Below are 113,406 nucleotides of genomic sequence, written 5' to 3'. Positions count from 1 at the left end.
AGCGCCCTCTATCCCACCTTGAGCATCGGGGTGCCCTTCGGGCCCGCCTTCTTCACCTTCGACGAGTCGCGGCCGGCCACCGACATCGTGGTGGCGGTCGTGGGACTGAGCCTGAGCGAAGCGGCGTACGCGGCCGAGGTGGTTCGGGCGGGGCTGCTCTCCGTCGACCAGGGCCAGCACGAGGCGGCGGCCGCGCTGGGACTGCCCAAGCGGTACCAGTTCGCCCGGATCGTCTTCCCCCAGGCGTTGCGCTCCATCGTCCCCGCCTACGTCAACCAGCTGATCGGGCTGGTCAAAGCCACCTCGCTGGTCTTCTACGTATCGCTGCTCGACCTCTTCGGCACGGTGCAGAGCCTCGGCAGTACCTACTCCGGCGACGTGGTGCCGCTGCTGCTGGTGGCCACCTTCTGGTACGTGGTCCTCACCAGCGTCCTCTCGGTCGTCCAGTTCTACGTCGAGCGGCACTACGCGCGCGGCGCGCTGCGCACCCCGGCGCCCACCCCCCTGCAGCGGGCCCGAACGGGCCTGCGCGATCTCCGGGACCGCTTCCGGAAGGAGACGGCGCGATGACCACCGCCCTGCGGGCCGCCGCGATCGAGGTCCACGACGTGCACAAGTGGTACGGCCGACAGCAGGTACTCGACGGGGTGAGCCTGACGCTGCGACCGGGTACGGTCACCGCGATCCTCGGCCGCTCCGGTTCCGGCAAGTCCACCCTGCTGCGGGTCATCAACCACCTGGAGAAGCCCGATGCCGGCTACGTCAGCGTGGGCGGGGAGCTGATCGGCGTCACGCGGCACCGGGGGCGGCTGAGGGAGCTGAGCGAACGGGCCATCCTCACCCAGCGGGGGCGGATCGGCTTCGTCTTCCAGAACTTCAACCTCTTCCCGCACCTGACCGTGCTGGACAACGTCGCAGCGGCCCCGGTGGCCACCGGCAGGCTGCCGCAGCCGCAGGCCCGTGCCCTGGCACGCGACCTCCTGGCGTGCGTCGGGCTCGGCGACCGGACCGGCGCCTACCCGCGCCAGCTGTCCGGCGGCCAGCAGCAGCGCGTGGCCATCGCCCGCGCCCTGGCGCTGCGGCCCGGAGTCATCCTCTTCGACGAGCCCACCTCCGCGCTCGACCCCGAACTCGTCGGCGAGGTGCTGTCCGTGATCAAGGACCTGGCCACCGGCGGCACCACGCTGGTCATCGTCACGCACGAGATCGGCTTCGCCCGCGAGGTGGCCGACGAGGTCGTCTTCCTCGACGGCGGCCGCATCGTCGAACAGGGCCCGCCCGAGCACGTACTGGACCGGCCTGCCCATCCCCGTACGCGGGAGTTCCTGAGCAAGGTGCTCTGACTGCGCCCCGCCCCGCCCGCCCCACCGGCCTTCCGAACCGAAAAGGAACACCATGCAACGCCGACGCTCCCTGCGCACCAGATTCGTCCGCGGCCTCGGCGCCGCCACCGCCACCGTGGCGCTGGCCTCCGGCCTCACCGCGTGCGGGGGCGACGCCGAGGCCACCGGGCCGGACTCGGGCAAGGTCACCGTCGGCGCGGTGTCCAACGGTGCCGCCCGGCAGACCGAGCTGTCCGTCCCGGTGGTCGAGTCCCTGCGTGCCCAGCTGCCCGCGGAAGTCCGCGGGCGCGGTGAACTCCTCATCGGTGTCGGCGCGCTGCCCGCCGGTTTCCCGCCGCTGGCGTACGTCGGCACCGACCAGAAGACCCTGACCGGCACGGAACCGGACCTCGGCCGCCTGGTGGCCGCGACGCTCGGGCTCAAGCCGGTGGTGAAGAACTCCACCTGGGAGAACCTCTTCGTCGGCATCGACGGCGGCAAGGTGGACGTGGCCTTCACGAACGTCACGGTCACGGAGGAGCGCAAGAAGAAGTACGAGTTCGCCTCCTACCGGCAGGACAACCTGGCCTTCGAGGCGCTGAAGGACAACCCCTGGAACTTCGGCGGCGACTACCGCAACCTCGCCGGCAAGACGGTCGCGGTCAGCTCGGGCACCAACCAGGAGAAGATCCTGCTGGAGTGGCAGAAGAAGCTCCGGGCCGAGGGCAAGGACATCACCGTCAAGTACTTCCCCGACGCCAACAGCACCTACCTGGCCCTCAGTGGCAAGAAGATCGACCTCAGCTTCGGCCCGAACCCGTCCATCGCCTACCACATCACCCAGACGGCGAGCGGCAGTGCACCCACCCGCAACGCGGGCTCCTTCTCCGGCGCAGGCGAGTCGCTCCAGGGCCTGATCGCAGCGACCGCGAAGAAGGACAGCGGACTCGCCGAGCCGGTGGCGGAGGCGATCAACCACCTGATCAAGAACGGCCGGTACGCGCAGCTGCTCGCCGCCTGGAATTTGTCCAACGAGGCCGTCACCACCTCGGAGGTCAACCCGCCGGGCCTGCCGGTGACCAACTCCTGAAACCGGCACCGGAGGCCGGCTGTCCGCGCCGTCGCCCCGTCCTTCATGGCGGTCCGCGCGCCCGGCAACACCGCTGCCAACTCCTCTTAATATTCCGGTCATTGTATGGCACCGCTATCGGGCGTAGCGTTTCCAGGAGAAATGGTGACGGGCCTCTTCCCGGCCCTCTCGTACGCCCTCACATTCGCGACGCGCATCGGCCTCCTTTTCGCCCGGCCGATCAGGAAGGCGTAATTCGACGTGTCCTCATCCCCGTCCGCATCCGCATTCACATCAGCATCCTCCGAACCGCTGCACCTCGCCGTCGCGCTCGACGGCGCCGGCTGGCACCCTGCCGCCTGGCGCGAGCCGGGTGCCCGGCCCGGCGAACTCTTCACGGCCCGCTACTGGGCCGAGGTCGTGGCCGAGGCCGAAGCCGGACTGCTCGACTTCGTCACCTTCGAGGACTCCCTCGCCCTCCAGTCGTCCTCGGCGGACGGACCCGACCGGCGCACGGACCAGGTCCGCGGGCGGCTGGACGCGGTACTCACCGCCGCCCGCGTCGCACCGCTGACCCGGCACATCGGACTGGTCCCGAGCGTGACCGCCACCCACACCGAGCCCTTCCACATATCCAAGGCGATCGCCACCCTGGACCACGTCAGCCGCGGACGTGCGGGCCTGCGCATCCAGGTGTCGCAACTGGCCCACGAAGGGCGCCACTTCGGACGTCGGGCGGTCGCGCTCCCCGAGGCGGAGTCCTACGAGGAGGCCGCCGACCACATCGAGGTGATCCGACGGCTGTGGGACAGCTGGGACGACGACGCCGAGATCCGGGACGTGGCCACCGGCCGGTTCGTCGACCGCGACAAGCTGCACTACATCGACTTCGAGGGCCGTCACTTCAGTGTCAGGGGCCCGTCGATCACCCCCCGCCCGCCGCAGGGGCAGCCCGTCGTCACCGCGTCGGGGGCGCTCGGCGGCGGCAATGCGCACGGCGGCGGCAGCGGGGCGTACGGCCTCATCGCCCGGTCCACGGATGTCGGGTACATCGCCGCGCGTGACGCCGAGGGCGCCCGCGCCGCGGTCACGGAGATCCGGCGGGCCCGGGAGTCCGCCGGGCTCGCGGCGCAGCCGCTGCACCTCTTCGCGGACCTCACCGTGTTCCTGGACGAGGACGCCCCGGCGGCCGAAGCGCGCCGCAGCCGCCTGGACGCACGCGCGGGCGCCTCGTACAGCAGTGACACGGCGATCTTCACCGGGACCACGGCGCAGCTGGCGGACCTGCTCCAGGACTGGCGGACGGCCGGCCTGTCGGGGTTCCGGCTGCGGCCGGGCGCACTCGCCGACGACCTGCCCGCGATCACCCGCGGGCTCGTACCGGAGCTCCAGCGACGCGGGATCTTCCGCCGCGCGTACGAGGCGGACACCCTGCGCGGACTGCTGGGCCTGGAGCGCCCGGCCGGCCGCTATACCGCCCACCCCGCCGCCTGATCCCGGACCCGTAAGGACCCGTCATGAGTAGCGAACCGCTCAAGCAGATCCATCTCGCGGCCCACTTCCCGGGCGTCAACAACACCACCGTGTGGAGCGATCCGGCGGCCGGCAGCCACATCGACTTCGACTCGTTCGTCCACTTCGCGCAGACCGCCGAACGCGCCAAGTTCGACTTCCTCTTCCTCGCCGAGGGGCTGCGGCTGCGCGAACAGGGCGGAAATATATACGACTTGGATGTGGTCGGCCGTCCCGACACCTTCACGGTGCTCGCCGCTCTGGCGGCCGTCACCGAGCGTCTCGGGCTTACCGGAACGATCAACTCCACCTTCAACGAGCCCTACGAGGTGGCCCGCCAGTTCGCCTCGCTGGACCACCTGTCCGAGGGTCGGGCTGCCTGGAACGTGGTCACCTCCTGGGACGCGTTCACCGGCGAGAACTTCCGGCGCGGCGGATTCCTGCCGCGCGAGGAGCGCTACTCCCGCGCGAAGGAGTTCCTGGCCACCGCGACCGAGCTGTTCGACTCCTGGGACGGCACCGAGATCCTCGCCGACCCCGATTCGGGCGCCTTCCTGCGGGATGCGCGGGCCGGGGCCTTCGCCCACCAGGGGCAGCACTTCGACATCGAGGGCCACTTCAACGTTCCGCGCAGCCCGCAAGGCCGGCCGGTGATCTTCCAGGCGGGCGACTCCGACGAGGGCCGCGAGTTCGCCGCCTCCTCCGCCGACGCGATCTTCGGCCGGTACGGGACGCTCGACGAGGGCCGGGCGTTCTACGCCGACGTCAAGCGCCGGTTGGCCGCGTACGGGCGCAGCCACGACGAGTTGAAGATCCTGCCCGCCGCCACCTTCGTCCTCGGCGACACCGACGCCGAGGCACACGAGCTCGCCCACGAGGTGCGCCGCCTCCAGGTCAGTGGGCAGACCGCGATCAAGTACCTGGAGCACGTCTGGAACCGGGACCTGTCCGGCTACGACCCGGACGGCCCGCTGCCCGACATCGATCCGGAGACCGGTGAGAACACCGTCGCCCTCGGGCGGGCGAGCGTCCGCCAGTTCCGCGACCCGCTCGAAACCGCCCGGCAGTGGCGCGCGCTCGCCGAGGCCAAGAACCTCTCGATCCGGGAGCTGGTCATCGCCACCACCTCCGGCCAGACCTTCGTGGGCTCCGCGGCCACCGTCGCCGAGCAGATCGACGCGCTGGTGCAGGCGGACGCGGCCGACGGCTTCATCCTGGTCCCCCACATCACCCCGGGCGGCCTGGACGTCTTCGCCGACACCGTCGTCCCGCTGCTGCAGGAACGGGGGGTCTTCCGCACCGAGTACGCCGGCACCACCCTGCGCGAACACCTCGGGCTCGCGGTGCCCCAGGTGCCTTCCGACAGGCAGGCCGCGGCCTCGTGAAGTTTTTCGCCATCACCCTGATCACGGACTCCGCGGACCCGGCGACGGGCGCCCCCACACCCACCCGTGAGCGCTTCCGCGAGGTGGTCGCCGCCGCGCTGCTGGCGGAGGAGCTCGGCTTCGACGGCTTCGGGGTCGGCGAGCGCCACGAGCGGCCGTTCCTGTCGTCCTCGCCGCCCGTGGTGCTCAGCCACATCGCCGCGCTGACCCGCCGGATCCGGCTGTTCACCGCCGTGACCACCCTGAGCCTGCTGGACCCGGTGCGGGCGTACGAGGACTACGCGACGCTCGACCACCTCTCCGACGGCCGCCTGGAGCTGATGATCGGCAAGGGCAACGGCTCGGCCCAGCGCGAGCTGTTCCAGGTGACCCCCGAGGACCAGTGGGAGCGCAACGCCGAGGGCTACGAGCTGTTCCGACGGATCTGGCGCGAGGACGAAGTGAGCGCCGAGCCGCGCTTCCGCCCCCCGCTGACCGGCGCCGAGGTACTGCCGAGGCCCTTCCAGCCGGCCCTGCGGGTCTGGCACGGCAGTGCAACCAGCCGGGAGTCCGTCGATCTCGCCGCGCGCTACGGAGACCCGCTGTTCTCGGCGAACGTCACCCACCCGATCGGTCCGTACGCCGAACTGATCCGCCACTACCGGGAACGCTGGGAGCACTACGGACACGATCCGGCGCACGCCGTCGTCGGCGCGGGGTCGGCCGGCTACCACGCGGCCCCCACCTCGCAGCAGGCGGTGGCGGCGTACCGGCCTGCGTTCGCCCGGTACCTCGCCTTGCACAAGCAGCAGCGTGTGGATCCCGTCTTCCCGACGCTGGAGGACTTCGTCGAGCGGAGCTCGGCACTGATCGGCAGCCCCCAGCAGGTGATCGAGAAGGTCCACCGCTACCACGAGGCCTTCGGCCACACGGCGCTGCACCTCCAGGCAGAGCCGGGCGGGCTCGCCCCCGCGGAGCACCGCGCATCCCTCGAACTCTTCCAGTCCCGGATCGCCCCGGTGCTGCGCCGCGAGATACCCGACCCCTCCTTCCCCGACCTGTAAGGAGCCCGGCCATGTCCGGCATCCCCCTCGGGGTCCTCGACCTCGTCCCGGTCCCGTCCGGTTCGACCGCTGCCGAGGCCCTGCACCACAGCATCGACCTCGCCCGGCAGACGGAGGCGTTCGGCTACGCCCGCTACTGGTTCGCCGAGCACCACCTCAATCCGGGGGTCGCCGGGACCTCCCCGGCGGTCGTGCTCGCGCTGACCGCCTCCGCGACCTCGACCATCCGGCTCGGCTCCGGCGCCGTCCAGCTCGGGCACCGCACCGCGCTGTCCACGGTCGAGGAGTTCGGCCTGATCGACGCGCTGCACCCCGGGCGCTTGGACCTGGGACTGGGCCGTTCGGCCGGCCGTCCGCAGCATGGGACCTCACCGACCCCTCCGTTCGAGGGGTACACCCCGAACGGGTTGCTCATTCCGGCCCGGTTCTCCTTCGCGCACCTGTTGGGCCATCCGCGGGTCGCGCTCCAGCAGAGGCTGCTGAACCTGCCCGGCGCCCAGCTGCAGGACTACGCCGAACAGGTCGAGGACGTCCTCGCGCTGCTGCGGGGCGAGTACCGCTCCCCGGAGGGGGTGGAGGCCCATGCCGTCCCGGGCGAGGGGGCCGACGTACAGGTGTGGATCCTGGGCAGCAGCGGCGGAGTCAGCGCCGAGACAGCGGGCCGCAACGGGCTGCGGTTCGCGGCCAATTACCACGTCAGCCCCGCTTCGGTGCTGGAGGCGGCCGAAGGCTACCGGGCCGCCTTCAAGCCGTCCGTCGAGCTCGACCGGCCGTACCTGACGGTGTCCGCCGACATCGTCGTCGCCGAGGACGACGCGACCGCCCGCGAACTGGCCACCGGATACGCCCCCTGGGTGCGCAGCATCCGTACGGCCGAGGGCGCCATCCCCTTCCCCACGCCCGCCGAGGCGCGCGCCCTGCCCTGGACCGAGGCGGACCGGAAACTGGTCGCCGACCGGGTGGAGACCCAGTTCGTCGGCTCGCCGCGGACCGTCGCCGATCACCTGGACCGACTGCAAGAGGCCACCGGGGCCGACGAGTTGCTGATCACCACCATCACGCACGACCATGCGGACCGGGTCCGCTCCTACCGCCTGCTGGCCGAGGAATGGCAGCGCCGCTCAGGCACCGGCCGAGCCGTCACCCGCTCTTGATGCCATGTGCACGGCCATCAGCCCGGCGCTCTCCGCATGATCGAACTCCGTCCACGAGAGCCAAGGCCCCCTGACGCCCAGCCGTCGCCACTTCCTCCCCGGGTCCGCGGCCACCCTCGGCCTCGCCGCGCTCCCCGCCGCGCCGGAGGCCCGGGCGGCGGCTCAGGCAGCCCGGGTCGCGACGAATCGACGGCCTGTCGGCCGCCCCGCTGCTCGCCGGAAGGCCGGACGGAGGTCGAGTTGTACGACCTCGCCTCCGACCTCGGCGAGCAACGCAACGTCGCCGACGCCCACCCGTCCGTGGTGACCGGCCTGGTCGCCCTCATGCGCTCCTCATGGGTGGACCCGTACGTCCGCAAGCACTTCGGGGTCCGCGCGCAGATCCAGGGGCCGGCAGTGCCCGGTCAAGCCTTCACGGTCACCGCGACCCTGGGCAACGGGTCGGGCAAGCCGTGGATACGCGCACTCCTCGCGCTGCGCGCCCCGGCAGGCCGGCAGGTCCAGGCGACCACCGCGACCGGCCAAGGGCGTGCTGGCCGCCGGAGCCGTGCTGACCACGTCCTGGTGGGTCACCCCGCCGGCGACGGCCACCCCCGCCACGCAGTGGCCGCTGACCGTCGACGGCACCGCGCAGTCACCGACCGGGCCGCTGCGCTACTCCACCCCCGAACGGGTCTCCACGGTGCCGGCGGCGCCGGTCGCCGACGCCTACCTGAGCGATCTCGCGTGGGTCTCGGCCGCCAACGGCTGGGGTCCGGTGGAACCCGACCGGTCCAACGGGGGAAGCGCGGCCGGGGACGGCACGCCGATCTCGTTCGGCGGAGTGACCTACGCCAAGGGCCTCGGCGTCCACGCACCCTCCGAGATCGTCTACCACCTCGGCGGAACGACGGACCGTTTCACCGCACTCGTCGGCATCGACGACTTCTCGACGAGCCAGGCCGCCACCGGCGCGACGAAGGCCTCGGTACGGGGCGACGGCAAGGCGCTGTTCACCACCGGCAAGCTGACCGGCGCGGGTGGTCCCGTGCAGGTGGACCTCGACGTACGCGGGGTGAAGCTGCTGCACCTGGTCGTCGAGGACGCCAACGCCAATTCGGCGCTCGACCACACCCCCTGGGCGCTCGCCCGGGTGACCGTGCGCTGAGGCGGCCAGGGCGGATCCTGGTCCGCGAGCACTGCTGTGGAGGTGCCGCGGAGGTGCCGCGCGGGAGGTGCCGCGCGGGAGGTGCCGCGCGGGAGGGGCCGGGGGATGGGCCGCCCCCTCCCGCTGCGGGGACCGCCTCGTCAGGCGGGCAATGCGACGGGCCTGGGGGCCAGGCCTCCCTCGGATTCGGTGCACCGGCGCTGCGGCGGTGCGGGACGGTCCCTGTGGGTGGAAGCCTCCGTGTCCGTGAGGAGCGATACGAGTGACGTGCGGGCGCGGGCGACCCGGGAGCGGACCGTGCCCACCGGGCAGCCGATGGCCTCGGCCGCTTCGGCGTAGGGCAGGCCGAGCAGCTGGGTGAGGACGAAGGCGTCCCGGCGTTCGGCCGGGATCGTCGCGAGGAGTTCTGCGAGGGCGATGCCGTCTTCGAAGCCGGGGACTCCCTGCGGCTGGGTCTGCTCGGCTGCGGTCTGCCAGTCGTGGCGGTCCGACAGCCGGGGCCGGGCGGCCGAGCGGCGGAGGCTGTCCACGACGGTGCGGCGGGCGATGGAGAGCAGCCAGGTGCGGGCGGAGGAGCGGCCCTCGAAGCGGGGCAGGGCGGCGAGGGCCCGGAGGAAGACGTCCTGGGCGAGGTCGTCGGCCGCCTGCGCGTCGGCGCTCAGGAAGGCGACGTACCGCCAGACGTCGCGGTGGAGGGCGCGTACGAAACGGTCCGTCTTCTCGGGGTCTCCGTCGCGGGCGGCCAGCGCGAGGCGGGTCACGGCCGCATCGCTGTCGGAGGTGTGCCGGGTCGACCGTCGGTCGGAGGCGGACTGCTGGGTGGTCAGGGCAGGGGTCATCGCCACAAGGTCCTTACGGGCAAAGGGTTTCCGGCGCAGCGCGAAGCGGTTCGGTGAGCCGGTGACGGGGTGTACGGCCTGCCGGAGGGCACGGCCGATGCCCGAGGCGTCGAAGAGGCTCCGGTGCGCGCTCGGGGAACCAGCTGTCAGAGGACAGCGGTTACCGCAGGCGGACCCCTTGAGGTGATGGCGTGGTCGAGGAGCAGCTGCCGCAGCGGGTGGCTTCGGCGTGCGCGGCGTACGGGGCCGGGCGGCCGGTGCGGGACCGGTGCAGGGGCGAAGAGCAGGCGCAGGGGCGTGCAGAACCACGCGGCGAGCACGCGCAGGAGCCGGAAGGCGGCCTGCTCGCCGTAGGCGAGCCACAGACCGGCGAGCACGGCCGCCAACAAGTGGGCTGCCAGCATCCCGGACGGTGACATCCCCGACATCTCGTGGCCGCTCGGCAGGACAGCGCCGACGGTACCGGCCGAGCCGTCCGTCATACCGTGCATGCCGTGCATGCCGGCCATGTCGTGCAAGCCGTGCGTGCCGTGGTGGGCGTGCACAGCCGTGTCCGCCACGGCGGTCGTCGCCGTGGTGCCGTGGGGTGGCTGGGACGCCGTTCCGTCCGGCAGGGCGGGGTGCGCGAGGGACTGGGCCAGGGAGAAGGCCGCGTGCAGCGCGGCCTGGACGGCCACGGTCGCCGCCGTGACGGCGAGCAGGCCGCGCTCCCGGTCGGCGAGGGACCAGGCCGCTGCTCCCGCACAGGGGAAGGCGGCGGCCACGGCCCACCAGGGGACGGGCATTCCCGACATGACGATGTGGCCGAGGGACGCGAGCAGCACACAGACGGCTGCGAACATCGCAGCCCGAACGGCTCGGGAACATTGGCCTGGCGTCATGGCGGGGCTCATCCTCGCATCACCTTCGCGGGCAGAGCACGAGGGTGCGCACGATCTGAGCATTTCCGGCCGTCCCGCATGCCACGCCTGTATCGGCCGCCCCGTGTGGCGCAGAACACAGCTCGGAGCGGGGAACCGGACCGGGTCTCCGTCCGACTGACTGCTTGATCTGGCGGACGTTCAACACCAGGGGAGTGAGGGGGCGGTGGCGGCGGTGGAGCGGCCTGCGACAGGTGAGGCGACGAAGGCGGACACCCGCGCGGACCGGGGGCTGACCGCGCTGCTCACCTGCGCGATGGCGTTCTCGATGCTGCAGTTGTTCCTGCTGGGCGCGCTCGGCCCGCGTCTGGTGGGGGAGTTGGGCATCTCGCCCGCCGTGCTCGGGCTCACGACGACGATCGGCTTCGGTACGGCCGCCGTGCTCTCACCTGCCGGTGGGCGGATCGTGGACCGGATGGGCCCGCGGCGCTCGCTGGTCGTTCTACTGTTCGTGTCTGCCGCGGCGCTCGCGCTGATAGGGGCCGCGCCCGGCGCCGGGCTGCTGCTGGGTGCGGTCGCCCTGGGCGGCGTACCGCAGGCGCTGGCCAACCCGGCCACGAACAAGGCCGTCCTCACCGCCGTCCCACCGGCCCGGCGGGGCGCAGTGACCGGCATGAAGCAGTCCGGCGTGCAGCTGGGGGCGTTCGCGGCCGGGCTGCCGCTCGTGGCACTCGCGGGCCGGCTGGGTTGGCGGGGCGCCGTGTGGACGGCCGCCGGAGCGGCGCTGGCGGCCGGCTGGTGGGCGCTGCGCTCGCTGCCGGCCGACCCCCCGCCCCCGAACGGTGCCGGGCCCCGCGCCTCGTTCGTCCCGCGCGGAGCGGTGGCCTGGCTCGCGGTCTTCTCGATGTTCCTGGGCTGCGGCATCGCCTCGGTCAACACCTATCTGGCCCTGTTCGGTGCACAGGAGCTGGGGATGGGCCCGACGGCGGCCGGAGCCCTGGTGGCGGTGCTGGGTGTGACCGGCATCGTCGGCCGGGTCGGCTGGTCGAAGGCGGCCCGGCCCGGGCGCGCGGAGTGGCTGCCCGGGTGGCTCGCCTGCGGCGCCTTCGGTGCGGCGGTGCTGCTCCTGGCGGCGGTGGCGGCGAGCCCGCTGGTGTGGGCCGGTGCAGCCGCCGTCGGGGTGTTCGCCGTCTCCGGGAACGCCGTCACGATGGTGCTCGTCATGCAGCGGGCCGCGCCCGGCCGGGCGGGCCAGGACTCGGCGCTGGCCGCCGCCGGCTTCTTCGCCGGTTTCGCGGTGGGGCCGCCGCTGTTCGGACTGCCGGCGGAGAGCGGCCGGTACGGGGCCGGATGGGCGGTGGTGGCGGTGGAGTTCGCGGCGGCGGCCGCGATCGCGTTCGTCTGGGCCGTACGGGACCGCCGTGCACGGTCGGGGGCGGCGAAGTGACGTCGCAGGACTGGGCCGGCCGCGGTCTCGCGGCGGTCGTCGATCGGGTAGGAGTGACCGCGGCGGAGGTCGGCGTCCGGTATCCCTTGTACGCCGACCCCGGTGACGGGACGTGGACGACGACCGGCCGCGGCTCCTGGGCCGGAGGCTTCTGGGCCGGGCTGCTGTGGTTGCGGGCCCGGCACACCGGCGAGGAGGCGGATCGGCGGGCGGCCGCCGCGTGCACGGCCCGGCTGGCGCCGTGGGTGGAGGCGGACACCGCCGCCCGAGGCCTGATCTTCTGGTACGGCACCGCGCTGGCCGAGGACGACACCGCTGCCGCGGCCCTGCGGGAGCGCGCCGCCGGGGCCTGCCTGGCGGCCTACGAGCCCGAGCCCGGCATGGTGCCGTGGGGCGGCGCCTTCGGGGGGCCCCGCATGCTGGCCCGGGTGGACGGCGTGCCGGGGATGGTGCCCCTGCTGGCCGGAGCCGGATCCGAGGGAGCGGCTGTCGCGGCCGCCCATCTGCACCGGCACCTCGATTTCTGTCTCGGCGAGGGCCCCGTTCAGGGTCAGTGGTCGTACCCGGCCTGGAGTTTCGACAGCGCGACCGGGTGGGAGCCCCGCGCGGACCCGCCCGCGGACTGGAGCCGAGGGCATGCCTGGCTGCTGCTGGCGGTGTCCGACGGGCTGCTCCGCCCCGAAGCCCTCGTGGGGCAGGAGTGGTTCGCGGAGGCGGCTGAGCGGATGCTCGCCGAGGGGGAGTTCCTGACCGGTCCCCTGGTGGCGCCGGCCGAGACGGCCCGGCCGCAGGGGCCGCTCGACACCTCGGCCGCCGCGATCGCCGCGGTCGCCCTGCTGAAGCTCGCCCGGGTGCCCGGGCCGAGGGCGGCGGCGTGCTCGGACCGGGCCGTGGCGATCCTGCGTCGCCTGGCCGAGGCGCATCTGTCCGGCGGGGAGGCGGGCCGGCCCGCCGGGATGCTGCTGGACGGCTGCTACGACGCCGGCAAGGGTCTGGCCGTCCGGCACGAGCTCGTCTGGGGCGACTTCTTTCTCGCGCTGGGGCTGGCCGCCCTGGCCGGCGTCGTCGACCTCACCCGCGTGTAGCTGCCTGCGGACCGTACCCGCGCAGGACCCGGCGGGCCACGGAGGTGATGTGCAGCTCGTCCGGCCCGTCGAGGATGCGGGCCGCGCGCCCGGTGCGGAACAGGGCGGGCAGCGGCGTATCCGGTCCGAGTCCGGCGGCGCCGTGGACCTGGATGGCGGAGTCCGTGACCTGCTGCAGCATGCGTGCGGCGGCGACCTTGGCGAGACCGACCTCGACCCGGGCGTCCCGTCCCGCGTCGATCAGCGCGACCGCCTCGTGGACGAGGGGGCGGGTCGTTCGCAGCGCGAGCAGGGCGTCGAAGACGTGCTGCTGGACCAGCTGGTGGTCGGCGAGCGGCCCGCGGGAACCGGTTCGGGTGGCGGCTCGCTCGCCCATGATGTCGAAGGCGCGCTGGGCCTGCCCGAGCCAGCGCAGACAGCGCAGCGTCCGCCCGAGCTGCAGCCGCTCCCCGGCGATCGTGAGCGCTTGGCCCGGCTCGCCGACGATGTGGTCGGCCGGCACCGTGACCCGGTCGAGTGCGATCTCGTACTGACCCGTTGCGCCGAACACGGGGAGTGCGCGGACGACACGGAATCCGGGGGCGGAGGTGGGTACGAGCAGCAGGGACAGGCCCTCGCGGTCGCCTGCGGACCCGGAGGTCCGGGCCAGTACGGTGACCAGATCGGCGTCGGCGGCCCCCGAGGTGAACCACTTGCGGCCCGTGAGGCGCCAGCTGCCGTCCGCCTGGCGCTCGGCCCTGGTGGCGGTCAGGAACGGGTCGGTGCCGGGCGCATCCGGCTCGGTCATGGCGTAGCAGGTGCGTATCTCGCCCGCGACCAGGGCCTTCAGATATGCGTCACGTATGCGCGGGGTGCCGTGGCGGGCCAGCATCGTCACGTCGAGCAGGGGAGCCGAGCCGAGCGCGGCCGGGCCGTGTTCGCTCGCGCCCTCGGCCTCGGCCACCTCCGCGTAGGCGCGCAGCGGCAGGCCGCCGCCGCCCAGTTCGGCCGGGAGGGGGAGGGCCCACAGGCCCGCGCCCTTCGCCCCCTCGCGCAAGCCGCCGAGCGCCGCGGTCGCGGCCTCCCCGCCGGCGTCGAGGACCGTCTCGTACGGGATCACCCGGGACCGTACGAACTCCGTTACCGCTCCCCTCAACACGGTCGCGGCCGTGCCCTGTTGGGAGGTCGCCGGCTCGGTTCCGGTGTGCTGCACCACTGCTCATTCCTCCAGCTGCCCGGGAACCCGGGGGAACTCTTGTCCGACTGTCTGTCCGTAGAAGGGGTCGGGCGCCGAGGCTTCCGGGTTCCCGCCCTGTGAACACCACCCCGGCAGCGGCTACCGCCGCTCCAGGAGGAGGAGAGGCATGACGTCACCGCCCACCACACGGACGGTCCGGCCGCTCGACACGCTCCGGTTCCGCACCTCGGGACCCGAGGAGATCACCGGAGTCGTCGCCGAGCACCTGCGGCTGCTCGGCGCCGAGGCGGAGGGGCATGGTCCTGCCGACGACGGCCCCGCCGGACGCATTGCGCTGAGCGGAGGCGGTTTCCGGCCCGCGCAGGCGCACACCGCGTGGGCGGACCCGGCGAGCGCCCTCACCGACGAGGCGACCGTGCAGGCGGCCGTCGGCATCATGGCCGTCCACGGCCGCCGCGACGGCCGTCCGCGCGGACTGGCCGCGGACTACGCGGCCACCGCCACCGGCGTGCTGTCCGTACAAGGACTCCTCGCGGGCCTGGTCGGACAGGCCCGCGGCGGCCCTGCGGCGCAGGTGACGACCCGCGCCGACCGGGCCGGGCTTCTCGCCGTGTCCCAATACCTGGCAGCGGCCGGCGCCGAGGAGGCGGAGGCGGCCGAACTCGCTCCCGGCGGACCGCCCTTCACCTCCGCCGACGGCGTCCTCTTCGAACTGGAGACTCTCGATCCCGGTGCCTGGGCCGCCTTCTGGCGGGAGCTCGAAGCCCCGGTCGAGGCGATACGGGCGGGCTGGCGCCCCTTCCAGTTCCGGTACGCCACCGCCTGCGCCCCCTTCCCGCAGGCCCTGCACACGGTGACCCTCGCCCACCCCTGGGAGCGGCTCCGCCGGGCGGCCGATGCCTCCGGCGCCGAAGTCTGCGCCCTGCGTGCCCTGGCCGACCGCGCTGCGGAGCACGACGGCGCCGGCCCGTGGGCGCTGAGCCCGATGCGGCCCGGCCGCCCGGACTCCGCGCAGGCCCCGTCCGTCGACCGGCCGCTGGCCGGGCTGACCGTGTTGGAGGCCGGCCGCCGCATCCAGGCCCCGCTCGCCGCCCATCTGCTGGGGCTGCTCGGCGCCGAGGTGGTCCGGATCGAGCCGCCGGGCGGCGACCCGCTGCGCGGGATGCCGCCCGCCTGCTCCGGGATCTCCGCCCGCTGGCTGGCCCTCAACCGGGGCAAGAAGGCGGTCGAGATCGACATCAAGGCCGCCGCGGACCGCCGCAGGCTCCGGGAGCTGGCAGCCGAGGCGGACGTCTTCCTGCACAACTGGGCGCCCGGCAAGGCCGCGGAGCTGAACCTTGACGCCGACGACCTCGCCGCCGTCAACCCGGCGCTGGTGTACGCGTACACCAGCGGCTGGGCCGACCGGCTGGCCGACGCCCCTCTGGGTACGGACTTCATGGTCCAGGCCCGCACCGGCACCGGGGAGGCCGTACGCCCGGAGGGGGAGCCGCCCGCGCCGTCGCTGATGACCCTCCTCGACGTGCTCGGCGGGCTCCTCGGCGCCGAGGCCGCGCTCGCCGGGCTGCTCCTGCGCGAGCGAAGCGGGCACGGCGTACGGGTGGACTCCTCCCTGCTCGGCGCGGCGGACACCCTCACCGGGCCGGCCCTGCACAGGGTGCGCCAGGGGCGGAACCCCCGGCGGCCGGCGGGCTTCCGGCACCCGCTGCCCACCGCCGACGGCTGGATCGCCCCCAGTGATGCCTGCGCGGCGGCCGTGGGCGCGTACGACCTGCGGGACCTGCGCACCGAGGCTGCCCTCGACCTGCTGCGCGGTCACGGCCTGACGGCGACCCGCGTCACCACCGACCTCTCCGACCTGCACCACGACCCGCGCTTCGCCGGCTCGATCAGCCGCGACGCGCACGGCGCCCCCGCAGTCCCCGACCCCTGGAGCTTTGCGTGACCGTCGCCCTGCACGACCTGCTGCCCGCCGACCTCCGCCGCTCCTGGGTGGTGGACGGAACCTGCCCCGACCTCGACCTGTACAGCCTGTACCGGGCCCGGCAGATCGCCGACCTGCACCGCACGGCCGTCCTCGATGACAAGGGCACCCTCTGTTACACCGCCCTGGACCGCAAGGCCCGCTGTCTGGCCGCCGGCCTGAGAGGGCTCGGCATAGGACCGGGTGACGTGGTCGGTGTACAGCTCCCCAACAACCGGGGCGCCGTCATCGCCGACCTGGCGCTCGCCGCCCTCGGCGCGGTCGCACTGCCCTTCCCGGTCGGGCGCGGCAGCCTGGAGGCCGGGTGCCTGCTGCGCCGTGCCGAGGCCGTGGCCGTCATCGCCGCCACCGAGCACCGCGGCGCCCACCCGGCGGCCGACCTGCGCACCCTCTCGGCGGCGCTGCCCGCGCTGCGGCACGTGGTGGCCGCCGGGCCGGGCACCGCGCCCGAAGGAACGATTCCGCTCGCGCAGCTGCTCCGCACCGACCCGGTGGGATTCGTACCGGCCCGCCCCGACCCCGACTCCGCCGCCCGCATCCTGGTCTCCTCCGGTTCCGAGGCGGAGCCGAAGATGGTCGCGTACTCGCACAACGCGCTCGCCGGCGGCCGGGGCAACTTCCTCGCCTCGCTCATCCCCGACGGCACCTCGCCGCGCTGCCTGTTCCTGGTCCCACTCGCGTCGGCCTTCGGCTCGAACGGCACGGCGGTGACCCTGGCCCGGCACGGCGGAACCCTCGTCCTGCTCGACCACTTCACCCCGGAGGCGGCCATCGCCGCGATCCGCGAGCACGAGCCCACCCATGTCCTGGGTGTACCGACCATGGTCCGGATGATGCTCCAGCGAATGGAGGAGACCGGGGAGAAGCTGCCCGCACCCACCGCCCTGGTCCTCGGAGGGGCACCGCTCGACGAGACGACGGCGGCCGCGGCGGCGGAGGCGTTCGGCTGCCCGGTGGTCAACCTCTACGGCTCGGCCGACGGGGTCAACTGCCACACGGGCCTGGAGAACGTGCTTCCGCCCACGGACGCTTCGGGTGTCGTGGCCGGACGTCCGGACCCGCGGGTGGCCGAGATCCGCATCGCCGACCCGGACACGCACGAGGCCCTGCCGGACGGCGCGGTGGGGGAGATCCTCTCGCGCGGACCGATGACCCCGCTGTGCTACGTCGGCTCCCCGGACCTCGACGCCCGCTATCGGACCGTCGACGGCTGGGTGCGGACGGGCGACCTGGGGTACCTCGACGCGGACGGCATCCTGCACGTGGCCGGCCGCCTGAAGGACATCGTGATCCGCGGCGGCGCCAACATCAGCCCCGCCGAGGTGGAACGCGAACTCACCGCCCACCCGCAGATCCGGGACGTGGTCTGCGTCGGCGTCCCCGACCCGCTGATGGGCGAGCGGCTGGCCGTCTGCGTGGTACCCAGGGGCGGCGACGTACCCACCCTCGTCTCGCTCGGGCGCTTCCTCGCCGAGCGCGGGCTGGAGCCGCGCAAGCACCCCGAGCGGCTCCTGGTCGTCGACGCGCTGCCGCTCACGGCGGCGGGCAAGCCCGACCGGGCGGCCCTGGCCGAGCGGGTGACCGCGAGCCTCGCGCAGGGCGGGCCTCGACCGGCCCCGCTCGCCCAGGCCGGATGACGGACGGGGCCCGGGCAGCAGCTGCCCGGGCCCCGCAGCACGCCCCGCGGCGCCGCCCGGCTCAGGAGGCGCCCATGGCCTTCTTCAGCTCGGCGGCCGCGTTGCGGTACACCGGCAGCAGGTCGAGGTCCTCGCCCGGGTAGTTGACGATCTTCACCTGCTTCGCGCCCGCGTCGGGCAGCACGGTCCCGGTCGACATGTGGGCGTTGTCCAGGACGAACGCGGGCTTCTTCGCGGAGAGTTCGGCAAGCTGCGCCGGAGAGACGGGCTCGGGTCCGTACGCGCCCACCACCGTGGCGCCGGCCAGCTTCGCCGACCAGGCGGTGAAGACCTGGGTCACCACGGAGGGGCTCTTGCCCCCGGGCCAGGCCGCCTGGAGCTCCTTGTTCAGCTTCGCGTACTCGGCGTCGAAGCCGGTCTTCCACTGCGCGGCGGCGTCCTCGGTGCCGAAGAGTTTGCCCAGCTTCGCGATCTCGGCGCCCACCTTCTCGGGGTCGTTGTCGAGGCTCACCTCGACCAGCTCGGCCTTGGATCCCGCGGCCTCCTTGATCTTGGCCGCGTACGGCTCGAAGGGCGCGTAGAGCACGAAGTCCGCTTTGGCCACGGCCGCGAGGTCGGAGGGCTTCGGGTCGTAGTCGGGAGCGTGGTGCACGGACTGCGGCACGATGACCTTGACGTCCTCGGCGCCGGCTGCCTTGGCGAAGGCGCCTTCCCAGGTCGTGGTCACGACCACGACGGGCTTTCCGTCGTGCGGCTGCTTGCGGTCGTGGCCGTCCTTGCCGGCGCCGGTCGGCGCGTCGTTCCCGCAGCCGGCGGTCAGGAGCAGAGCCGCGCTCAGTGTGAAGAGGGAAGGGATGCGGACGCGGGTGCGCGCCATGAGCTGGTTCTCCGTTCGGGTGTGAAGTGCACGGCGAGGACAACGAGCCCCGCCGTCAGGACGAGGACCGGGCCGGGCGGCCAGTCCAGCCACAGGGCCAGGAGGAACCCCGTCAGGTTGACGGTGATGCCGATGCCGACCGCCCAGAGGGTGATCGACTTCAGCGAGCTGCCGAGCCTGCGGGCCGCGAGCGCGGGCAGCAGGGTCAGGGCGTCGACCAGCAGGGCGCCGGTCAGCTTGATCGCCCCGGCGACCGCGATCGCGACCAGCACCAGGAGCGCTGCGGTCAGGGCCCGCACCGGCACCCCCGAGCACTGGGCCAGCTCGCGGTCGTACAGCAGCAGACCGATCTCGCGCCGCTGCCACCAGAACAGGCCCGGTACGACGGCGGCAAGGACCCCGAGGACGACCAGGTCCGCGGTGCCGACCGACAGGATCGACCCCCACAGCAGCGCGAAGGCGCCGGAGGCGTTGACCCCCGACACGGCGAGGAGGAGCAGCGCGGCCGCGATCGCCAGGCTCATCAGCAGGCCCATCGCGCCGGACAGGCCGTCCGGCGTCCGGGCCAGCGGGGCGACTCCCGCACCGGCGAGGGCGCACGCGACCAGGGCGCACAGCATCGGGTCGAGCCCGGTCAGCAGGCCGACCGCGATGCCGAGCAGGGCCACGTGCATCATCGCGAACCGCACCGGCATGATGTCCAGTCCGACGATGACCACCCCGATCACGGGCAGTCCGATCGCGGCCAGCAGCAGGGCGGTGCCGGCCCGCTGCACGGGCACGAGCTGCAGGAGTGCGCCGAGGTCGGCGGCGGCGAGCGTCATCGGACCTCCCGCAGGCGGCCCGCGGCCATTTCCAGCACGCGGTCGCAGCGCTCCGCGAGGGTGCGGTCGTGCGTCACCACCACCAGCGTCACCGGGAGCGAGGTCAGGACGTCCGCCGCCTCCGCCTGCCCGTCGAAGTCGAGGGCAGCGGTGGGCTCGTCGGCCAGCAGCACCTGCGCTCCGGCGGCCACGCAGCCGATCGCCCTGGCCAGGTACATCCGCTGCAACTGGCCACCCGAGAGGGAGTGCAGGGGCCGTCCGGTCAGTGCCCCGACGCCCAGCCGCGCCGCCGCTTCAGCGGCCTCGCCGGGTGCGGTGCTGCCGGCCAGCAGCTCGGAACCGAGGAGCGGGAACCGTCCGGCCGCCGGCTTCTGCGGGATCCAGGCGCAGGCCCGACGCCGCCAGGCCCACTCCGCCGGCGACCGGGTGTCCCGTCCGCCGACCAGGATCGAGCCCGACACCTGCCGGTGGAGTCCCAGCACGGCCCGCAACAGCGTGGTCTTGCCCGAACCGTTGGTCCCGGTCAGGGCGACCCGCTCGCCGGCCGCGATCTCCAGATCCACGCCGGCGACCGCCTCCACCCGGCCGTGCCGGCAGGCCACCTCCCGCATGCGTACGTCCAGCCCGCCCATCACACGTTCCTCAATCGTCCGTAGCAGCTCGGAGCGGGCGCCGCGCCCGCCCCCCGCGTCGCAGTAGTCGGATGACGTGCCCGACGAGTTCCCCCGGATCACGGATCGGTTCGTGCTCCCGGATTGAGTACGCGTACTCATGGCCGGCCCCAATCCGCCTTGTAGCCTGCCGAGAAGAAGATCAGCAAGCGGAGGGGCGAACGGCATGTCCACACCGATCGGTGGTCCCACACGGGGCTTCTGGATCACGCCAGGCGAAGTCCAGAAGGCCGGCGACTCGGCCCGCAAGGTGGCCAAGGACATCCCCGACGAGATCAAGACCCTGTACAAGCCGACGGACACGGCGGTGGCGGGTCTCGCCGGTTTCGAGACCGCCAAGGCGATCGACGACTGCCTGGAGGCGTGGGCGAAGGCGCTGCGCTCGCTGGCGGGCCTGGTGGAGGGGGCGGCGGACGCGGTCGGCTCGTCCGGTACGAGCTTCGCCCGGGAGGACCACGAGCGCGGGCGGTCCTTCCTGGGCCTCGTCCCGTACACGCCGTACGCGCCGGGCGTCACGGCTCCGGGGGCGCACGGCCCGTACGCCCCCTACACCCCGGGGGTGACCCTCCCCCCGGTGTCGAACGGAGGGCACTGACAGATGCGGGTCTCGGAACTCCGCGACGCCAAACCGCTCCTGCTGACGGACGCGGGTGACGCCTGGGACAAGCTGGCGGAGACGTTCGCCACGCACACCGCCGACTGCGGCAAATATCTGCACCAGCCCCTCCAGCAGGGCAACTGGGGCGGGATCGCCGCCGAGTCCGCCGCCGACCGGCTCGCCCGGATACAGCGCGACCTGATCGTGGCCAAACAGGAACTCGACGCCGTGGGCAAGGTGTTGAGGGCCTGCGGCGAGGAGTTCGCGGCGCAGCAGGGCAAGCTCGCGGACGCCGTGGCGGACGCGACGGGGGCCGGGTACCACGTCGCGGACGACGGCAAGGTCACCGCGCCGAGCGTCGACACCGGCGGGATGAAGCCCGGCGACGTGGCGATGATGCAGCGCGACCAGGCAACCCGCGCGCAGGGGTACGCCGATCGCATCGGCGACGCCCTGGCAGCGGCGCAGAAGGCGGACAAGGAGTACGCGGCCGCGATCAAGCTCTTCACCGACGCGGCCAACCGCTGCGCGAAGGGCGACTGGAGCACGGGCATGCTGGAGCTGGCCAAGGCGGACGAGGTCAACCGCGAGCTGCTGCACGAGCTCGGCATGCCGGACAAGAACGGTTCCCCCGCCGCCGTACAGGCGTGGTGGGCGCAGCTGTCCCCCAGCCTCCAGGCCGAGCTGATCCAGGACTACCCCCAGGAGATCGGCAACCGCGACGGCATCCCGGCCGCCGACCGGGACCGGGCCAACCGGACGTACCTGCCGATGCTGCTCAACAGGCTGGAGGCGGAGTACGCGGGAGCGGACGGGGACGAGGCGAAGGCGCTCAAGGACAAGATCGAAGGACTGCAGGGCATCAGGAAGCAGCTGTCGGCGGACGGCGAGCCGCGCCCGTACCTGCTGGGCATCGGCTCGGAGGGCAAGGGCCGGGCGATAGTCTCCTTCGGCAACCCGGACACCTCGAAGAACGTCTCCGCGTACGTGCCGGGGCTCAACACCAAGCTGAGCGGCCACTTCGCGTCGTCGGACGTGGACCGGGCCCGGAACGTGGCGACCATGGCGAACAAGATGTACCCCGACACCACGACCGCCTCGGTGGTGTGGCTCGGCTACGACTGCCCGCAGCTCGACAGCTTCTCGTGGTCGGCGACGGACGTGATGAGCAAGGACGACGCGAAGGCGGGAGCTCCGGCGTACGACAAGTTCCTGAGCGGCATCAGGGCCACTCACGAGTCCGGCTCGCCGCATGTGACGGCCATCGGCCACTCGTACGGCTCGCTCACGGTGGGCCAGGCGACGCAGCAGCCCGGCGGTATCCCGGCGGACGACGTGGTCCTGGTCGGCAGCCCCGGTGTGGGTGTGAACAAGGCGTCCGACCTGGGGGTGGGGGCGAACCACGTGTACGTGGGCGCGGCGGAGAACGACCAGGTCACCTACCTCCCGTCGCCGAACCTCCTGGAGTACGTGGCACCGGGAAGCGAGTACGGACCGAAGAAGAACTGGTTCGGTACGGACCCCGCGGACAACCACTTCGGCGGCCACCACTTCGCCGTGGCCCCGGGCAAGGACACGGGCCTGACGGGCCTGGCGACGGGTGACCTCCCCGCGCACTCGCTCTACTTCGACCCCGACGCGGGCGGCGACTCCCTCTCCAACATCGCGAGCGTGGTGACCGGCCACGGCGACCGCATCACGACGGCGAGGCCCCGATGAGGCGGGCACGGGTGGTGGCGTGCGCGGTGCTGATGACGGCGCTGGCGGCGTGCGGGCCTGGCGGGGCCGGGGGCGGGCAGACGAAGAGCGGCGACCAGCAGATACGGCAGACGCAGAAGGCATCGAAGATGGACATGCAGCAGGCGGGCGAGGGCTCGGAAAAGATCCTGGACGACACGCTGGCGGCGATCCAGCCGCCTGTCGAGTGGGTGTACGGCGCTCCCCTGCAGGAGGCGTGCAGCACCGACCTCAACGAGCCGACGGGCAGGACGACGGTCACCCGCAGCCGCAACATCATGACCGTGGTCTCCCCGCACCGCCGCGGCAGCCTCCTGGGCGTGGTCCAGCGCCACTGGGAGCAGCAGGGCTTCAAGGTCACGAGCGTGCGGAACGACGAGTCGATGCCATGGGTCCGCGCGAGCCGCCCGGACGGCTTCACCGTGTCGCTGCAGGTGGGGAGTGTGGGGAACGTGTTCATCAGCGCGAGTTTTGCGTGCGCGCAGGACTCGGCCATGACGTATCCGGCGGGGACGCCGGGCCGGCCCGGGGGGCCTCGGGCGGAGGAGCTCCGGCCTCGGGAGCGGTCGGAGTTCTGGTCGGCGGAGGAGTGAGGCAGCCGCGTCAGACCTCGACGTGGTGACGCGACTGCCTCACCGAGCGGCGGTGCAAGCGCGCGACGAGACGTCGGCCGGTCGGCGCCGGAACGCGCCCCGGCCCGGTGCGCGGGGCGGACCCGGTGGACGCGTCCGGGAACGCTGCGGCGCGCTCGCGCGTTGAGGGGGTAGCGGTCGACTAAGGGTGGAGGTGTCCGCAGATGTCCAAGCGCGGGAAGGTGGCGGCTGCCGGAGTCGCGGCAGCCATCGTGTTGTTCTGGGCGGTCGGGTTCTGGGCCGGTCTGCTGGTCCTCATCGGAGTGCCGCTGGGTGCCTATCTGCTGCTGGACTCCTCCCAGCGGCGCCGACTGCGGGGCATATCGAGGAAGCAGCTGGGTCAGTAGTAGTCGCGCATCAGCGCCGTCGCCCACTCCGGCTGGCGGTGTTCGCCTCGCGGGCCGAACTCGGCCATGTACGGCTTCAGGTCCAGGACCGGAGTGCCGTCGACTGCGTCCAGACCCTCCACGTGCACGTCGAGGCCGTCCACCTTCACCACTCGGCACCGCGAGAGGCCCAGCCGGTTCGGCCGGTTCTTGCCGCGCTGGGCGAAGATCCCGACCAGCGGCCATTCCTCGTTCCCGCGGGGGTGGCGGGCGCCCGTCTCGATCTTCTCCACGGGCACCCGGTCGAAGTGGTACACCACCTCGACGTGCGAGAAGTCGGCCAGCCCGTACAGTGCCTCCGGGCCGAACCGCTGCCCGTCCAGGCGGATCACGGCCGTCTCCCGTCCCCAGTCGTCGTCGACGACCTCGGCGCGCCCTCCGACCACCACACCCACCGGCTCGGATTGCACCAGCATCATGTCCCCCTCGTGTTCAGGCCGGGCGCACGGCGACGCGGTCCAGCGCCGCCAGCAGCTCCTGAAGTTCCGGCAGCCCATGATCCCCCACGCGGGGCACGGGGAGAACCTCCCCCGGCTCCTCGTCGAGCAGGACGAAGGCCGCGTCGTCGGTCCGGGCCACCAGCGACCATCCGGGCCCGTCCACCCGCAGCGTCCGCGCGCCCTCGGCCGCGAAGGAAGAACGCACCCGCCCGGGCGGCGGCGGGCTCTGCGTGTACTCCACCGCTTCCTTCAGCGCCCGCGCGAGCCCCGGGTGCGCCGCGGCCGCCGCCCCGCCGTCCGTCGCGACGCGCTCCCGCCAGTCGGACCACTCCCGGGCGATCTGATCCGCGCCCATCCGCCGCTGTACGGCACCCCACACCTCCGCGGAGGGCGGCGCCAGCGGCACCCGGCCGGTCCCGTCGGCACCCTGCTCGGGGTCGTGCGGTTCCGGGACGCCCGGCGTGGCCACCGACAGGTCCAGCGGCCAGCCCGCCAGCGAGACCACGATGGTCCGCTCGTCGGGGGACAGGTCGTAGTCCATACCGCAGTCCCAGGAGGCGATCGCCGCGGCCACGAGCGAGACGTCGTCGACGACGACCGTCCAGCGCGCCCCCTCCTCGTCCTGGCCCAGCACCAGCCCGTAGCCGTCCGGCGCCGGCGGTACGCCCAGCAGCGCGCAGGCCTCGGGGAAGTCGTCACCGAGGATGCCCGGAAACTGGGCGGGGGTCAGCAGCACGGCGGTCAGCACGTAGAGCGAGCCGCCGCCCTCATCGTCGGACACGTAGCCTCCCGGTCGCTCTGTCGTCGGCGCACCCTAACCAGCGGGTAACCCCTGCGTCGAGAGCCTGCGGGTGGCGATTTCCAAGGCCGCTACCTGCACGTAGAGTTGGGGACCCGCCACAGAAAGGGACACCCCGGTGCAGCGTTACGACCGGCTGAGGGAGATCCTCCGGCTCGATCCCGACGAGGATTTCCTCACCATCTACCGGCTCACCGCCACCTGTGAATTCCCCTGGGACTTCACCCGGGCCCTGGAACTCGCACTCTTCCGGACCTATGCCGTCCCCAGCATCGGCCGCCTGCTGGCCGAGACCGCCGAGTTCACCGACCGCCCGCAGAAGCGCTACGACGACACGGCGCTGCTGCTCGACGCCGTCGTCGAGCACGGTTTCGAGAGCGAGACCGCGCGGACGGCGATCCGCCGCATCAACCAGATGCACCGCGGCTACGACATCGGCAACGAGGACATGCGGTACGTCTTGTGCACGTTCGTGGTGATTCCGGCACGGTGGCTGGATGCGTACGGCTGGCGTCCGATGACCCACCACGAGCGCCGGGCCGCGGCGAACTACTACGCCACACTCGGCCGACACATGGGCATCAAAGACATTCCGGGCTCCTACGAGGAGTTCGAGGAGACGCTGAACGCCTACGAGCAGTCCCACTTCGGCTGGGACGAGGGCGGCCGCAAGGTCGCCGACTCCACCCTCGGCCTGATGGCCTCCTGGTACCCGGCTCCGCTCGCCCCCGCGGTCCGCGGCGCGAGCCTCGCCCTGCTCGACGAGCCGCTGCTGGACGCCTTCCGCTTCGAGCGCCCCCACCCGCAGGTTCGGCGGCTTGTCCGGGGAGCCCTGCGGCTGCGCGGCCGCGCGGTGCGGCTCCTGCCCCCGCGCAGGGCCCCGCACTACGCCCGCCAGAATCCGGAGATCAAGGGCTACCCCCACGGCTACGACGTGGGCGAGCTCGGCACCTTCCCCGTGCCCGGCCCGGGAGGATGCCCCGTGCCGCACCCTCGCCGGCCTGCCGGGGCCGAGGCTCAGCCACCGATGTGATCCGGGGGTCGGCGCGCGTCAGGCCTGACGGACCGCGAGCGCCAGGAAGCGGGTGTCCTCGTCGGCGTACGAGGTCATCCGCCAGCCCGAACGGGCCAGCAACGGGCCGAGGTTGTGCTCCGCCCGCTGGTCGTCCGGCGTCAGCGCGCGGCCGTGCCGGGCCGCCAGGGCCGCCCGCCCGATCGGATGGAACAGCGCGAGCCGGCCGCCCGGGCGCACCACGCGGGCCAGCTCCCCGAGGTTCGCCTCCGGGTCCGGCAGGTGGGCGATCAGACCCGCCGCGAACACCGCGTCGAGCACCCCGTCACGCAGCGGCAGCCGGGCCACATCGGCCAGCAGCAGCGCGCCGTCGGCGCCGCGCCCGGCCTGCTGCGCGGCGGACAGCATCTGCGCGGTGAGGTCGGCGCCGAGCACCGTACCGGTCGGGCCGACGGCGGCCCGCAGGGCGGCCAGCGCCCGTCCGGTCCCGCACCCCGCGTCGAGCACCCGGTCCCCGGGCCGCAGCCCGAACTCGGCCACGGCGCGCTGGAAGGCCGGCCCGTCGTCGGGGAACTTCCGGTCCCAGTCGGCGGCGCGCGCCCCGAAGAAGTCCTGCACGTGCGTGTGGTCCTCGCTCATGTGGACATGATCCCCCACCGCGCCGCCGCTTCACCGGGCCCGTCCGCCCCACGCGTGGGGACCGTGGGCAAGGTGGCACGCGGCGTGATCGAAGGCGAACGTATCTCTGTCATATTCCAGCAGTTCCAGCGTCTTTCGAAATGCGCCCCTTGTTCGTGGCCTCACCCGGACTAGCGTCCCGGGGCCATGGGACACCTCGACCACGCGGCCTACGGCTGGCTGACCCCCGTACTCTCCTACGTGATGGCATCGATAGGTGCCGCCCTCGGCCTGCGCTGCACCGTGCGCGCGCTCGCCGCCACCGGCTCCTCGCGCCGCAACTGGCTCCTCACGGCGGCCTCCGCCATCGGCACCGGCATCTGGACGATGCACTTCGTCGCCATGCTCGGCTTCGACGTCACCGGCACCGAGATCCACTACAACGTGCCGCTGACCATCCTCAGCCTGCTCGTCGCCGTACTGGTCGTCGGCTCCGGTGTCTTCGCCGTCGGCTACGGCAGGAACCGCGGCCGCGCCCTCGTCCTCGGCGGCCTCACCACGGGCCTCGGCGTCGCGAGCATGCACTACCTCGGCATGGCCGCCCTGCGCCTGCACGGCAGGATCACCTACGCACCGCTCACCGTCGGCCTCTCGGTCGCCATCGCGGTGGTCGCGGCCACCGCCGCCCTCTGGGCCGCGCTCAACATCAAGTCACCGGTCGCCGTCGCCGTGGCCTCCCTCGTCATGGGCGCCGCCGTCAGCAGCATGCACTACACCGGGATGATGGCCGTCGCGGTCCGCGTCACGCCGTCCGACCACGCCCTGCCCGGCGCGACCGCCATGCAGTTCATCTTCCCGCTCGCGGTCGGGCTCGGCTCCTACCTCTTCATCACCTCGGCCTTCGTCGCGCTGTCCCCGACCGCCGACGAACACGCCGCCTCCGCCTCGGCCGCCCGGCACCTGGGTGAGCAGGCCGTGCCGCCCCTGCTCGCCCGCTGACGCCCGACCAGGACCGCAGGAACGAGGAGCCCATGCGCATTCCCCGCAGACAACCGGCAGCGGCGGCGCCGCAACTGCCCGCGCCGCCGGTACGCGGGCGCCGGGCCCACGCCGGACCGCCCGCCGACGAAGCACGGGCGGCAGAGCAGGACCCCGCGGCAAGGGAGAGCGCGGTCGGGCAGGACGCGGCGCGGGGGAGCGGGCATGCGCCACCCGCGCCCGGCGGCGCCCCCGCACCCGGCCCGCGGTGGGGGCTGCGTCCCCGGACCGTCCGCGCAAAGATCGTCTCCCTGCTGATGGTGCCGGTGGTCTCGCTGCTCGCCCTCTGGGGCTTCGCCACCGTCAGCACCGCCCAGGACATCGCCCGGCTCAGCCGGGTCCAGCGGGTCGACGCCCAGGTTCGCGCCCCCGTCGCCGCCGCCGTCACCGAGCTCCAGGCCGAACGGCGCGCGGCCCTGCGCCACCTGGCCGACCCCGCCGCCGGTCAGGACGGCGCTCTGGAACAGCAGTCGCGCCGCACCGACGCCGCCGTGGCGCGGCTGCGCCTCGGCGACCGCCACACCGTGGCCGAATCCGGCGACTACGGCAGCGACGTCGTCGTCCGCCTCGACGCCTTCCTGGCCGCCGCCGAGGGGCTGGGATCCGCCCGCAAGGAGATCGCGGACCGCCGCGCCACCCCCGACGCGGCCTACGAGACGTACACGCACGTCCTCGACACCGCCCTGGCCGTCAGCGGCTCCCTCGCCGGCGGTGAGCGGGCCGAACTCGGCCCCGATGCCCGTGTCCTGCTCGAATTCACCCGCGCCGGCGAACTGCTCGCGCGGGAGGACGCGCTGCTGACGGTACCGGGCCCGCGCACCGCCGAAACGCTTCGGCGTCTCACCGCGGTCATCGAGACCCGCCGCGCCCTCATCGCGAGCTCCACCGCCGACCTGCCCACCGCTCAGCAGGACGCCTGGCAGTCCGTCGCCAAGAGCGCCGCCTATGCCGAACTCACCGCCGCCGAGGACCGGGTGCAGACCACCGGAGCCGCCAAGGACGTCCGCGGTGCACCCGCGGGATGGGACGCCGCGTACACCGGCATCAGCAGCTCGATCCGGGAGATCGAGCAGGCGGCGCACGCCGCGGCGGTCTCCCGCAGCGACCCCTTCGCCCGCGGCGCGCTCAGCCCGGCCGGAGCCGCCGTGCTGCTGGGCCTGGCCGCCGTCGCCGCCTCCCTCGTCATCTCCGTACGGATCGGGCGCGCCCTCGTCGTCGAGCTCGTCTCGCTGCGCAACACCGCGCTGGAGATCGCCCACCGCAAACTCCCGCACGCCATGGACCGGCTGCGCGCAGGCCAGGAGATCGACGTCGATGCCGAGACCCCGCCGGGACCGGCTGCCGGCGACGAGATCACCCAGGTCGGCGAGGCGCTGGCGACCGTCCACCGGGCGGCCCTCGGCGCCGCCGTCGAGAGGGCCGAGCTGGCCAGCGGAGTCAGCGGGGTCTTCGTCAACCTCGCCCGGCGCAGCCAGGTCCTGGTGCACAAACAGCTCACCCTGCTCGACTCGATGGAGCGGCGCGCCGACGACCCCGGCGAGCTCGGCGACCTGTTCCGCCTCGACCACCTCACGACGCGGATGCGCCGGCACGCCGAGAGCCTGATCATCCTGTCGGGCGCGGCCCCGGGGCGGGCCTGGCGGATGCCGGTGCCGCTGACCAATGTCGTACGCGCCGCCGTGTCGGAGATCGAGGACTATCCGCGGATCGAGGTCCGGCAACTGGCCGAGGCGGCGGTCATCGGCGGTGCGGTCGCCGACCTCACGCACCTGCTCGCCGAACTCATCGAGAACGCCGCCCAGTTCTCACCGCCGCACACCAAGGTCCACGTCAGCGGCGAGCCCGTCGGCGCCGGATACGTGCTGGAGGTCGAGGACCGGGGGCTCGGAATGGGCCCCGAATCCCTCCATGAGGCCAACCGGCGCATCGAACAGTCCGAGGCGCTCGACCTCTTCGACAGCGACCGGCTCGGACTGTTCGTGGTCAGCCGCCTCGCCGCCCGGCACGGGGTGAAGGTGCACCTGCGCCCGTCACCGTACGGGGGCACGACCGCGGTGGTGTTGCTGCCGAACTCCCTCCTCCAGGGCGCGCTGGCGGCCGGTTCCGCAGGCACAGCAGGCACATCGGGCGCATCCGGCATGTTCGGCACGGTGGTCACACCGGGCACAGCGGCGGCTCCGGCGCAGCCCCCTGAACCGGTCGCGACGCCGAAGCAGCAACCGCGGGCGCCGGGAGCCGTACCTGCGCCCGCGCCGGCGCCCGTGATGACGGTCGTACGGGAGGAGCAGCCCCGCCCGGCCTCCGTGGCACCGCTGCGGCCGCGCGGCTCAGGCGGCGCCGCTCCCCGTACCCCCTCGGGGCCGGCACCGGCACCGGCAGAGGCGGCGGCCGCCGAACTGCCGCGCCGCGTACGGCAGGCCAGTCTGGTCCCGCAGCTGCGCGAGGCCCCCGCCGCCGAGGAGCCGGCGGGCTCACACCTTCCCGAGGCCGACGGGCCGGGGCGCAGCCCGGAACAGGCCCGGGACCGTATGGCGGCCTACCGGGCCGGCTGGGTCCGCGGGGCCCAGGAGAACTCCGCCCACGCAGGCGGCGAAGGAGAGCAGCGATGATCGAACACCACAGAAGCAGCAGCCTCGACGGCGGGCGCCGGTCCGGCGAACTGGACTGGCTGCTGGACGACCTGGTGGTCCGGGTCCGCGAGGTCCGGCACGCCGTGGTCCTGTCCAATGACGGGCTGGCGGTGGGCGCGTCCAGCGCACTCAGCCGTGAGGACGCGGAACACCTGGCGGCCGTCGCCTCCGGCTTCCACAGCCTGGCGAAGGGCGCGGGCCGGCACTTCCACGCCGGGGGCGTGCGCCAGACGATGGTGGAGATGGACGAGGGCTTCCTCTTCGTCGCGGCCGCCGGGGACGGTTCGTGCCTGGCCGTGCTCAGCGCCGCCAGCGCCGACATCGGGCTGATCGCCTATGAGATGGCCCGGCTGGTGAAGCGGGTCGGGGAGCACCTCTACACCCCGCCCCGGTTCGCGGCGCAGCCGCCGGCTGCGGGCTGAGGCGGCGGTCCGGCACATGGAAGGCCAGTGGTACGACGCCGACGCGGGCCCGCTCGTCCGCCCGTACGCGATGACGGGCGGACGGACGAAGCCGGGACCCCACGGGGTCCGGTTCGACCTGATCGCGCTGGTCGTCGTGGATCCGGGGGGCACGGACCCCGCGGCGGAGTCGCTGCTCGGCCCCGAGCACCGGGCGCTGCTCGGGCTCTGCCGGTCCGAGACCCAGTCGGTGGCGGAACTCGCCGCCGATGCGGACCTGCCCGTGGGCGTGGTGCGGGTGCTGCTCGGGGACCTGCTGGAGGCGGGGCACGTCAAGGTGAGCCGGCCGGTGCCGCCCGCCCGGTTGCCGGACGAGCGGATTCTGCGTGAAGTCATCGAGGGATTGCGAGCGCTGTGATGGGACACGAGGACGGAACCGGAGCCGCGGCGGACGGTGAACTGGCTTCTCTCGCGCTGAAGATTCTCGTGGCGGGCGGCTTCGGCGTCGGCAAGACCACGCTGGTCGGCGCGGTCAGCGAGATCCGGCCGTTGCGGACGGAGGAACTGCTCAGCGAGGCGGGCGAGACGGTCGACGACACGGACGGGGTGGCGCAGAAGACGACCACGACCGTGGCCATGGACTTCGGGCGGATCACCATCCGCTCCGGGCTGGCGCTCTACCTGTTCGGTACGCCGGGCCAGGACCGGTTCTGGTTCCTGTGGGACGAGCTGTCCCAGGGCGCGCTGGGGGCGGTCGTGCTGGCCGACACCCGGCGGCTGGAGGACTGCTTTCCGGCGGTGGACTACTTCGAGCACCGCCGGATCCCCTTCGTGGTCGCCGTCAACTGCTTCACGGGCGCGCGCGGTTACGGCGCCCACGAGGTGGCGCGGGCGCTGGACCTGGAGCACGGGACACCGGTGGTGCTGTGCGACGCACGGGACAAGGACTCGGGGAAGGAAGTGCTGATCAGGCTGGTCGAGTACGCAGGCAGGGTCCACACGGCCCGACTTCTGGAGTCGGTGGAGCCGCAGGCCGGTCAGGTGTGAACCGGGCCGCGCGCGGCTCTTGCGCCGTCTTCCTCGCCACGAGGACATCACCTTGCCCCAAAGCCGCTGGTGGGGAAGGCTGGCGGGCACTACTACGCGGGGTGGGGCGCGGCCACGGAGGCGGCGTCGACGGGGAGGGGCTCGACATGGCACTGGACAAGCAGCTCGACTGGCTCCTGGACGACCTCACGCGCCGGGTCCAGCAGGTCCGGCATGCGGTGGTGCTGTCCAACGACGGTCTGGTGACGGGCGCGAGCGCCGGGCTGGCCCGGGAGGACGCGGAGCATCTGGCGGCCGTGGCGGCGGGTCTGCAGAGCCTGGCGAAGGGATCGGGACGGCATTTCCGGGCCGGCGAGGTACGCCAGACCATGGTCGAGTACGACGAAGGCGTCCTGTTCGTCATGGCGGCGGGCGCGGGGAGCAGCCTGTGCGTCCTCAGCGCCGACGAGGCGGACATCGGGCAGGTCGCCTACGAGATGACGCTGCTGGTCAACCGGGTCGGCGAGCATCTGGGCGTGGCGGAACGGCGGATCACCGGAGGCTGAGTCCAGGGTGCCCGGCAGAGTTGTCCACAGGCCTGGCAGGCTGTCGTAGCACTGAGTTACGGTCTTTACACAGGGTGATCGCCGGTCGCGGTCGCCACGCGTGGGGGAGGACCGTCATGAAGGTTGCAGTCGAAGCCGCTCAGGCCGTACGGGTGGACGTACCATCGCAGCGGACCGTGGGCGGGGCCCGGGCCGCCGGGGAACTGGGGCTCAGCCGGAGCGAGTTCGCCCGGGCCGTTCAGTTGGGGCTCGTACGTCCCGAGCCGTCGGTGCGCGGCGGAAGCGCGAGCTATGCGCAGGCAGAGCTGGACCGGGTCACATCGGCCGAGGGCTTCCCGCAGGCACTGCGGGCGCAGGTCGAGACCGTCGCCGGAGCGGAGGCCGCGGGAGGTGTACTGGGCATCAGCCCCGGCCGGTTCACCCGGCTGGCCCGGTGCGGACGCCTCACCCCGGTCGGCTACCGGATCAACCGGTACCGGGCGGTGGTGTGGCTCTATCTCGCCGAGGAGCTGAGGCAGTTCGCTGCCCGGGAGCCCGGGATGCTGCGGGGGAGCGCACCCCCGGGGGACCGGGAGCTGATGGAGGCCAAGGCGGATCTGCGCCCGCGGGCGTGGCGCGCCCGTCATGTGGGGCTGTTGCTGAGACGAACCGCCGATCCCTGGGAGCGGGCTGCCGTTCTGGCCTCGGTGCTCCCGGAGGACGAGGTGCGCGAGGCAGTGCCCGACCCGGCGGAGCGGACCGTGCTCGCCGCGCTCGCTCCGCCCCCGCCGTACGGGCACCCGCAGATTCCAGCCGCGGCGGCCGTGGCGGCCCGGCTGCTGCGGGCCGGGCCGCCGGACGAGATCGACTGGTACCGCACCAGCCTGGACTTCGCGCTCAGCGGGGCCCGGGGTCAGTCGAAGTCGACGGGGGAGAGGGGGCCGACGTAGACCCAGGCCCCGCCCTCCCGCGTGAAGCTGCTGTGCTCGTGCAGGGAACCGGTGTGCCCGCCCTCGCGGTAGTGCGCCCGGAACTCCACCGAACCCTCCGTGTCGAACATCCCGCCGCGCTCGGCGGCCAGGATCTCCAGTCGCAGCCAGCGCTGTCCGGGATCCAGGTCGAGCCGGCCGGGACGGGTGTCCGGGTGCCAGGAGCGCAGCAGGTAGGCGGTGTCGCCGACGGCGAAGGCGCTGAAGCGGGAGCGCATCAGCAGCTCGGCGGTGGGCGCCTGGCGCTCACCGGAGTGGAAGCGGCCGCAGCACTGCGGATAGGCGGCGGGCAGCCCGCAGGGACAGGGGAGGGCCGGGGAGGTCATGGATGCGCTCAGTTCTACGGGTTCGGCTCGGCCGACGGGGACGCGGCCGGGGAGTGGGGATACGGGCGGAAGAGGCCTTCCTGGACCACGGAGACCAGCAGCCTGCCCTCCAGGTCGTAGATGCGGCCCCGGGCCAGGCCCCGGCCGCCGTGCGCGATGGGTGACTCCTGGTCGTACAGGAACCACTCGTCCGCGCGGAACGGTCGGTGGAACCACATCGCGTGGTCCAGGGAGGCCATGTCGAAGCCGCGCACGCCCCACAGCGGTTCCACGGGGATGCGCACGGCGTCGAGGAGGGTCATGTCACTGGCGTAGGTGAGGGCGCAGGTGTGCACGAGCGGGTCGTCGCCCAGCGGCCCGACCGCTCGCATCCACACCGCGCTGCGCGGATCGGCGTCCTTGAGCTCCTCGGGGGTCCAGCGGAGCCGGTCCGCGTACCGGATGTCGAACGGCTGGCGGCGGGCCATCCGCTCCAGGGCCTCGGGCAGCGCGCCCAGGTGCTCGCGGATCTCGTCGACGACCTTCGGGAGCGTGTCCGGGTGGGGGAAGTCGAGGCGAGGAGGCAGCTGGTGCTCGATGCTGCCCTCCTCCGGATGGTGGAAGGAGGCGGTCAAATTGAAGATCGTTTTGCCCTGCTGGACCGCGGTGACGCGCCGGGTGGTGAAGGACCGCCCGTCGCGCACCCGTTCCACCTGGTACACGATCGGCACCCCGGGGATGCCGGGGCGCAGGAAGTACGCGTGCAGGGAGTGGACCGGGCGGTCGCTCTCGGTGGTGCGGCCGGCGGCCACCAGGGCCTGGCCGGCGACCTGCCCGCCGAAGACCCGCTGGAGGGATTCCTGCGGGCTGGCGCCGCGGAAGATGTTGACCTCGATCTGCTCCAGGTCGAGCAGATCGACCAGTCTCTCGGCGGGGTTCGTCATCAGGGGTTCTCCACTGTCGGGCCCGGCAGGGCGGGTCGCTGGCGGGTGGGGCGCTCTCGCGGACGGAGTCCGGGAGAGCTCAGAGCGCGCCGAGTTCGCCGACCGAGGTCAGCCGGATGACCGCCCGGCCCTCCTCGTCGGACGCGGCGAGGTCGACCTCGGCGCTGATGCCCCAGCCATGGTCCCCGGCCGGGTCCGCGAAGGTCTGGCGGACGCGCCACAGACCGTGGGCCGGGTCCTCCTCGATCTGCAGCAGCTTCGGGCCGCGCGCGTCGGGCCCGGTGCCCAGGTCGTCGTACTCGTCCCAGTAGGCGTCCATGGCCTCGCCCCACGCGTCGGCGTCCCAGCCCGACTCGCCGTCCAGCTCGCCCAGCTCGTCGATGTGGTCCAGGGCGGCCAGTTCCACCCGGCGGAACATGGCGTTGCGGACCAGGACGCGGAAGGCGCGCGCGTTCGCGGTGACCGGCTTGACCTGGTCGGCCTTCTCCTGGGCTTCCTCCGCCGTCTCCACCTCCGGGTTCGCCAGCTGCTCCCACTCGTCGAGGAGGCTGGAGTCGACCTGGCGGACGAGCTCGCCCAGCCAGGCGATGAGGTCCTGGAGGTCCTCGGACTTCAGGTCGTCCGGGATGGTGTGGTCGAGCGCCTTGTACGCACTGGCCAGGTAGCGCAGCACGATGCCCTCGGTGCGGGCGAGCTCATAGAAGGAGGTGAACTCGGTGAAGGTCATCGCGCGTTCGTACATGTCGCGGATGATCGACTTCGGGGAGACCGGGTGGTCGCCGACCCACGGGTGGCTCTTGCGGTACACGTCGTAGGCGTGCAGGAGGAGCTCTTCGAGCGGCTTGGGATAGGTGACGTCCTGGAGCCGTTCCATCCGCTCCTCGTACTCGATCCCGTCGGCCTTCATCGCGCCCACGGCGATGCCGCGTTCCTTGTTCTGCTGGGCCGCCAGGATCTGGCGAGGGTCGTCCAGCGTGGACTCCACGACCGAGACCATGTCGAGCGCGTAGGAGGGGGACTCGGGGTCGAGCAGGTCGAAGGAGGCCAGGGCGAAGGTGGACAGCGGCTGGTTCAGTGCGAAGTCCTGCTGGAGGTCGACCGTGAGCCGGATGGTGCGGCCCTCCGCGTCCGGGGTGTCGAGCTTCTCCACCACACCGCCGTCCAGCAGCGAGCGGTAGATGGCGATCGCCCGGCGGATGTGGCGCAGCTGGGCCTTGCGCGGCTCGTGGTTGTCCTCAAGCAGGTGCCGCATCGCCTGGAAGGCATCGCCCGGCCGGGCGATGACCGACAGCAGCATGATGTTGGTGACCTTGAAGCGGGAGGTGAGCGGTTCCGGGTCGGCGGCGATCAGCTTCTCGAAGGTGGTGTCCGACCAGGCGACGAAGCCCTCGGGAGCCTTCTTGCGCACCACCTTGCGGCGCTTCTTCGGGTCGTCACCCGCCTTCGCGAGCGCCTTCTCGTTCTCGATGACGTGCTCGGGTGCCTGGGCGACCACGAAGCCCGCCGTGTCGAAGCCGGCGCGTCCGGCCCGGCCGGCGATCTGGTGGAACTCACGGGCGCGCAGCGTCCGCACCCGGTTGCCGTCGTACTTGGTGAGCGCGGTGAACAGCACCGTGCGGATCGGGACGTTGACGCCGACGCCGAGTGTGTCGGTACCGCAGATCACCTTCAGCAGCCCCGCCTGGGCCAGCTTCTCCACCAGCCGCCGGTACTTGGGCAGCATGCCCGCGTGGTGCACGCCGATACCGTGCCGTACGTAGCGCGAGAGGTTCTGGCCGAACTTGGTGGTGAAGCGGAAGTTGCCGATCAGCTCCGCGATCTTGTCCTTCTCCTCGCGGGTGCACATGTTGATGCTCATCAGCGACTGCGCCCGCTCGACCGCCTGGGCCTGGGTGAAGTGCACGATGTAGACCGGAGCCTGCCGGGTCTCCAGCAGCTCGGTGATGGTGTCCGTGATGGGCGTGGTGACGTACTCGTACGACAGCGGGACGGGCCGGGTCGCGGAGCGGACCACCGAGGTCGGGCGGCCGGTGCGCCGGGTCAGGTCCTCCTCGAACCGCTTCACGTCGCCGAGGGTCGCGGACATCAGGACGAACTGTGCCTGCGGGAGCTCCAGCAGCGGGATCTGCCAGGCCCAGCCGCGGTCCGGCTCCGCATAGAAGTGGAACTCGTCCATCACGACCTGGCCGATGTCGGCGTACTTGCCGTCGCGCAGGGCGATGGAGGCCAGCACCTCCGCGGTGCAGCAGATCACCGGGGCGTCGGCGTTGACCGAGGCGTCGCCGGTCAGCATGCCGACGTTCTCCGTACCGAACAGCTTGCACAGGTCGAAGAACTTCTCCGAGACCAGCGCCTTGATCGGCGCGGTGTAGAAGGTGACCTTGTCCTGGGCGAGCGCGGTGAAGTGTGCGCCGGCCGCGACCAGGCTCTTGCCGGAGCCGGTCGGGGTGGACAGGATCACGTTCGCTCCGGAGACGACCTCGATCAGCGCCTCCTCCTGAGCCGGGTACAGGGTGATGCCCTGATCCTCCGCCCACGAGGAGAAAGCCTCGAAGAGGGCGTCGGGGTCGGCGTCGGGCGGGAGCTGATCAATGAGGGTCACACCCCCCATCTTGCCTGGCTTCCCCCCGGATGAGGGAACCGGCGGCAGGATCGAAGATCATCGCCGGTACGCTGTGCCGTTGACCGGGCCCGATCGACACCGTCAACGGGGCCCGAACACCACATGACTGGGGCGGGGAACGACCATGATGGGTCCGGCGCACTCACTGTCCGGGGCGGCAGCCTGGCTGGGGGTCGGAGCGGCCGCCGCGGCCGCCGGGCACCCGATGCCCTGGCCGGTCCTCGTCGTCGGCGCGCTCATCTGCGCCGGCGCGGCCCTCGCGCCCGACCTCGACCACAAGTCGGCGACGATCTCGCGCGCCTTCGGTCCGCTGTCCCGCGGACTGTGCGAGGTGGTCGACAAGATCTCCTACGCCGTCTACAAGGCCACCCGGGCCCCCAAGGACGCCCGCCGCAGCGGCGGCCACCGCACGCTGACGCACACCTGGCTCTGGGCCGTCCTCATCGGTACCGGCTCCTCCGTGCTCGCGGCCACCACCGACCGCTGGGGCGTGCTCGTCCTGCTCTTCGTGCACCTGGTGCTCGCCGTCGAAGGCCTGCTGTGGCGGGCCGCCCGGATGTCCAGCGACGTGCTCGTCTGGCTGCTCGGCGCCACCAGCGCCTGGATCCTGGCCGGAGTCCTCGACCAGCCGGGCAACGGCGCCGGCTGGCTCTTCACCGGTCCCGGTCAGGAGTACCTGTGGCTGGGCCTGCCCGTCGTCCTCGGCGCCCTGGTCCACGACATCGGCGACGCCCTGACGGTTTCCGGCTGCCCGATCCTGTGGCCGGTACCGATCGCGGGGAAGCGCTGGTACCCCATCGGTCCGCCGAAGGGAATGCGCTTCCGCGCGGGCAGCTGGGTGGAGCTCAAGCTCTTGATGCCCGTGTTCATGCTGCTCGGCGGCGTGGGCGGCGCCTCCGCCCTCGGGTTCATCTAGCCCGGGGGAATCCAGGTGCCGCCCACGTCCCGCCCGCCCGACCGCCGGTCCTGCCGTCAGCCGTGCCAGGACCGCCACAGGGCGGCGTACGCCCCGTCCGCGGCGACCAGCTCGTCGTGCGAGCCCAGCTCGCTGATCCGGCCGCCCTCGACGACCGCGATCACGTCGGCGTCGTGCGCCGTGTGCAGGCGGTGGGCGATGGCGACGACCGTACGGCCGTCGAGCACCCGGGCCAGCGAGCGCTCCAGGTGCCGGGCGGCGCGCGGGTCCAGCAGCGAGGTGGCCTCGTCCAGCACCAACGTGTGCGGATCGGCCAGCACCAGCCGCGCCAGCGCGATCTGCTGGGCCTGCGCCGGGGTCAGTGCCGTCCCGCCGGAGCCGACCTCGGTGTCCAGGCCCGCTTCCAGGGCCCGGGCCCAGCCGTCCGCGTCGACCGCGCCGAGCGCGGCCCACAGCTCCGCGTCCCCTGCTCCGGTACGGGCCAGCCGCAGGTTGTCCCGCAGCGTGCCCACGAACACGTGGTGCTCCTGGTTGACCAGCGCCACCTGCTCCCGGACCCGCTCCGCCGGCATGTGCGAGAGCCGGGCCCCGCCCAGGGTCACCTCGCCGGTCCGCGGCGCATAGATGCCCGCCAGCAGCCGCCCCAGGGTGGACTTGCCCGCACCCGAGGGCCCCACCAGCGCCATCCGCGTCCCCGGGGGCACCGACATCGACACCTCGTGCAGGACGTCCACGCCCTCCCGGTAGCCGAACCGGACCCCGTCGGCCCGCACCTCCCGCCCGGCCGGGGAAACTGCCGCGTCGCCCGCGTCCGGCTCGATCTCCCGTACGCCCACCAGCCGGGCCAGCGAGACCTGGGCCACCTGGAGCTCGTCGTACCAGCGCAGGATCAGGCCGATCGGGTCGACCAGCATCTGAGCCAGCAGCGCACCCGTGGTCAGCTGCCCGACCGACATCCAGCCGTGCAACACGCAGTAGCCGCCGATCATGAGCACGGCCCCGAGGATCGTCACGAAGGTGACGTTGAGGACGGGGAAGAGGACCGACCGCAGGAACAGCGTGTACCGCTCCCACGCCGTCCACTCCTTGATCCGCCGTTCCGACAGCGCGATCCGGCCCGGCCCCAGGCGGTGCGCCTCGACCGTGCGGCCCGCGTCCACCGTCTCGGTGAGCGCCGCCGCTACAGCCGCGTACCCCGCCGCCTCCGATCGGTACGCCGAGGGCGCCCGCCGGAAGTACCAGCGGCAGCCGCCCACCAGTACGGGAAGCGCCACCAGCACGGCCAGCGCCAGCTGCGGCGCCGTCACCGTGAGCGCCCCGAAGAGCAGTCCGGCCCAGACCACCCCGACGGCCAGCTGCGGCACGGCCTCCCGCATCGCGTTGGCCAGCCGGTCGATGTCGGTGGTGATCCGGGACAGCAGGTCACCGGTGCCCGCCCGCTCCAGTACGCCCGGCGGCAGCCCCACCGACCGCACGAGGAAGTCCTCGCGCAGGTCCGCGAGCATCTCCTCGCCGAGCATCGCCCCGCGCAGCCGCACCAGCCGGACGAACAGGGTCTGCACGGCGAGCGCCAGCGCGAACAGCAGCGCCACGCGGCCCAGATGCAGTTCGCGCGCCCCCGCCGCGAGCTCGTCCACGACCCGGCCCAGCAGATAGGGGCCGACCATGGAGGCGATCACCGCGACCGCGTTGACGGTCACCAGCACCGCGAAGGCCCGCCGGTGCCGCCGCAGCAGGCCGCGCACATAGCCCCGTACGGTCGCCGGCGTGCCCACGGGCAGGGTGGCGGCCGATTCGGGGGCCGCCGGATCGTGTTCCGGTGGCGCCACGCCGATCATGCTGATTCCTCGATCTCTGTGAGTTCTTCTTCCAGCCGGACGATCTCCACGCGGGCGAGCCGCTGCTTCTCGTCGGTCTCGCGGGTGACGACCGCCCGGTAGAGCGGCTCCGCCTGGAGCAGCGCCCGGTGCGTACCGCTCGCCGCGACCGCGCCCTCGTGGATCAGGACGACCCGGTCCGCGCGGTCCAGCAGCAGGGGCGAGGAGGCCAGGACCACCGTGGTGCGCCCGGCCCGCAGGGCGGCGATCCCGTCGGCGATCCGTGCCTCCGTGTGCGAGTCCACCGCCGAGGTCGGCTCGTCCAGGACCAGCACCTCCGGATCGGTCGCCAGGGACCGGGCCAGGGCCAGCCGCTGGCGTTGGCCGCCGGACAGTGACCGGCCGCGCTCGGTGATCCGTGCGTCCATCGGATCGTCCACGCCGTCCGGCGCCGACTGCAGCAGCGCGTCCAGGACGTCCGCGCACTGCGCGGCGGCGAGCGCCGCCGCGGGCTCCACCGCCCCGGACGCCGGTACGTCGAACAGCTCGCGCAGCGTCCCCGACAGCAGCACCGGATCCTTGTCCTGTACGAGGACCAGCGTGCGCGCCGTGTCCAGCGCGAGGTCGTCCAGCGCGACCCCGCCGAGCAGCACCGAGATCCCCTCGGCCGGACCGCTGCCGTCCGCGGGATGGCCGCCGAGGCGTTCGGCGAGCCGGCCCGCCAGGTCCGGGTCCCCGCACACCACGGCGGTGAACAGCCCCGACGGGGCCAGCAGCCCGGTCACCGGGTCGTACAGGTCACCGCCCGCCGCCGGGGCCTGCGCGGCCCGCGCGGGAGCCGTCGGTCGTGCGGAGGCCTCCGTCCGCGACAGCGCCAGCACCCGGGCGGCCCGCTGGGCGGAGGGCCGGGAGAAGGAGTACGCCATCGCGATCTCCTCGAAGTGCCGCAGCGGGTAGAGCATCGTGGCCACCGCGCTGAAGGCGGCGACGAGTTCACCGACCGCCAGCCGGCCGTCCCGCACGAGCGCCGAGCCGTACCAGACCACCGTGATCAGCAGCGCTCCCGGCAGCAGCACCTGGATCGCCGAGATCAGCGCCCACATCCGGGCACTGCGCACGGCGGCCTCGCGCACCTCCTGCGAGGCTTCGCGGTAGCGGCCGAGGAAGAGTTCCTCACCGCCGATGCCCCGCAGGACCCGTAGGCCCGCCACGGTGTCGGACGCCAATTCGGTGGCCTTGCCCGCCTTCTCGCGCTGCACGTCGGCACGCCGGGTGGCGCGCGGCAGCAGCGGCAGCACGGACAGGGCGAGTACGGGGACGCCGATCGCCACCACGACGCCGATCGCGGGCGCGTAGAACAGCAGGCCGACGCAGATGGCGACGACGGCGAAGGCGGCGGCTAGGAAGCGCGAGACCGCCTCGACGAACCAGCCGATCTTCTCCACGTCACCCGTGGAGACCGCCACCACCTCGCCGGCCGCCACGCGCCGGGTCAGGGCCGAGCCGAGCTCCGCGGTCTTGCGGGCGAGCAGCTGCTGCACGCGGGCCGCGGCGGTGATCCAGTTGGTGACGGCGGTCCGGTGCAGCATGGTGTCGCCCACCGAGATCGCGGTGCCGATCACGAGCAGCAGCCCGCCGACCAGCAACAGCCGGGAGGCGTCGCGCTCCACGACCGCCTCGACCCCCAGGCCCACCGTGTACGGCAGTCCGGCGACACCACAGAAGTGCACCAGCCCCCAGCACAGGCTCTTGACCTGTGCGCCGAGTTGGCCGCGCCCGAGCCACACCAGGAAGCGCGGGCCGGAGCGGGCGTCGGGTACCCCGGGATCCGGATACGGAAGATCGCTGATCTGCATGACGCCCCATGACGGTCGAGTGGTTCAAACCGTGCAAGGTTCGCCTTCCGGGCTGGTCCCCGGCAATCGGTTTTGCGTTGGCCAAGGGCTGACGCACGGGGTTTACGGCCGGCCGTCGGCGGGGCGCGGGCTCCCGTGACGGGTGGCGCGCTCCAGTGCCAGCAGCGCCGACTGGTAGGCGCGGCCGGTGGCCCGGACCATCGCGACCTCACACATCCGGTTCGCCGACAGGTGCAGGTCGAACTCCCGTTCCCCGACCTCCGCGGCCTCCTGGGCGGTCGCCGCGCGCGTCAACTCCGGGTGCAGCATGCCCCGGTCGCCCGCGAAACCGCAGCAGCCCGCGTCGAGCGGAACCACCACCTCGCCCGCGCACGCGCCGGCCACCGCCCGCAGGTCGCCCTCATCGCCCAAGTGGCGCATCGAGCAGGTGGGATGGAGCACCGCCGAGTCCGCGAGCTGCCGGATCTCCAGCTCCGGAAGCAGTTCCCGCGCCGCCCACACGACGGAGTCGACGATCCGCAGTTCGTCGTGCAGCGCCCGGTTGTCGTCGGTGAGGTACGGGACCACCTCGTGCGCGAGGCCCAGCGTGCAGGACGACGCGTCGACCACGAGCGGCAGCCGCCCGCCCGCCGTCCAGCCCCAGGCCGCCTCCACGATCCTGTTGGCCATCACCCGGTTCCCGGCCTCGTACCCCTTCGAGTGCCAGATGGTCGCGCAGCAGGTGCCGGTGACGTCCGGGGGGATCCACACCGGCTTCCCGGCCCGCTCCGAGACGGCCACCACGGCCTCCGGCAGGGAGGGTTCGCCACGGCCGCCGTGTTCGCCGGGTTCGCCGTGGCCGGCATGTCCGCCGTGTCCGCCGTGTCCGCCGAAGATCCGGTTGACGCAGGCCGGGTAGTACACGGCCGCAGCCCCCACCCGCCGCGTCACGGGCAGCCCCGCTGCGGCCGCGCCCGGGAGCTGCGGCAGCCACCGCGGAACCAGGTCGGGCCGTACGGCCCTGCGCACCGCCTCCGTCAGCGCCTCCACAGCACGGTCCCCGAGCCGATCGCGGATCCGGTCGGCGGCGGCCACGGCCAGCCGCGCGGCGCCCTCGACGGCCTTGAACCGCCGGGCGGCGAGTTCGGCGGCACGCTCCTCGCGCGCACTGTGCCGGCGGCGGCGCAGGTCCTTCACCAGTGCACCGGTGTCGATGCCGACGGGGCAGGCCAGGGAGCAGCCGCCGTCGGCCGCGCAGGTGTCCACCGCGTCGTACCCGTACGCGTCGAGCAGCCCGTCCAGCACCCGGGAGCCGGGCTGCTGGCGCATCATCTCCCGCCGCAGCACGATCCGTTGGCGGGGCGTGGTGGTCAGGTCCTTGCTGGGGCAGACCGGTTCGCAGAAGCCGCACTCGATGCAGGGGTCGGCCACCGCCTCCACCTGCGGAATGGTCTTCAGCCCGCGCAGGTGGGCCTTCGGATCCCGGTCCAGCAGGATGCGCGGGGCGAGCACCCCGTCCGGGTCGACGACCTGCTTGGTGCGCCACATCAGCCCGGTGGCCTTCGGCCCCCACTCCAGTTCAAGGAAGGGGGCGATGTTGCGCCCGGTGGAGTGCTCGCCCTTCAGCGAGCCGTCGAACCGCTCGACGGTCAGGCGGCAGAAGTCGTCCATGAAGGCCGCGTACCGCTCCACCTCGGCGGGCCGCGCCGCGTCGAAGGCGAGCAGGAAGTGCAGGTTGCCATGGGCCGCGTGCCCTGCGACGGCCGCGTCGAAGCCGTGCCCGGCCTGGAGCGCGAGCAGCGCCTCGCAGGCCTCGGCCAGCCGGGACGGCGGTACCGCGAAGTCCTCGGTGATCAGGGTGGTGCCGCGGGCGCGGGATCCGCCGACGGCGGTGACGAAGGCCTTGCGGGCCTTCCAGTAGCCCTCGATGGTGTGCGGGTCGCGGGTGAGGTCGTTGGTGACCGAGGGCACCGGAGCCACCAGGTCCAGTCGGCCGAGGATCTCGGTGGCCCGCCGCTCGTACGCGGCGCGGCCCGCCTCGTCCGCGGCGCGGAACTCGACCAGCAGGGCGGTGGTGTCCTTGGGCAGGTCCGCCCAGTCGCCGGGGACGCCCGCGACGGCGACGGAGGCGCGCAGCGTGTTGCCGTCCATCACCTCCACGGCGCGGGCTCCCGCCTCGCTGAACAGCGGTACGGCGGCGGCCGCGGCGGGCAGCGAGGGGAAGAACAGCAGGGCGCTGGTGCGTTCGCGCTCCAGCGGCAGCGTGTCGAGGACGACCTCGGCGATGAAGCCGAGGGTCCCCTCCGAGCCGACCATCAGCCCGCGCAGGATCTCCACGGGCGTGGTGCCGTCCAGGTACGCGTCCAGCCGGTAGCCGGTGGTGTTCTTGATCTCGTACTTGGTCCGGATCCGGGCCACCAGCTCCGGATCGGCCTCGATCTCCGCCTTGATCCCCATCAGGCCGCGGCACAGCGCCGGCTCCGCGCGCAGGAGTTCCTCGTCGGCGAGCGGGTCGGCGGTGTCCACGACGGTGCCGCCGGGCAGCACGAGGGTGAGGGAAGAGAGCGTGCGGTACGCGTTCCTCGCGGTCCCCGCCGTCATGCCGGACGCGTTGTTGGCGACGACACCGCCGAGGGTGCAGGCGAGGGCGCTGGCCGGGTCGGGGCCGAGCACGCGGCCGTGGCGGGCGAGCGCGGCATTGGCCCGCGCCACGGTGGTCCCGGGCCGGATCCGGGCGCGCCGGCCGTCCTCCAGGACCTCGATCCCGGCCCAGTGGCGGCGTACGTCGACCAGGATGTCCTCGCCCTGGGCCTGCCCGTTGAGGGAGGTGCCGGCGGCGCGGAAGACCACCTCGCGCCCGCGGCCGTGGGCGTACGACAGCACGGCGGAAATGTCGTCCAGGTCCTCGGCGATCACCACGGCCTGGGGGACGAACCGGTACGGGGAGGCGTCGGAGGCGTAGCGGACCAGGTCGGAGACCTGCCACAGCACCTTGTCCGCGCCGAGCAGCTGCGTGAGCTCGCTCCGCAGCGGCTCGGGGGTGCCGGCGGCCCGGTGTTCGGGGACCCGGTCGGGAGCGGGGCCGGCGACGCGGTGCGGCCGCAGCGTTCCGGGCCTCGGTTCCAGCAGCGGCATGCGCGACCCCTCGCTACTCGTTCGGCCCAGTCCGGGCGAGCCGACTCGTGGCGACGCTCAGCAGCGGCGCCCCGTCGGGGCGTCCGTGAGGGCGTCCAGCAGGCCGCCGAGCACCTCGCGCTGCCCGGCGGTCAACGGAGCCAGGATCTCCTCTGCGGCGTCCGTTCGCGCGTTGCGCAGTTGCCGCAGCGTGGCGCGGCCGGTGTCGGTGAGCTCGATCCGTATCACGCGCCGGTTCGCCGGGTCGGGGGAGCGGCGCACGCATTCGGCGGCCTCCAGGCCGTCCACCAGCGTGGTCACGGCGCGGGGGACCACTTCGAGGCGGGCGGCGAGATCCGCCATCCGGGGCGGCTGCTCCCCGTCGTAGTGCGAGACGAGGCGCAGGAGCCGACTCTGGGCAGGCGTGATGCCGAGCGGTTCCAGATGGCGCTTCTGGATCCGGTGGAGCCGGCGGGTGAGCCGCAGCAGCTGTTCGGCGAGCACGCCGTCTGTGCTGTCGGTTTCGGAAGCGGTGCTCATACTGGGAAACAGTACCAGGACCAGGCTCATTGTGAGTATAGGTAACAATGAGCTATGCTCATGCGAGTCTCGTCAGAAGGAGGCCCATGCGCCCCGAGGAACCGAACTGGACCCCATCGAAGGAATCCCTCGACCCCGATCGCCCCGCCCCGGCCGAGCAGCCCCGGCAGCTGCGCCGGATCGTGGGCCTCTTCCGCCCCTACCGCGGCCGCCTCGCCGTCGTGGGGCTGCTCGTCTGCGCCTCCTCGCTGGTCGCCGTCGCCTCGCCCTTCCTGCTGAAGGAGATCCTGGACGTCGCCATCCCCGAGGGGCGCACCGGGCTGCTCAGCCTGCTCGCGCTGGGCATGATCCTCACCGCCGTCGTCACCAGCGTCTTCGGCGTGCTCCAGACCCTGATATCCACCACCGTGGGCCAGCGCGTCATGCACGACCTGCGCACCGCGGTGTACGCCCAGCTCCAGCGGATGCCGCTGGCCTTCTTCACCCGCACCCGCACCGGCGAGGTGCAGTCCCGCATCGCCAATGACATCGGCGGCATGCAGGCCACGGTGACCTCCACCGCGACCTCCCTGGTCTCGAACCTGACGGCCGTGATCGCCTCCATCGTCGCGATGCTCGCGCTCGACTGGCGCCTCACACTCGTCTCGCTGCTCCTGCTGCCCCTGTTCGTGTGGATCAGCCGACGGGTCGGCCGCGAGCGCAAGAAGATCACCCTCCAGCGGCAGAAGCAGATGGCCGCCATGGCCGCGACGGTCACCGAGTCCCTGTCGGTGAGCGGCATCCTCCTGGGCCGCACCATGGGCCGCGCCGACTCGCTCACCCGCTCCTTCTCCGAGGAGTCCGAGAAGCTGGTCGGCCTCGAAGTGCGCTCCAGCATGGCGGGGAGGTGGCGGATGTCGACCATCGGCATCGTCATGGCCGCCATGCCCGCGCTCATCTACTGGGCCGCCGGCATCGCCCTCCAGTCCGGCGCCCCCTCGCTCTCGGTCGGCACCCTCGTCGCCTTCGTCACCCTCCAGCAGGGCCTGTTCCGGCCCGCGGTGAGTTTGCTGTCGACCGGCGTGCAGATACAGACGTCCCTCGCCCTCTTCTCGCGGATCTTCGAGTACCTCGACCTGCCGGTGGACATCACCGAGCGCCCGGACCCGGTGCGGCTGGACCGGGCCAAGGGCGAGGTGTCCTTCGAGGACGTGTACTTCGCCTACGACGCCAAGCACGGCCCGACGCTGACGGGCATCGACATCACCGTCCCGGCGGGCGGGTCCCTCGCCGTGGTCGGCCCGACGGGCTCGGGCAAGAGCACCCTGAGCTACCTGGTGCCCCGGCTCTACGACGTGACCGGCGGGCGGGTCGCCCTCGACGGGGTGGACGTGCGCGACCTCGACTTCGACTCGCTGGCCCGCTCCATCGGCGTGGTCTCCCAGGAGACCTACCTCTTCCATGCCTCCGTCGCCGACAACCTGCGCTTCGCCAAGCCGGACGCCACCGACGAGGAGATCGCCGAGGCGGCCCGCGCCGCCCAGATCCACGACCACATCGAGTCCCTGCCCGACGGGTACGACACCCTGGTCGGCGAGCGCGGCTACCGCTTCTCCGGCGGCGAGAAGCAGCGCCTCGCCATCGCCCGCACCATCCTGCGCGATCCGCCGGTACTGATCCTCGACGAGGCCACCAGCGCACTGGACACGCGCACGGAGCATGCCGTGCAGCGGGCCATCGACAACCTGTCGCAGGGCCGCACCACCATCACCATCGCGCACAGGCTGTCCACCGTCCGCGACGCCGACCAGATCGTGGTGCTGGACAAGGGCCGGATCGCCGAGCGCGGGACCCACGAGGAACTCCTCGTGGCGGACGGCCGGTACGCGGCCCTGGTGCGCCGGGACCGGGAAGCGGCGCTGACGCCGGAGGTCCCGGACGCCGGTGAAGCGACCGAACCGGCCCCGGTGAACGTGTGATCGTATGACCGACATCTGAGCCTTACGTCAGAAAGGCCGCACTTCGCGGGTTGACGTGCCCGCATGCGACATGAGCACCGGCCGCCACGGCGGCGCATCCGGCTCACTCGCCGGGGCCGTCTGGCACTCTTGCTCTGCCTACTGCTCCCGATCGGTGCAGCCGTCCTGGTCCCGCTGCTGCGCGGCGGGGACGGCGGTCAGGCACCCGAGCGGCCCCGCCCGTTGGTGATCCCGGAGGGGTGGCGGGCCCCTCAGGTCTACGCCGCGATCGACCGCGCACTGCATCTCCCCGCGGGCTCCGCGAAAGCCGCTGCCGCAGCCGCCCCGCTGGCCCTGCCCGCAGAGGCCGGGGGCAACCCGGAGGGCTTCCTCTTCCCGGCGACCTACCCGGTGACCTCCAAGACCACGCCGGCCACGCTGCTGGCGTACATGGTGGAGACGGCCAACCGGAAGCTCGCCACCCCGGCCGTCACCCAAGGCGGCAAGGAGCACGGGATGACCCCGGACCAGACCGCCACCGTGGCCAGCATCGTGGAGGCGGAGGCCGACTCCCGCGCCGACATGGGCAAGGTCGCCCGGGTGGTGCACAACCGGCTGGCGAGGTCGATGCCGCTCCAGATGGACTCCACCCTCAACTACGCGCTGCACCGCAGCACCGTCGACACCAAGCTGAGCGAGACCCGGATCGACAGCCCCTTCAACACCTACCGGCGCCAGGGACTGCCCCCGACCCCGATCGGCAACCCGGGCCTGGAGGCCATGACCGCCGCCGTCGCGCCGACCCCGGGGGACTGGCTGTACTTCGTCACGGTCAAGCCGGGGGACACCCGCCTCTCGGAGACGTACGAGGAACATAAGGAGCACGTCGCGGAGTTCAACCGCGTGCGCGCTGCCGCCACCGGACGCGCCCACGCGGGGCCCGCTAGCTGACGGCCGATCCGGCCGGTTCGCGGGCGTCTGCGGCCAGCAGGCGGCGGATTTCGCGGGCCGCCGCACCGCCCGCGCGGTTGGCGCCGATGGTCGACGCGGACGGGCCGTAGCCGACCAGGTGGATCCGCTGGTCGCGCGCCGCACGGGTGCCCTCGACCCGGATGCCGCCGCCCGGCTCCCGCAGGCGGAGCGGGGCCAGGTGGTCGATGGCGGCCCGGAAACCGGTGGCCCACAGGATCACGTCGGCCTCCACCCGCCGGCCCTGCGCCCAGGCGACGCCCTCCGGGGTGATCCGCTCGAACACGGGCAGGCGCTCCAGCACCCCCGAGGCGATCCCCGCCCGGACGGCCTCGTTCAGCGCGAGCCCGGTGACGCTGACCACGCTCTGCGGGGGCAGCCCCCGGCGTACCCGCTCGTCGACCAGGGCCACCGCCGCGCGGCCCTCCGCCTCACCGAAGGCTCCGTCGCGGAAGACCGGGGCCGCCGGGTCACCCAGGTCGTCCGCGCGGCCACCTCGGCGATCTCCAGCAGGTGCTGCACCGCCGAGGTCCCGCCGCCCACCACGACCACCCGGGCTCCCGCGAAGGCCTCCGGCCCCGGGTAGTCGGCGGTGTGCAACTGGCGGCCGCGGAAGGTCTCCTGGCCAGGGTAGCGCGGCCAGAACGGCCGGTCCCAGGTCCCCGTGGCGTTGACCAGGGCGCGCGCGGACCAGGTCCCGTCCGAGGTCTCCACCCGCAGCCGCCCCTCGCGCCCCTCGCGTACCGCGCTCACGTCCACGGGGCGCCGCACCCGCAGGTCGAAGCGGGACTCGTAGGCGGCGAAGTACTCCGCGACGACATCCGACGAGGGCCGCCGCGGGTCCGCGTCCACGAGCTCCATGCCGGGCAGCGCGTGCATCCCGTGGACCTTGCCGTAGGTCAGCGAGGGCCAGCGGAACTGCCAGGCGCCGCCCGGCCGCGGCGCGTGGTCCAGCACCACGTGGTCGATCCCCGCCCGCGCCAGGTGGTAGGCACTGGACAGCCCTGCCTGCCCGGCCCCGACGACGACCACGTCCCGCATGATTTCGTTCACGGTTCTACCAACCCGGGGCGGGGGCGGGATCTTCCCGAGCTTCGGCGTCCGGGCCTCAGGAGGTGCGCACGGCCCGTCCCACGGACTCGACCAGCGGCAGCAGCCGGTGCGGGACCCGCTCGCGCAGGGCCACCTCGGTCCGGGTGCGGACCACACCGGGGAGCTGGATGAGCCGCTGGATCACGTCCTCCAGGTGCGCGTTGTCCCGGGCCGCCACCCGGGTCAGCAGGTCCCCGCCGCCCGTGATGGAGAAGGCCTCGATGATCTCGGGTACGGCGGCCAGCGCGTCCCCGACCTCGTCGAGGTACCCCTGGGTGACCTCGATGTGCACGAAGGCCAGGACCGGATGCCCGAGCGCGGCGGGGGACAGGACGGGGCCCGTCCCGGTGATCACCCCGGTGCGCTCCAGCCTGTCCAGACGGGCCTGGAGCGTGCCGCGCGCGATCCCGAGGATCCGCGCGTACTCGCGGACGCTGGTGCGCGGCTGCTCGATCAGCAGGCGCAGGATCCGGGTGTCGAGCTCGTCCACGGCCATGCTGCGACTGTACCCACGGCCCACCGGAACCCCCGCCCCGGAGAGCCGTGGTCCACCCCGGCCCGTGTCCCCCGTACGGGTGCGGTGCGTCCGTACGGACCCTCGCGGGGGAATCCCTACCGGGAACCACGACGAGCGGAGACGGTCATGACGGGTCTGCACTGCCTGGTCACCGGGGCCACCGGTTACATCGGCGGGCGACTGGTGCCCGAACTGCTGGCAGCCGGCCACCGCGTCCGGTGCCTGGCCCGCTCCCCGGAGAAGCTCCGCGACCACCCCTGGGCCGGCCGCGTGGAGGTGGCCCGCGGGGACGCCACCGACGCCGAGTCCGTCGGCGCGGCCCTGCACGGCATCGATGTGGCCTACTACCTGGTGCACGCCCTGGGCGGCGGCTCCGGCTTCGAGGAGCGCGACCGCTCCGCCGCCCGGATCTTCGCCGAACAGGCCCGGGCCGCCGGCGTCCGCCGCATCGTCTATCTCGGCGGTCTGACGCCGGCCGGCATCCCCGTCTCCGAACTCTCCCCGCACCTGCGCTCGCGCGCGGAGGTCGGCGAGATCTTCCTCGCCTCCGAGGTGCCCGCGACCGTCCTGCGCGCCGCCGTCATCATCGGCTCCGGCTCCGCCTCCTTCGAGATGCTGCGCTACCTGACCGAGCGGCTCCCCGTCATGGTCACCCCCAGCTGGGTCGGCACTCGCGTCCAGCCCATCGCGGTCCGCGACGTCCTGCGCTACCTCGTGGGCAGCGCGACCATGCCGCCGGAGGTCGACCGCGCCTTCGACATCGGGGGTCCCGACGTCATCACGTACGAGGAGATGATGCGCCGCTACGCCGCCGTGGCCCGGCTGCCCCGACGCCGCATCCTGCGCGTCCCCATGCTCACCCCGCGGCTGTCCAGCATCTGGATCGGCCTCGTCACGCCCGTGCCGCGGGCGCTGGCCCGACCGCTCGCGGAGTCCCTGCGCCACGAGGTGGTCTGCCACGAGCACGACATCGCCCGCCACGTACCGGACCCGCCGGGTGCACCGATCGGCTTCGACCAGGCGCTGACGCTCGCCCTCCAGCGGGTGCGCGAGGCGAAGGTGACCACCCGCTGGTCCTCCGCCGCCCTGCCCGGCGCGCCCAGCGATCCGCTGCCCACCGACCCCGACTGGGCGGGCGGCAGCCTCTACACCGACCGTCGCGCACTCTCCGTCGACGCCTCGCCCGCCGCACTGTGGACGGTGGTGGAGGGCATCGGCGGAGAGAACGGCTGGTACTCGTTCCCGCTGGCCTGGGCCGTACGCGGGTGGCTGGACCGCCTCGTCGGCGGGGTCGGCCTGCGGCGCGGGCGCCGGGACGCGGCTCGCCTGCGCGTCGGGGACTCCCTGGACTTCTGGCGGGTGGAGGAGATCGAACCGGGACGGATGCTGCGCCTGCGCGCCGAATTGCGGCTGCCCGGACTGGCCTGGCTGGAGATGTACGCCGAACCGGCGCCGCAGGCCGCGGCCCCGGGAGCACCGCCCGGCCGCGCCCGCTACCGGCAGCGGGCCCTGTTCCACCCGCACGGCCTCCTCGGGCACCTCTACTGGTGGAGCGTCTCCCCCTTCCACGCCGTGGTCTTCGGCGGCATGGCCCGCAACATCGCCCTGGCCGCGCAGCGGCTCGACGGCGCAGTTCCCGCATCCGTACGGCCCGTACCGGCCGAAGTACCGGACGACAGCCCACCCACCACGCCCCCTCGGCCCTGACGCGGAGCGACACCCCCATGAACGTCGCGGTGGTTCTCTACACCTCGGACCTGCGCCTGCACGACCATCCGCCCCTGCGCGCGGCCCTGTCCTCCAGCGACCAGGTGGTCCCGCTGTTCGTGCGCGACCCCGCGGTCGACGCGGCCGGCTTCGCCGCGCCCAACCGGCTCGCCTTCCTCGCCGACTGCCTGGCCGACCTGGACGCCGCGCTGCGCGAACGCGGCGGCCGGCTGATCCTGCGCTCCGGGGACACCGTCGCCGAAGTCTGCGCGCTCGTCCACGAAGCCGACGCCGACGAGGTCCACATGGCGGCCGGGGTCAGCGGCCATGCCCGGTCCCGCGAGGAGCGGCTGCGGGCCGCGCTCGAAGCCGAAGGCCGGCGGCTCTACGTGCACGACGCGGTGATCACCGCCACCGCCCCCGGCGCGGTGGTCCCCGCAGGCTCCGACCACTTCGCCGTGTTCACCCCGTACTTCCGCCGCTGGGCCGAGTGGCCGCCGCGGCCCGCCGCCCCCGCCCCCCGCTCCGTCCGCGTGCCCGAGGCGGTCGGCTCCGATCCGCTGCCCCGGCGCTCCGCCCTCACCGGGACCTCGCCGGGCCTCGCCCGCGGCGGCGAGAGCGAGGCCCGCCGCCTCCTGACCCGCTGGCTGAGCGCGGGCCTCGCCGGCTACGAGGACGCCCACGACGACCTGGCCGGCGACGCCACCTCGCGGCTCTCCCCGCACCTGCACTTCGGCACCCTCTCGGCCGCCGAGGCCGTCCACCGGGCGCGCGCCGCGGGCGGCCCCGGCGCCGAGGCCTTCGTACGGCAGCTGTGCTGGCGCGACTTCCACCACCAGGTGCTGGCCGCCCGGCCCGAGGCCGCCGCGCACGACTACCGCGACCGCCACGACCAGTGGCGCACCGGAGCCGCCGCCGAGGAGGAGACCCGGGCCTGGAAGGAGGGCCGCACCGGCTACCCCGTGGTCGACGCGGCCATGCGCCAGCTCCGCCACGAGGGCTGGATGCACAACCGGGGCCGGCTCCTCGCCGCGAGCTTCCTCACCAAGACCCTCTACGTGGACTGGCGGGTCGGCGCCCGGCACTTCCTGGACCTCCTCGTGGACGGAGACCTCGCCAACAACCAGCTCAACTGGCAGTGGGTCGCCGGAACCGGCACCGACACCCGCCCCAACCGGGTCCTCAACCCGGTCCGCCAGGGCCTGCGCTACGACCCCGAGGGGCGCTACGTCCACCGCTGGGTGCCGGAACTCGCCGCCCTCCCCGCCCCCCAGGTCCACGAACCGTGGCGGCTGCCCGGCCTGGAACGCGCCCGCTACGACTACCCGGAGCGGGTCGTGGAACTCGCCGACGGGCTCGACCGGTTCCGGCGCGGGCGGGGCTCCGGCTGAGCGCCCGCCACGGCTCCCGCCCGGCACCCGGGGCCGCCCGGGCGCCGTATCGTGGGCGGGTGGAGAGCGTGCCCCCGACACCCCCGCAGGACCTGCCCCCGGCTGCCCTGAGCACCGGCGCGGTGGCCCGCCGCCTCGGGGTCTCGCCGACCACCCTGCGCTCCTGGGAGCGCCGGTACGCGATCGGCCCGGCCCGCCGGGAGGACGGCCGCCACCGGCGCTGGACCCCGCAGGACATCGCCCGGCTGGAACTGATGTGCAGCCTCACCGCGCGGGGCGTACCGCCCGCCGAGGCCGCCCGGGCCGCGCGCTCCGGGTCCGCCGAGCCGGCCCCCGTGCCCGCCCGCACCCCGGGCGGTCCGGTGACCCTCCCGCTCGGGACGGTCCGCCCCGAGTGCCGCGGACTCGCCCGGGCCGCCGTACGCCTGGACGCGCCGACCGTGGCCGACCTGCTGGAGGCGTCCGTCGCCGAACACGGCCTGGTCACCGCGTGGGAGGAGGTCATGGCGCCGACCCTGCACGCGGTCGGCCGCAAATGGGCGACCGCGGGGGAGCGCTACGTCGAGGTGGAGCACCTGCTCTCCTGGCAGATCTCCGCGGCCCTGCACCGGATCCGGCCCGCCGCCGAGGCCGACCGCACCCCGCCCGTACTCCTCGCCTGCGTGCCGGGCGAGCAGCACAGCCTGCCCATCGAGGCCCTGACCGCGGCGCTCGGCCAGCGGGGTGTGCCGGCCCGCATGTTCGGCGCCGCGCTGCCGGCCGAAGCCCTGCACGACGCCGTACGGCGTACCGGCCCGCGGGCCGTCGTCCTGTGGGCGCAGTCCCGTACGACCGCCGACCCCGCACTCGCCCGCTCGGTGGCCGGCCTCGAATGGGGGCTGCGGGGCGCCCGCGGGCAGGCCGCGCTGCTGCTCGCCGGGCCGGGCTGGGGCGCGGGGCTGCCCGGCCCCCACACCGAGCGGCTGCACGGCCTGCGCTCGGCCCTCGCGGTCATCGCACCGCCGCAGCCCCCGCCGGGAGCGAACGGCGCAACTGGTGCAGGGCCCGGCGCATATGGCTCTTGACGGTGCCCAACGGCAGCCCGGTGCGGTCCGCGATCTGCACCTGCGTCAGGTCCCCGTAGAAGGCCAGGCGCAGCACCTGCTGCTGCGCCGACGGCAGCCGGGCCAGTTCCCCGAGGATCAGCACCCGGTCCACGGTCCGCTCGGGCTCCGGATGCGGCAGGCTCCCCGGCCGCTCCGCGCCGGGATGCAGCGTCCTCGCGGCGGCCTCCACCGACCTGGCCCGGCGGGCCCGGGCCTCCAGCGCGTCGGCCACCTTGTGCCGGGTGATACCGGTCAGCCAGGCTCCGAGACCGCCGGGGCCGGGCCGGTAGCGGCCGCGGCCGCGCCAGGCGGCGAGGAAGACCTGCTGCGTCACGTCCTCCGCCTCCCGTTCGTCCCCCAGGCCGCGCCGGGCGAGCGAGTGGACCAGCGGGCGCCAGCGCCGGTAGACGGCCTCCGTGCAGCGCTCGTCGCCCGCGGCGAAACCGGCCGCGAGGCGCTCCTCGCGCTCCTTCTCGTCCATGGCCCGAGCCTCGCGACTCCGCACCCGCGGGGTAAAGTTGCATCGTTTTCGCATCGAATTGCGGGGTGAGGCGCGGCGGGAGCGGCCCGCGGCTATCGTCCGAAGAATGAGCGACCTGCTGCTGGTGAGGCACGGAGAGACGGCCTGGAGCGCCTCCGGGCGGCACACCGGCCGCACGGACGTACCGCTGACCCCGGCCGGAGTCGAGCAGGCGCTCTCCCTGGTCCCCTTCTTCGAGGACCGGCGTTCGGCCCGGGTGCTGACCAGCCCGCTGCGCCGGGCCGTCGCCACCGCCGAGCTCGCCGGGCTGGCCGACGGCGCCGTGGATCCCGACCTGTACGAGTGGGACTACGGCGGCTACGAGGGCGTGACCACGGCGGAGATCCAGCGCACCCGCCCCGGCTGGTCCCTGTGGACGGACGGGGTCCCGCCCGGCGACGCCGAACACCCCGGTGAGAGCGCAGCCCAGGTCGGCGCCCGGGCCGACCGGGTCCTGGCCCGTGTCGCCCCGGTCCTGCGGCAGGACGGGGGCGACGTCGTCCTGGTGGCCCACGGCCACTTCCTGCGCGTCCTGACGGCCCGCTACCTGGGGCTGCCGCCCGAGGACGGCCGCCTCTTCCTGCTCCGCACCGGCACCGTGAGCACCCTGTCCACCGAACACGACCTCCCGGTGATCGCGGCCTGGAACGCCCGCCCCTGAGCGGCTCCTGAGCGGGGCGTCGGACCGGGCCTCCAGCCCCTCCGCCCGAGCGCCTGGTGCATTGGTCCGGGCCTGGCCGCTCACCTGCCGTCACGGCTGTGCCAATGGTCCAGTGTCGGCGGCCGGACTTGAGCCAGTGGGTCGGCACGTGCTTATGTGTGTCGTATCCATGTACTTTCGGCGCCGTGCAGCGCCGGGCGGCAACGAGGCCGACCCGGAGCGCGGTGCCTTCGCCGTGCCCGCCTGCCGCCCACCACCCCCGGGCCGGCGCCGGGCCGGCGCGCACCACTGCAAGGGGGGCGGCACACCGCCGTGAAGAGGATGTTCGTGGCTCCGGATCCGGGGCGTCTGAGACTGCGCAACTCCCTGCGTGCCGTGATCGGCGTCGCCTGCGCCGTGGCCGTGGCCGAGCTCTGCGGCCTCTCCCTCACCGCCTCCATCACGGGAGGCCTCGCGGCCCTGCTCGCCCTGTTCACCGTCGCCGACTCCACCGTCCGCGCCCAGCGGGTGACCACCGCCCTGCTTCCCGTGGCGGGATTCCCCGTCCTCGCGCTGGCCACCACCCTGCACGGGATGCCCTTGGCGCGGGACGCCGCTTTCCTCGCCGTCGTCTTCGCCGGGGTCCACGCCCGCCGCTTCGGGCCCCGCGGGCATGCCCTCGGGATCTTCGGCTTCATGATGTTCTTCGTCACGCAGTTCCTGCACGCCGTGCCCGGGCAGCTGCCCGAGCTGTACGCGGCCGTCGGGCTGGCGCTGCTGTCCGCGGGAGCGGTCCGGTTCGCGGTGTGGCCCATCGAGCGCAAAACCCCTCCCGCCGCCGCTCCGCCGCCGCTGCCCGGCACCGGGCTCGCGCGGCCGACCACGCGGCAGGCCTTCCAGGCGACCGCCGCCTGCGCGTTCGCCCTGGGGATCGGCCAGGCACTCTCGGAGGACCGCTGGTACTGGGCCGTCGGCACCGCCTGGTGGATCTTCGTCAACACCGCCTCCCGTGGCGAAACCCTGGTCCGGGGCTTCCGCCGGGTCCTCGGCACCGTCCTCGGCATCGCCGCCGGACTGCTCGTCGCCGTCCCCCTGCACGGAGCGCCCGCGCCCACCGCCGCGCTGGTCGCCGTATGCGTCTTCGGCATCTTCTACACCGCGGCCCCCTCGTACTCCTGGATGATGTTCTTCGTCACCGTCATGGCCGGCCTGCTGTACGGGCTCCTCGGGGTCCTGCACCCAGGACTGCTGCTCCTGCGCTTCCAGGAGACGGCGATCGGCGCACTGGGCGCCGCCCTCGCCGTGGTGCTCGTTCTCCCGGTGACCACCCATGCCGCGAACCACGCCTGGATCCAGCGCGCCCTGCACTGCGTACGGGCTTCCACCGCCGCCTCGCTCGACCGTCTCGCGGGCAACCCGGACGCCGACCCCGCCCCGCACGTCGCCGAGCTCGAACTCCTGCTGGCGCGCGTCCGGATGGCCCTCGCTCCGCTGGTCCACCCGCTGAGCCCGCTGCGTGCCCGCAAGGCCCGCGCCCGGCAGGTCCTGGCCCTGCTCGACGACTGCGCGCGGGAGGTGCGCGGGCTGGTCGCGGTCGCCGCCGATCCGCAGGCCTCGCACGACGCCCGCCTGGCCGCCGCGTGCTGGCGGGTGGAGGCGGCGGTCGAGGCGCTGACCGCCCCGGGCGGCATGGCGGAACTCTCCGCTCCGGCCCACCCCCGGCCGGACGCCGAGGAGCCCGCCCTCGTGCACCTGCACGGCCTGGAGCACGCCCTGGTGGCCCTCCACGCCCCGCTGCGCACGGACCCCCGGGCGCCGCTCGTCATCAGCGCCTGACCTCAAGGGCCCCTACCACACGGACGCGGAAGCGGTGGATCCTACGCCCCTTTGACGCCGAGGGGCGGGCCGTTGCGCGACGATCACCCGGTGGGAGGGTTCCGCGTGCTCGGGGCGTCCACCGCTGACCTGCGGCATGTACAACCGGTGATTGTTGATTGCACATTCATGCGGCATGTACAGGGTGGATCTGTTCGGACAGGGGGTAATCGCCCGGGATGGAAATACTTCAACAGCGCTCGACCGCCACTGAGGTGGCGGAAGCGGCCGAGGAGTTCATCCGACTCTTCCACCGGGAGAATCCGGAGGCCGGTGATCCGCGGCCCCGCATCGCCGCCGTGCGGGACGAGCTCGCGGACACCGGCACGTACCGGCACACCCCGCAGGAACTCGCCCACGGGGCACGGGTCGCCTGGCGCAACAGCAACCGCTGCATAGGCAGGCTCTACTGGAACTCACTGCGCGTGCGCGACCGCCGTGAACTCACCGACGCGGACGAGATCGCCGCCGAGTGCTTCGAGCACCTGCGCGAGGCCACGAACGGCGGCCGCGTCAGACCCACCATCACGGTCTTCGCCCCCGACGCCCCCGAGCGCCCCGGCCCGCTGATCTGGAGCGAACAGCTGGTCCGGTACGCGGGCTACGGCGACCACCCCTCCGTCACGGTCGGCGACGCCCGCAACGCCCCGCTCACCCGGGCACTGCTCGACCTCGGCTGGACCGGCGGCGCCGGCAGCCCCTTCGACCTGCTCCCCCTGGTGGTACAGGGAGTCGACGACAAACCCCGCTGGTTCGACACCCCGCCGGACGCCGTGCTGGAGGTGCCGATCGAGCACCCCGACGAGCCCGGCTGGGCGGACTGGGGCCTGCGCTGGCACGCCGTGCCCGCCATCTCCAACATGTGCCTGGAGATCGGCGGGATCCACTACCCCGCCGCACCCTTCAACGGCTGGTACATGGGCACCGAGATCGGCGCCCGCAACCTCGCCGACACCGACCGGTACAACCTCCTCCCCGCCGTCGCCCGCCGACTCGGCCTCGACCTGTCCAGCGACCGCTCGCTGTGGAAGGACCGCGCGCTGGTCGAGCTCAACCGGGCCGTGCTGCACTCCTTCGACCGGGCGGGTGTCACCATCGCGGACCACCACACCGAGTCCCGGCGCTTCCTCGCCCACATGGAGCGGGAGGAACGCAAGGGGCGCGAGGTGGGGGCGGACTGGTCCTGGATCGTGCCGCCGATCTCCGGCTCCGCCACGCCGGTCTTCCACCGCACGTACGACGACAGCCCGAGCTCTACGGTGTACGTGCACCACGACGGCGCGCGGGAACGGGCCCAAGGACGGGACTTGGTCTAGACCTTCTGTTACGGTCGCCCCACGGAGCGGAACGGCGGAAGGGCGACCTGTGGACGACGTGAACGGCGGGACCGGTACGCAGGGTTCGGCGCGCAGCGCCGGACACCTGGCCTACATCGGCTCCTTCACCTCGGGGGGCGGCCGCGGGATCACCACCGCGGCCGTGGACCCGGCCACCGGGGCGCTGACCCCGCTCACGGTCACCGCCACCCCCGAGAACCCCTCCTGCCTCGCCCTCGCCCCGGACGGCCGGGTGCTCTACGCGGTGAGCGAAGCCGACCGGGGTGCCGCGCTGGCCTTCCGGACCGGACCCGAGGGGCTCGCCGCGCTCGGCGCCCCCGTTCCGGTCGGCGCCGCGGGGCCGACCCACCTCAGCACGGCCGGCGGCCGGCTGCTGACCGCCAACTACACTTCCGGCAGCGTCAGCAGCCTGCCGCTCGCCGCGGACGGCAGCCTCTCCGGGCCCGCCGCCGTCCTCGCGCACCAGGGCAGCGGCCCGGACCCCGAGCGGCAGCAGGGGCCGCACGCCCACCAGGTCCGGCCCGACCCGACCGGCCGCTGGGTGCTGAGCGTGGACCTGGGCACCGACTCGGTACGGGTCTGTGCGCCCGACCCGGCCACCGGCGGGCTGCGCGTGCACGGCGAGACGGTGCTCCGGTCCGGGTCCGGGCCCCGCCACCTCGCCTTCCACCCCGACGGCGACGTGGTCTACGTGCTGCACGAGCTGGAGCCGCAGATGACCGTCTGCCGCTGGAACGGGGCCGCCGGGCAACTGGAACCGGTCTCGGAGGTTGCGGTGGCCCCGGAGGGCGTTCCGGGCGCCCCGCGGGCCTATCCCTCGGTGGTCGCCGTGTCGGCGGACGGGCGCTTCCTGTGGGCTGCGGTGCGCGGCGCGGACACCATCGCCGCCTTCTCGCTCGCCGACGGAGCCGAGAAGCCGCAGGCCGCCGCCACGGTGGGCTGCGGGGGCAGCTGGCCGCGCGATCTCGTCGCCGATCCGTCGGGGCGCCGGCTGTATGTGGCCAACGAGTGGTCCGGAGACGTCACCTGGTTCGACCTGGACCCCGTCACCGGCGAGCCGCGCCGGGCCGGATCGGTGGCCGTGCCTGCGGCCGCCTGCGTGGTCTTCGCCCCCCTGCCCTGACCGCCGCGCACGACGGACGAGGGCCCGCTCCCGGAATCCCGGGAGCGGGCCCTCGTCCGCGGGCAGGACGGACCGGTCAGTGGGCGGCAGCGCCCAGCGAGAGCCCGAGCGCGGCGGAGTACTGGGTGACGACGAGCTTGCCGAGCGCCGGGTAGGCGCCGAGCACCTCGGCGGCCGCACAGTCGGCCTCCTTGCACGCCGTGTCCAGCAGCCCCTCGGCGGCTTCCGGGCCGATCAGGTACGGGGCAAGCGCGAGCTGCGTGGAGCCCTCGCTGCGCAGCTGCTCGGCGACCGAGGCCACCGAACCCTCCTGGTCGAGCGCGGCGGCCTTGACGGGCACGGCGAGGCGGGCGGCCAGCAGCATGCCGGTGACCGCGGCGACCTGCACCGCCTCTTCGCCACCGGTCGTGGCCACGACGATGCCGTCGGCAGCCGTGGTCACGGTGAACAGGCGGGCGCGGTCGGCGCGCGCCAGACCCGCCTCGGAGAGCCGCACGTGCAGGCCCTCGGCGAGCAGGGGGTGCGGGCCGAGCACCTCGGCCAGCTCGACGGCGGCCGAGGAGTCCATGACGGCCTGGCGGATCCGGCGCAGCAGGTCGGCGTCCGGGCCGGCCAGCAGGGGGACGACCACGGCGTCCGGGCCGGTGGGCGCGGGCACCTCGTGGCCGGCGGCGCGGGCGAACTCCGCGCGCGCGGTCCGCTCGGCCGCGACCGCGGTCAGCACGCCGGAGAGGGACGGGAACTCGGAGCCCTCCTCGTCGACGCCGTCGAGGAAGCCGATGCGGGCGTCCAGGCCGGGCAGCTCGGAGCGGCCGATGCTGGTGATCTCTTCCGCGAGCCCCCGCGAGGCGGCCGAGGGGGCACCGGGCACGGCGAGCACCAGCGCGGGCGCGCCCTCGGGCGCCACCGCGGGCTCGGGCCGGCGGTGCCGCCCGGTCTGGCGGGGTCGCGGCATTCGTACGGGCAGGCCATGTTCGGGCCCAGTGGGGGAGCTCATGGCGCCGCATGCTACTGGTTCACCGGAACCCGGTGTTCGGGCAGGGCCCAGACGGGCGGCGTTTGTCCCTATTTATCCGTTGAATGTCGTATAAGGTTCAACCGTCGGTCAACTCGCGGCCGGCAGACGCCAGTCGACCGGCTGCGCACCCTGGCGGACCAGCAGGTCGTTCGTCCGGCTGAACGGTCGGGAGCCGAAGAACCCGTTGTCGGCGGACATGGGGGAGGGGTGGACGGACTCCACCGCCGGCAGGGAGCCGAGCAGCGGCCGCAGATTGCGCGCGTCCCGGCCCCACAGGACCGAGACCAGCGGCTTGCCGCGGGCGGCGAGCGCCCGGATCGCCTGCTCGGTGACGGCCTCCCAGCCCTTGCCGCGGTGCGCGTTCGGCTTGCGCGGGGCGGTGGTCAGGGAGCGGTTGAGCAGCAGAACGCCCTGCCTGCTCCAGGGAGTCAGGTCGCCGTTGGCCGGACGAGGCACCCCGAGGTCGGAGTGGAGCTCGCGGAAGATGTTGTCCAGGCTCGGCGGTACGGGGCGCACCTCGGGGGCCACGGAGAACGACAAGCCCATCGCGTGCCCCGGGGTGGGATACGGATCCTGGCCGACGATCAGCACCTTGACCTCGTCGAAGGGCTGCTGGAAGGCGCGCAGCACGTGCGCCCCGGCCGGCAGGTACGTTCGGCCCGCGGCGATCTCGGCGCGCAGGAAGTCTCCCATCGCGGCGATCTGCCCCGCCACCGGCTCCAGAGCCCGGGCCCAGCCCGGCTCGACGATCTCGTTCAACGGTCGTGCTGCCACAGGCGGTCACTCTACTGGCTGCACCGCAACGCCCGGCCACGGCCACCGCCCTACGCGTCCAGCACCGCGGCCCGTACGCACAATACGTCCGGCAGGTGTTCGGCCAGCAGCTGCCAGCTGTCCCCGTCGTCGTGGCTGGCGTACAACTCGCCGTTGCGGTTGCCGAAGTAGACCCCCGCGGGATCGGCGTCGTCGGTGCACAGGGCGTCGCGCAGGACCGTGCCGTAGTGGTCCCCGTCCGGCAGTCCTCGGGTGAGCGGTTCCCAGGTGGCGCCCGCGTCCTGCGTACGGAAGACCCGGCACCGGTGCTCCGCGGGCACCCGGTCGGAGTCGGCGTTGAGCGGGAAGACGTAGGCGGTGTCCGGCCGGTGGGGGTGGGCCGCCACGGCGAAGCCGAAGTCGGAGGGCAGCCCGCCGCCGATGTCGGTCCACCGCGCGCCCGCGTCGTCGCTGCGGTACACGCCCCAGTGGTTCTGGAGGTACAGCCGCCCGCGGTCGCCGGCGTCCTGGGCGATCTTGTGCACGCACTGGCCGAACTCCGGTTGCGGGTCCGGCAGGAACACCGCCGAGACGCCCCGGTTGGACGGGGTCCAGCTCGCCCCGCCGTCCGCGGTCCGGAACACCCCGGCCGTGGACACCGCCACCGTCACCGCGTCGGGGTCGGCCGGATCGGTCAGCACCGTGTGCAGGCCCTCCCCGCCGCCGCCCGGCATCCAGCTCTTGCGGGTCGGGTGCTCCCACAGCGGCCGGACCAGCTCGAAGGACTGCCCGCGGTCGGCCGAGCGGAACAGCGCGGCGGGCTCCGTCCCGGCATAGACGACGTCCGGTGCCTCGGGCCCGGCCGGATGCAGCTGCCACACCCGCTCCAGCGAGGCACCGGTGTCCTTGGGGAACTTGACGGCGGGCGCGGCCGGTTCCTGCCAGCTCGCCCCCAGGTCGTCGGAGCTGAACACCGAGGGCCCCCAGTGCGCGCTGTCCCCGCCGACCAGCAGCCGCGGGGCCGGGCCGCGCCGGTCGACCGCGACGGCAGACACGGCCTGGGCGTTGAAGTGGGGGCCGCCGAACTCCCACGGGCCGCCGCCCCGCCTGCGGCCGATGAAGAGGCCTTTGCGGGTCCCCACGAGCATGAGCACATCGGACATGGCCGACACCTCCGGACTGCGTTGTCCCGGTCGTCTGCAGAGCATCTTCCGGCCAGTCTGCACCTCCCCGCCGACAGCGGCCCGGCGGGAACACGCTGCTCTGACCAGCCGATCACCATCGATCAACCGTGTGTGAAAAGGGGTGGTCTACTTGATCGTAGGAGGGCCGGAGGAGTTGACTTTCAGCCCCTGCCGCCGCACGCGAGAGGCACTACGTGGTCACCGAGCACCTGTCCCCGCTCGACCTCGCCTTCTGGCGGATCGAATCCGCCACCCATCCCATGCACCTCGGAGCCCTCGCCGTCTTCGACGCGACACCGCGGACCGACGCGCCCGTTGCCGACCGCGCCGGGACCGACCGCGCCGGCGCCGCCCGCCGTGGCAGCGCCGTCGGCCGCCCCGGCGCCGTTCCCCGTCCCGACGCGGCCGCCCGAGCCGCCGAGCTGCTCGCCGCCCGCTGCGCCGCCGTGCCCGGTCTGCGCCGCAGGATCCACGACGTGCTGCTGCCGGTCGGCGCAGCCGCCTGGTCGCCCGACCCGGACTTCGACCCGGCCCGGCACGTGTTCCTCGTACGGACCGGCGATCCGCAGCGGGCCGCCGGGCCGCTGATGGCGCGCCCGCTGGACCGGGACCGGCCGCCCTGGGAAGCGCACGTACTGGCCGGACCGGACCCGGACTCCTTCGCAGTGCTGTTCAAGTTCCACCACGCCCTCGCCGACGGGCTCGGGGCCCTGGCGCTGGCCGCCGCCCTCTTCGACGAGGGCTGCGCCTTCGCGGGTCCCGAGCGGCCCGCCCCCGCCCCGCGGCCCGCCCGCTCCCTGCTGCGCAGCCTGCCCGCAGTGCTGACCTCCCGCTTCCAGGACGTCGGCCAGGCCCTGGAGATCGGAGCCGCGGTGGCCCGGGCCGGGCTGCCCGTCGGCGTCCCGGCCGCCCTGGCCGCTCCGGTCCCGACCGGGCCCGGAACCCGGGCGGTCGCGGGCCTCGCCCTCGACCTGGACGAGGTCAACCGCATCCGGAAGGTCTCGGGGGGCACCGTCAACGACGTGCTGATCGCCGTCGTGGCCGGCGCGATGCGGCGCTGGCTCGTCGGCCGGGGCGACGGGGAGCCCACGGGCGCCGGGCCGCGCGCCCTGATACCGGTGTCCCGGCGCAGACCGGGTGGCGGCGCCAAGCCGTACGGGAACCGGCTCTCCGGCTACCTGCTGAGGCTTCCCCTCGCCGAACCGGACCCGCTGCGCCGCCTGGAGCGCGTCCGCACCGGCATGGACCGCAACAAGGAGGCCGGACCCGCCCGCGGGGCCGGGGCCGTCGCCTTGCTCGCGGACCACGTCCACCCGCTCGGCCACCGCCTCGGCGGCCCCTTCGTCGCGCAGGCCGCCCGGCTGCTCTTCGACGTCCTGGTCACGAGCGTCCCGCTGCCGAGCTTCACCTTCTCCCTCGGCGGCAGCCGTGTCCGGGAGGTGTACCCGCTGGCCCCGCTGGCCCGCGGCCACTCCCTCGCGGTGGCGGTCTCCACGTACAAGGGAACGGTCCATTACGGCCTGGTCGCCGACGCGGCGGCCGTCCCGGACCTCCCGGACCTCGCGCAGGCCCTGCGCGCCGAGCTGGACGACCTGGTACGAGTGGTGCGCTGCTAGGACGCCCCGGACGGCACCCCGGGCCTCGGGGACCAGGAGCCCGGGGCCAAGCCCGCGCGCGGCATTCCGCTAGTGCTGTGACCGGCAAGGTCCACCGGGTCGCGCCGCCCGGCACGGCACCTCGCTGCGTTGTCGGACCGCGCAAGTACGTCCAGTACGAGCCGCGGGCCTCCGCCTTGCGATGCACCGCACCGGACAACGCGACCCGGCAAACCTTCCCGGCCACAGCACTAGCCGGTCGGGCGGTCCGCGGCGGCCGCGGTCAGGAGGCCGGTCCAGTCGGGGATCTTCACCGAGCCGCGGCCCAGGGAGCGGCCGAGGGCCGCCTCGGCCGTTTCGATCGCCAGCCAGCCCGGCCACTCCACCGGCTCCAGGCCCGCCGCCCGCAGGGCGTCCAGGGGGTCGTCCGGAAGCTCCCGGCGGGCCAGCGCACCCGCGTCCTGCAGCAGCGAGGAGGCGGTCTCCTTGGCGCAGGGGCGGTTGGTGCCGATCACCCCTGTGGGGCCGCGCTTGATCCAGCCCGCCACGTACTCGCCGACCGAGACCCGGCCCCCGCGCAGCACCCGCCCGGCCGCATGCGGGACCGTGGCCGTCGCCGGGTCGAACGGGAGGCCCGGCAGCGGGACGCCCTGGTAGCCCACCGAGCGCAGCACCAACTGCGCCTCGACGTCCTCGTACTCACCCGTTCCGGTGACACCGCCCCTCCCGTCCGGAGCCGTCCGCTCGAAGCGCACCCCCGAAACCCGGCCGCCGGGGCCGTCCAGCAGCTCCACCGGGCGCAGGTAGAACCGCAGGGTGATGGCCCGCGGCGTCCCGTCGGGGTCCTGCTCCGCCCAGCCGCGCAGCACCTCAAGGTTGCGCCGGGCGACCGCGGGCAGCGCGGCGGCGGCGCCCGGGTCGGCGTAGGCGGGGTCGAGGGCGAGCTCCGCGGGGTCCACCCGCACGCCCACGCCCGGCAGAGTGCCGAGCTCCCGCAGCTCCTTGGTGGTGAACTTCCCCTGCGAGGGGCCGCGTCGGGCGACCATCGCCACCGACCGCACCCCGCTGCCCGCGAGCACGCCGAGGGCGGGCTGCGGCATGTCCGTCGGCGCCAGCTCCGGTTCGCCCCGGGCCAGCATCCGCGTCACGTCCACCGCGACGTTGCCCGCCCCGATGACCACCGCCGAGCCCACCCCGGCCAGGTCGAATGCCTCTGCCGCCGTATCGGGGTGTCCGCTGTACCAGGCGACGAACTCGGTCGCGGAATGAACCCCGGCCAGCTCCTCGCCGGGAATCCCCAGCAGCCGGTCGCGCGCCGCTCCCACGCAGTACACCACCGCGTGGTAGAGCTCCAGCAGCCGACCGGTGGACAGCAGGGGCCCGCCTACCTCCACATGGCCGAGGAAGCGGATCCGTTCGTCCTCCAACACCGTGCGCAGGCTGCCCTGGAGCGACTTGATCTTCTCGTGGTCGGGGGCGACCCCGTACCGCACGAGGCCGTACGGCGCCGGCAGCCGGTCCAGTACGTCCACGCGGACGCCCGGCACCTCGCGCTGCTGGACCAGTGTCTGAGCGGCGTAGACCCCGCTGGGGCCCGAACCGACGACGGCGACACGAAGCACGGCGGAGCTCCTCCCGCAGGTGTTCTCCAGCATGACACCAGGCCCCGCGCCCGTCAGCTCATCGCGCGCATACGGTGGATCTCGGCGCTCTGGGTGGCCACGACCTCGTTGGCCATCTCCTCCACCGCGCCGTTGTTCCCGCCGGCCAGCACCTCGGCGGCCATCTTCACGGCCCCCTCGTGGTGGGCGGTCATCAGCCGCAGGAAGAGCCGGTCGAAGTCCGTCCCCCGGGCGCCTGCCAGCTCGGCCAGCTGCTGCTCGCTCGCCATGCCGGGCATCGCGCCGTGGTCGTGGCCGGCGCCGGCCCCGGCGGAGGGCTGCGGGTAGCGCGCCAACCACTTCTGCATGGCGGAGATCTCGGGCTGCTGAGCGGCCGAGATCCGCTCGGCGAGCCGTTTGACCGGGTCCGCCGAGGCCCGCGCCGGGACCAGCGCGCTCATGGCGAGGGCCTGGCGGTGGTGTTCGATCATGTGCTGGACGTAGGCCCGGTCGGCCGCGTTCGGACTGTCGTCGGGCTGCCGTCGGGCCGCCTCCCCGGGGGAGAGGGTGCGGGCCGCCTCGCCCGGTCTGCCGGGGGCGATGACTGCCGCGCCGTCCTGTTTCCCCTCGTCCGCACCGTCCCCGCCCCGGCAGCCGGCCAGTGCGAGAAGGACCGCGGCGGCCACGGCCGCCCCGGCAGTCCGGCCGAGTAACCCTTTTGCCATGTCCATGAAAGGAACATACTGCCGGGGTCCAGGTTCCGTTCCCACCCGGGACGGAATCGACCGGACTCCGATGGGAGGGCACAGTGACCTCAGAGCGCACCACCGGCGCGCGGCGCAGGAGCCTGTCCGTGGCCGCCGCCGCGGCCGGGCTGCTCGCCACGCTGCTTGCAGCCGGCCCCGCGTCCGCCACCCCCGACCCCGGCGACTTATCGCCGGGCGGCGCCTTCCGGCAGGGCGCCGCCCCCGCCGCAGGACCGGACGCCGGCCGCGAACTCGCCCCCGGCGAGATCCCCGGCCAGGACGAGGTCGTCCACAGCGCCAACGTCAAACCCCTGGCCAACATCCCCAGCACCTATCCGGGCGTCATCAACTCCGACCTGGCCTTCCAGGGCAAGTACGCCTACGCGGGCAACTACAACGGCTTCACGATCTACGACATCGGCAATCCCAAGGCCCCGAAGGTCGTGAGCCAGGTGCTCTGCCCCGGCGGCCAGAACGACGTGTCCGTCCACGGCGACCTGCTCTTCCTCTCCACCGACTCCTCGCGCAGCGACGACTCCTGCAACAGCGTCTCGCAGCCCGCGACGGAGAAGTCATCGTGGGAGGGCATCAAGATCTTCGACATCAAGGACAAGAAGAACCCCAAGTACATCAAGTCCGTCGAGACCAACTGCGGCTCCCACACCCACACCCTGGTGCCGGGCGGCCGCGACGTCTACCTCTACGTGGCCTCGTACTCGCCGAACGAGGCCTTCCCCGACTGCCGGCCGCCGCACGACGGCATCTCCGTGGTCAAGGTCCCGAAGAAGGCCCCGACGCAGGCGGCGGTCGTCGCCTTCCCGGTCCTCTTCCCGGACGGCGGCAACCCGGGCGCGCCCACCAACCCCGGCGTCTCTAAGACCACCGGGTGCCACGACATCACGGTGCTGCCGTCCAAGAACCTGGCCGCGGGCGCCTGCATGGGCGACGGCATCCTCTTCGACATCAGCAAGCCCGAGCAGCCGAGGGTCATCGACCGCGTGCAGGACAACGTGAACTTCGCGTTCTGGCATTCGGCGACCTTCAACGAGAAGGCCGACAAGGTGGTGTTCACCGACGAGCTGGGCGGCGGTGGCGGCGCCACCTGCAACGAGGCCACCGGCCCGAACCGCGGTGCCGACGGGATCTACGACATCACCGGCAGCGGCGACCAGCGCAAACTCGTCTTCCGCAGCTACTTCAAGATCCCGCGACTCCAGGCCGACACCGAGAACTGCGTGGCCCACAACGGTTCGCTGATCCCCGCCGCCGGCCGCGACATCATGGTCCAGGCCTGGTACCAGGGCGGGGTCTCGGTCTGGGACTTCACCGACTCCGCCAGCCCCCGGGAGATCGGCTACTTCGAGCGCGGTCCGCTCACCACGGACGCGCTCGGCCTCGGCGGGTCCTGGTCGGCGTACTACTACAACGGACACATCTACTCGAACGACATCACCAAGGGCCTCGACGTGCTCCGGGTCGACGACTGGCGCACCGAGAGCGCGAAATGGGTGTACATGGACCGGCTCAACGTCCAGAGCCAGCCCGCGTATCACTGATCCGGCCGCGGGCCCTGCGCGCCGCTGAGCGGAAACGTTCCGTCGGGCGGTCCGCCGTCCGGCGGGACGCCGAGCTCCCAGTCCAGCCCGTAGCGCTGGAACAGCTCCGCCCGCAGCCGGGCCGGCGGCATGGGCGCGCCCGGCAGCAGCACCGCCACCACCGCGCCCATCAGCAGCGCCCGCAGCAGCGGGTAGTCGGTGTCCACGTCCGCCGAGCCGTACCGGGTGACGGTGTCCCGGAGCAGCTGCGCCAGCCGCTGCTGCTCCGGGCACTGCACGAAGCCCTCGGCCTGCAGGATGCCCGCCATGTGGGTCCGCATCAGCAGCGGCTGGTCGCGGGCCAGCCCGAGGATCGCGTCGATGGCGCGGGCGAGGCGCTCGCGGCCGTCGTCGGTGCGCGGCTCCCGCTCCAGGGCGGCGTCCAGCGTCAGGTGCATCAGCCGGTGCACCGCCGACTGCAGCAGCTGCCGTTTGCCCGGGAAGTAGTACGACACCAGGCCGCGGGCCGTGCCCGCCCGGTCGGCGATGTCGCCGAGCGTCGTGGCCTCGTAGCCGTGCTCGGCGACGAGTTCGACCGTGGCCTGGAGCAGCCGCTCCCGGGAACGTCTGCGCAATTCTTCATTGACCGATGCATTGCGCGGGGACATGCTTACTCCTGCGTTGACTGGCTCCCAGCCAATATACTCAGCGCACGGGGTCGCCTGCTCTGGGTGACACGGGGGATCGCCCAGAGCAGGTACGCCCACCCCCTCATGACACGCCGGTTTCCGGCCGATGTCGGTGCAGGGGCAGCGAGATCGCCAGCGCCGCCAGGGCCGCGCCGAGGAGCCAGCCTCCGACCACGTCCGACGGCCAGTGCACGCCGACGTAGACCCGGGTGAAGCCGACCCCGAGCACCGAGACGGCCGCCAGCGCCCACGCCGCACCCGCCCACGCCCTCCGCTTCGGCCCCGCCCGGGGGAGCAGCCACAGCAGCAGTCCGCACACCACCGCCGCCGTCATCGCGTGGCCCGAGGGATACGCGGCGAAGTGCGCCGTGGCGATCGGATCCGGCCACATTGGCCGCTCCCGCCCCACCAAAGCCTTCAGCGCCTGCTGCACCGCCGCCGCGGCCACCGTGGCCGCGGCGATCCGCAGGGCCCGCTCGCGCTCACCGCGGCACCACAGCCACACACAGGCTGCGGCGGTGAGGGCGCGCATGGTCCACGGGTCCCACACCCAGTCGGTCAGGATCCGCACCAGGTGGGTGACGCCGGGATGGCCGACGGCGTACGGGTGGAGCCGGAGCACGGCCTGGTCGTCGTACGACAGGAGCGGTCTCCAGCGGGCCGATACCAGCGCCGTCAGGACCACGGCGAGCACCGCGCAACCGATCCCCGTCCACCTGACCCGCTCGCTCCGCATGCGGGAGATCCTCGCACCCGGCCGACGCGCCGGACGGGCGGGCACGCGCGGGGCGGCGCAGCCTCACCCGCCGCCCCGCACGGCACCACTCCCGCAGTACCCGCTTACTCGGGCCGGCGCTCGGGCCGGCGCTCAGGCCAGCGCGCTCAGCCCCGGCACGACCGCCACGAGCAGCGGCACCGCCGGCACCAGGGTGGCCAGCGCCGCCAGCCGCAGCCGGCGCCCCGCCGAGAGCCGCGGCGCCGCGGAGAGCAGCCTGCGCACCCGCTCCGACACGTGCGGCTGCGGGTTCGTCGTCGCCGCGAAGACCCCGCGGTCCTCGTTGAGTCCGACCAGCGCCAGCGCCACCGTGAGCCGCCCGAACCGCCGCGAGGCCACGTCGTCGGCCGCCAGCTCGACGAGCCGGTGCATCTCCTCCTCGAACGCCGCGAACACCGGCACCTGCGGGAAACCGCCCGCCAGCGCCCGCGAGCAGTGCAGCAGCCAGTCGTGCCGGGCCTCCGCATGGCTCTGCTCGTGCGCCAGTACGGCGTCCAGCTGGGCGCCCTTGAGCCGGCCCAGCGCCGCCGTGGTCACCACCAGCTGGGGGGCCGCCCCGGGCAGCCACCAGGCGTCGGGCCGCGCCCCCTCCAGGACCACCAGTCGCGCCCCGGCCGGCACCTCCCCGGGCAGCAGCGGCGCCCGTACGAGGAGTTCGGCGCCCCGGGCCCGCCGCCCGGCCCGCGCCCGCAGCACCTCCCGGGTCAGCCGGGCCCCCGTCCACAGCCCGCCGCCGGCGAGCACCAGCGCCGTGCCGACGGCCCACGGGCCACCGGTCGGGCCCAGTGCGTACGCCTCGACCACCCCGTGCGGGGCGGCGGCGAAGAGCCGGCCCCGTACCGCCAGCCAGGCGGCGGCCGCACTCAGCACCATCGACAGGGCGAAACACAGCAGCACCGCGCCCACCACGCACTGCCACACCCACAGGGCGACGACGGGTTCGCGCTCGGGCCATTCGGCCCGGGCCAGGAGGCGCGGCGCGAGCACCGCGGTCAGGACGCCGAGCAACAGGAGAGCTGCGGGGACCATCATGGCCGCCAGCCTATGAGCGCGGGCCTACCTGCGGGTACGCTCCCGCGGGATTGGTGACGCAGGACACGTTTGCCCCGGCTCACATGGTCAGCAGCATCGCCAACATCCCGATCCCCATGGCCAGTCGGCAGGCGCGCGCCAGCTCCGCCGACCTCGCGGGCGGACCGCCCGCGGCCGGCTGCCCGCCCCCGCCCACCGCCACCAGGCGCGCCCCGCCGAGCAGCACGTACCCCGCGAAGTACAGGAGCAGCACTCCCGTGACGAGCGGGAGGCCGGCGCCGCTCCCGTGGCCGGCCAGGGGCGGCTCCAGGTACGCCAGGTGGGCCATGTAGGCCATCGCCAGCGAACCGACCAGGTGGTGCGCATGGTGCACCCCGGCCCGCAGCAGCCACAGCGCGTGCAGCGCCGCCCCGCAGAAGACGGCCAGCAGGAGCCGCGGACCCCAGGGCCCGATGCCCGCGGGCACCGCCATCGCCGCCATCCCGAAGCCCATCAGCGCCTCACCGGCCGCCGCGCCCCGCGCCTCCCGGTCCGGACCGCCCGCCCGGGTCACCCGCCGCAGGCAGTACGCCCCGCTCACGGCACACAGCAGCACCAGCAGCCAGGCGGAGAACACGGCGGGAAAGGACATCGGACCGTGCACGGCGGTACCCCCCGGTTGGTCGGCGTCACCGAAGGGATGCCCAGGCCCGGACGGCCGCACGCCGCCCCGGGTTAGGCTCTGGGTGCCGCACCGGGCATGTCATATGCCGCCGAGCAGAACGGAGCCCCCGATGTCGACCGCCCACCCCGCCTCCCTGAGCTTCCGCAGCGCCGTGGAGGCGGACGTACCGGAGCTGGTGGTGCTCGTCGAGTCGGCGTACCGCGGCGACGCGAGCCGCGCCGGCTGGACCACGGAGGCGGACTTCCTCGACGGGCAGCGCACCGACGAGGCCGGGGTCCGTTCGATCATCGAGGCTGAGGACGGCACCGTCCTCGCCGTCGAGCGCGCGGGCGAGCTCGTCGCCTGCTGCCAGCTCGAACACCGCGGTGACCACGCCTACTTCGGCATGTTCGCGGTCCGCCCCGGACTCCAGGGCGGCGGCCTCGGCAAGGAGATCCTGGCCGAGGCCGAGCAGTTCGCCCGCGAGACCTGGGGCGCCAAGGAGATGCGGATGACGGTGGTGAACGTACGGGAGGAGCTCATCGCCTACTACGTGCGCCGCGGCTACCGGCGCACCGGTGAGCTGAGCCCCTTCCCCTACGGCGACGAGCGCTTCGGCATTCCGCTCCGCGACGACCTGGCCTTCGAGCTGCTCGTCAAGGAGCTGTAGGCCGGCAGGGGCACGGGAGCGCCCGCCGCCGCCCTACAGCCGGAGCTCAGGCCGTGAACCGGCCGGTGCTGCGGATCTCCGGCAAATCGGTGGCGACGCCGTCCAGTTCGAGGGCGCGCGCCAGTCGCAGCTGCTCCAGGGTGTTCACCGTCCATCCGGTCACCCGCAGCCCGGCCCGGTGCGCCGCCTCCACCGTCTCCAGGGTGAGCCGCCGCAGGTTCAGCGCGACGGTACGGGCGCCCGCGGCCAGGGCCCGGTCCACGATGTCCTCGGCCTCGTCGCCGCCCAGGTCCGCGTAGAGGGCGGTCCGGGCACCGGGCACCCGGCGGGCCGTCTCGGCGAGCACCGCGTCGTGGAAGGAGGCCACCTCCACCCGCGCGCTCAGGTCCCGGCGCAGCACCAGCTCCGCCAGCACGGCGACGGCGGCCACGTCCGCGACCGACACCTGCAGCGGGGTGCGGACGGCGTCCAGGACGTCCTCGAAGACCGGCACGCGCTCGCCGTCCCCGGCATCCAGTTCGCGCAGTTCCCCCAGGGTCAGGTCGGCGACGGCCCCGGTGCCGTCGGTGGTGCGGTCCACTTCGGCGTCGTGCAGGACGACGAGGACGCCGTCCTTGCTGAGCTGCACATCCATGGAGATGACGTCCATACCGGAGCGTTCCGCGCGGACGAACGACCGCAGGGTGTTCTCCGGTTCGACACCCATGACCCCGCGGTGACCGATGGTGAGGAAAGTCAAGGTTCTCTCGCTTCCGTCGACGGCGGCTCCCCGCGCGGTCGCGGTGTCCCTGCCGGCCGCGCGCGGTGAGGACGCATGCTAGTGCGCCGCCGATGCGTTGGGACCGGCCGTGCAGAGCCTGCGGCGAAGCCGACGGCCGGTTCCCGCCGGGGTTCCGCGCCGCCGTACGTCCGTCCGGGGGCCCGCCGCGTCACCCGCGCGTGGGCGCGTCCCCACCGCCTTGACGGCGGCCGGTCCCGGCACCGGGCCCCGTCGGCGCGAGCTCCGCCAGATCCGCCAACAGGGCCTTGGCCAGGGTGAGTTCCGCCAGGTGATGGCGCTCGCTCCAGCGCAGCGCCAGGGCGGGGAAGGCCCATTGCGGCACCCCGGCCGCCTGCGCCACGGCCTCCCGTACGGCGGCCAGCTCGGCCCGCGTGCGCTCCAGGTGCTCGCCCACCAGCGTGCGCAACCGCTCCGGCTCGGCGAGGTGCCCCAGCCAGATCCGCAGCAGCAGCCCGTGCTTGAGCACCGGGGGACCGGCGTCGGCGGTGTCGCAGGCCCAGCCCGCCAGGGCCTCGCGTCCGGCGGGGGTGATGGCGTAGCGGCGCTTGGCCCGCGCCTCCTCGGGGCCGGAGCGAGCGGAAGCCGCGTACCCCAGTTCCTCCAGGCGGCGCAGTTCGGCGTAGATCTGGCTGATCGCCGGCGACCAGTAGAAGAACCGCAGCGAGGAGTCCGCCCACTTCTTCAGCTCGTAGCCGGTGCGCTCCCCGGGGAAGGAAAGCAGCCCGAGCACCGCCCACGCCGTGGCCGGCAGGTCGGGATTCCGCCCGCTGCGCTCCTGCTCGTGCCGTCGTATGTCTTGCTTCTTCGAGTTCTGACTACTAGTCATATTCCGAATTGAAGTAAGACCGGGCACGGGACGCAACCCTGGAGGCACCGTGAAATTTTCCGTGATCTTCGAAGCCCAGCTCGCCGACCCCACCGTGGAGCGCGAACACCAGGTCATCCGCGACAGCGTCGAGCAGGCCGTGCTCGCCGAGCGGATGGGCTTCGACCGGATCTGGGCCGTGGAGCACCACTCGCTGAAGTGGTACGCCCACATGAGCGCGCCGGAGATCTTCCTGACCTGGGTCGCGGCCCGGACGCGCACCATACGCATCGGCCACGGCGTCGTGTGCATGCCCTTCGGCTTCAACCATCCCGTCCGGGTCGCCGAGCGGGCCGCCATGCTCGACCTGCTCTCCGGCGGCCGGGTCGACCTGGGCGCCGGGCGCGGCGGCACCGAGCAGGAGACCTCCCTGTGCGGGGTCGACCGCGACCGCACCGCGCAGGAGGTCGAGGAGGCCCTGCGGATCATCGGCAGGGCCTGGCAGGAGGAGGAGCTGGAGTACCACGGCGCGCTGCTGGACATCGACCCCCACCCGATCCTCCCGCGGCCCCGGCAGACCCCCCACCCACCCCTCTTCCTGGCCTGCAGCCGCACCGAGACCCTGGAGCAGGCCGCCGAGCTGGGCATCGGGGCCCTGGTGATGGGCTTCGCCGGACCCGAGTCCGTCGCGGGGATGCGGGCGGCCTACGACCGGGCGCTCGCCCGGCGGGCCGGCGACCGCTTCGTCTCCACCGTCGTCAACGACCACTTCTCGGTGCTCTGCCCGACCATCGTGCTCGACGACCGCGAGGAGGCCCGGCGGATCGGCATCCGCGGGCAGCGGTTCTTCGCCCAGTCCATCGGCCACTGGTACGGGGGGTCCGGCGTCCCGGACGAGGCGGTGGTCGCGGGGGCGGACGAGGCCGCGGAGCTGCGCAGGGCAGCCGAGCAGGTGGTGGCCCGGCTGCATGAGCAGCACATCCCCGTCCGGCCGGCCTCGACCGCCACCTTCAACGCCGACCACGCGTACGGCAGCGCGGACGACGCCATCGCCCACGTCGAACGGCTCCGGCAGGCGGGCGCCGACGAGGTCATGTGCCTGGTCCAGATGGGCACCGTGCCGCAGGAGGCCTGTCTGGAGACCCTGCGGCAGTGGGGCGAGAAGGTCATCCCCCACTTCCGCGGCGCGTGAGGAGCCCTGCCGTGAGCGATCCGACCGACCGGCTCGACCCCGCCGCCCGGCCCTGGGTGGAAGCGCTGGCCGCCGCCTTCCCCGACGTCGGCGGGCGCGTCACCGATGCCGTCGAGGCCCGCCGCGTCCTCGCCGCCGCGTCCGGCGCGGCCGCCGGCGTCCCGCGGCCCGCCGTCGGCGCCGTCGAGGACCGGGAGATCCCCGGGCCGGCCGGAGCGCCGTCCCTGCCGGTGCGGGTCTACCGTCCCGATCCGCAGCGGTGGCCGGGCCCCCGGCCGACCGTCGTGTTCTGCCACGGCGGCGGCTGGGTCCTGTGCGACCTGGACAGCCATGACGCCACCGTCCGTGCGCTCTGCCGGGCCTCCGGGGCCGTCTTCGTGTCCGTCGGCTACCGGCGGGCCCCGGAGGACCCCTTCCCGGCCGCCGTCTTCGACGCCTACGCGGCGCTGCACTGGGCCGGCGCCCAGGTCGCCGGGCTGGGCGGCGATCCGGGCGCGCTGGTGGTCGCCGGGGACAGCGCCGGGGGCAACCTGGCAGCCGCCTCCCTGCTGCTGGCCAGGGCGCACGGGGGGCCGGCCGTCGCCCTCCAGGCGCTCGTCTACCCGGCCCTGGACGCCGCGCAGGACAGCGGCTCGTACCGCCGCAACGCCGAGGGCTGCTTCTTGACCGCCGCCCACCTGCGCTGGTTCTGGCAGCAGTACCTCGGACCCGGCGGTGACGGGCGCCATCCGCTGGCCTCGCCCGGGAGGGCCGACCTCGCCGGACTGCCGCCCGCCCACGTGGTCACGGCGGGCTGCGATCCGCTGTGCGACGAGGGGGCCGCGTACGTACGGCGCCTGCGCGCGGCGGGCACGGCGGCGCGCCGGGACCACCATCCGGGGATGTTCCACGGGTTCCTCGCGCTGAACGGCCTGTTGCCCGCAGCCCGTTCCGCACTCGACCGGATCGCCGAAGCCATCGCCGGGACGGTGCCCGGCGGGAAGAATTACGGTAACGATGGGGGTTGGGCAGGATAATTTCCCGATCTCCCACTTGAACAGGAGACCCTTACATGCATACGCTGCCTTGACGTGAGGTTCTCCTGTGGAGGAAGTGACATGACGGAAACTCTTGTGCCGGGTTCTGCCGGTGCGGTGATAACCGCCGGTGCGCGGGTGGTCGACCACCCCGCGTGGCCCGAGCTCAAGGCCGCCGTGGAGGAGATCCGCCCCTGGCAGGCCAAGGACGGTTCCATCGACTTCGAGGCCGTCGGCGCCCCGGCTCCGGCGCAGGTCGAGACCGCCGTCGAGCGGGTGGTCAGCGGCGTCGAGGCGCTGTCTCCGCTGCTGCCGCACGCCACCGCGTACCACAAGGCGCTGGTCGGCGACCTGCGCAAGTGGGTCGCGGACGGCTTCAAGGTGCCGGACTTCCTGGACTCCCTGATGGCCTTCCACCCGGCCGCCGAGCGCGCCGACGGGCTCCAGCACCTCGTCGTCTTCCCCATGTACACGCAGAACGGCAACCCGGACCGCAACTTCGAGGCCGTCGTCCTCAAGATGGTCTGGCCCGAGTGGCTGTCCGAGCTGGAGCGCACCCGGTACGACAACCCGCTCTTCCTCGGCATCACCTTCGAGGACTTCACCCCGGGCTACGACACCCACTCCGCCGTGCTCTTCCCGGAGACCATCGCCGTCCGCGAGGCCCCCGAACGCTTCACCTGGGGCGGCATCTTCTGCGACCGCGAGGCCGCGCGCTACCGCAAGGTCACCGAGGCCGCCGTCGACATCCTCGGCATCGAGCTGCCCGAGGACATCGCGCGGATGGTCGAGGACCAGGAGCGCTGTGAGAAGGCCTTCGTCCTGTGGGACATGGTCCACGACCGCACCCACAGCCACGGCGACCTGCCGTTCGACCCCTTCATGATCAAGCAGCGCCAGCCCTTCTGGATGTACGGCCTGGAGGAGCTGCGCTGCGACCTCACCGCCTTCAAGGAGGCCGTGAAGCTGGAGTCCGAGGGCAACGAGCACGGCCGTGACGTGCAGTACGCCGTCCTGTTCGACCGCATGTTCCGTTTCCCGGTCTCGGGCGACCGCAACCGCAACTACGACGGCCTCGGTGGCCAGCTCCTCTTCGCGTACCTCCACAAGCACGACGTCGTGCGCTGGACGGACAACACGCTGAAGATCGACTGGATGCGCGCCCCCCAGGTCACCAACCAGCTGTGCGCCGAGATCGAGGACCTCTACCGGGCCGGCATCGACCGCCCGAAGCTCGTCCACTGGTTCAAGGCGTACGAGCTCGTCTCCACCTACCTCGCCCCCCACCCGGGCTCCAAGTGGGCCAAGGGCCCCGACGCCCTCGACCTGACGCAGCCGCCGCGCAAGCTGGTGGACGACGTGCTTCCCGACGAGTTTCCGCTGAGCATGTTCTATGAGGCGCTCGCGAAGAAGCTCAAGGGAGTGATCGCCTCCACCAAGGGCATCACTGCAGTGAACGCCGAGACGGCCGAGCGAGCCGCCGCGTGAGCGTTCGCCCACAGGAGGCTGCACAGATGAACGACTCTGGGATCGCCGGGAACGGCAACGGCCCGCTGCACGGGGCCGTCGTGGCGGTGGCCGGGGCCGGCGGGCCCGCCGGCCGCGCCACCCTGCTCCGCCTCGCCGAGGCGGGCGCCGTGGTCGTGGCGTCCGACGCCGACCCGGCGCGGCTCGCCGAAGCCGTGGACGCGGCGCGCTACGCCCACGGCGGCGCCACCGTCACCGGCGACACCGTGGACCTGCTCGACCTCGACGCCACCAAGGCGTGGGCCGAGCGGACCGAGAAGGAGTTCGGCCGCGTGGACGGCCTGGTCCACCTGGTCGGCGGCTGGCGCGGCAGCACCTCCTTCACCGAGACCGACCTCGCGGACTGGGACTTCCTGGAGAAGCTCCTCATCCGCACCGTCCAGCACACCTCGATCGCCTTCCACGACGGCCTGCTGCGCAGCGACCGCGGCCGCTACGTGCTGGTGAGCCAGTCCGGCGCGCACAAGCCCGTCGCCAACAACGCCGCGTACAACGCCGGCAAGGCGGCCGCCGAGGCCTGGACGCTCGCCATGGCCGACTCCTTCCGCAAGGCGGGGGGCGAGGAGGGCCCGGGCGCCGCGGCTGCCATCCTGGTGATCAAGGCACTGGTGCACGACGCGATGCGCGCCGAGCGCCCCAATGCGAAGTTCGCGGGCTTCACCGACGTCAAGGAGCTGGCCGAGGCCATCGCCGGCGTATGGGACCGGCCCGCCACCGATGTGAACGGACAGCGTCTGTGGCTCACTCCGCAACCGTGAAGACCGATGCCCGCCGGCACCACGATCCGGCGGTCCGCGGGTTCGCGAGCGACAACTACGCGGGGGTTCATCCAGAGATCCTGGAAGCCCTCGCCCTGGCCAACGGCGGCCATCAGGTCGCCTACGGCGAGGACGAGTACACCGAAAACCTGCAGAAGATCATCCGCAGCCATTTCGGCCCGTACGCGCAGGCGTACCCCGTCTTCAACGGCACCGGCGCGAACGTCACCGCCCTCCAGGCGCTGACCGACCGCTGGGGCGCGGTGATCTGCGCCGAGACGGCGCACATCAACGTCGACGAGGGCGGGGCACCCGAGCGGATGGCGGGGCTCAAGCTGCTCACCGTCCCGACCCCGGACGGCAAGCTCACCCCCGAGCTCATCGACCGGCAGGCCTGGGGCTGGGAGGACGAGCACCGGGCGATGCCGCAGGTCGTCTCGATCACCCAGAACACCGAGCTGGGCACGGTCTACACCCCGGACGAGATCCGGGCCATCTGCGAGCACGCACACGGCAACGGCATGAAGGTGCACCTCGACGGGGCACGAATAGCCAACGCCGCGGCCTCCCTCGACGTGCCCATGCGCACCTTCACCAACGCGGTGGGCGTGGACGTGCTGTCCTACGGCGGCACGAAGAACGGCATGATGTTCGGCGAGGCCATCGTCGTGGTCAATCCCGACGCGGTCCGGCAGATGAAGCACATCCGCAAGATGTCGATGCAGCTCGCGTCCAAGATGCGGTTCGTGTCGGTGCAGTTGGAGGCGCTGCTCGCGAAGGACCTGTGGCTGCGCAATGCGCGGCACGCCAACGCGATGGCCCAGCGGCTGGCTGCGGGCGTGCGGGAGACCGACGGGGTCGAGATCCTCTACCCGGTGCAGGCCAATGCCGTGTTCGCGAAGCTGCCCCACGAGGTCTCTCGGCGGCTCCAGCAGCGGTACCGGTTCTACTTCTGGGACGAGGTCGCCGGTCACGTCCGCTGGATGTGCGGCTTCGACACCCAGGAGGAGGACGTGGACGGCTTCCTCCAGGCACTCAAGGAAGAGCTGGCCCGGTAGTCCTGTTGACCTTGGCTCCAACTGAATATTTATGCCTCCGGCTGCAAATCTATTGATTTGGGGTCGGAGGCATGCCTATGCTCGGACGTATGCAGCTGATCCAGCAGAACCCCGACATCCACGACTATCTGGGGTCTGACCAGGCCGTTGATCACTGGCATCAGCTGGTGCAGGAGACCGCGGAGACCCTGTGGTCCGCCACCGGAGATGCATACTCATACGCCAAGACCGCGTTCGAACTCGTGCGTGACACGATCCCGCACTCGGCGGACTCCGGGGATCTGCGGGTGGCCTGGCGGGCCTCCGACGTGCTGAGCACCCGCAACGGCATCTGCTACGCGAAGTCCCACGTGCTGGTGGCCCTGCTGCGGGCCCGGGGCGTCCCGGCGGGCTTCTGCTACCAGCGGCTCGCCGACGACGACGGTGCGAACCCCGCCGTGCACGGCCTGGTCGCCCTCCGGATGCCCTGCAGCAGCCGGTGGTACCGCCAGGACCCGCGCGGCAACAAGCCCGGCGTGGACGCCCAGTTCTCCCTGGACGGCGAGCAGTTGGCCTTTCCCGTACGGCCGGAGCTCGGCGAGGTCGACTACCCCGAGGTGTACGCCGCCCCGCACCCGGCCACGCTCAAGGCGCTCCAGGAGTCCGCCGACCGGCCCGAGCTGTGGCGGAACCTGCCGACGGCGCTGTAGCCGGCGCCGCGGGTACGGATCCCCGGGGGCGCGCCAGCAGGGCGTGCAGCAGGGCCGCCGCCAGGAGCAGGACGGAGATCCCGGCCAGCAGGGCCTGCGGCGGAGCTCCGGCGGTGACGCCGACCAGCGCCGCGCCGAGTGAGGCGGCGGTCAGTTTGAGGCCGGCCCCGAGGGTGAACACCTGGGTCCGGACGGCATCCGGGGCGTACTCCGAGCGGATCCGGAGCGTGGCCGTCAGCAGCGGCCCGTCGCACACGCCGGCCACCGCGAACAGCGCCGCCCCGACGGCGAGGGAGGGGCTGAAGGCGGCCGCGGCCAGGGCGGCCCCGGTCCCCGCCATGGCCCAGCGCGCCGACCGCCCCGGCTCGGCTGCCGTGATCCGGCCCAGGGTCAGCGAGCCCGCCAGCGCACCCAGGGCGAATGCGGTCATCAGCACGCCCCCGCCGCCCGGGCTGCCGAGCCGGGTGGCGAGCAGGACCGCGGTGGTGGTGAGCGAGCCGATGCCGAGGAAGGCCAGGGTCGTCGCGGAGGTGATCGCCCGCAGCTCCCGGATCCGCCACAGGGTCGCCAGACCGGCGCCCAGCCCGGCCCGCAGCGAAGCGGGCACCCGCTCTGCGCCGCCGTTCCCGTAGGGGAGCGTCGCGGCCAGGGCGGCCGCGAGGGCTCCGGCCAGCGCGAGCACGGCCATCGCGGGCGCGGCGGAGCCCAGCGCCGCGACCAGGCCGACCACCGCCGGAGCGGTGACCGCCGCGGCGTTGTAGGTGGCCGCGTCCCATGCATACGCCCGGTCGCGCCGGGCCCCCGCCGGGACCAGACCGGCGACCAGGCTGGACATTCCGCCCGTCACCATCGGCCCGCAGCTGCCGCCGAGCACCGCCGTGGCGAGCACCAGGGGCACCGGGGCCCGGCCGAGCAGCAGCGCGAGCGCCGCCACCGCACACGTGAACCCGGCCAGGGCGCCCACGTGGAACAGCCTCGGCCGGCGGGCCCGGGCCGCGGCCGCCCCGGCGAGCGGAGCCGCCAGCACGTGCGGGGCCAGCCAAGCCGTCAGCACGAAGGCCCCGTGCCCCGCGCTCCCGGTCCGATCCAGAGCGAGCAGGACCACCGCCAGGCCCATGCCTTCGGAGGCCAACCGCGCCGCCACTGCCGCCGCCAGGTACCGCCCGAAGCCGCCCATCCCCGAATCCCCTCCACGTTGGTAACGTGTTAGCGGTACAAGACGTTACGTCATCCGGGTGGAGTGCGGCAGGAGAGCGGCCATGACCGGTTCCGTGCAGGGCTTCTCGGCCGCCCGGCGGCTGCTCGACCTCGCCGAGGCGGTCCGGGCCGACCCCGGCCTCCCGCGCGGCGAGCTCGCGGCGCTCCTCACCCGGCACGGGGAGCGCCCGGCGGACCTCACGGAGCAGGAGTTCGGCGAGGCTGACGCGGCCGAACTGCGTTCCGCCGCCGCGCGGATGGCGGTGCTGCTCGCCGAGACCGACGAGGACCGTGCCGTCGGCGCCCTGAACGCGCTGTTCGAGCAGTACGCCACCCGGCCCCGCCTCACCCGGCACGACGGCCACCCCTGGCACCTGCACGTGGACCGGGGTGAAGAGGCCGGGTGGGGAGCCTGGTTCCTGGCCTCGGGCGCCCTGGCCCTGGCCGGGCTGCTCACCGAGCACGGGCGGATCGCCTGGGGGGCCTGCGCCGCGGAGGGGTGCGGGCGGCTCTTCCTCGGCGCCGGCCCCGGCAGCGCCCGCCGCTACTGCTCGACCGCGTGCGCCACCCGGGTGCGGGTGGCGGCGCACCGGAGGCGCAGGCGTGAGGAGCCGGGGCGCTGACGGGCCCGCGCCGGATTCCGCTGTCGTCGTCCGGTGTGGCGCCATCCGATAGGAAAGTTTCCTGTCGATAACGTTGTCACCTTGGCATGCTCATGAGTACGTTCGGTCAGGAAGTCCCGTCCCCTCACCTCCGACGGAGGCGCTTCATGCGTTACGGAGTTCCCATCGGGATCGCGGCCCTCGCCCTGGGCCTTGCCGCGGCACTCATGCCCACCCCCACCGCACAGGCCGGCCCCGCTGCCGCCGCCACCGTCCAACAGGCGGTGGTCCCGGCCGCGTTCACCCACCCCGGCGTCCTCACCAGCCGCCCCCAACTGGACTTCGTACGCGCCAGGGTGCAGGAAGGCCGGCAGCCGTGGAAGGGCGCGTTCGACGCCATGCTCGCGAGCCCGTACGCCTCGCTGTCGCGGACGCCCCGACCGCGTGCCGTCGTCGAGTGCGGCTCGTACTCCAACCCGGACATCGGCTGCTCCGACGAACGCGAGGACGCCATCGCCGCGTACACCGACGCCCTCGCCTGGTACCTCACCGGGGACACCCGGTACGCGAAGAAGTCGATCGAGCTGATGGACGCCTGGTCGGCGAAGATCAAGGACCACACCAACAGCAACGCCCCGCTGCAGAGCGGCTGGGCCGGCTCCACCTGGCCGCGCCGCCGCCGAGATCATCAAGCACGCGTACACCGGAGGCTGGCCGAACCAGGCGCGCTTCGCGGGCATGTTGCGCGAGGTCTACCTGCCCGAGGTGATCAACGGCCGGCCGAACAGCAACGGCAACTGGGAACTGATCATGATGGACGCCGCGGTCGGCATCGCGGTCCACCTCGACGACCGCACGAGCTACGACAAGGCCATGGCCGTCTACGTCGGCCGCGTCCCCGCTTACTTCTACCTGGCCTCTGACGGCGCGCAGCCCGCGTACCCGCCGCGCTCCGGCATCGACACCCGCAGCGAGCTCGTCGAGTACTGGCACGGCCAGAGCACCTTCGTGGACGGCCTGGCCCAGGAGACCTGCCGGGACTTCGGCCACACCGGCATGGGGATCGCGGCGACCATGCACGTCGCCGAGACCTCCCGGATCCAGGGCGTCGACTTGTATCCCCGGTTCAAGGACCGGTTCCGGCACGCGCTGGGCTTCCACGCGCAGTACGAACTCGGTGCGCCGGTGCCTTCCTGGCTCTGCGGCGGCAGCCTGAAGAGGGGCATCGGCCCCGCCACCGAGGTCGGCTACAACGCCCTGCACACCCGGCTGGGCATCGGCATGGAGAACACCCGCAGGCTCACCGAGGGCCGGCGTCCGGCGGGCACCGAGAACCACTTCGAGGCGTGGGAGACCCTGACCCACGCCGACAACCCGAACTGACGGCCTGACCGCGTACGGCCCCGGCGCCTGGCGGGACCGTACGCTCATCCGTCCCAGAGGTGGGGACTCAGCCCGCTTCCTTGACCTGGGCGGCCGTCGGCGCGGTTCCCCCCAGGTGGGCGGGCAGCCACCAGGCGTCCTCGGCGTCCTTCGGCGTGGCCGGGTAGGCGCGCTGCGCCGCCTCCAGCAGCTCCTGGACCCGCTCGCGCAGGCGGCGGGTGATCGCCCCGGCGTACTGGTCGGTCGGCGCCTCGATGGGCTCGCCGACCCGCATCGTCACAGGGATGTGGCTGCGCTTGAGGTTCTTCGGGCGGCCCTTGGTCCACAGCCGCTGGGTTCCCCACAGCGCCACCGGGATCAGCGGGACGCCGGCCTCCTGGGCCATCCGAGCCGCACCCGACTTGAAGCTCTTGAGCGTGAAGGACTGGGAGATCGTCGCCTCCGGGAACACGCCGATGATCTCCCCGGAGCGCAGGGAGTCGAGGGCGTGCTCGTAGGCGGTCTCACCCTGCTTGCGGTCCACCGGGATGTGCTTCATCGCGCGCATCAGCGGTCCGGAGACCCTGTGCCGGAACACCGACTCCTTCGCCATGAAGCGCACCAGGCGCTTCTGCGGCCGGGCCGTCAGGCCGGCGAAGATGAAGTCGAGGTAGCCGATGTGGTTCGACACCAGGACCGCCCCGCCCTTGCGCGGGATGTTCTCGGTGCCCTTCATGTCGATACGGATGTCCAGCGCCCGGAAGAGGGTGTGCGCGGCGCCGATCACCGGGGGATAGACGAGCTCAGCCATGCTGGGGGGACCCCGCTTTCTGCCTGGGGAGGTTCTCCCGGCCGGAAGTTACGGCTGCGTAGGTACGCAGCCCTTGGGGATCGTGCCCCAAACGCGGGCTGGTAGCCAGCCCAGACCCTTGTACCCGGAGAGATTCTTGTCACGCGGGGAATGCAGAGCGTGTCCCGGGCGCTCGGATCAGCGTACGAACGTAGGACGATGGTGCGGCAACCGGGGTCCCGTGAGAACGACGGACGCCGGCGAGGAAACGACGGACACCGGCGACGGCGGCGAGGGGAGCAGCGGTGCGCGAGGACGGGACCGGGCGCGGGCGGGGCGCCGGCGGGGGACGGCTGGGCGCCGCCGAGCTGGGCGCGGAGCCGGGGGAGCGGGCCAGCCTGGTGCAGTTCTCCAGCGCGTTCTGCCAGCCCTGCCGGGCCACCCGGCGGATCCTCACCGAGGTGGCGGAACTGGTCGACGGAGTCGAGCACATCGAGATCGACGCCGAACAGAACCTTGAGCTGGTCCGCGCCCTCGGCATCGAGAAGACACCCACCGTGCTCGTCCTGGACGCCGCGGGCCGGATCGTGCGGCGGGCGGCCGGGATGCCGCGCAAGGCCGACGTGATCGCCGCGCTGGGCGCCGCCGTATGACCGGAGCGCCGGTGCACACGCCCGCACACACCGTGACGCGCCTCGCATCTGCCCGCCGCGGCTTGACTGTGTACACGGGTGATCGCCAGGCTGGCGGCATGCGGTACGAACTCCTGCTGTACGGACGGGTCCACGTGGACCTCGTCCGCCACGCGAGCGCGCGCTGTCGGGGCCACTGAACGGATCCGACACCCGAACCGACCGCGCCCGCGTCCGCCGCCCCGTGCGGCAGAAGGAAGCCTTCCCATGACGGCCTCGACGGCCCACACCACCTCGTCCGCACTCGCCTCCCCGCCCCCGGCGCCGTCCCCGCCCTCCGGCTCGGCGCAGCCCGGTTCGCCCGACCTGCTGCGCTCCGTCTTCCGGCGGCACGCGGCGGGCGTCGCCGTGATCACCGCCGAGGACGGCGGCCGGCCGGTCGGCTTCACCGCGACCTCGCTCAACTCCGTCTCCGCCGATCCGCCCCTGCTGTCCTTCACCATCGCCACGGGGGCTTCCACATGGCCCGCGATACGCGACTCCGATTACCTGGGCGTCCACATACTCGGCGAGCACCAGCGTGACCTGGCCGGCCTGTTCGCCCGCAGCGGAGCCGACCGCTTCGGGCCGGCCACCGGGTGGGCCCCGGGCCCGCACGGGGTCCCGCTGCTGGACGGCGTCCTGGCGTGGCTGGTGTGCCGCGTCGTGGCGAGGGTTCCGGCCGGCGAGCACCGGGTGATCATCGCGGAGGCGGTTGCCGGGGACCCGGCCGGGGAAGGTCGTCCCCTGCTGTACCACCAAGGTCGCTTCAACGCGTTGCGCGACTGAATCGTCCCTGCTGGGGCGGGTTAGGGCGGCGTTGGACAGATCACAGCTCACCGGCCTTGCCTCCTGGGGGCACCCAGGGTGTACTGACGAGTAACATTCCCTTCGGAGCGCGGGCCGCCCCGACCGGGATCCGCCCGACAAGGCGCCTATGCTGCCTGCACAAGGCGGTATCAGAAAAAGACGATGCGGTAGGAGAGCCGGCGTGAGCCTGAGGATCGTTGTCTGTGTGAAGTACGTGCCCGACGCCACCGGCGACCGGCACTTCGCCGATGACCTGACCGTCGACCGCGACGACGTGGACGGTCTGCTGTCGGAGCTCGACGAGTACGCCGTCGAGCAGGCGCTGCAGATCGCCGACGAGGCCGACGACGCCGAGATCACCGTCCTGACGGTGGGCCCCGAGGACGCCAAGGACGCGCTGCGCAAGGCGCTGTCCATGGGTGCCGACAAGGCCATCCACGTCGAGGACGACGACCTGCACGGCACCGACGTCATGGGCACCTCGCTCGTGCTCGCCAAGGCGATCGAGAAGGCCGGCTACGACCTGGTCATCACCGGCATGGCCTCGACCGACGGCACCATGGGCGTCCTCCCGGCGATCCTGGCCGAGCGCCTGGGCGTCCCGCAGGTCACCCTGCTCTCCGAGGTCAAGGTCGAGGACGGCACCGTGACCGGCCGCCGCGACGGCGACACCGCGAGCGAGCAGCTGGAGGCCCCCCTCCCGGCGCTCGTCTCGGTGACGGACCAGTCGGGCGAGGCCCGCTACCCCTCCTTCAAGGGCATCATGGCCGCCAAGAAGAAGCCGGTGGAGTCCTGGGATCTGGAGGAGCTGGAGATCGAGGCCGACGAGGTCGGTCTGGAAGGCGCCTGGACCAAGGTGGACTCCGCCGCGCAGCGTCCGGCCCGCACCGCCGGCACGATCGTCAAGGACGAGGGCGAGGGCGGCAAGCAGCTGGCCGAGTTCCTGGCCGGTCAGAAGTTCATCTAAGAGCTTCAGCCGACACCCTCTCGATCGCCCCCTGACTACTTCGCATTCGCAGGAGCATTCCCATGGCTGAAGTCCTCGTCTACGTCGACCACGTGGACGGCGCCGTCCGCAAGCCCACCCTTGAGCTGCTGACCCTGGCCCGCCGCATCGGCGAGCCCGTCGCCGTCGCCCTCGGCGCCGGCGCCGAGAACACCGCCGCCGCGCTCGCCGAGCACGGCGCGGTCAAGGTCCTCACCGCCGACGCCCCCGAGTTCGCCGAGTACCTCGTCGTTCCGAAGGTGGACGCGCTGCAGGCCGCGTACGACGCCGTTTCCCCGGCCGCCGTGCTCGTCCCGTCCTCCGCCGAGGGCAAGGAGATCGCCGCGCGCCTGGCGGTCCGCATCGGCTCCGGCATCATCACCGACGCCGTCGACCTGGAGGCGGGTGACGAGGGTCCGGTCGCGACGCAGTCCGCGTTCGCCGCGTCCTTCACCACCAAGTCCCGCGTCTCCAAGGGCACCCCGGTCATCACCGTCAAGCCGAACTCGGCTCCGGTCGAGGCCGCCCCGGCCGCCGGCACCGTCGAGGCGCTCGCCGTCACCTTCGGCGCCCTGGCCACCGGCACCAAGGTCGTCTCCCGCACCCCGCGCGAGTCGACCGGCCGCCCCGAGCTGACCGAGGCCGCGATCGTGGTCTCCGGTGGCCGCGGCGTCAACGGCGCCGAGAACTTCCACATCATCGAGGAGCTCGCGGACTCCCTCGGTGCCGCCGTCGGCGCCTCGCGCGCCGCCGTCGACGCCGGCTGGTACCCGCACACCAACCAGGTCGGCCAGACCGGCAAGTCGGTCTCCCCGCAGCTGTACATCGCCTCCGGCATCTCGGGCGCGATCCAGCACCGGGCCGGCATGCAGACCTCGAAGACCATCGTGGCCATCAACAAGGACGCCGAGGCCCCGATCTTCGACCTGGTCGACTACGGCGTGGTCGGCGACCTCTTCACGGTCGTCCCGCAGCTGACCGAGGAGATCAAGGCGCGCAAGGGCTGATCTGCGCTTCTCTAGGGGCTGACCTGCCCTTCTCCGAGGCCCCGGGGCCGTGTGGTGATTCTCACCGCACGGCCCCGAGTCGTTTGCCCGGCACGGCGGAGGGACCATTGACTGAGCGGAACCACGTGACTAAATTCTGCTATACGGATCTGAGTTTCCGTGAAGCGGAAAAGAGGAGAGTGCACGATGGGTCAGCAGGAGAAGGTGGCAACGAGCCTCGCAGGCGCGGTCAGCGAGGGCATCAGCGCCTCCCTCGCCCCGGTGGACGCGGAGCTCGCGCGCCACTACCCGGGCGACCCCGGCACCCGGCAGCCCATCCACACCGTCTACGTGCCCGGCGACGTCTTCGCCGCGGACACCCTCCGCTCCTGGGGCGACCAGGCCCTCGCGGCCCTCGACGAGCACGCCCCGGACGCCGCCACCTTCGCCAAGGTCCTCGGGATCTCCGACGAGCTGGCCGTCCCCGTCTACGACCGCGTACGGGCCAAGCTCGCCTCCGAGCCGATCGAGGACCTCCGCGTCGACTTCGAGGACGGCTTCGGCGTCCGCTCCGACGAGGAGGAGGACCAGGCCGCCGCCCGCGCCGCCCGCCTCGTCTCCGAAGCCTTCGCCAACGGCACGAACGCCCCGTACATGGGCATCCGCATGAAGTGCATGGAGTCCAACGTCCGCGACCGCGGCATCCGCACCACCGACATCTTCCTCACCGGCCTGCTGGAGCACGGCGGCCTGCCCGAGGGCCTCGTCCTGACCCTGCCCAAGGTCACGTACGCCGAGCAGGTCACCGCCTTCGTCAAGCTGCTGGAGGCCTTCGAGACCGCCCGCGGCCTGCGCCCGGGCCGGATCGGCTTCGAGATCCAGATCGAGACCAGCCAGTCGATCGTCGCCTCCGACGGCACCGCCACGGTGGCCCGGATGATCGAGGCCGCCAAGGGCCGCGCCACCGGCCTGCACTACGGCACCTTCGACTACAGCGCCTGCGTGGGCGTCTCCGCCGCGTACCAGTCGAGCGACCACCCCGCAGCCGACCACGCCAAGGCGATCATGCAGGTCGCCGCCGCCGGCACCGGCGTACGCGTCTCCGACGGCTCGACGAACGTCCTGCCGATCGGCACCACCGAGCACGTCCACGAGGCCTGGAAGCTGCACTACGGCCTCACCCGCCGCGCCCTGGCCCGCGCCTACTACCAGGGCTGGGACATGCACCCGGGCCACCTCCCGACCCGCTACGCGGCGGTCTTCACCTTCTACCGCGAGGGCCTCGAAGCCGCGGCCGCGCGCCTGAAGGCGTACGTCGCCAAGATCGAGGGCGACGTGATGGACGAGCCCGCCACGGCCAAGGCCCTGGCCGGCTACCTGGTCCGCGGCCTCGACTGCGGCGCGGTGGGTACCGAGGAGGTCACCGCCCTGACCGGCCTGACCCGCGCCGAACTGGACGCCTTCGCCATCCCGCGCCGCTCGGCGACGCTGACGGCGACCGCCTGATCCGACGTGCCGGGCATCCGCTGCCCGGCACGGCCACCCGCTGCCCGGCACACGCCTCCTCGTGCGCCGGGCAGCGGCATACCCGGCGCCAGGGACGGCAGCCCGGGGGCCGGCCCGGGGCCAGGGGCGCGAGAGACCGGTCCGGATGGGAGGGGCTCGGGAGGGGGGCGGGGTGGTCGGGCCTGCCCGGATGGGTCCCGGTAGCGGGAGCGGGGCTGGAGGGGGTGGGGGCCTGCGGAGAGGAGGGGGCCCCGGTGGTGGTCGGTGGCACGGACGGCGGCGGGAGCCGGAAGGCCGCCTGTGTGTGGGGTCCTGCATGACCACCACCGGGCCCGGCCCTCCTCTTCTCGCAGGTTTCTGCCCCGGCCGGCCACAACCCGCCTACAGGGCCCGATTCCGACCGGCCGGCCCTTCTCCTGAACCCCCTCGGACACGCCGGTCACGGAGCTCGTGGGGCATCGGCCCGGACGGCGTCCGACGCACCCAACCGTCAAGCCGCCGGGGGCAGTTCGCCCGAGCCGCGGGGGACCAGGCGGGTGGGGAGTTCGATGCGGGTCGCGGGAAGGGCGGCTCCCGACAGGCGTTGGAAGAGGCGGTCCGTGGCCACCCGGCCCAGGGCCGCCGCGTCCTGGGCCACCACCGTCACGCCCGGGCGCAGCAGATCGGCCAGTTCGAAGTCGTCGAAGCCCACCAAGGCCACCGGCCGCGGATGGTGCGCAAGGACCCGTACCACCGTCACCGTGACCCGGTTGTTCCCCGCGAAGACGGCCGTGACCGGGTCCGGGCCCGTCAGCATCGTCCGCGCCGCTGCCGTGACGCGCTCCGGGGCCGTCGGCCCGAGCGAAACCCAGGCGTCCTCCACCGCCAGTCCGGCCTCCGCCATGGCCGCACGGTAGCCCCGCAGGCGTTCGGTGGCCGTGTGGATGCGCGGGTGGTCGCCGATGAAACCGATCCGGCGATGACCGCCCGCGATCAGGTGCGCGACCCCGTCCCGGGCGCCGCCGAAGTTGTCGGACAGGACCACGTCCGCCTCGATCCGGCCGGCCGGGCGGTCCACGAACACCGTGGCCACCCCCGCCCGGATCTCCGGCTCCAGATAGCGGTGGTCGTCCCCGGCCGGGATCACGATCAGCCCGTCCACCCGGCGTGCGCACAGCGCGAGCGCCAACTCCCGCTCGCGGTCCGGGTCCTCGGCACTGGAGCCGTTGATGAGCAGCGCGCCGTGGGCCCGGGCCACCTCCTCCACCGCCCGGTTCAGCGGCCCGTAGAAGGGGTCCGCGAGGTCCTCCAGGACCAGGCCCACGGTGGCGGTCCGGCCCTTGCGGAGCACCCGCGCGCTGTCGTTGCGGCGGAAGCCGAGCGCCTCGATGGCCTCCTCGACCCGTCTGACGGTGTCAGCGGTGACCCCCGGCTCGCCGTTGACCACCCGTGACACGGTCTTCAGGCCGACGCCCGCGCGGGCCGCGACGTCCTTCATGGTCGGCCGGTTGCCGTAGCGGGGATCGGACGGACGACGGGTGTGCGGCACGGTACGCAAACCTCCCAGGGCAACGGGCACGACGACGGGCACGGCTGTGACCTTGAGGATAAGCACTGGGCCGGGGAGCGGGTTTCCGTGGCAGGGTGATGCGGGCAAGCCACTGGGGGCTCCGGACGAGCCATGGGGAGAGGGGTAGACGTGATTGTCTGGATCAACGGCACATTCGGCGCCGGGAAGACCAGCACGGCCCGCGAACTGACCGGAATCCTGCCGGACAGCACCCTGTACGACCCGGAGCTCATCGGTGACACGCTGCGCCGGCTCCTGCCGCACAAACGCCTCGCGGAGGTCTCCGACTACCAGGACCTGCCGAGTTGGCGGCGCCTGGTGGTGGACACGGCCGCCGCGATGCTCTCCGAGGTGGGAGGGGTGCTCGTGGTGCCGATGACGCTGCTGCGTCAGGAGTACCGCGATGAGATCTTCGGCGGGCTCGCCGCGCGGCGGATACCGGTGCGGCATGTGCTGCTCGCCCCCGCGGAAACGATCCTGCGGGAGCGGATCGCCACCCGGGAGGAGCCGGGTGCCCCGGAGGTGGTGGACGTACGGGTGCGGCAGTGGGCGTACGACCACATCCCGGTCTACCAGCAGGCGTTGGGCGGCTGGCTGACGGCCGACGCGCACGTCGTGGACAACGGCCGCCTGACGGTGCGGGAGACGGCCGAGCGGATCGCCGAGGCCGTGCGCACGGATGCGGCCGGCGTCTGCGACATCGTGCAGACGCCGGAGCCGACGCGGGAGACGGTGGCGGCGGGCGTGCTGCTGTTCGACGACGAGGACCGGGTGCTGCTGGTCGATCCGACGTACAAGCCGGGCTGGGAGTTCCCGGGCGGAATCGTCGAGGCGGGAGAGGCACCGGCCCGTGCGGGGGTGCGGGAGGTCGCGGAGGAACTCGGCGTCGCGCTGGAGCGGACACCGGGGCTGCTGGTGGTCGACTGGGAGCCACCGGCCCCTCCGGCGTACGGGGGGCTGCGGATGCTGTTCGACGGCGGAAGGCTGTCGGAGCGGGCGGCGGCCGGGCTGCGGCTGCCGGGGCCGGAGTTGCGGGAGTGGAGGTTCGTGACGGAGGAGGAGGCGGGCGCGCTGCTGCCGCCGCAGCGGTACGAGCGCTTGCGCCGGGCGCTGCGAGCCCGTGAGGCGGGGCGCCCGGCCTACCTGGAGGCGGGCCGTCCCACGCCGTAGCACCTCGTGGCCCGGCCCGGCCCGGCCCGGGCCCGCCCGCCGTCGGTGGCTTCCGGCGGCGGGCGGCCGGCGTCAGGCGGCGGCCTCGGCGAGGGTCGTGGCGGCGTCCGCCGTGAGCGGATCGCCGTGGCCGAAGCACGCGAGGGTCGGGGACAGTGCGGCGAGGCGCCGGAAGGAGTCCTGCGCCTGGGCCCGGTCCACGTTGAAGACGCCCAGCATCACCTGCCCCACTCCCGCGATGCAGTCACCGGCGAACAGCACGCCGTGGCGCGGCAGATGGATGCCGATGCTGCCCGGGGTGTGGCCGGGGGCGTGGACCACCACCGCCCCGTCGCCGAAGGGGAGCACCTCGCCGTCCTCCAGCTCCCGGTCGACGCGGGTCGGCGGGGCCTCGGGCACGGTCTTGGCGTGCTCCCAGTAGGGCAACTCCCAGTCCAGCAGCACCGGTTCGGGCACGGGCCGGTCGCCCCGGATCACGGGCGCGTCCAGTCGGTGCGCGAGGACGCGGGCGCCGTGGCGGGCGGCGAGCTCGCCGGCGGCCCCGACATGGTCGCCGTGGCAGTGGGTCAGGACGATCCGCTCCAGCCGTTCCGGCCGCAGCCCGAGGGAACGTATCGCCTCTTCAATGGCGTCCGCCGAGCCGGCGTGGCCCGCGTCGACGAGGGTGAGGGCTTCGCCGTCCTGCCAGAGATACGCCTGGCCGATCGGGAAGCGGAGCATGTGGAGCCGGCCCGGGATGACTTCTACAAGATCCATACGGCGAGCGTACGAGCGGACGCCCGCGCGGGGCCCCCGACTTCGCCGGGAGCGGAGTACGCCCAGGGCGCACTCCGCCCCGGGCGTACATCCGGACATGCCGTGCAGCCGTGCAGCCGTGCAGCCGTACACGCCTCACGCGCGCACGCGCACCGACTGCGGGGTCAGCCCCGCTTGGACTCCGCGTAGTTGACGAGGAAGAGGGCCTCCGCGACGGAGAGGCGCTCCAGCTCCTGCGGCGAGACGCTCTCGTTCACCGCGTGGATCTGCGCCTCCGGCTCGCTCAGCCCGATGAGCAGCATCTCCGCCTGCGGGTACAGCGACGTCAGCGTGTTGCACAGGGGGATCGAGCCGCCCATGCCGCTGATCTGCATCTCCTGGCCGTCGTACGCCTCCCGCAGGGCCGCCGCCATCGACGCATACGCCGGGCTGCTCGTGTCGGCCTGGAACGGCTGGCCCTGACCCACGACTTCCAGCTCCAGGCGCGCCTTCCACGGCGTGTGCGCCAGGAGGTGGGCCTCCAGCAGCTTGATGGCCTCGGCGGTGTCCACGCCCGGCGGCACGCGCAGGCTGATCAGCGCGCCGGCGCTCGCGTGCACCGACGGGGTCGCGCCGACCACCGGCGGGCAGTCGATGCCCAGCACCGTCACCGCGGGCCGGGCCCACAGGCGGTCCGCGACCGTGCCCTCGCCGATCAGCTCGACGCCGTCCAGGACGCGTGCGTCGGAGCGGAAGTCCTCCTCCGGGTACTGGAGCCCCTCCCACACCGCATCCGAGGCCAGCCCGTCGACCGTCGTGGAGCCGTCCGCCGCCCGCAGCGAGTCCAGTACACGGATCAGCGCGGCCAGCGCGTCGGGGGCGACACCGCCGAACATGCCGGAGTGCAGGTTGCCGGCCAGCGTGTCGATCTTCACCTTGATCAGGGTCATCCCACGCAGCGTGGCCGTCACCGTCGGCAGGCCGAGGCGGAAGTTGCCCGCGTCGCCGATGACGATCGTGTCGGCGGCCAGCAGCTCCGGGTGGGCCTCGGCGTACCGCTGGAGGCCGCCGGTGCCCTGCTCCTCCGAGCCCTCGACGATCACCTTCACGCTCACCGGCACCCCGCCGTTCGCCTTCAGGGCGCGCAGCGCGAGCAGGTGCATGATGAACCCGCCCTTGCAGTCCGCCGCGCCGCGCCCGTACCAGCGGCCGTCGCGCTCGGTCAGCTCGAAGGCCGGGGAGGTCCAGGCGGCGTCGTCCAGCGGCGGCTGAACGTCGTAGTGGGCGTAGAGCAGGACGGTCGGGGCGCCCTCGGGGCCGGGCAGGAACCCGTACACCGACTGCGTGCCGTCAGGGGTGTCGAGCAGCGCCACGTCCTGGAAGCCCTCGGTGCGCAGCGCGTCCGCCACCCAGTTCGCGGCGGCCTCGCTCTCGCTGCGGGGGAACTGCGCGAAGTCCGCCACCGATTGGAAGGCCACCAGCTCGGCCAGCTCCTGCTTGGCGCGGGGCATCAGCGAGGCGATGGTCTCGGCGACCGAATTCGGCGACATGGGCACGCTCCTCATGGGTGCGACGTTGTTCTACGTGTACGCCGCCCGATCCGCGTGGTGCGCGTATACCGGGTACGGCGGGAGACGGTCCCGATCCTCGCACAGCAGGACGAGCGGAACGCGCGCCGTAGGATTTCCCCGGCATCGGAGCAACCGCATGATCAGGAGCAGCAGCACATCGTGAGCAGCGACGAAAGCACCGTCGGCGGGTCCGGCGCAGCAGAGCAGGGCGCTCAGGGGGCGGGCGAGGACAGGGCCGGGGGGACCGGCGAGGTCTGGGACGTGGTGGTGGTCGGGGCCGGCCCGGCCGGCGCCTCGGCCGCACACGCGGCGGCGACGGCGGGGCGGCGCGTCCTGCTGCTGGAGAAGGCCGAGCTGCCCCGGTACAAGACCTGCGGCGGTGGGATCATCGGCCCGTCGCGCGACGCCCTGCCGCCGGGCTTCGTGCTGCCGCTCCAGGACCGGATCCATGCGGTCACCTTCTCGCTGAACGGGAAGCTGACCCGGACCCGCCGCGCGAAGCACATGCTGTTCGGGCTCATCAACCGGCCCGAGTTCGATGCCGGTCTCGTCGCGGAGGCCGAGAAGGCCGGCGCGACGGTGCGTACGGGTACGGCCGTCGCGCGCGTCGAACAGCACGGGGCGGCGGTGCCCGACCGGCGGACCGTCGCCGTGGTTCTGTCGAGCGGGGAGACCGTGCTGGCCCGGGCCGTGGTCGGTGCGGACGGCAGCGCGAGCCGGATCGGCGCGCACGTCGGGGTCGAGATGGAGCAGGTGGATCTCGGTCTGGAGGCGGAGATCCCCGTTCCGGAGACGGTCGCCGAGGACTGGAAGGGACGGGTGCTCATCGACTGGGGCCCGCTGCCCGGCAGCTACGGCTGGGTCTTCCCCAAGGGGGACACCCTCACCGTGGGTGTCATTTCGGCCAAGGGAGAGGGCGCGGCCACCAAGCGGTACCTGGAGGACTTCATCGCCCGGCTGGGCCTGGCCGGTTTCGAGCCGTCCATCTCCTCCGGCCACCTGACGCGGTGCCGCACGCCCGAATCGCCGCTCTCGCGCGGCCGGGTGCTGGTGGCGGGCGACGCGGCCGGACTGCTGGAGCCGTGGACCCGGGAGGGCATCTCGTTCGCCCTGCGCTCGGGCCGGCTGGCGGGGGAGTGGGCCGTGAAGATCTCCGAGGCGCAGGACGCGGTGGACGCGCGGCGCCAGGCCCTGAACTACGCCTTCGCCATCAAGGCCGGCCTGGGCGTCGAGATGGGGGTCGGGCGGCGGATGCTGACCCTCTTCGAGGCGAAGCCGGGGCTCCTGCACGCGGCGATCACCGGCTTCCGCCCGGCGTGGCGGGCCTTCGCCCGGATCACCCGGGGTTCGACGACGCTGGCCGACCTGGTGCGGACGTACCCGCTGGCCCGCAAGGCGCTGCACGTGCTCGACGGCCGCCAGGCGCGCGGCCGGGCGCAGGCGGCGGACCGGGGCGCGGGTGCGGGTGCCGTCTCGGGCGAGGGCTCGGGCTCGGGCGTGGGCTCGGGCTCGGGCTCGGGTCAGGGTTCGGGGGCCGGCCGGGGCGAGGGTCAGGGCTGAGGCCGGGCGGCTGCGGGCCGGGGCCGGGGCGGGGGCTGGGGCCCGGCGGCCCAGGCCCGGCGCTGCGGCAGGGGCGCTGCGGCCAGGGGCCTTTCGGGGCGTGTGGCACAGGGGCGGGCGGCAGTCCTCTCCTCTCCGGGGTGGGTGCCGGTGGGGCCGCCTCCGGCCGGCGGTACGTGGCGTGGTCGCGGCGGGCGGTCAGTTCGACACCGTGAGGGCGAAGACGGGGTGGTCGTCGGCCACGGCCTGGAGCTCCGCGTCGGAGGACTCCGCCGAGACGCCCTGGAAGAACTGGTTGACCTGCCAGCCCCACCTCTCCAGGTAGGCGCGGATCACCGGGGCCTTCTGGGCGGGGTCGGTGAGTTCGACGACCGTGAAGGTCCGCACCTTGCGTCCCACGCGGAGCTCGCCGCCGCCCGCCGCCCGCATGTTGCGGACCCACTGGGAGTGGCCGCGCGCCGAGACCAGGTACTGCTGTCCTGCGTAGGCGTGCGGGTTCACCGGGATCCGCTGCATCTGGCCGGACTTGCGTCCGCGCACCGACAGTTCGGCGGAGCCGGCCAGGCTGACACCGAGGCGGGCGAGCTTCCCGAAGAGCGAGTTGAAACGGGTGGCGAGCGGGCCGGCCTGGACGTAGTAGGGGGAGCGGGCGGTCATGACGGCCTCCGGAAGCGATTTGGAGAGCGGTGCTCTCGCTTGAGATCAGTGTGCACGGATTGATGCACCAAAGCAAGAGCACTGCTCTCGACTTGGATCGCTGCTGCTCGTTGTGGGCGCTGCTCTCCCTGCATGGCACACTGAACGCATGAGTACCGTGCGCGGGGCCCGGGAACGGGCCCGCATCGAGGTGACCGCCGCCATCAAGGACGAGGCCCGCCGCATGCTCGCGGCCGAGGGCGCAGCCAAACTCTCGCTGCGCGCGGTGGCCAGAGAGCTGGGCATGGTCTCCTCGGCCCTCTACCGCTACTTCCCCAGCCGCGACGAGCTCCTCACGGCGCTGATCGTCGACGCCTACGACAGCGTCGGCGCCGCCGCCGAGGAGGCGGACGCCCGCGCCCTCGCCGCAGCCGCCCTGCCCCGCGCGCGCTGGGTCGCGGTCTGCGAGGCCGTACGGGCCTGGGCGCTGGAGCATCCGCACGAGTACTCCCTCATCTACGGTTCCCCGGTGCCCGGCTACAGCGCCCCCGTGGACACGGTCGGCCCCGCCTCCCGCGTCGGCAACACCCTCATCGGCGTCGTCCGGGCCGCCTACGAGGGCCGCGGGCTCGCCCTCCCGCCCCTGCCCGCCGCCCTGCGCCCCGAGGCCGTCCGCATGACCGCGGACTTCGCCCAGGGCCTGCCCCCCGAGGCCACTGCGTCCCTGGTGGCAGCCTGGGCGCAGTTGGCGGGCTTGATCTCCTTCGAGCTGTTCGGCCAGTTCAACCGCGTAGTCGAAGACCGCGACACCTTCTTCACGCACGCGGCGACCCAACTCGCCCACGCCGTCGGCCTCCCCACCACCTGACTCCAAGAGCCGACAACGCCTGCCCGCCCCCGGCGCCGTGCGTCCGGCGCACGCCGTCGCCCCCCGGAGCCCCCTCGCGGCCGGGCGCGCCCCTGCCCGTCGGCGGGTCCCGCGCCCGGGTCGCGTCCGCACGCCGCGACCCAACTCGCCCACACCGCGGCTTCCCCACCGCCTGCCCCCACCGCCTGCCCCCAACGCCGGCGGCGCCTGGCTGCCGCCCGCAGCGCACCCGCAACGCACCCGCCCCCGGCGCTCTGGGTCCGGTGCGCAGGCGCCCCCTCGCTGCCGGGCGCGCCCCGCCCGTCAGCCTGTCCTGCGCCCGGTCGCGCCTCACGCCGCCACGCAACGCGCCCACAACGTCGGCCTTCACCCGCTGACCCCCACCGCCAACGGCGCCTGCCGCCGTCGACGCCGTGAGTCGCGCCGTCGGCCCCCCGGAGCCCCCTCGCGGCCGGGCGCGCCCCCACTATTCGCCTCTGGCTTCGCTCGTGATCCGCCGGATAGTCATTAACGGAGTGACGCGCCGGGCTGGGGCGGGGGAGGTTGTGTCATCGCCGTGGACCGGGCCGGCCGCACCGCTCGCTTCCGGGGTGGCACACTCCTGCCCTGTGGCTGACATAACGACTCAAGTGGTGCCTGTGGCCTCCGCCCTTGCGGCAGTCGCCCTGACGCTCGCAGGCAACATGTACGTGGAGCGGAGCAAGTGGCGGCGGGCCCGGTACGCCGAGCAGGAAGCCAGGTCGCTCCAGTCGTACACCGACCTGCTGCAGGCGGCCACGGACATCGCACGCACGCTCCGGCAGACGGCTGAGCATCTGGACGAGGGTCGCGAGGTCGACATGCAGGAGGTTGTCGCGGTTGTCGACGGCCACATAGGCCACGTGCGGCGGCAGGGGACAGTAGTGCGCCTGGTGGGGCCGCGTAGCGCCTTCGACCTCGTCAAGTCGTTGGAAGACCAGGTCGCCCCTCTCTACCGGCTGCTCGCCGAGGTCGCACGGTCGCGCGACGGTTCTGCTCTGGTCGAGCCCGCCAGGCGGTTGATGAGGACGCGGGACGCGATCACCGATCATTTGAGGGAGGTCGGAGGCCTTACCTGAACCGACCCATCGGGCAGGTCCTGGTGGGGGAACAAGATCCGGGCGACGACCCTGCCGGCCGGTTTGCCTCTGCCCGTCGGGCGTCGGGCGTCGGGCGTCGGGCGTCGGGGCGTCGTGCACCGGCCCGTCGGGCGGTCGCATGCGGGCCCCCGCCCGCTGGCTGCCATGGCCGCCGGGCGGCCCCACGTCGGCTGCGCGGTCTCGTCCGCTGGCCGGGGGAGCCCGAGCGCCCTCGCCCGGTGCCCCACGCGTGAGGGGTGCGGGTTCCCCGAGGCGCCCCGTGGCGCCCCGGCCGCCGGGCGTTGAGGAGCCGCGTGGTCCTGCCCCTGTGGGCGGGCGGATCCGGATCCCTACCCGCCGGCTGCCGCGGCCGTCGGCCGGTCGGAGCGGTAGCGTCTCGACGTCGGCGACTGTCAGCTCCAGGGTGCTCGTACGGCTACCGCGAGTGCCCGTACGCCTCGGCGCCGGCAGCGCCTGCGGCCTGCGCCTGCGCCTGCGACTGCTGGGCCCACTCCTTGGGCACCTCCTGCTCCAAGCCGCAGAACGTGCACTGCGTCGCATACCTCGTCGAGACGGGGAACAGCGGCACGAAGAACAACGTGAACTTGGTGACGTGCTTCGTGATCGTGTGCGCGGCGGGGTTGCCGCAGTGACGGCACGTCAGCGTGAGTATCGCGAGTTGGTACAGGTATACCTTGGTGCCAAAGATGATCATGAGTTCGGCCCTTCTGGGTTCAGTGCCCACCGCCGGGCGGGAGACGCTGACCGGGATCCTCTCTCCCATTTTCCCAGGCAGCCCCCAGGACCGCCCAGGCACCCGACCGCACCGCGGATGAGCCCTGACCAGGTGTTTCGGTGCCGGAAACCCCTTGTGCCGCACGTCGCCGTGGGTGCACGTCCCACACCCACCGCCAGGTGAGTGCCCCCTGACCGGCTCGGGGGCCGCTGCCATGGCACCCCGGCACGGCCGGCCCGCCACCACCCCGGTCAAAACGATCCCGGATGGCCTCCGACCACTGAGGGCATCGGGCCCACTCGGCTAGTGCTGTGACCGGAAAGGTCCACCGGGTCTCGCCGCCCGGCACGGCACCTCGCTGCGTTGTCGGACCGCGCAAGTACGTCCGGTACGAGCCGCGGGCCTCCGCCTTGCGATGCACCGCACCGGACAACGCGACCCGGCAAACCTTCGGCCACAGCACTAGACCTTCGAGTCCTGCTTCCACTCCTGGACGAGGAGCCCGAGCAGTACCTCGTCGAGGAACTCGCCCATCACCCAGGCCGAGGAGCGCAGCACGCCCTCGCGGACGAAGCCGTTGCGCTCGGCGGAGCGCAGCATCGCGGTGTTGTCCGACAGCGTCTCGATCTGCAGCCGCTGCAGGCCGCGCACGATGAAACCGTAGTGGCACAGCACCGCGACCACGTCCGTGCCGTAGCCCTTGCCGCGGGCGGACGGCAGCAGCCCCAGTCCGACGTGCGCGGACCGGTGGTGGTTGTCGATGCCCCACAGCGTCGCGGTGCCGACGAGCGTCCCGCCGTCCAGCTCCACCACGGAGAACTGGACGCTGCCCTGCTCCTTGTCGTCCACCACCAGCCGCGGATCATTCGAGCCGGGCGTGATCGGCCGCCACGGCCTGCTCTCGGCCCGCGAGGAGTTGACCACGTCGTCGTAGAGCTCGGCCCGCAGGATCGGGATGTCTTCCTCGTGCCGGGCCCTGAGCCCGACCTTGCTGCCTCGTAGCATGCGAGCTTCCTATCCGGCCGGACTGGCCGGCGGCAAACCAATAAGCGGTCGCCTCATGAGTGTTCGGCCTCGCGCTCGTCGCGCGGCGCAGACGGTGGCATCCGGTCAGTGAGGACCCCGTCGTCCGAGGCCGGGCGCCCCCGCCCCGGAGGCGGGCCGGCCTCGGACGCCGGGGTCGGCCGGTACGGGCTCAGATGCCGGCGGTTTCGGTCCACAGGCGGCCCAGGGCCTGGTCACCGGTCACCTCGGGGCCGGACAGGGGAAGGCGGTTCCAGAGGGCCGCGTACAGCCAGGACGCCTCGCCGGTCACCTCGCAGTCCGCGGGGCCCGCGTCGCCGAGCACCGTGCGGGGCGGTTCCTGGGACAGGTGCACGGTCCACACCGCGCCGGTGTCGGCGGCGCGGATCCGCAGGACCCGCGGCTCCTCCGTCCGCACCCGGCTGCGCGGGCGGGCGTGGAAGCCGACGAGCAGCTCGTCCACCCCGTCCTCGGCGAACTCAGCGGTCACCGGCCCGTACACCGCGCCGAGCGCCGCCTCCGCGTCCATCCGGTGCACCGCGGTCTCGTGCGCCTGGCGCCGTGCCCAGAAGGCCAGCGGCGAGGGCGCGGCCGTCGGCAGGAAGGTCCAGCATTGGACGTCGGCCGGGGCGTCGGTCAGCGTGCGCACCAGCGCCCGGTGGCCCTCCCGGAACCATGCCAGCAGCTCCGCTCCGACCAGTTCCGGCGCCTGCGGGAACGGCGCGGGCTCCAAGGCCGCGTCCCGTACGAAACCGGCCGCCCACCGGTGCACCGCCCCCGTGTGCCGCAGCAGATCGGCAACACGCCACTGCGGACAGGTGGGCACGGAGTGTCCGTACCCGCCCGCTCCGCCACGTCGGCGAGCAACTCGCCTTCCCGCGTCAGGGTTTCCACATAGTCGATGATCTTCATGCGGGCAGTGTCGCAGCCGCCTACGACAATGGGGAGCATGAATGGGAAACTCTTCCCGCGCGAGCGGACCGAGATCGCCCCGGGTGCCGTGCACGTGCCGGACTGGCTCGCTCCCGAGCGCCAGCGCGAGCTGCTCGCGGCCTGCCGGGCGTGGGCCCGCCCGCCCGCCGGGCTGCGTACGGTGCACACCCCGGGCGGCGGGACGATGACCGCCCGCCAGGTGTGCCTCGGTCTGCATTGGTATCCGTACGGGTACGCCCGCACCGCCGTCGACGGCGACGGGGCGCCGGTCAAACCGATGCCCGACTGGCTCGCCCAGCTGGGGCGGGAAGCGGTGGCCTGCGCCTACGGCCGCGGCGACACGGCCCCGGCGGCCGAGGCGGCCTATGACATCGCGCTGATCAACTTCTACGGCGGTGACTCCCGCATGGGCATGCATCGCGACTCCGACGAGAAGTCCGGGGCTCCGGTCGTCTCGCTCAGCCTCGGCGACGGCTGCGTGTTCCGCTTCGGCACCACCGCCTCGCGGGGCCGCCCCTACACGGACGTGGAGCTGCGCAGCGGGGATCTGTTCGTCTTCGGAGGCCCGGCCCGCCTGGCCTACCACGGGGTGCCGAAGGTCATGCCCGGCACCGGCCCGGCCTGGCTCGGGCTCGCCGGGCGGCTGAACCTCACCCTGCGCGTCAGCGGCCTTGACCTGCCCGGAGCGCCGCCCGGCTGATCGGCGGCGCCGCGCACCCCACCGATCATGCGAGGATCGCTGTCATGAACGGCAACGGGGCCCCGCAGCGGGTGGGGGAAGTGACCACCGCGTCCACCGCGTCCACCGCGTCCACCAGGACGAAACTGGAGCGGGGCCGCGGCGCCCTCGGCCCGGCGCTGGAGCTCGTCCACACCGGCCGGGCCCCGACCCGTGCCGTCCTGACCGCCGAGCTGGGCGTCACCCGGGCGACCGCCGGGGCCGTGGCCGCCGAACTGGAGGCCCTGGGACTGATCCGCGTCGACTCCCGCCCCGGCGGGGCGGGCGGCGGGCAGGGCCGGCCCTCGCACCGGCTCTCCATCGACGAGAACGGCCCGGTGGCCCTGGCCGCGCAGGTGCACGCCGACGGGTTCCGGGCCGCGCTGGTCGGACTCGGCGGCCGGATCGTCGCCACCGCCCCCGGCAAGGTCACCGTCTCCGCCGATCCGGCACAGGTCCTCGGCGCCGTCGTCGAAGCGGGCGCGGCGCTGCTCGCCGAGACCGGTCGGCGCTGCGTCGGCGCGGGACTCGCGGTTCCGTCGGCGGTCGCGGAGCCGGAGGGCACGGCCCTCAACCCGCTGCACCTGGCCTGGCCGGCCGGTGCTCCCGTACGGGCGGTCTTCGCCGAATGCGTGAAGGCGGCCGGGATCGACGGCCCCGCGCTCACCGGGAACGACGTCAACCTGGCGGCCCTCGCCGAGCACCGCCACGGCGCGGGCCGCAGCGCCCAGCACCTGCTGTGCGTGGCCACCGGCCACCGCGGGGTGGGCGGGGCGCTGGTCCTGGACGGCCGTCTGCACAGCGGGAGTTCCGGCCTCGCCCTGGAGGTGGGCCACCTCACCGTGAACCCGGAGGGGCGGCCCTGCCACTGCGGCGGCCGCGGCTGCCTCGACGTGGAGGCGGACCCGCTGGCCTTCCTCACCGCGGCGGGCCGCACCCCCGGCCCCCGGGTCTCGCTGCTCCAGCAGGCCCGTGACCTGTTGCGCGAGGAGTACGCGCAGCCTTCGGTACGGGCCGCCGCCGAGGAGCTCATCGACCGGCTCGGCCTGGGCCTGGCGGGCCTGGTGAACATCCTGAACCCCGACCGGATCATCCTCGGCGGCCTGCACCGCGATCTCCTTCAAGCCGACCCGGAGCGGCTGCGCGCGGTGGTCGCGGACCGCAGCCTGTGGGGACGCAGCGGGGGAGTGCCGATCCTGCCCTGCACGCTCGACCACAACAGCCTGGTGGGCGCCGCGGAGCTGGCGTGGCAGCCGGTGCTCGACGACCCGCTGGGCACCCTGGGCGCGGCGGCCTGACCCAGGCCGGTGCGCTGGGGCGCCCGGCGTCGATACGAGCCGCGGTGGTACGCGGCGGTAGCGGTGCGAGCGGTGGCTGCGGGGGTCGCGGTGGCTACGGGGGCCGTGGCGGCTGCCGGCTCGTGGCGGCTGCGGCGGCGGAACCGCTACCCGGGCCCGGCACCGACCGACGCCGCCACCGACAGGCCGGTCGGGACGGCTTCCGGGTCCACGGCGACGATCGCGGTCGCCGCGGGCTCTCGTACGGGCTTGGAACCGATGCGCACCGGGCGCTGTGGCGCCGCCGGTGCGGGGGCGGCGCGGAGGGAGAACCACACCACCTTGCCCGGGCCGTCGTCCTGGTGGCGCGCGCCCCAGGCCTCGCTGACCGCCGCGACGAGCGCGAGTCCGCGCCCGCAGGTCTCCAGTGTGTCGGCGGCCGCCTCGCGCAGGACCGGAAGCCGCGGATCGCTGTCGATCACCGAGACCGTCAGGCGCCCGAGGCGGAGTTCGATCTCGACCGTGCAGGTCTTGTCCGGCTGCGCATGACGGTGGACGTTGCTGAGCAACTCCGTCACGCCGAGCGCAGCCCGGTCTATGAGCGGGTCGAGCTGCCAGTGGCGCAATTGCGCGCATACGATCCGGCGGATCTGTCCGATCCGGGACGGCAGGGCCTGCAGTTCGACGACGCAGTGCCTGCGGGAATGACTGATCACGGCTGCGACTCCCCGACATGAGTGTTACGGGTGCTGCACCCTCGGTAATACCCCAGGGTCACCCACGGTGCCCGTGTATGCAACCGAACGCGATCGAAAGCGATCCGCATGGATACCCAAAGTGACCGTTTGTGCAGGTGAGGGAGGTACATTGCGAAAGCAGGGGGCGAAGAAACGCACGAAGGAGCACGGCGCATGAGCACCACAGCTACCACCGGTACCTCCGGTACCGCGGTCACGACGGTTGACGTCGACCGCAGCGACGCGGACTACCGCGCCTGGCTGAAAGAGGCCGTCCGCAAGGTCCAGGCCGACGCCAACCGCTCCGCCGACACGCACCTGCTGCGCTTCCCGCTCCCCGAGGCGTGGGGCATCGACCTCTACCTCAAGGACGAGTCCACGCACCCGACGGGCTCCCTCAAGCACCGCCTCGCGCGCTCGCTGTTCCTCTACGCGCTGTGCAACGGCTGGGTCCGCCCCGGCCGCCCGGTCATCGAGGCCTCCTCCGGCTCGACCGCGGTCTCCGAGGCGTACTTCGCCAAGCTCATCGGCGTCCCGTTCATCGCCGTCATGCCGCGCACCACCAGCCGCGAGAAGTGCCGCCTGATCGAATTCCACGGCGGGGAATGCCACTTCGTGGACGACCCGATGAAGATGTACGAGGAGTCGGCGGACCTCGCGGCGCGCACCGGCGGTCACTACATGGACCAGTTCACGTACGCCGAGCGGGCCACGGACTGGCGCGGCAACAACAACATCGCCGAATCGATGTACCAGCAGCTCCGCTTGGAGCGGTACCCCGAGCCCGCCTGGATCGTGGCGACCGCCGGGACCGGCGGCACGTCCGCGACCATCGCGCGCTACGTGCACTACATGCAGCACGACACCCGGGTCTGCGTCCCCGACCCGGAGAACTCCTGTTTCTTCGACGGCTGGACCGGCAACGACCCCGACGCGAGCAGCGATTGCGGCTCGCGCATCGAAGGCATCGGCCGACCGCGGATGGAGCCGAGCTTCGTGCCGGGGGCCATCGACCGGATGATGAAGGTCCCGGACGCGGCGAGCGTCGCCGCGTGCCGCGCGCTGGAACAGGCCATCGGTCGCAAGGCGGGCGGCTCGACCGGCACGGGCGTGTGGAGCGCACTGAAGATCATCTCGGAGATGGTCACGGAGGGCCGCACCGGCAGCGTGGTCACCCTGCTGTGCGACGGGGGCGAGCGGTACCTCGACAAGTACTACTCGGACGAGTGGCTGGCCGCGCAGGGCCTGGACATCGCCCCGTACGCGAAGACGATCGAGACCCTGCTGACCACGGGCGTCTGGCGCGAACCCGCGGCCTGACCGCAGGCCCGGCTCCCGCCCCCCTGTGGCGCGGCGCCCGGCCGGTGATGGGGGTCCGGCCGGTGACGGGGGTCCGGCCGGCAGCGGGGCCCGTCCGGGCCCCGCGCGTCTCACCGCCCGTGCCTCATCGCCCGTCCCTCACTGCTCGTGGCCCGCCGAACGCTGGGCCGGCAGGCGGGCGTCCAGCGCGCGGACGGCCGCGCGGAAGGAGTGCCCGAGGCCAGGTCGGGCGGCGCTCAGGGCGAGACGGAACGCCGCCGAGCCGTCCGCGGCGAACGTCCAGCGGACGCGGGTGCCGGAGCCCGCGTCGGCGGGGGTGAGCCGCCACTCCTCCAACAAGGCCCGGACGCCGGGCACATTGGTCTCGTCGACGCGGTACGCGTAGCGCTGCTCGGGATCCGCGGCCATGATCGTCTCCTGGAAGCGGACACCGCCCAGCAGCCTGATCTCCCGGCCCGCCCCGCCGTGCGTCGGCCGGGCCAGGGTCACCGCCCGGAACCAGCGCGGCCAGCCCTCGACCTCCTCGGCCAGTGCCCGGTAGACGGCCTCCGGTGCGGCGGCCGTCCGGGTGGCGAAGGTCAGGCGTACCGGGGCGTCCTCGGTGAAGTCCAGCCCCACCGGGCGGAGTCGGCGAGCCATGTCGGTCCCTCCTGCGGTGTTGCGGGGTGCGGAACGCGCGTACGGAACGCCTGTGCGCCCCGTACGGGCGTGCGGGCGTGCGGGCGTGCGGGCGTGCGGGCGCACCATACCCGGCGTGTCGTCAGATGTCTGCGGCCCGGCCCCTCTTACGGGGGACACCCCCTAGGCACGCGCCCGCCTGCGCGGGATGCTGGACCTGCGCTGATCCCGCCACCGCGAGCGGAGGCCGCCGTGCCGGACATTCCCCCAGCCCCACGCCCCCTGGCCCTCGAACTCCGCGTCCACGGAGTCCACGGCTCGTCCCCCGACGAGCTGCTCGGCGATCCGCGCACCGTGCGGGTCACCGGCGACTCCACCGCCGCCGTCTTCCGCCGCGCCGAGGACGCCGATGCCGAGGCCCACCCCGAGAGGTACACCGGCCGGCCCGTGATCGAGGCCTACTGCTGGTCGCGGCTCACCTCCGGCAACGGAGCCCGAGCCCTGTGGCTGCTGCTCCTGCCCTTCATGGTGGTCAACCTCGCCCACTGGGCCCGGCCCGCCCCGCCCGCCGGGGACGCCCCGCCGCGTGCAGTGCGGGCGTACGGGGTCCTCGTCCGCATCCTCGCGCTGAGCCTCACCGTGCTGCTCATCGCCGCTGCCTGCGAGGTCGCGCTCGACCTCTTCGCCTGGCAGTGCGCGGGCTCCGCGCAGTGCACCGGCCGTCGCTCCTGGCTCGGCTTCCTGGAACCCGGCGGGTGGTGGGGGCAGCCCGGGCGGCGGCTCGCGCTCGGTGCGCTGGTGCCCGCCGCGCTGACCTGGCTGCTGTGGTTCCTTTCGAACCGCACGTGGAGCGCGTACGAGTCCCAGTCGCCCCCGGCGGAAGCCACCGCCGAAGCCCCCGCCGGCAGCACGGCCGAGGCGGCTGCCGGTTCCCCGGCCGAAGCCCCCGCCGCCTGCACGGGCGTCGCTGCCGCGGGTGCAGCCCCGGCTCCCGCCGCTCAGGTTCCCGCCGCCCCCGGTCCGCCGCCCCCGGCCCCCGCCGCCCCCGGTCCGCCGCCCGCGCTCGGCCGCTCCGGATTCTGGTACGGGCGGCGGCTCGTGGCCCGGCTGCGCGCCGCGCACACCGCCGCCGGGCTGCTGACCGTCGCGGTCGCCGTCGCCGTACCCACCGCCCGGTACGACCGCCGCGCCGGCACCCCCGCCCTCGAAGCCGTCGGCTGGGTGCTTGAACTGCTCCTCGCCGCCGGAGCGCTCGCGGTCGCCTGGGTGGTCTGCCGGCGAGGCCGTACCGAGGCACGCGCCGACCACCGCCTCGACCGCGCCGCCGTCACCGCCCTGCCCGGCGCGGCACTTGCCCTCCTGGCCGCCGTCCTCCTCCACGCCGGCTGGTCGCGCCCCGGGTGGAGCTCCGCCGGGCGGCTCCCCGGCGACCTCGCCTTCGGCGTGCTCATGCTCGGCCAGGGCTGCTGCGTGCTCGTCCTCGCCGTCGTCGCCGCCCGCCTGTACCGGCTCGCGCCCGACCCCTCGGCCGCCCTCCACGGGCTGGGCGGGCCCGCCGTCGCCGTCCTCGGCTGCGCCCTCGGCGGGGTGTTGTCCGGGGGCGTCGCCCAGCGCGTCGCCGACTGGCTCGACGGTGGCGCCACGCCCGGCCTCGCCGGGTCCCCGCTGGCCGGCCCGCCCGTACTGCTCTCCTGGCAGGCCGCCGTCCTGCCGCCGCTACTGCTCGTACTGGCCCTGCTCGCCGCCTGGTTCGCGGCGCGCGCGGCCCGCGTCCGGCGGCGGCTCGCCGCCACCGTGGCCGCCGAGTACCCGGGGGAGCAGCCCGACGCCGACCGCAGCCGCCGGATCGCCGGGGTCCGTGCCGCCGCCGCGCTCACCGACGAGGCGCCCTGGCTCGTGGCGGCCGTCGCCGGTACGACCCTGCTCCTCGGCGCGGGCGCCCTCGCCGGAGCCTGGCTCAGCGGGCAGGTCCCGGGCGAGGCGGCCCGCGGAGCGCACCCCCTGTTGGCCACCGCGGCCCGCGCCGCCCAGGACGCCGGTTCCTGGCTGGTGGGGCTCGGCTTCGTCCTCTTCGTCACCTGGGGCCGGCGCGCCTACCGCGACCCGGCCGCCCGCCGCACCATCGGCGTGCTGTGGGACGTGGGCACCTTCTGGCCCCGCGCCGCCCACCCCTTCGCACCGCCCTGCTACGCCGAGCGGGCCGTGCCCGACCTCACCTGGCGGATGGCCGGCTGGACCGGCCGCACCGGCGGCCGCCTGGTGATCTCCGGCCACTCCCAGGGCAGCGTCCTCGCGGCCGCCGCCGTGTGGCAGCTGCCTCCGCACGTCCGCCGCCGGGTCGGCCTCCTCACGTACGGATCGCCGCTCGCCCGGCTCTACGGGCGCTGGTTCCCGGCCTACTTCGGGCCCGGGCCGCTCACCGCCCTGCACGGGGAGGTCGACTGCTGGCGCAACCTGTGGCGGGCCACCGACCCCATCGGAGGCCCGGTACTCACCGCCGCCGAGTCCGTGGACCGGGGGCCGCTCGCCGACCCCGTCGCCTATGGGCGCAGCGCCCGCCACCCCCTGCCCGCTCCGATCCTCGGCCACTTCGACTACCAGGCCGACCCTGCCTTCACCGTCGAACGCGACGCCCTGCTCGCCCGTTTGGGCAAGCCCCCGCGGACCGCCGTACCGGGCCCCCGGATCAGCAAGGAGCCGGCAGTACCGGCAGATCCTCCGGAAACAGCAGAGTGAGCTCGTCCGTCCCCGGATCCGCCAGCTGTGCCACCCGGCCCGCGTGCCGCTCGACCATCGACTCGAAGGTCTGGCGCGCCGTGCGGCCGTTGCCGAAGGCCGGACCCTTGGGCAGCTCCGTGAAATACGTCAGCAGTGCCCCGGCCGTGCCCTCGCCGAGCCGGTACTCGTGCTCCTCCGCCTGCTGCTCCACGATCCGCAGCAGCTCCTGCGGCCCGTAGTCGCCGAAGGTGATGGTCCGCGAGAAGCGGGAGGCAACGCCTGGATTGACCGTCAGGAAGCGCTCCATCTCCGCCGTGTACCCGGCGACGATCACCACCACCGCGTCCCGGTGGTCCTCCATCAGCTTCACCAGGGTGTCGATCGCCTCGCGCCCGAAGTCCCGGCCCGAGTCCTCCGGCGCCAGCGCGTACGCCTCGTCGATGAACAGCACCCCGCCGCGCGCCCGCTCGAAGGCCTCCTGGGTCCGGATCGCCGTCGAGCCGATGTGCTCCCCGACCAGGTCCACCCGGGACACCTCGACCAGATGCCCGCGCTCCAGAACTCCCAGGGAGGCGAGGATCTCCCCGTAGAGCCGGGCCACCGTGGTCTTGCCGGTGCCCGGAGAGCCCGTGAACACCAGGTGCCGGCGCACCGAGGCCGCCTTGAGGCCGGCCTGCTGCCGCCGCCGCCCCACCTCGATCATGTCCGTGAGCGCGCGCACCTCGCGTTTGACGCTCTCCAGGCCCACGAGTGCATCGAGCTGGCCCAGCACCTCTCCGGAGGCCCGCGCCGCCGAGCCCCGCCCCGCCTCCTCCGCGGGGCGCGCCGCAGGCACCTGCGCCGGATGCACCGCCTGCGGTACGGCGCCTTGCGCGGCGGTGACCGTACGCACGCCCGCCCGCTCCCCGGCCGCGGCACCGCCCGCTCCCGCGTGGCCGGCCTGCCGGGAACCGGAGGCGTCGCTGGTGCAGTCCTCGGCGACCGGGCCGTCCTCCGCGAACTCGTACCCCCCGCGGGCGCAGCGCTCCGTGTGACAGCGGGTCAGCATGGTGCGGCAGCCGTCGAGGACGTGGAAGCCGAAGCCGGAGCTGTCGGTCACCCGGCAGGAGCGGAAGCTCCCGCGGCCGCCGGCCGACACGTAGAACCCGGCCTCGGCGGGGGAGCTGACGGTGCACCGCTCCAGCGTGGGATCGGCGCCCTTGGTGACGATCACCCCGGTCTGCACGCCGTCGATGGTGCAGTTGGCCAAGGTGCCGCCGCTGCCGTGGTCGCGGAACCACGCACCCGTCGCCGCCTCCCGGATCCGGCAGTCGTCCAGCTGTGCGGTCGCCCCGTCGCTCACCGACACGGCCGTGTTGCGCACCTGCGACAGATCGCTGTCGACCACGTCCGCGCGCGAACCGCGGTCCAGTACGAAGACGGCGTCCGGCACGTCGTGGACCCGGCAGGACTCCAGGGACACGGACGCCCCGTCACTGATCCACACCGCCGGATAGTCGCCCGTACTGTCATGGATCTCGCAGGACTCCGCATCGACCCGGGTACCCGGATCCCACACCGACAGACCGTTGCGGCCGAAGCGCCGGACCGTGGTGCGGCTGAGGGTGAGCACCGAACGCGAGCGGAGATCCACCGCGTTCTCCGGGATGTCGTGGATGTCGCAGCCGGACAGGGACAGCACCGCGTCCGTGTCGAGGGTGACCCCGTCGGCCGAGGTGCGGTGCACCGCACAGTCGGTGAGGCGGGCCGCCGCGCGGGCGGCGATCTGCACACCGGCACCCTGGACCTCGTACACCTCGCAGCCCAGGGCCTCCAGGCCCGAACCCTCGCCGGTGACGGCGATGCCCGCGCCGGAGGCGTGGTGGATACGGCACCGCTCCAGCCGCGGATGGCCGCCGCCGCGCACGACGACGCCGCTCTGCCCGGCGGCCACCACCTCGCACTCCTCGAACACCCCGCCGCCCCCGTCCACCACGGCGATCCCGACGCCCGCCGGGTTCTCGACGGTGCACCGCCGCACCAGCGGCCGGGCCCCGCCGCGCACCTCGATACCGGCCGCCGACCGGGTGCTCACCCGCACCTCGACGAGCTCCGGGGACCCCTCCTCGACGAGCACTGCGGGAGCCGCCCGGTCCTGCCCCTCCACATGGAGGTCCTGGATCACTGCCGACGCGCGCACGGTCAGCGCCACCCCGTCGGGCGGGGCGATCCGCACCGAACCCGCCGCGCCCTCGGGCCCGCGCAGGGTGACGGCATGGTGCAGCACCAGGTTCTCCCGGTAGGTGCCGGGAGCGATGGACAGCACGTCCCCGTCGCCCGCGACGGCGAGCGCGGCGGCCAACGTCGGATATTCACCGGAGCGGCGCCGCCACCGCGAAGACCCGCTGTGCGTCACCTGGACCGTGCCCTGTGCCATCGTGCTGCCGCGCCCCCGCCCTCGTCCTCGCACTGTCGAACCGACCGAAACCACCGAACCCGCCGAGCCGCTCACAGCGGATGAACGGGCTGCTCCGGCCGGTCCACCGTAGCGCGCGCGGAGCGTCCCGGCCGCCAGGTCAGCTGCCCGCGCCCGCCCGGCCCCAGTCCGGTCCCACCGCGGCCCAGGCGCGGTCCAGGTGCAGGTACCTCCGATGCACCAGCCGCCGTACGACCAGCCGGCGGACCGTCTCCGCCAGCGCCGCCACACCGACGCCCGCGGCCAGCCCCACGACCGCCGCATTGCTGCTGGCGGACGTCGGGTCGAGCGGACGCCCCACCAGCCGGCCCTGCGTATCGGTCCATATCCGGAACCGGTCCCCGGCCTGCGGCGGCTCCTCCGCGGCCGGCACCGTGCCCTCGTGACTGCTGCCGTCCGGAGCCGTCCACGCCGCCACGATCTGCGTGCGCTGCGGGGTCTGCCGCTGCGCCGACGGGTCGGCGCCCGCTTGCGCGATCGGATCCTGGGCGGGCCGGAGCACCACCGCCGGAACCAGATACCGCTCCTGCCGCTGCTCGCGCGCCGCCCGCTGCAGCGTCCCGTCCACCTCCAGGCCCGCGATCCAGCCGACGACCGGGGCCACCACCAGGACGCACACCAGCGCGGTGAGCGCCACCCATGCCTCGAAGAGATCGGTCGGGCGGCGCAGCGGATTGCGCCGCCAACGCCACACACCCATTGCTGTCCACACGGTCCGGCTCCCCCTACTTGTGCCAGCCTCCGCCTGCCTGCCGTCCAAGACTCCCGCAGACCCCGGCTGCGCGCATTCCGGGACGTACGGGATCACGCCACCCGATCCGGTGCCCGGTCCCGGCACCTTCTCGTCGTACGTGTCGTCTGATCCAACGGCCAGGCAGCACCGCCCGGTTCCAGAGTTTCCCCAGAGCCCCTCGAAGGTGTCATTCCGCGGGGCCTCCGCGTCGGCTCACTCCAGGACGCGGACCTCGTCGCCGACCCGCACCGTGCCCAGCCGGACCGGCACCAGCTGCCGGCCGAAGGCCAGCGACCGGCCGATCCTCCGGTGCCTGGCCAGCGTCTTGAGGGGCTCCTTGCCCCGCTCGGCCGTCCGCTGGTCCGTCGTCGTCACGATGCACCGCCCGCACTCGCGCACCCCGCGGAAGACGGCGTCGCCGATCGCGATGCGCCGCCAGCCGTCCTCCGCCCACGACTGCGCCCCGGCGACCACCACATTGGGACGGAACCGGTTCATCGGCAGCGGACCCTCCTCGGGATGGTCCCCCTGCGCGATCAGGGAGTTGAGCGCGTCCAGCGACGCGAGCGTGGTGAGGAGCACGGGATAGGCGTCGGCGAGGCTCACCGTCTCGCCCGGCCGTGCGTAATCCGGGTCCACGGGCCGCCGAGCGGCGGGGTCGTCCATGTGCACGAGGCGCACCCCGGTCCCGAGGTACGCGCTGAACCAGTCGGCCGCGGCTCCCGCCGCGACCACGGCCTCGATCTTCTTGCCGAACAGCACGACCGGCTCCAGCGGCCCCGGATCGGGAACCTCCACCACCAGATCGGCCATACCGGGCGCCCTCAGCGCCACCCCGCCGCCCCCCAGCGGCCGGGCCTGCGCCAGAGCCAGACGCGGCTGCTGGCGCTGGGTGAGGACCGTGCCCTCGGCATCCACCAGGGCCCACCGCCGGTCACCGGACAGGCCCCAGGGCTCCACGGCCACCTCGTCGGGAGCTGTCCCCGCTACCGACTTGACGGGATGTACGTGGAGTGCCTGGACATACAAGTTCGCCATGGGAGCATCCTGCCAGGCGCTCCCACCGCTGCCCCAGCGGGCGTCAGCGCCCGCTCAGTAGCCCCGCCCCTGGTACGGGCGGCCGTACGGATCCTCGTACGAGGCGGCCGGCACCGGAGCCGGAACCTGCATCGGACGCGGCGCCGCCGGGCGCATGGCCTCGTAGCCGGTGGCCGTGGCGACCGGGCGGGGCTGCTGCGGCTGGAGCTGCGGTGCATAGCCCGCCCGGGCCCCGACCGGCTGCTGCTGCGGGATGAACGGCGCGGGCGCGTTCTGCAGCGGCATCGGCTGCGCCGCCTGCTGCTGGTACGGGGGGTACCCGTACGCGGGCTGCTGTTGCGGCGAGGCCGGGGGCAGCGCAGGCAAAGCGGAAGGCAGGGCCGGGAGGTACCCACCGCTCTGATAACCGGCGCTCGGGGAGTCGTACGCGGCCGGGACGCGGATCGGGGCGATCTGCGGAGTGCCGCGTTCGGCGACGAGGGAGTCGTAGATGGGGGTGTCCGGGAAGGAGGGCGCGGAGTAGTAACCGCCGCCATAAGTGGAGCGGGGGGAGGTCATGGGACCTAAGTTAAGCCCACGACTTCACCGGGTCCATAGCGAGGTGTGACGAACACCCCGCTGACCTGCATATTCGCAGGTCAGCGCCACAGCTTTCACTTCACGTCCACGTGCACGATTCGCCACTTCCACCCCGGCTTGTTCCTACTCGTACTCAACGGTTGGCTGTTGCACCGACTTGGTGTTGACGCGCCGTCACAGCCCGGTGACCTCGGATGACGTTGGCCCGGGCGGCAGTTTGCCGTTTCGGGCGTCGCTCGGGCGGGCATAGGTGCGGCCCTTCCACGCCGCCCCCCGGCCCCGGTAGTGCTGCACGGCCGAGTCGACGGTCATCAGCAGGTACAGCAGCGCCGTGAGCGGAAGCAGCGGCGCGAGCAGCGCCGACTGCCGGTAGTACCGCAGCATCGGCAGGTACGTGCCCGCCATCAGCAGCCACGCGAGGGCGCCGGCCCAGGCGGTGCCCGGGCGGCCGGCGGCCAGCCCCGCGAACAGGGCGACGGGGGGGACGAGATAGACGAGCACGAGCCCGGTGACCGTCCCGGCCAGCAGCAGCGGCTGGTGGCGCAGTTGCGCGTAGGCGCTGCGCGAGACCATCCGCCACAGGTCGGCGAGCGCGGGATAGGGGCGCACGCTGTCCACCCGCTCCGCCAGTCCCAGCCAGATCCGGCCGCCGGAACGCTGCACGGCGCGGGCCAGGGAGACGTCGTCGATGACGGCCTGCCGGATCGAGTCGGGCACGCCCGCCCGCACGGCGGCCCCGGTCCGCAGCAGGACGCAACCGCCGGCCGCGGCGGCGGTCCGGCCGGCGGGGCGGTTGACCCGGCGGAAGGGGTAGAGCTGGGCGAAGAAGTAGACGAAGGCCGGTACGACGAGCCGTTCCCAGAAGGAGACGACACGGAGCCGGGCCATCTGCGATACGAGGTCCAGCCCGGCGGAGGTCGCGGCGCAGACCAGCTCGCGCAGGCTGTCGGGCTCGTGGGCGATGTCCGCGTCGGTCAGGAGCAGGTAGTCGGGCTCGGTCGGGTGGCAGGTGCGGGCGACCGCGATGCCGTGGCGCAGCGCCCAGAGCTTGCCGGTCCAGCCCGGGTCGGGATCGCCGGGCGAGACGACGGACAGGGGCAGCCCCGGGTACTCCCGGGCGAGCCGCAGCGCGAGGGCGGCGGTGCCGTCGGTGCTCCCGTCGTCGACCAGGATGACCTCGGCTTCGCC

The 113,406-nt window shown here is 73.4% G+C and carries 101 protein-coding genes and 3 pseudogenes (2 of these 104 only partly in view); 58 read left to right on the top strand and 46 right to left on the bottom strand.

Annotation, left to right across the window (positions count from 1 at the left end):
• The 8 genes from AC0666_RS24525 to AC0666_RS24490 form a co-directional block, all read left to right on the top strand.
• On the top strand, positions 1-570 hold the 3' portion of the coding sequence (locus AC0666_RS24525) for an amino acid ABC transporter permease (protein ID WP_468964359.1). 435 nt of this gene lie to the left of the window's left edge; the window shows 570 of its 1,005 coding nt (coding positions 436-1,005); the start codon falls outside the window, past its left edge; it ends in the stop codon at positions 568-570.
• Positions 567-1,343 carry an amino acid ABC transporter ATP-binding protein gene (locus AC0666_RS24520; protein ID WP_478708292.1) on the top strand — a complete coding sequence of 259 codons (777 nt, stop codon included), beginning with the start codon at positions 567-569 and terminating at the stop codon, positions 1,341-1,343. Before AC0666_RS24525 ends, AC0666_RS24520 begins: the two co-directional genes overlap by 4 nt.
• A gap of 52 nt (positions 1,344-1,395) precedes the next feature.
• A complete protein-coding gene (locus AC0666_RS24515) occupies positions 1,396-2,412 on the top strand; it encodes a transporter substrate-binding domain-containing protein (protein ID WP_468964363.1) in 1,017 nt (338 codons plus the stop codon).
• A 240-nt stretch (positions 2,413-2,652) separates the two neighbouring features.
• A complete protein-coding gene (locus AC0666_RS24510) occupies positions 2,653-3,885 on the top strand; it encodes an LLM class flavin-dependent oxidoreductase (protein ID WP_478708291.1) in 1,233 nt (410 codons plus the stop codon).
• Positions 3,886-3,908: 23 nt separating this feature from the next.
• Positions 3,909-5,288: an NtaA/DmoA family FMN-dependent monooxygenase gene (locus tag AC0666_RS24505; protein ID WP_468964367.1), complete on the top strand. Its 1,380-nt coding sequence runs from the start codon at positions 3,909-3,911 to the stop codon at positions 5,286-5,288.
• Complete coding sequence (locus AC0666_RS24500; RefSeq protein ID WP_478708290.1) at positions 5,285-6,331, top strand: LLM class flavin-dependent oxidoreductase; 1,047 nt, start codon at positions 5,285-5,287, stop codon at positions 6,329-6,331. The genes AC0666_RS24505 and AC0666_RS24500 overlap by 4 nt, the downstream gene beginning before the upstream one ends.
• An 11-nt stretch (positions 6,332-6,342) precedes the next feature.
• Positions 6,343-7,485, top strand: a complete 1,143-nt coding sequence (locus AC0666_RS24495) for an LLM class flavin-dependent oxidoreductase (RefSeq protein WP_468964370.1) — start codon at positions 6,343-6,345, stop codon at positions 7,483-7,485.
• Positions 7,486-8,032: 547 nt separating this feature from the next.
• Positions 8,033-8,632 carry an NPCBM/NEW2 domain-containing protein gene (locus AC0666_RS24490; protein WP_468964372.1) on the top strand — a complete coding sequence of 200 codons (600 nt, stop codon included), beginning with the start codon at positions 8,033-8,035 and terminating at the stop codon, positions 8,630-8,632.
• 140 nt (positions 8,633-8,772) lie between these two features.
• Here the strand turns inward: AC0666_RS24490 and AC0666_RS24485 are convergent, their stop codons facing one another.
• Positions 8,773-9,471 carry a sigma-70 family RNA polymerase sigma factor gene (locus AC0666_RS24485; protein ID WP_478708289.1) on the bottom strand — a complete coding sequence of 233 codons (699 nt, stop codon included), beginning with the start codon at positions 9,469-9,471 and terminating at the stop codon, positions 8,773-8,775.
• Between the two features lie 146 nt (positions 9,472-9,617).
• Positions 9,618-10,313: a hypothetical protein gene (locus AC0666_RS24480; protein WP_478708288.1), complete on the bottom strand. Its 696-nt coding sequence runs from the start codon at positions 10,311-10,313 to the stop codon at positions 9,618-9,620.
• A 244-nt stretch (positions 10,314-10,557) separates the two neighbouring features.
• Here AC0666_RS24480 and AC0666_RS24475 point away from each other — a divergent pair, with 244 nt between their 5' ends.
• The gene (locus AC0666_RS24475; RefSeq protein WP_468964378.1) at positions 10,558-11,778 is read left to right on the top strand and encodes an MFS transporter; all 1,221 of its coding nucleotides are present in this window, start codon (positions 10,558-10,560) and stop codon (positions 11,776-11,778) included.
• Positions 11,775-12,863, top strand: a complete 1,089-nt coding sequence (locus AC0666_RS24470) for a sugar ABC transporter permease (protein WP_468964380.1) — start codon at positions 11,775-11,777, stop codon at positions 12,861-12,863. The genes AC0666_RS24475 and AC0666_RS24470 overlap by 4 nt, the downstream gene beginning before the upstream one ends.
• On the opposite strand, the gene AC0666_RS24465 is transcribed toward AC0666_RS24470, so the two are convergent.
• Positions 12,850-14,058: an acyl-CoA dehydrogenase family protein gene (locus AC0666_RS24465; RefSeq protein WP_468964382.1), complete on the bottom strand. Its 1,209-nt coding sequence runs from the start codon at positions 14,056-14,058 to the stop codon at positions 12,850-12,852. The genes AC0666_RS24470 and AC0666_RS24465 overlap by 14 nt on opposite strands.
• Before the next feature lie 148 nt (positions 14,059-14,206).
• Between AC0666_RS24465 and AC0666_RS24460 the strand changes: the two genes are divergently transcribed.
• Together AC0666_RS24460 and AC0666_RS24455 are read left to right on the top strand one after the other, a co-directional pair.
• On the top strand, positions 14,207-15,985 hold the full coding sequence (locus AC0666_RS24460) for a CoA transferase (RefSeq protein WP_478708287.1): 1,779 nt from the start codon (positions 14,207-14,209) through the stop codon (positions 15,983-15,985).
• Positions 15,982-17,661 carry a class I adenylate-forming enzyme family protein gene (locus AC0666_RS24455; RefSeq protein ID WP_468964385.1) on the top strand — a complete coding sequence of 560 codons (1,680 nt, stop codon included), beginning with the start codon at positions 15,982-15,984 and terminating at the stop codon, positions 17,659-17,661. Before AC0666_RS24460 ends, AC0666_RS24455 begins: the two co-directional genes overlap by 4 nt.
• Before the next feature lie 61 nt (positions 17,662-17,722).
• Here AC0666_RS24455 and AC0666_RS24450 read toward each other — a convergent pair whose 3' ends face one another.
• The 3 genes from AC0666_RS24450 to AC0666_RS24440 are packed head-to-tail and all read right to left on the bottom strand — an operon-like array spanning position 17,723 to position 19,994.
• Entirely contained in the window at positions 17,723-18,538 is an 816-nt protein-coding gene (locus AC0666_RS24450) for a metal ABC transporter solute-binding protein, Zn/Mn family (protein ID WP_478708286.1), read from the bottom strand.
• Positions 18,496-19,362 carry a metal ABC transporter permease gene (locus AC0666_RS24445; protein ID WP_478708285.1) on the bottom strand — a complete coding sequence of 289 codons (867 nt, stop codon included), beginning with the start codon at positions 19,360-19,362 and terminating at the stop codon, positions 18,496-18,498. Before AC0666_RS24445 ends, AC0666_RS24450 begins: the two co-directional genes overlap by 43 nt.
• The gene (locus tag AC0666_RS24440) at positions 19,359-19,994 is read right to left on the bottom strand and encodes an ATP-binding cassette domain-containing protein (protein ID WP_478708284.1); all 636 of its coding nucleotides are present in this window, start codon (positions 19,992-19,994) and stop codon (positions 19,359-19,361) included. Before AC0666_RS24440 ends, AC0666_RS24445 begins: the two co-directional genes overlap by 4 nt.
• A gap of 205 nt (positions 19,995-20,199) precedes the next feature.
• Here AC0666_RS24440 and AC0666_RS24435 point away from each other — a divergent pair, with 205 nt between their 5' ends.
• From AC0666_RS24435 to AC0666_RS24420, 4 genes are all read left to right on the top strand, one after another.
• Complete coding sequence (locus AC0666_RS24435) at positions 20,200-20,628, top strand: hypothetical protein (RefSeq protein ID WP_468964389.1); 429 nt, start codon at positions 20,200-20,202, stop codon at positions 20,626-20,628.
• A gap of 3 nt (positions 20,629-20,631) precedes the next feature.
• A complete protein-coding gene (locus AC0666_RS24430) occupies positions 20,632-22,350 on the top strand; it encodes an alpha/beta hydrolase (RefSeq protein ID WP_478708283.1) in 1,719 nt (572 codons plus the stop codon).
• Positions 22,347-22,961: a hypothetical protein gene (locus tag AC0666_RS24425; RefSeq protein WP_478708282.1), complete on the top strand. Its 615-nt coding sequence runs from the start codon at positions 22,347-22,349 to the stop codon at positions 22,959-22,961. The genes AC0666_RS24430 and AC0666_RS24425 overlap by 4 nt, the downstream gene beginning before the upstream one ends.
• A 203-nt stretch (positions 22,962-23,164) precedes the next feature.
• Complete coding sequence (locus tag AC0666_RS24420; protein ID WP_468964391.1) at positions 23,165-23,347, top strand: hypothetical protein; 183 nt, start codon at positions 23,165-23,167, stop codon at positions 23,345-23,347.
• Here the strand turns inward: AC0666_RS24420 and AC0666_RS24415 are convergent.
• Both AC0666_RS24415 and AC0666_RS24410 read right to left on the bottom strand, forming a co-directional pair.
• On the bottom strand, positions 23,341-23,802 hold the full coding sequence (locus AC0666_RS24415) for an SAM-dependent methyltransferase (RefSeq protein ID WP_478708281.1): 462 nt from the start codon (positions 23,800-23,802) through the stop codon (positions 23,341-23,343). The genes AC0666_RS24420 and AC0666_RS24415 overlap by 7 nt on opposite strands.
• A gap of 16 nt (positions 23,803-23,818) precedes the next feature.
• Complete coding sequence (locus AC0666_RS24410; RefSeq protein ID WP_468964392.1) at positions 23,819-24,607, bottom strand: hypothetical protein; 789 nt, start codon at positions 24,605-24,607, stop codon at positions 23,819-23,821.
• A gap of 136 nt (positions 24,608-24,743) precedes the next feature.
• On the opposite strand from AC0666_RS24410, the gene AC0666_RS24405 reads away from it, so the two are divergent.
• The gene (locus AC0666_RS24405; RefSeq protein ID WP_468964393.1) at positions 24,744-25,658 is read left to right on the top strand and encodes an oxygenase MpaB family protein; all 915 of its coding nucleotides are present in this window, start codon (positions 24,744-24,746) and stop codon (positions 25,656-25,658) included.
• Positions 25,659-25,676: 18 nt separating this feature from the next.
• Here AC0666_RS24405 and AC0666_RS24400 read toward each other — a convergent pair whose 3' ends face one another.
• Positions 25,677-26,276 (bottom strand): class I SAM-dependent methyltransferase, encoded by a 600-nt coding sequence (locus AC0666_RS24400; RefSeq protein WP_468964394.1) that lies wholly within the window; start codon positions 26,274-26,276, stop codon positions 25,677-25,679.
• Between the two features lie 186 nt (positions 26,277-26,462).
• Here AC0666_RS24400 and AC0666_RS24395 point away from each other — a divergent pair, with 186 nt between their 5' ends.
• The 7 genes from AC0666_RS24395 to AC0666_RS24365 all read left to right on the top strand — a co-directional run bounded on the left by AC0666_RS24395 (position 26,463) and on the right by AC0666_RS24365 (position 32,845).
• Positions 26,463-27,254 (top strand): MHYT domain-containing protein, encoded by a 792-nt coding sequence (locus tag AC0666_RS24395; RefSeq protein WP_468964396.1) that lies wholly within the window; start codon positions 26,463-26,465, stop codon positions 27,252-27,254.
• Between the two features lie 32 nt (positions 27,255-27,286).
• Positions 27,287-29,902: a sensor histidine kinase gene (locus tag AC0666_RS24390; RefSeq protein ID WP_478708280.1), complete on the top strand. Its 2,616-nt coding sequence runs from the start codon at positions 27,287-27,289 to the stop codon at positions 29,900-29,902.
• Positions 29,899-30,345 (top strand): roadblock/LC7 domain-containing protein, encoded by a 447-nt coding sequence (locus AC0666_RS24385; RefSeq protein ID WP_361713381.1) that lies wholly within the window; start codon positions 29,899-29,901, stop codon positions 30,343-30,345. Before AC0666_RS24390 ends, AC0666_RS24385 begins: the two co-directional genes overlap by 4 nt.
• Positions 30,346-30,361: 16 nt before the next feature.
• Entirely contained in the window at positions 30,362-30,742 is a 381-nt protein-coding gene (locus AC0666_RS24380; RefSeq protein WP_361713379.1) for a DUF742 domain-containing protein, read from the top strand.
• Positions 30,742-31,371: a GTP-binding protein gene (locus AC0666_RS24375; RefSeq protein WP_468964401.1), complete on the top strand. Its 630-nt coding sequence runs from the start codon at positions 30,742-30,744 to the stop codon at positions 31,369-31,371. Before AC0666_RS24380 ends, AC0666_RS24375 begins: the two co-directional genes overlap by 1 nt.
• Positions 31,372-31,517: 146 nt before the next feature.
• Positions 31,518-31,916: a roadblock/LC7 domain-containing protein gene (locus AC0666_RS24370; protein WP_361713376.1), complete on the top strand. Its 399-nt coding sequence runs from the start codon at positions 31,518-31,520 to the stop codon at positions 31,914-31,916.
• A 116-nt stretch (positions 31,917-32,032) separates the two neighbouring features.
• Positions 32,033-32,845, top strand: coding sequence for a DUF6397 family protein (locus AC0666_RS24365; protein ID WP_468964403.1), 813 nt, complete (start codon positions 32,033-32,035; stop codon positions 32,843-32,845).
• Here AC0666_RS24365 and AC0666_RS24360 read toward each other — a convergent pair.
• The 3 genes from AC0666_RS24360 to AC0666_RS24350 form a co-directional block, all read right to left on the bottom strand.
• Positions 32,809-33,210: a YchJ family protein gene (locus tag AC0666_RS24360; RefSeq protein ID WP_361713372.1), complete on the bottom strand. Its 402-nt coding sequence runs from the start codon at positions 33,208-33,210 to the stop codon at positions 32,809-32,811. The genes AC0666_RS24365 and AC0666_RS24360 overlap by 37 nt on opposite strands.
• Before the next feature lie 14 nt (positions 33,211-33,224).
• Positions 33,225-34,133, bottom strand: a complete 909-nt coding sequence (locus AC0666_RS24355; RefSeq protein ID WP_468964405.1) for an acyl-CoA thioesterase — start codon at positions 34,131-34,133, stop codon at positions 33,225-33,227.
• A 79-nt stretch (positions 34,134-34,212) separates the two neighbouring features.
• Positions 34,213-36,735, bottom strand: coding sequence for a DEAD/DEAH box helicase (locus AC0666_RS24350; RefSeq protein WP_468964406.1), 2,523 nt, complete (start codon positions 36,733-36,735; stop codon positions 34,213-34,215).
• A 145-nt stretch (positions 36,736-36,880) separates the two neighbouring features.
• Here AC0666_RS24350 and AC0666_RS24345 point away from each other — a divergent pair, with 145 nt between their 5' ends.
• The gene (locus tag AC0666_RS24345; protein ID WP_468964408.1) at positions 36,881-37,672 is read left to right on the top strand and encodes a metal-dependent hydrolase; all 792 of its coding nucleotides are present in this window, start codon (positions 36,881-36,883) and stop codon (positions 37,670-37,672) included.
• A 56-nt stretch (positions 37,673-37,728) separates the two neighbouring features.
• On the opposite strand, the gene AC0666_RS24340 is transcribed toward AC0666_RS24345, so the two are convergent.
• The 4 genes from AC0666_RS24340 to AC0666_RS24325 form a co-directional block, all read right to left on the bottom strand.
• A complete protein-coding gene (locus AC0666_RS24340) occupies positions 37,729-39,510 on the bottom strand; it encodes an ABC transporter ATP-binding protein (RefSeq protein ID WP_478708279.1) in 1,782 nt (593 codons plus the stop codon).
• Positions 39,507-41,345, bottom strand: coding sequence for an ABC transporter transmembrane domain-containing protein (locus tag AC0666_RS24335; RefSeq protein ID WP_478708278.1), 1,839 nt, complete (start codon positions 41,343-41,345; stop codon positions 39,507-39,509). Before AC0666_RS24335 ends, AC0666_RS24340 begins: the two co-directional genes overlap by 4 nt.
• Positions 41,346-41,447: 102 nt before the next feature.
• Complete coding sequence (locus AC0666_RS24330) at positions 41,448-44,459, bottom strand: FAD-binding and (Fe-S)-binding domain-containing protein (RefSeq protein ID WP_478708277.1); 3,012 nt, start codon at positions 44,457-44,459, stop codon at positions 41,448-41,450.
• Positions 44,460-44,516: 57 nt separating this feature from the next.
• Positions 44,517-44,978, bottom strand: coding sequence for a MarR family winged helix-turn-helix transcriptional regulator (locus AC0666_RS24325; RefSeq protein ID WP_468579662.1), 462 nt, complete (start codon positions 44,976-44,978; stop codon positions 44,517-44,519).
• A gap of 86 nt (positions 44,979-45,064) precedes the next feature.
• Between AC0666_RS24325 and AC0666_RS24320 the strand changes: the two genes are divergently transcribed.
• Together AC0666_RS24320 and mltG are read left to right on the top strand one after the other, a co-directional pair.
• Entirely contained in the window at positions 45,065-46,936 is a 1,872-nt protein-coding gene (locus AC0666_RS24320) for an ABC transporter ATP-binding protein (RefSeq protein WP_468964415.1), read from the top strand.
• A 63-nt stretch (positions 46,937-46,999) separates the two neighbouring features.
• The gene (gene mltG / locus AC0666_RS24315) at positions 47,000-47,866 is read left to right on the top strand and encodes an endolytic transglycosylase MltG (RefSeq protein ID WP_478708276.1); all 867 of its coding nucleotides are present in this window, start codon (positions 47,000-47,002) and stop codon (positions 47,864-47,866) included.
• On the opposite strand, the pseudogene AC0666_RS24310 reads toward mltG, so the two are convergent.
• Positions 47,859-48,925, bottom strand: a pseudogene (locus AC0666_RS24310) (FAD-dependent oxidoreductase). The gene mltG and the pseudogene AC0666_RS24310 overlap by 8 nt on opposite strands.
• A 67-nt stretch (positions 48,926-48,992) precedes the next feature.
• Positions 48,993-49,472 carry an Lrp/AsnC family transcriptional regulator gene (locus tag AC0666_RS24305; RefSeq protein ID WP_468964417.1) on the bottom strand — a complete coding sequence of 160 codons (480 nt, stop codon included), beginning with the start codon at positions 49,470-49,472 and terminating at the stop codon, positions 48,993-48,995.
• A gap of 147 nt (positions 49,473-49,619) precedes the next feature.
• On the opposite strand from AC0666_RS24305, the gene AC0666_RS24300 reads away from it, so the two are divergent.
• From AC0666_RS24300 to AC0666_RS24290, 3 genes are read left to right on the top strand one after another with little or no spacing between them, the layout of a single operon-like run.
• A complete protein-coding gene (locus AC0666_RS24300; protein WP_478708275.1) occupies positions 49,620-51,200 on the top strand; it encodes an SDR family oxidoreductase in 1,581 nt (526 codons plus the stop codon).
• A 17-nt stretch (positions 51,201-51,217) separates the two neighbouring features.
• Positions 51,218-52,591 (top strand): cryptochrome/photolyase family protein, encoded by a 1,374-nt coding sequence (locus AC0666_RS24295; RefSeq protein ID WP_468964420.1) that lies wholly within the window; start codon positions 51,218-51,220, stop codon positions 52,589-52,591.
• 59 nt (positions 52,592-52,650) lie between these two features.
• Complete coding sequence (locus AC0666_RS24290; protein WP_478708274.1) at positions 52,651-53,655, top strand: MerR family transcriptional regulator; 1,005 nt, start codon at positions 52,651-52,653, stop codon at positions 53,653-53,655.
• On the opposite strand, the gene AC0666_RS24285 is transcribed toward AC0666_RS24290, so the two are convergent.
• Positions 53,582-54,211, bottom strand: a complete 630-nt coding sequence (locus AC0666_RS24285; protein ID WP_468964424.1) for an RNA polymerase sigma factor — start codon at positions 54,209-54,211, stop codon at positions 53,582-53,584. The two genes, AC0666_RS24290 and AC0666_RS24285, sit on opposite strands and share 74 nt — an antisense overlap.
• A 52-nt stretch (positions 54,212-54,263) precedes the next feature.
• Between AC0666_RS24285 and AC0666_RS24280 the strand changes: the two genes are divergently transcribed.
• The 4 genes from AC0666_RS24280 to AC0666_RS24265 all read left to right on the top strand — a co-directional run bounded on the left by AC0666_RS24280 (position 54,264) and on the right by AC0666_RS24265 (position 59,171).
• Positions 54,264-54,857, top strand: a complete 594-nt coding sequence (locus tag AC0666_RS24280) for a histidine phosphatase family protein (protein ID WP_468964426.1) — start codon at positions 54,264-54,266, stop codon at positions 54,855-54,857.
• 321 nt (positions 54,858-55,178) lie between these two features.
• Positions 55,179-56,672, top strand: a complete 1,494-nt coding sequence (locus tag AC0666_RS24275) for an FUSC family protein (RefSeq protein ID WP_468965395.1) — start codon at positions 55,179-55,181, stop codon at positions 56,670-56,672.
• Positions 56,673-56,890: 218 nt separating this feature from the next.
• A complete protein-coding gene (locus tag AC0666_RS24270) occupies positions 56,891-58,027 on the top strand; it encodes a nitric oxide synthase oxygenase (protein WP_468964428.1) in 1,137 nt (378 codons plus the stop codon).
• Positions 58,028-58,076: 49 nt separating this feature from the next.
• Positions 58,077-59,171, top strand: coding sequence for a lactonase family protein (locus AC0666_RS24265; protein ID WP_468964430.1), 1,095 nt, complete (start codon positions 58,077-58,079; stop codon positions 59,169-59,171).
• A 76-nt stretch (positions 59,172-59,247) separates the two neighbouring features.
• Here AC0666_RS24265 and AC0666_RS24260 read toward each other — a convergent pair whose 3' ends face one another.
• The 3 genes from AC0666_RS24260 to AC0666_RS24250 form a co-directional block, all read right to left on the bottom strand.
• Complete coding sequence (locus tag AC0666_RS24260; RefSeq protein WP_468964432.1) at positions 59,248-60,168, bottom strand: sirohydrochlorin chelatase; 921 nt, start codon at positions 60,166-60,168, stop codon at positions 59,248-59,250.
• Between the two features lie 108 nt (positions 60,169-60,276).
• Entirely contained in the window at positions 60,277-60,963 is a 687-nt protein-coding gene (locus AC0666_RS24255; RefSeq protein WP_468579675.1) for a uracil-DNA glycosylase, read from the bottom strand.
• A 50-nt stretch (positions 60,964-61,013) separates the two neighbouring features.
• The gene (locus AC0666_RS24250) at positions 61,014-62,105 is read right to left on the bottom strand and encodes a WD40/YVTN/BNR-like repeat-containing protein (protein ID WP_468964434.1); all 1,092 of its coding nucleotides are present in this window, start codon (positions 62,103-62,105) and stop codon (positions 61,014-61,016) included.
• Between the two features lie 215 nt (positions 62,106-62,320).
• Between AC0666_RS24250 and AC0666_RS24245 the strand changes: the two genes are divergently transcribed.
• Complete coding sequence (locus tag AC0666_RS24245) at positions 62,321-63,742, top strand: wax ester/triacylglycerol synthase family O-acyltransferase (RefSeq protein ID WP_468964435.1); 1,422 nt, start codon at positions 62,321-62,323, stop codon at positions 63,740-63,742.
• Positions 63,743-63,972: 230 nt separating this feature from the next.
• On the opposite strand, the gene AC0666_RS24240 is transcribed toward AC0666_RS24245, so the two are convergent.
• Entirely contained in the window at positions 63,973-65,343 is a 1,371-nt protein-coding gene (locus tag AC0666_RS24240; protein ID WP_468964437.1) for an FAD-dependent oxidoreductase, read from the bottom strand.
• Positions 65,344-65,396: 53 nt separating this feature from the next.
• Positions 65,397-66,053 carry a DUF305 domain-containing protein gene (locus AC0666_RS24235; RefSeq protein ID WP_468964439.1) on the bottom strand — a complete coding sequence of 219 codons (657 nt, stop codon included), beginning with the start codon at positions 66,051-66,053 and terminating at the stop codon, positions 65,397-65,399.
• Between the two features lie 77 nt (positions 66,054-66,130).
• Between AC0666_RS24235 and AC0666_RS24230 the strand changes: the two genes are divergently transcribed.
• Positions 66,131-67,624 (top strand): LVIVD repeat-containing protein, encoded by a 1,494-nt coding sequence (locus AC0666_RS24230; protein WP_468964441.1) that lies wholly within the window; start codon positions 66,131-66,133, stop codon positions 67,622-67,624.
• On the opposite strand, the gene AC0666_RS24225 is transcribed toward AC0666_RS24230, so the two are convergent.
• The 4 genes from AC0666_RS24225 to AC0666_RS24210 form a co-directional block, all read right to left on the bottom strand.
• A complete protein-coding gene (locus tag AC0666_RS24225) occupies positions 67,618-68,271 on the bottom strand; it encodes a TetR/AcrR family transcriptional regulator (RefSeq protein ID WP_468964443.1) in 654 nt (217 codons plus the stop codon). The genes AC0666_RS24230 and AC0666_RS24225 overlap by 7 nt on opposite strands.
• A gap of 103 nt (positions 68,272-68,374) precedes the next feature.
• A complete protein-coding gene (locus AC0666_RS24220) occupies positions 68,375-69,028 on the bottom strand; it encodes a phosphatase PAP2 family protein (RefSeq protein ID WP_478708273.1) in 654 nt (217 codons plus the stop codon).
• Between the two features lie 132 nt (positions 69,029-69,160).
• Positions 69,161-70,099, bottom strand: coding sequence for a M56 family metallopeptidase (locus tag AC0666_RS24215; protein WP_468579684.1), 939 nt, complete (start codon positions 70,097-70,099; stop codon positions 69,161-69,163).
• A gap of 79 nt (positions 70,100-70,178) precedes the next feature.
• The gene (locus AC0666_RS24210) at positions 70,179-70,730 is read right to left on the bottom strand and encodes a DUF5134 domain-containing protein (protein WP_468964448.1); all 552 of its coding nucleotides are present in this window, start codon (positions 70,728-70,730) and stop codon (positions 70,179-70,181) included.
• A gap of 142 nt (positions 70,731-70,872) precedes the next feature.
• Here AC0666_RS24210 and AC0666_RS24205 point away from each other — a divergent pair, with 142 nt between their 5' ends.
• Positions 70,873-71,412 carry a GNAT family N-acetyltransferase gene (locus AC0666_RS24205; protein WP_468579686.1) on the top strand — a complete coding sequence of 180 codons (540 nt, stop codon included), beginning with the start codon at positions 70,873-70,875 and terminating at the stop codon, positions 71,410-71,412.
• 46 nt (positions 71,413-71,458) lie between these two features.
• On the opposite strand, the gene AC0666_RS24200 is transcribed toward AC0666_RS24205, so the two are convergent.
• Together AC0666_RS24200 and AC0666_RS24195 are read right to left on the bottom strand one after the other, a co-directional pair.
• Complete coding sequence (locus AC0666_RS24200) at positions 71,459-72,151, bottom strand: glycerophosphodiester phosphodiesterase (protein WP_468964450.1); 693 nt, start codon at positions 72,149-72,151, stop codon at positions 71,459-71,461.
• A 190-nt stretch (positions 72,152-72,341) separates the two neighbouring features.
• Positions 72,342-73,019, bottom strand: coding sequence for a PadR family transcriptional regulator (locus AC0666_RS24195; protein WP_468964452.1), 678 nt, complete (start codon positions 73,017-73,019; stop codon positions 72,342-72,344).
• Between the two features lie 49 nt (positions 73,020-73,068).
• On the opposite strand from AC0666_RS24195, the gene AC0666_RS24190 reads away from it, so the two are divergent.
• The 6 genes from AC0666_RS24190 (at position 73,069) to AC0666_RS24165 (ending at position 79,238) form a co-directional block, all read left to right on the top strand.
• The gene (locus tag AC0666_RS24190; protein ID WP_468964453.1) at positions 73,069-74,190 is read left to right on the top strand and encodes an LLM class flavin-dependent oxidoreductase; all 1,122 of its coding nucleotides are present in this window, start codon (positions 73,069-73,071) and stop codon (positions 74,188-74,190) included.
• An 11-nt stretch (positions 74,191-74,201) separates the two neighbouring features.
• Positions 74,202-75,206 carry an alpha/beta hydrolase gene (locus AC0666_RS24185; protein WP_478708272.1) on the top strand — a complete coding sequence of 335 codons (1,005 nt, stop codon included), beginning with the start codon at positions 74,202-74,204 and terminating at the stop codon, positions 75,204-75,206.
• Positions 75,207-75,287: 81 nt separating this feature from the next.
• Entirely contained in the window at positions 75,288-76,694 is a 1,407-nt protein-coding gene (locus AC0666_RS24180) for a DUF6421 family protein (RefSeq protein WP_468964457.1), read from the top strand.
• A 26-nt stretch (positions 76,695-76,720) separates the two neighbouring features.
• Positions 76,721-77,491 carry an SDR family NAD(P)-dependent oxidoreductase gene (locus tag AC0666_RS24175; protein ID WP_468579695.1) on the top strand — a complete coding sequence of 257 codons (771 nt, stop codon included), beginning with the start codon at positions 76,721-76,723 and terminating at the stop codon, positions 77,489-77,491.
• Positions 77,488-78,549 carry a threonine aldolase family protein gene (locus AC0666_RS24170; protein ID WP_361713303.1) on the top strand — a complete coding sequence of 354 codons (1,062 nt, stop codon included), beginning with the start codon at positions 77,488-77,490 and terminating at the stop codon, positions 78,547-78,549. The genes AC0666_RS24175 and AC0666_RS24170 overlap by 4 nt, the downstream gene beginning before the upstream one ends.
• 89 nt (positions 78,550-78,638) lie before the next feature.
• Positions 78,639-79,238 (top strand): transglutaminase-like domain-containing protein, encoded by a 600-nt coding sequence (locus tag AC0666_RS24165; protein ID WP_468964459.1) that lies wholly within the window; start codon positions 78,639-78,641, stop codon positions 79,236-79,238.
• Here the strand turns inward: AC0666_RS24165 and AC0666_RS24160 are convergent.
• Entirely contained in the window at positions 79,174-80,415 is a 1,242-nt protein-coding gene (locus tag AC0666_RS24160; RefSeq protein WP_478708271.1) for an MFS transporter, read from the bottom strand. The genes AC0666_RS24165 and AC0666_RS24160 overlap by 65 nt on opposite strands.
• 82 nt (positions 80,416-80,497) lie before the next feature.
• Here AC0666_RS24160 and AC0666_RS24155 point away from each other — a divergent pair, with 82 nt between their 5' ends.
• Both AC0666_RS24155 and AC0666_RS24150 read left to right on the top strand, forming a co-directional pair.
• On the top strand, positions 80,498-81,058 hold the full coding sequence (locus AC0666_RS24155) for a CGNR zinc finger domain-containing protein (RefSeq protein ID WP_468964463.1): 561 nt from the start codon (positions 80,498-80,500) through the stop codon (positions 81,056-81,058).
• A gap of 146 nt (positions 81,059-81,204) precedes the next feature.
• Positions 81,205-82,420: pseudogene (locus tag AC0666_RS24150) on the top strand (alginate lyase family protein).
• Between the two features lie 67 nt (positions 82,421-82,487).
• Here the strand turns inward: AC0666_RS24150 and AC0666_RS24145 are convergent.
• Entirely contained in the window at positions 82,488-83,210 is a 723-nt protein-coding gene (locus AC0666_RS24145) for a lysophospholipid acyltransferase family protein (RefSeq protein ID WP_361713297.1), read from the bottom strand.
• Between the two features lie 284 nt (positions 83,211-83,494).
• Between AC0666_RS24145 and AC0666_RS24140 the strand changes: the two genes are divergently transcribed.
• From AC0666_RS24140 to AC0666_RS24120, 5 genes are all read left to right on the top strand, one after another.
• Positions 83,495-83,842 carry a thioredoxin family protein gene (locus AC0666_RS24140; protein ID WP_468579701.1) on the top strand — a complete coding sequence of 116 codons (348 nt, stop codon included), beginning with the start codon at positions 83,495-83,497 and terminating at the stop codon, positions 83,840-83,842.
• 246 nt (positions 83,843-84,088) lie between these two features.
• Positions 84,089-84,649, top strand: coding sequence for a flavin reductase family protein (locus AC0666_RS24135; protein ID WP_478708270.1), 561 nt, complete (start codon positions 84,089-84,091; stop codon positions 84,647-84,649).
• Positions 84,650-84,851: 202 nt separating this feature from the next.
• The gene (locus AC0666_RS24130) at positions 84,852-85,637 is read left to right on the top strand and encodes an electron transfer flavoprotein subunit beta/FixA family protein (RefSeq protein ID WP_478708269.1); all 786 of its coding nucleotides are present in this window, start codon (positions 84,852-84,854) and stop codon (positions 85,635-85,637) included.
• Positions 85,638-85,699: 62 nt separating this feature from the next.
• The gene (locus AC0666_RS24125; RefSeq protein ID WP_361713290.1) at positions 85,700-86,662 is read left to right on the top strand and encodes an electron transfer flavoprotein subunit alpha/FixB family protein; all 963 of its coding nucleotides are present in this window, start codon (positions 85,700-85,702) and stop codon (positions 86,660-86,662) included.
• A 186-nt stretch (positions 86,663-86,848) separates the two neighbouring features.
• Positions 86,849-88,147: a DUF6986 family protein gene (locus AC0666_RS24120; protein WP_468964471.1), complete on the top strand. Its 1,299-nt coding sequence runs from the start codon at positions 86,849-86,851 to the stop codon at positions 88,145-88,147.
• A gap of 490 nt (positions 88,148-88,637) precedes the next feature.
• Here AC0666_RS24120 and AC0666_RS24115 read toward each other — a convergent pair whose 3' ends face one another.
• Entirely contained in the window at positions 88,638-89,624 is a 987-nt protein-coding gene (locus AC0666_RS24115; protein ID WP_468965397.1) for a LacI family DNA-binding transcriptional regulator, read from the bottom strand.
• Between the two features lie 201 nt (positions 89,625-89,825).
• Between AC0666_RS24115 and AC0666_RS24110 the strand changes: the two genes are divergently transcribed.
• Positions 89,826-90,866: an NUDIX hydrolase gene (locus AC0666_RS24110; protein ID WP_478708268.1), complete on the top strand. Its 1,041-nt coding sequence runs from the start codon at positions 89,826-89,828 to the stop codon at positions 90,864-90,866.
• 72 nt (positions 90,867-90,938) lie between these two features.
• Here AC0666_RS24110 and AC0666_RS24105 read toward each other — a convergent pair whose 3' ends face one another.
• Both AC0666_RS24105 and AC0666_RS24100 read right to left on the bottom strand, forming a co-directional pair.
• A complete protein-coding gene (locus AC0666_RS24105) occupies positions 90,939-91,622 on the bottom strand; it encodes an MBL fold metallo-hydrolase (RefSeq protein WP_468964474.1) in 684 nt (227 codons plus the stop codon).
• 164 nt (positions 91,623-91,786) lie between these two features.
• Positions 91,787-93,151 (bottom strand): M20/M25/M40 family metallo-hydrolase, encoded by a 1,365-nt coding sequence (locus AC0666_RS24100; RefSeq protein ID WP_468964476.1) that lies wholly within the window; start codon positions 93,149-93,151, stop codon positions 91,787-91,789.
• Positions 93,152-93,433: 282 nt separating this feature from the next.
• Between AC0666_RS24100 and AC0666_RS24095 the strand changes: the two genes are divergently transcribed.
• Positions 93,434-94,732 (top strand): geranylgeranyl reductase family protein, encoded by a 1,299-nt coding sequence (locus AC0666_RS24095; protein WP_478708294.1) that lies wholly within the window; start codon positions 93,434-93,436, stop codon positions 94,730-94,732.
• 198 nt (positions 94,733-94,930) lie between these two features.
• Here the strand turns inward: AC0666_RS24095 and AC0666_RS24090 are convergent, their stop codons facing one another.
• Positions 94,931-95,389: a nitroreductase/quinone reductase family protein gene (locus AC0666_RS24090; protein WP_468964478.1), complete on the bottom strand. Its 459-nt coding sequence runs from the start codon at positions 95,387-95,389 to the stop codon at positions 94,931-94,933.
• A 148-nt stretch (positions 95,390-95,537) separates the two neighbouring features.
• On the opposite strand from AC0666_RS24090, the gene AC0666_RS24085 reads away from it, so the two are divergent.
• Together AC0666_RS24085 and AC0666_RS24080 are read left to right on the top strand one after the other, a co-directional pair.
• Entirely contained in the window at positions 95,538-96,236 is a 699-nt protein-coding gene (locus AC0666_RS24085) for a TetR/AcrR family transcriptional regulator (RefSeq protein ID WP_468964480.1), read from the top strand.
• A 608-nt stretch (positions 96,237-96,844) separates the two neighbouring features.
• Positions 96,845-97,333, top strand: coding sequence for a hypothetical protein (locus AC0666_RS24080; protein ID WP_468579712.1), 489 nt, complete (start codon positions 96,845-96,847; stop codon positions 97,331-97,333).
• Positions 97,334-97,769: 436 nt separating this feature from the next.
• Here the strand turns inward: AC0666_RS24080 and AC0666_RS24075 are convergent, their stop codons facing one another.
• The 3 genes and pseudogenes from AC0666_RS24075 to AC0666_RS24065 form a co-directional block, all read right to left on the bottom strand.
• Positions 97,770-98,048, bottom strand: a complete 279-nt coding sequence (locus AC0666_RS24075; RefSeq protein ID WP_468964482.1) for a zinc-ribbon domain-containing protein — start codon at positions 98,046-98,048, stop codon at positions 97,770-97,772.
• 483 nt (positions 98,049-98,531) lie between these two features.
• The gene (locus AC0666_RS24070; protein WP_468579713.1) at positions 98,532-99,074 is read right to left on the bottom strand and encodes a GNAT family N-acetyltransferase; all 543 of its coding nucleotides are present in this window, start codon (positions 99,072-99,074) and stop codon (positions 98,532-98,534) included.
• Positions 99,075-99,264: 190 nt separating this feature from the next.
• Positions 99,265-100,004: pseudogene (locus AC0666_RS24065) on the bottom strand (maleylpyruvate isomerase family mycothiol-dependent enzyme).
• 37 nt (positions 100,005-100,041) lie between these two features.
• On the opposite strand from AC0666_RS24065, the gene AC0666_RS24060 reads away from it, so the two are divergent.
• Both AC0666_RS24060 and AC0666_RS24055 read left to right on the top strand, forming a co-directional pair.
• Positions 100,042-100,725 (top strand): alpha-ketoglutarate-dependent dioxygenase AlkB family protein, encoded by a 684-nt coding sequence (locus tag AC0666_RS24060; RefSeq protein WP_478708267.1) that lies wholly within the window; start codon positions 100,042-100,044, stop codon positions 100,723-100,725.
• A 44-nt stretch (positions 100,726-100,769) separates the two neighbouring features.
• The gene (locus AC0666_RS24055) at positions 100,770-102,041 is read left to right on the top strand and encodes an ROK family protein (protein WP_468964488.1); all 1,272 of its coding nucleotides are present in this window, start codon (positions 100,770-100,772) and stop codon (positions 102,039-102,041) included.
• 146 nt (positions 102,042-102,187) lie between these two features.
• Here AC0666_RS24055 and AC0666_RS24050 read toward each other — a convergent pair whose 3' ends face one another.
• Positions 102,188-102,736: an ATP-binding protein gene (locus AC0666_RS24050; protein ID WP_478708266.1), complete on the bottom strand. Its 549-nt coding sequence runs from the start codon at positions 102,734-102,736 to the stop codon at positions 102,188-102,190.
• A 195-nt stretch (positions 102,737-102,931) separates the two neighbouring features.
• On the opposite strand from AC0666_RS24050, the gene AC0666_RS24045 reads away from it, so the two are divergent.
• Positions 102,932-104,077, top strand: coding sequence for a PLP-dependent cysteine synthase family protein (locus AC0666_RS24045; RefSeq protein WP_468964491.1), 1,146 nt, complete (start codon positions 102,932-102,934; stop codon positions 104,075-104,077).
• Positions 104,078-104,215: 138 nt separating this feature from the next.
• Here AC0666_RS24045 and AC0666_RS24040 read toward each other — a convergent pair whose 3' ends face one another.
• Positions 104,216-104,716: an SRPBCC family protein gene (locus AC0666_RS24040; RefSeq protein WP_468964493.1), complete on the bottom strand. Its 501-nt coding sequence runs from the start codon at positions 104,714-104,716 to the stop codon at positions 104,216-104,218.
• Between the two features lie 231 nt (positions 104,717-104,947).
• Between AC0666_RS24040 and AC0666_RS24035 the strand changes: the two genes are divergently transcribed.
• Complete coding sequence (locus AC0666_RS24035; RefSeq protein ID WP_478708265.1) at positions 104,948-107,431, top strand: hypothetical protein; 2,484 nt, start codon at positions 104,948-104,950, stop codon at positions 107,429-107,431.
• On the opposite strand, the gene AC0666_RS24030 is transcribed toward AC0666_RS24035, so the two are convergent.
• The 5 genes from AC0666_RS24030 to AC0666_RS24010 all read right to left on the bottom strand — a co-directional run.
• Positions 107,382-109,829, bottom strand: coding sequence for a right-handed parallel beta-helix repeat-containing protein (locus AC0666_RS24030; RefSeq protein WP_478708264.1), 2,448 nt, complete (start codon positions 109,827-109,829; stop codon positions 107,382-107,384). The two genes, AC0666_RS24035 and AC0666_RS24030, sit on opposite strands and share 50 nt — an antisense overlap.
• Positions 109,830-109,968: 139 nt before the next feature.
• Positions 109,969-110,568 (bottom strand): Rv1733c family protein, encoded by a 600-nt coding sequence (locus tag AC0666_RS24025; RefSeq protein WP_478708263.1) that lies wholly within the window; start codon positions 110,566-110,568, stop codon positions 109,969-109,971.
• Between the two features lie 246 nt (positions 110,569-110,814).
• A complete protein-coding gene (locus AC0666_RS24020; protein WP_468964500.1) occupies positions 110,815-111,639 on the bottom strand; it encodes an MOSC domain-containing protein in 825 nt (274 codons plus the stop codon).
• A 54-nt stretch (positions 111,640-111,693) separates the two neighbouring features.
• Positions 111,694-112,197, bottom strand: coding sequence for a DUF6643 family protein (locus AC0666_RS24015; protein WP_468964502.1), 504 nt, complete (start codon positions 112,195-112,197; stop codon positions 111,694-111,696).
• 195 nt (positions 112,198-112,392) lie between these two features.
• A protein-coding gene (locus AC0666_RS24010) for a glycosyltransferase (protein ID WP_468964503.1) crosses the window boundary here: on the bottom strand, positions 112,393-113,406 show its 3' portion. It continues 207 nt past the right edge of the window; the window shows 1,014 of its 1,221 coding nt (coding positions 208-1,221); its start codon lies beyond the right edge, outside the window; it ends in the stop codon at positions 112,393-112,395.

The sequence above is a fragment of the Streptomyces sp. NPDC043680 genome (assembly GCF_056436685.1).
Note: the sequence above shows the minus strand (reverse complement) of the source record. Positions and strands in the feature narration are given on the sequence as shown.

Bases quoted from the DNA above. Each gene is read 5' to 3' on its own strand.
- AC0666_RS24370 (WP_361713376.1), top strand. From the start codon at position 31,518: ATGGCACTGGACAAGCAGCTCGACTGGCTCCTGGACGACCTCACGCGC.
- AC0666_RS24375 (WP_468964401.1), top strand. From the start codon at position 30,742: ATGGGACACGAGGACGGAACCGGAGCCGCGGCGGACGGTGAACTGGCT.
- AC0666_RS24125 (WP_361713290.1), top strand. From the start codon at position 85,700: ATGGCTGAAGTCCTCGTCTACGTCGACCACGTGGACGGCGCCGTCCGC.
- AC0666_RS24360 (WP_361713372.1), bottom strand. From the start codon at position 33,210: ATGACCTCCCCGGCCCTCCCCTGTCCCTGCGGGCTGCCCGCCGCCTAT.
- AC0666_RS24055 (WP_468964488.1), top strand. From the start codon at position 100,770: ATGAACGGCAACGGGGCCCCGCAGCGGGTGGGGGAAGTGACCACCGCG.
- AC0666_RS24145 (WP_361713297.1), bottom strand. From the start codon at position 83,210: ATGGCTGAGCTCGTCTATCCCCCGGTGATCGGCGCCGCGCACACCCTC.
- AC0666_RS24250 (WP_468964434.1), bottom strand. From the start codon at position 62,105: ATGTCCGATGTGCTCATGCTCGTGGGGACCCGCAAAGGCCTCTTCATC.
- AC0666_RS24285 (WP_468964424.1), bottom strand. From the start codon at position 54,211: ATGCGAAAACGATGCAACTTTACCCCGCGGGTGCGGAGTCGCGAGGCT.
- AC0666_RS24445 (WP_478708285.1), bottom strand. From the start codon at position 19,362: ATGACGCTCGCCGCCGCCGACCTCGGCGCACTCCTGCAGCTCGTGCCC.
- AC0666_RS24225 (WP_468964443.1), bottom strand. From the start codon at position 68,271: ATGTCCCCGCGCAATGCATCGGTCAATGAAGAATTGCGCAGACGTTCC.
- AC0666_RS24425 (WP_478708282.1), top strand. From the start codon at position 22,347: ATGAGGCGGGCACGGGTGGTGGCGTGCGCGGTGCTGATGACGGCGCTG.
- AC0666_RS24155 (WP_468964463.1), top strand. From the start codon at position 80,498: ATGACCGGTTCCGTGCAGGGCTTCTCGGCCGCCCGGCGGCTGCTCGAC.
- AC0666_RS24215 (WP_468579684.1), bottom strand. From the start codon at position 70,099: ATGATGGTCCCCGCAGCTCTCCTGTTGCTCGGCGTCCTGACCGCGGTG.
- AC0666_RS24280 (WP_468964426.1), top strand. From the start codon at position 54,264: ATGAGCGACCTGCTGCTGGTGAGGCACGGAGAGACGGCCTGGAGCGCC.
- AC0666_RS24450 (WP_478708286.1), bottom strand. From the start codon at position 18,538: ATGGCGCGCACCCGCGTCCGCATCCCTTCCCTCTTCACACTGAGCGCG.
- AC0666_RS24040 (WP_468964493.1), bottom strand. From the start codon at position 104,716: ATGGCTCGCCGACTCCGCCCGGTGGGGCTGGACTTCACCGAGGACGCC.
- AC0666_RS24105 (WP_468964474.1), bottom strand. From the start codon at position 91,622: ATGGATCTTGTAGAAGTCATCCCGGGCCGGCTCCACATGCTCCGCTTC.
- AC0666_RS24365 (WP_468964403.1), top strand. From the start codon at position 32,033: ATGAAGGTTGCAGTCGAAGCCGCTCAGGCCGTACGGGTGGACGTACCA.
- AC0666_RS24435 (WP_468964389.1), top strand. From the start codon at position 20,200: ATGTCCACACCGATCGGTGGTCCCACACGGGGCTTCTGGATCACGCCA.
- AC0666_RS24085 (WP_468964480.1), top strand. From the start codon at position 95,538: ATGAGTACCGTGCGCGGGGCCCGGGAACGGGCCCGCATCGAGGTGACC.
- AC0666_RS24345 (WP_468964408.1), top strand. From the start codon at position 36,881: ATGATGGGTCCGGCGCACTCACTGTCCGGGGCGGCAGCCTGGCTGGGG.
- AC0666_RS24305 (WP_468964417.1), bottom strand. From the start codon at position 49,472: ATGGCCGTGGACGAGCTCGACACCCGGATCCTGCGCCTGCTGATCGAG.
- AC0666_RS24045 (WP_468964491.1), top strand. From the start codon at position 102,932: ATGAGCACCACAGCTACCACCGGTACCTCCGGTACCGCGGTCACGACG.
- AC0666_RS24210 (WP_468964448.1), bottom strand. From the start codon at position 70,730: ATGTCCTTTCCCGCCGTGTTCTCCGCCTGGCTGCTGGTGCTGCTGTGT.
- AC0666_RS24020 (WP_468964500.1), bottom strand. From the start codon at position 111,639: ATGGCGAACTTGTATGTCCAGGCACTCCACGTACATCCCGTCAAGTCG.
- AC0666_RS24295 (WP_468964420.1), top strand. From the start codon at position 51,218: ATGAACGTCGCGGTGGTTCTCTACACCTCGGACCTGCGCCTGCACGAC.
- AC0666_RS24195 (WP_468964452.1), bottom strand. From the start codon at position 73,019: ATGACTAGTAGTCAGAACTCGAAGAAGCAAGACATACGACGGCACGAG.
- AC0666_RS24330 (WP_478708277.1), bottom strand. From the start codon at position 44,459: ATGCCGCTGCTGGAACCGAGGCCCGGAACGCTGCGGCCGCACCGCGTC.
- AC0666_RS24395 (WP_468964396.1), top strand. From the start codon at position 26,463: ATGGGACACCTCGACCACGCGGCCTACGGCTGGCTGACCCCCGTACTC.
- AC0666_RS24205 (WP_468579686.1), top strand. From the start codon at position 70,873: ATGTCGACCGCCCACCCCGCCTCCCTGAGCTTCCGCAGCGCCGTGGAG.
- AC0666_RS24175 (WP_468579695.1), top strand. From the start codon at position 76,721: ATGAACGACTCTGGGATCGCCGGGAACGGCAACGGCCCGCTGCACGGG.
- AC0666_RS24275 (WP_468965395.1), top strand. From the start codon at position 55,179: ATGTTCGTGGCTCCGGATCCGGGGCGTCTGAGACTGCGCAACTCCCTG.
- mltG (WP_478708276.1), top strand. From the start codon at position 47,000: ATGCGACATGAGCACCGGCCGCCACGGCGGCGCATCCGGCTCACTCGC.
- AC0666_RS24335 (WP_478708278.1), bottom strand. From the start codon at position 41,345: ATGCAGATCAGCGATCTTCCGTATCCGGATCCCGGGGTACCCGACGCC.
- AC0666_RS24485 (WP_478708289.1), bottom strand. From the start codon at position 9,471: ATGACCCCTGCCCTGACCACCCAGCAGTCCGCCTCCGACCGACGGTCG.
- AC0666_RS24120 (WP_468964471.1), top strand. From the start codon at position 86,849: ATGGGTCAGCAGGAGAAGGTGGCAACGAGCCTCGCAGGCGCGGTCAGC.
- AC0666_RS24115 (WP_468965397.1), bottom strand. From the start codon at position 89,624: ATGAAGGACGTCGCGGCCCGCGCGGGCGTCGGCCTGAAGACCGTGTCA.
- AC0666_RS24300 (WP_478708275.1), top strand. From the start codon at position 49,620: ATGACGGGTCTGCACTGCCTGGTCACCGGGGCCACCGGTTACATCGGC.
- AC0666_RS24415 (WP_478708281.1), bottom strand. From the start codon at position 23,802: ATGCTGGTGCAATCCGAGCCGGTGGGTGTGGTGGTCGGAGGGCGCGCC.
- AC0666_RS24015 (WP_468964502.1), bottom strand. From the start codon at position 112,197: ATGACCTCCCCCCGCTCCACTTATGGCGGCGGTTACTACTCCGCGCCC.
- AC0666_RS24075 (WP_468964482.1), bottom strand. From the start codon at position 98,048: ATGATCATCTTTGGCACCAAGGTATACCTGTACCAACTCGCGATACTC.
- AC0666_RS24495 (WP_468964370.1), top strand. From the start codon at position 6,343: ATGTCCGGCATCCCCCTCGGGGTCCTCGACCTCGTCCCGGTCCCGTCC.
- AC0666_RS24100 (WP_468964476.1), bottom strand. From the start codon at position 93,151: ATGTCGCCGAATTCGGTCGCCGAGACCATCGCCTCGCTGATGCCCCGC.
- AC0666_RS24235 (WP_468964439.1), bottom strand. From the start codon at position 66,053: ATGGACATGGCAAAAGGGTTACTCGGCCGGACTGCCGGGGCGGCCGTG.
- AC0666_RS24420 (WP_468964391.1), top strand. From the start codon at position 23,165: ATGTCCAAGCGCGGGAAGGTGGCGGCTGCCGGAGTCGCGGCAGCCATC.
- AC0666_RS24515 (WP_468964363.1), top strand. From the start codon at position 1,396: ATGCAACGCCGACGCTCCCTGCGCACCAGATTCGTCCGCGGCCTCGGC.
- AC0666_RS24160 (WP_478708271.1), bottom strand. From the start codon at position 80,415: ATGGGCGGCTTCGGGCGGTACCTGGCGGCGGCAGTGGCGGCGCGGTTG.
- AC0666_RS24340 (WP_478708279.1), bottom strand. From the start codon at position 39,510: ATGATCGGCGTGGCGCCACCGGAACACGATCCGGCGGCCCCCGAATCG.
- AC0666_RS24260 (WP_468964432.1), bottom strand. From the start codon at position 60,168: ATGAGCTCCCCCACTGGGCCCGAACATGGCCTGCCCGTACGAATGCCG.
- AC0666_RS24430 (WP_478708283.1), top strand. From the start codon at position 20,632: ATGCGGGTCTCGGAACTCCGCGACGCCAAACCGCTCCTGCTGACGGAC.
- AC0666_RS24030 (WP_478708264.1), bottom strand. From the start codon at position 109,829: ATGGCACAGGGCACGGTCCAGGTGACGCACAGCGGGTCTTCGCGGTGG.
- AC0666_RS24520 (WP_478708292.1), top strand. From the start codon at position 567: ATGACCACCGCCCTGCGGGCCGCCGCGATCGAGGTCCACGACGTGCAC.
- AC0666_RS24180 (WP_468964457.1), top strand. From the start codon at position 75,288: ATGACGGAAACTCTTGTGCCGGGTTCTGCCGGTGCGGTGATAACCGCC.
- AC0666_RS24390 (WP_478708280.1), top strand. From the start codon at position 27,287: ATGCGCATTCCCCGCAGACAACCGGCAGCGGCGGCGCCGCAACTGCCC.
- AC0666_RS24460 (WP_478708287.1), top strand. From the start codon at position 14,207: ATGACGTCACCGCCCACCACACGGACGGTCCGGCCGCTCGACACGCTC.
- AC0666_RS24505 (WP_468964367.1), top strand. From the start codon at position 3,909: ATGAGTAGCGAACCGCTCAAGCAGATCCATCTCGCGGCCCACTTCCCG.
- AC0666_RS24135 (WP_478708270.1), top strand. From the start codon at position 84,089: ATGACGGCCTCGACGGCCCACACCACCTCGTCCGCACTCGCCTCCCCG.
- AC0666_RS24320 (WP_468964415.1), top strand. From the start codon at position 45,065: ATGCGCCCCGAGGAACCGAACTGGACCCCATCGAAGGAATCCCTCGAC.
- AC0666_RS24090 (WP_468964478.1), bottom strand. From the start codon at position 95,389: ATGACCGCCCGCTCCCCCTACTACGTCCAGGCCGGCCCGCTCGCCACC.
- AC0666_RS24440 (WP_478708284.1), bottom strand. From the start codon at position 19,994: ATGGGCGGGCTGGACGTACGCATGCGGGAGGTGGCCTGCCGGCACGGC.
- AC0666_RS24270 (WP_468964428.1), top strand. From the start codon at position 56,891: ATGGAAATACTTCAACAGCGCTCGACCGCCACTGAGGTGGCGGAAGCG.
- AC0666_RS24380 (WP_361713379.1), top strand. From the start codon at position 30,362: ATGGAAGGCCAGTGGTACGACGCCGACGCGGGCCCGCTCGTCCGCCCG.
- AC0666_RS24220 (WP_478708273.1), bottom strand. From the start codon at position 69,028: ATGCGGAGCGAGCGGGTCAGGTGGACGGGGATCGGTTGCGCGGTGCTC.
- AC0666_RS24385 (WP_361713381.1), top strand. From the start codon at position 29,899: ATGATCGAACACCACAGAAGCAGCAGCCTCGACGGCGGGCGCCGGTCC.
- AC0666_RS24480 (WP_478708288.1), bottom strand. From the start codon at position 10,313: ATGTTCGCAGCCGTCTGTGTGCTGCTCGCGTCCCTCGGCCACATCGTC.
- AC0666_RS24355 (WP_468964405.1), bottom strand. From the start codon at position 34,133: ATGACGAACCCCGCCGAGAGACTGGTCGATCTGCTCGACCTGGAGCAG.
- AC0666_RS24400 (WP_468964394.1), bottom strand. From the start codon at position 26,276: ATGAGCGAGGACCACACGCACGTGCAGGACTTCTTCGGGGCGCGCGCC.
- AC0666_RS24070 (WP_468579713.1), bottom strand. From the start codon at position 99,074: ATGCTACGAGGCAGCAAGGTCGGGCTCAGGGCCCGGCACGAGGAAGAC.
- AC0666_RS24025 (WP_478708263.1), bottom strand. From the start codon at position 110,568: ATGGGTGTGTGGCGTTGGCGGCGCAATCCGCTGCGCCGCCCGACCGAT.
- AC0666_RS24325 (WP_468579662.1), bottom strand. From the start codon at position 44,978: ATGAGCACCGCTTCCGAAACCGACAGCACAGACGGCGTGCTCGCCGAA.
- AC0666_RS24165 (WP_468964459.1), top strand. From the start codon at position 78,639: ATGCAGCTGATCCAGCAGAACCCCGACATCCACGACTATCTGGGGTCT.
- AC0666_RS24060 (WP_478708267.1), top strand. From the start codon at position 100,042: ATGAATGGGAAACTCTTCCCGCGCGAGCGGACCGAGATCGCCCCGGGT.